Raw genomic sequence first — 113,975 nt, 5'->3', positions numbered from 1 at the left:
GGCATGTTCTTTTGGCCAAAAGCATGGCCATCTCGCTGGCAATCGTGTTCGCGCCGGCGGCGCTATTGCTGGTCATCATTGCATTCGCGAATGGCGCCTGTTGGGCCTTTGGCGGTCAATGGTGCGCACCATAAATAGGCGAGGAAAGCACCGTGGTCACCAACAACCCCCCGAAAAGAGATATGGCCCGCATTTCGCCACACACAACCGTGTATCCAGCCAAGGCCTGGGCTTTCCCTGCGGTATCGTTTCGCACAGTTGCGGACGCGCTGGATCACATTTCCAACATTCAATCCTATGCGCCGTGCGGAATCTGTTCGTGCCCTGCAGGCAGTTTTGACCGCCACTTCCCCGGAACTCTTTGAGAGGAAAGAAGATCATGCAGATCAACAAGCCCAAAGCGCGCATGGCCAAGAGAATGGCCTTCTACGCCCTCAATCGCCGCAAGGCGCATCCAGTACCTGGCTATTGAATGGCAGCAGATTTACACCGACTGATACGGGAAACGAATCATGACATCTGAGCAGTATTTCGCGGCCTGCTGGCCAATACACAAACAGCTGGCTGATATCGCCGGCCAGACACGCGTTATGGCGCTGGCTAAATCCGCTCACATGGACAATCCAAGGTTCGCAGATGCTATTGCCCGGCAGGATGAGCTCCTCAAAGAGCTTTCCACTCTGGATAGTAAAGTCGTCATCTAGGAAAATCGTGCAAGAAGATTTAAGAGCGCAGTTGGTCCAGTTTCAGTGGGTTGGTTTCGACGAGACCCTTGCAGCTGATCAGAGGGCCGACGTCGAGATGGTTCACGCGAACGGGCAGTGGACCATCGCTTGGATGGGCAATAGTCCTGATATAAATGTCACTGTCGAACGACATGCATTGCTAGGGAATGACTGAGAGAAGTTATGTCGAGATTTTTTGACTATTGCGGTGTCGCTTCAATGCTTGCGTCTTTTGCCGCGTGGGGATCGCTGTATTTTGGATTGCGCCCTGCGCTTTCCTGGGCTCTACTCGCGATCACTTTCGTTGGCGCGGTTTGGTTTATCTGGTACCAATGTCGCCAAAAGGCCTTGGGCCTAGCATATCAGCACGGTCGGTGGGATTTGGCGTTGGCGTGCACTTTGCCCATCGCCTTCATGCTCTCAGTTCCCGTATTGATCCTGAATTTCTTTGGTGCTCTCACCCAATTGCAGTGAACGAAGTCTGAATATGGTTGTGGTGTTTGAGCGGCAGCTTCTCTCGCAGGATTGCTTCACCACGCTCAAGTCAGGCTGGAAGGTTGCTAGTGAAGGGCACTCGTGGAAACTGCGGTCACTGCCTGGCGAGAAGGCGTTCACACAGCGGCTCGGAGGCGCGCCCTTTTGGGCTTGACGCGTAGTCGGTCCAGCTGATACTTGGAGCAAGATAATTCCAAGTACAAAGGGCAGAAATTGCTGAACTCACTGCTGGACCTCACGCCGCTGACCCTTGTCGAGGTGGCGAGCCGAGCCGTAATGCGGGAGGCCTTCCGCAACCCCAGTGGCTGGCGCTTTGAGTGTCCCTACTGGTTCTATCAGCATCTTGATGCGGATGGCATGCTGGTTGTTGCCGGACCAGGGGGGCATGAGGCCAAGGTAAGCGCGGTCGATGTGATGAACCTGATTCCGAGGGAGCCGGTCAAAGTCATGGCGATGCCCCTGGCGACCTTCATGCAACGGCTGTCTCTGGACCCAATTGCCCGGCACAAGACGCTGTCCGCCGACTGCTACGAGCCTGCATCAGTGATGGCGGCCCGGCGCGAGCGCCGCGGAGACTTCAGCTACACCGTCTGGTTTGATCGAGCCGAGCTGAACACCAGCACCACGTTCACGGCGCCGCTTATGGACGGGGAGGCCAGGCGTATCAAACCGCTGACCAGGCGCGCGAATATGCCCGTACGCAACATGACGTCCCCCTCAAACTGGTCGGCCGACAACGCGGCAGCTTTGATCGGCCGCGTCCACTCAAGAAAAGCTACCGCGTTTTTCGACGCTGCTCTCCGGCACAACGCCGTCATGACCTCGAGGCTAGCTGCTTTGGATGCAGCTATTCAGTCATGAGCTGCCCCATTGGCCAAGCGTCAGAGTGCGGCACCGGCCGCCAGAACACCGCTGCCTCGACTGACGGATGGCGCACGCTCACTCAGCCCTGCCCTAGTTGCCCCTGGCGCCTTGATCAGGGCGCCCAGGACATCCCCGAGTTCAGCCTGGCCAAGGCGCAGGAATTGGTGGCGACCTGCCCGAACGAGCGTGGCCATGGCCCGGACTTTGGGGCGGCGCTGTTCGCCTGCCACCAGTCGAAGTCGGGAAGCGAGATTCCCTGCGCTGGCTGGCTCGCCGCCGTTGGTCATGCCCACCCTCACGTTCGCCTTGCTGTGTTGCATGGCCGCCTCGCGCCGGGGGCACTTGAAACGGGGCCTGGGTGGCCTCCACTGCACGATAACTACGGCCAGGTTCTCAGGAAGTTGGAGGCAGGCTGCGTCGACATAGCAGACTCTGGACCAGATAGGTACATCAAAAGGGGTTGACGAGGCACTGAGAGTCGGTACTTTGAATAGAGACCGACGACGAAAATGCAGCCTCTATGAGCCCCGAACCCGAATCCTTCCAACTCCCCCGCTGGGCCTACGTGACCCTCTCGTTCATCACTGCAGCCATTGGCATCGCGGCCTGCGGCGTAACCGCGCAGTTCTTCATCCTTGGCTTGGAGCGCCTGGAGCCTGACCCGATGGCGCGCAGCATGCTCGTGGCCACCGGCATGCTGATGATCGCCACGGAAATGGCGGCTTTCGGGCTCGCGGCCCTTCTACCGGCCAAGAAGCTGAGGTCCCTGCGCATCAAGCTCATCGCCACAGGCATTCTGCTGCTGGCGTTTGAGGCAGCAACGATTTACGCCACCCAGGGCGCTCTGGACCAGGCCAGTGAGGCTGCGGCCTCAGCATCGAGCCAGCGCGCGCTTGAACTGCAGGCCACCATCCACGCCCGTCGTGCAGCTGCGCAGAGCTTGCGCGACAACGGCACACAGCAAAGCGCGAGTTCTAACGCGTGGACGCGCACCCTGGGGGCGTCCGCGTTGCGTGATGCCCTCAAGGTGGAGGGTGAGATAGCGCCCCTCGCGAAGGAAATGGCGCAGCTGCAGGCTGCTGCAAGGCCCACCACGGCCTCTGTTCTTGGGCAGCAAGGGGTGATGGCCTACGGCTTGGCTCGGGGCCTTCTGATCAGCATTATGGGATTGGTCATGTTCGGCGCTGCTGGGGCGCTCATGCGCGAGGCGCTGGTCACTTCTACGGCCGCTAAACCTGAGGAGCCCGGCCGGGAACAGCAGGCGGTGCCTACGGGTAGTGAGCCACGTACCGGCCGTGGCCCTGCCTTGGTGCCGCGCCAAGTTCCCCCGGAAGTGCCCGCACCTCCACTGGACACTGCCGGGCTTGACGCCGGAAAGGAAGGGTGGATTAAGGCACTGGAGAACATCCCAGGCGCAATCGTGGCGCGGAAGCCCCGCTCCACGTCGTGCTAAGCGACCAACGGCCGGCGTCGCCACAGCCCCGGCTGGATGGCAACTGGACCGAAGGTACTGCCATTTGCGGGCGATAAACTGTTCCCGATTTTCAGGAGGTGCTGATGACAAATCCCGAGGCGGGCGACGACGGGTGCCTGGCCGGAGCCGACGTTGAGACGATTAACAGGCGAGAGGCCGATGCGTTGTGCACCTGGCTGGTGACCAGCAATGGATGCATGGCCGCGCGCGTCCTCCCGGATGGGTCTGTGGCGGCACTGCAAGACCTGCTGTTCACGCGGGCGATTGTGTTGGGCTGTGCCGGGGGCGGCTGGGCGCAGCGCTTTTGCTTTGAGGATCGAGGTTTGGCCGACCGGCGCTTCGCGGAGCTGGAGGGCGAGGACGATGTTCCTGCTGGCCACGTGGCCATACGGCAAGGCGTGCGCTTCGCCGCACTGCAGCGGCAGGGCCGTCGCTACGGGTGATGATGGGGACCTTAGTGGACCACTGAAAATTCAATGACAGGAGTGATTGATGATGATTTTTGAATCCATGCGGCGTGAGCTGTCCGAGCTCGTTCGCCTGGTTCGTGAGAGCGCGAACTACTGCACTTCGGTGTCCAGCCGGCCAGAACTGGCCAGCCCGGAGTCCCATGCACTGGAGATTCAGCGCGAGCACCGTATAGCCGAGCTGCGCGCGCGGTTTGGCTTGGACTCGTAGAGGGGCACTGCCATGCCGGAATTCAGGTTCGTTCGCACAATCCAATACACCGAAGTGGTTCGCGTTTCGGCCGAGAGCCTGGAGGATGCCCAGGCACAGGCAGATCAAGCCGATGGCGACCGGATGCACGACGACACGGTCATCTCCATTGAACTCGCTGGGGGGCGTGATGACTGAAGGGGAGCTCGCAGAGATTCATCGACGGCACAGGCTGAAAATCGATGCGGCCGAAGTCATCGAGCGGGCGTTTCGTCGCGAGGCTCAGCTGCGCAAGGGGAGGACTGTCGATGAGTGGCACCAGGCCGAAGTGGAGGCTGTGTGGACAGCTGCCAGCGACTTCGGCCAGCAAAATGGCCTGCGCACGCCCTCGATCGAAGAGGTGTCGGCGGTTGAGCGTTTGGCGTTCGGCCATAGCGACTACGGTGCCAAGTGGGCGCTGTACGTTGCAGAGACGATCGTTGCGTAGCTAGGGTGCTCGCGCCTTCGTTGCTGCGTGGGAGCGGCTTTGAGAATAGGAAGAATATGGCTCAACTTTGTATTCCTGCAGCCTATTGGGACGACTACAGCGACCGCGCGCCGGTAGATGAACCGTCTCAGATGGCAATCGAAGTAAGCCGATCTGGGCGACGAGTGCTCGTTGAAGCCAATGTGGTGCAGCTGGTGTACCTCAAAGGCGATGCTGACCTCTACGCCGAGGGCCACACCGACGATTCACCACCTGCAGTGCTGCGCGGCGCGAAGCGCGTGGCGCAACTGTGCGCAGCGCTCACCGGCCATGCGCCAGCTTGAGCAGAGGTGGAGAAGGATGAAGCAATTGAGCATGGCGCAGCGCGCACTCGGAGACCTGATGAAGGCTGGCGGCCGAGTGATTCATGATGCGAAGACAGGGCGCTTTGTGCTCGACCAGTTTGGCAAGATCAGCCAGGTGGACCAGCGGCCCATTGAGGCCATGCTGCAGAGCGGCGCACTGGAAAAAGACGCATTCGGCCACTGCAAGCTCGTGGAGGAGGCTGGCATGTGGGTGCCCCTGGCCACACAGCACGACTTCGCGCCTGGTGACACCGCCAGATGGCGGAAAGTTGAGCGCGGAGAGCTGAAGTTCTGTGTCGAGGTCACCGTAGTGCGGGCGACGAGCAAGCAAGTGCGGATTCGAACGGCTGGGGGGAACCATCAGGTAGTACGGCCCAGGGCGCTTGAGTGGTTGGAGCGAGCTGGGCATGCTGCGGCGGCAGACTGAAAATGCCCGCGGGCGGACGTGGTTCTGAGGGGGCAGCTACCGTGAGCTTGGTGGCGCACCTTTGCTTTGCTTCATCGGGTGCACGTCTGGCAGCGAGCACTTTCCAGAGCCTTCTCTGCCCCTACTGCCGGGAGAGCTCTGGAAAGCGCCGCCAAGGCCCTTGTAGGGCACTTGGCGGGCTTGTTGTGGCGGCAGCCATGCTTGCGCCACTGCGAGCTGCCCAGCTTAGCCCGGGGGCGGAATGCGGCAGCTCGGTTGCTAAGTTTGGCGATCAGCCATGCATCGACTGTAGCGCTCGGCCCAGGGCCTCCCGCTGCAGCTGCTCGAGGAGGCCGTCAGGAACGAACGCCCAGGTAGCTGGCCGCCCTTCGTAAACGTGCACCGGATCTGGTACCGCGAAATGCACACGAGGGAACTGTTGCTGCAGCTCCTGTAGATCAGCGATGAGGTTGGCGATCACCACGTCCCTTGCGGGTCGCTTGGCGTTCTCCTCGGCCGTATCGATGTTGACCTCGCTTTCCCGTGAGCAGAATTCGAGCTCGAACAGGACGCCCCAGACACCATCCTTGCGAACGATAAAGGTGTCCTCGTCGAACATTTGCAGCTGCAGGCGGTCCAACAGGTCGGCATCGGCCTGCAGCAGGAGCTTGGTACTGACGTTCTCCCCGCCCATGTTGATCTCTCCCCAGCGGTCGGTGAGGTTCTGGGCGATCCGCCAGGTCTCGAATGCTCCTGGTGTTGACAGGCTGTACACACGGGCCAATGGGTCCAGGTTGTAGTGCACGCCGTCGACTCCGTAAGTGCGTTCCATGTCATCAGGGGTCCGCGATTTGACGTAGCTGACGCAGCAGTCGCCCAGGCCATGTCCAGTGTCCTGGTTGAAGAACTGTCGGCCCTCGAGGCGTCCACCGCAGCAGCAGCATAGGAGGGAGCGCACCGGCGTTGCGATGTCCGAATGGATGTGGTTGTTGGTATTCATGAGGTCTCCGGAAAATGGATGGAGCCCCGTCCCATAGGGGCATGGGGCCCCGTTGGGTTGAAATGTTTTGACAATGGCGCGCGTGACGCGCCTGCGCAAGCCTTGCGCATCGACCAATGCCAGCTTTGGCTGACGCTCGGTTGCCGCGGGTTGGGATTCCCATGGAGGGAACGAAGGCTGCGTTCGCGAACGCAGCGAGTGTCGAGGTGATTCTAGCGACTCATCCAGGGGCAACAAAGCGGGTGTGGTGCACCTATAGTTGCGCTCCGCCCACCAGACCAGGCGGGTCATAGCGACCGCAGCGGTTGCCTGGCAGCTGGGGGCGAATTGTTGGCCACGGGCACGTCAGGCTCGCGGATGTGTGCACGGGCGCTATGACTTGTCCTACTTGCCCACGCAGGAGGCAATTTCACCGCTCCACGCGCGGATCTTTTCAGGCGTGCTCGAAATTGACCTGGGCGAGTCGAACTTCTTCTCGCCGCGGATCCTCACGGATGTCGTGTACGAACCTCCCTGGATGGTCCACTTGCCTTCCTCAAACAGAAAGTCGATGCGGGACGTGTTTCGAACAGCAGATGCAGCCTCTTCGACGTTGACGACCAGACTGTTGGCCGCCTGCTCATCGGACGCCTTTTCCGCAGTGCGCGTCTCGAGGACTTCAATGAACGCTGAGTATGGGCGAACGAGGGAGTCTGTCTTTCTGACGTCGAAGGTGATGACTGCAGGCAAGCTTGCCTGCTTGGTCCAAGAGCTCGTGGTGGGGTTGAATGCGACCTTAGTAGGTGGCTTGGCGGCGAAGGATGCCTTGCATTCTTCCACGATGACCTTGAAGTCAGCCAGCGGTTCGGCGGCAGCAGCGAATTGCTGAAGGCTAGCAAGTAACAAGGCCGTGAGAATGAGTTGTTTCATGGTCGGAACGCCTGGAGGTGGTCGCCTTTATTGTGGGGCAAGCGTCGAGCCGGCGGCCGCGCACTTGGCATCAGCGATTGCGAATGCGGGGCGATCGAGGCTCCTTGAGTAGCATCGCGGTATTGGGTAACGTGTGCGGGTTCAGCACTTTTGCCGAGGGAGTTTTGGCCATGACCGATGAAAACAAGAGGGTTGAACTGAAGCAGCTTGCAAAGGTAGTTGTGGAGCAGACTTTGCCCTCGGAGCGGGCCCAACTGCGGGATTGGGTCGCCAAGCTGATTGCGATCAGGGAGGCTGGGGGTGAGACCTTCAGCATGGCCAAGAGGGCCGTTACCGTGACGCTGAGCGACGGCGTTGCAATGTCCATCGTCCGGGCCCTGGCCATGGAGTTGAAGCGGCTGGCGTGGACCGAGAGAGGTCTCAAGTGGCGGGTTGGTTTCGTGACGGCTGTGGTTGGTGCCGTTGTAACAGGAGGCCAAGGGGCGGGTATAGCCGCCCTGGGAGGAGCAATTGGGGTGCCTCTTTGGCTTGTCATTGGCGCCGGCGGCTCATTTCTCACGATGCTATGGGAGGAGTTGGACGGGTCCAGCAAGCCGCACGCTCGGCAGCCACCAGGGTCAAACCCACCCCCACCAGACCGCGATGCCGACGAGAGGCGAGAAGGTTCCACTCCACGCTGGCCGGGCGGCCCCCTCGTGATTGATGTGGAGGCGAAGGACGTGGGCCGAGGGCTGCAGCGGCTAGATAGGCCTGAATCATTTCTTCAGGAAGCATCGGTCAGCGCACCCGCTGAAAAGCCGGAGGCGACCGCACAGCGCAGGCTATGGGTGGGAGACTTGGACGGAGCTCGCTTGCTCTACGACCCCGATTTGCAGATTGACGGTAGTCCTCATGTTTTTCTTTGGGACGAGCGGTCGCGGGAGGTGGTGAAATACGTTCCGCATGTCCTGCGCAAGGTCATCCGTACTTACCGAGGCCCCCTACCTGATGGTCCATTGCAGCAGGAATACCTTGCCTGGTTCGAGACCCATGGGCCGGCGTGGCGCGCATCCGAGCTGCCCTACTACCTACAGCAGGCGGAGGCCGTCGCCCGGCACCGGGAAAAGCTGTCCGAGTTGGGTGTACCGTACGGGGGAGTGCTTGGCCAGGATGCACAGCGCACAGCCGTCACCAGGCGGGTCACACACTGCTATAGCTGCTCGCAGAAGCTGGACGGGGGGATTCGGCTGGCTTGCTCCCATTGCAACTGGATCCTGTGCTCGTGCGGCGCGTGCGGATGTGGGTATAGAGGCTAACATGCAACGATCGTCGCAACTTTTGAACACGCTGGAGAAATGCCTGAATGCGAAGCAACGCTGAGATGGACCCGCAGACCCTCCAGGCGCTGTGGGCGACCGATCGGGACGCCGCACTGCTCGAGTGGTCCTACCGCATGCTGGAGACGCCTTCGGCAATGGAGGATGCCGCTCAGTTTTCGGAGTGGCTGGTCACCCAGTGGTACGGACCGGCAATGTTCTCCAGAGCACTGTCTGCGGCTTCAGGGCCTGCGCCCTTGGTGGATGGCAAGCCGTTGCAGCTTGGGCAACTGCTGATCAGGGTCGACGAGGAGGTCATCGCCTTGTTGCCGGCGAGGGCTCTTCATCTCTTTCAAGAAGGGGTGATCTCACACAAGACCTTCCTACAGCAGCTCCAATCATTCCTCGCTGCATCATAGCCAGGTGCGATGTCATCGGCCGTTGGAGGCGGGTCCACGGGCGACCCCTGCCTCCAGTGCACGTCGGCAGGCGGGGCCTCCAGTGGTCCCATCCTGCGGCGGGGCTTCGTCCGAGCTTTGGGATCCTATTGATGGCTTCGATCTTGGCCAGGATCCCCAGAGCATCTGTCACCGGCAGCCTGAGTTCGCTCCTCAGCTCGCGCACGGTCAGGTGAGGGAAGTTGTCGGGGGCACCTTCGCGCAAGATGATCGGAAGCAGCCGCAGCCGCTCGGTGTCCTCAAGCGCCCGGCGCCATTCTTCCGGCATCCTGACGTTGACAGGTGAGTCCCAGATCGGGCCGAACCTGTTGCGCCGAGCGTTGACGATAACCTCCCGGTGGTCACGCGTGGTTGCGGCGCTTGGAGGCTACTTCGGTTCCACGCCAGCAGCTCGCGCGGCTCCACCGCTCCGATCCTGCTTATCAGTGGACGGGTCACGAACTGCACGGCAAAACTGGGCAAAGGCCTTGAATGCTCTGGGGCGGTACCGTTCGCTTCGGTCGTGGGCTCGCTCATTCGCTGTGCGGGTTGGGATTGGTCCATGGGGCTCGCCACGGTGCTGCGCGCCGTGCGCCAGTCCCTGGCTTGTAGCGAAGCATCAGGCAGGCAGCTCCACGAAAGAGAGCCCATGCCAACCACCGCTCTCCCCGGCCTTGAATGGCGGTGAGCTGGCGTGTGCGTCGTCTTCCAGGAGAGTGGCGTGGATCATGTGGGCATTCGCATCGTCCAGCCGCGCGCGCACGCGGCGCTCTCGGCCCATACCGTCCAGCCGGCCGCGCGATCCACGCAGCAAGACGACCTCCTGCCCTACTAGGGCGCGCACTGCAATCTCCTGTGCCGATGGCTCCCTCACCAACGTCCACCGAGCGCGCGGGCCGAGCATGGTGGCCACCGGCACCACCAACTCAGGAACTCCGGTGAGCGTAGCGGCTCCCGAGTCGACGCTCAGTACCGTTCGCTCGGACTTGTCTTTGCGGCGGGTGGACTCGAGCCACACCTGGCCGGGGCGCACGCCTTGGTCGGCGGAAGGTGCTGCGACGCCAACAAGCGATGACCCCGCTTGGCCGGCAGTCCAAGCTCCGGATGCGAAGGCAATGAGTCCTTTGCGCTTCTGCGCCTGCAGCAGGCGGTCCACAAGACGCATTGCCACATCGGCCTGGCCGGACTTGGGTGCAGTTCTGCCTGGAGCGGCACCAGGTACGCCGTGCTCGATGGCTACCGCCACTATTGCGGCAGCTGTGAACCGGCCTGTCATGGCTGCCAGACAGAACTCGATCTGCTCTTGGGTGGGCTCGAAGCCGAGAATGTTCATGGTTTCCTCCTGGCAGCAAGTATGCGGGGGTTCTTCCCGCGCGCAACCCCAGAACTGCAGGCGCACAGGGTGGGACAGCTGCGCGCCGGCGATGCGCCGTGTTGTAGCTGTAGATCGGTCGCGCGCGACGTCACCAGGGGGCCGTTTGTTGGCGACAAACAACGGCATTTTCATGGGGCGTAAGAGTGTTTCAACCACTGCAAGGCCGGCTTGAGTTTCAACGACGTCGAGGTCAGACTCGGACCCTTGCGGAGGCACGGGCTCATCAGGAGCCCCATCCGCTGAGTAAAGGGGATTGAGCACGATGTGGTACGCGAAACGTGAGGGACTGGAGTTCAGGGCACCTGTGAAGTTGAAGCGCCTGGCGCGCGAGGCCCAGCCCCGGCCGAGATCGGCACCGGTTGCCTGGGAGGCGCTGGATCCTCTGCGAATATGGCCTTCCGATCGACGTCTACCTGCTGGGCCAGGCGAGACCCAGATGCGCAATGCACTGGTGTGGTTCCTGCTCGCGGCGGGCGTGCCGACCCGGGAGGTCGCAGAGCTCTTCGAGCTTTCAGCGTCGCGCTGTCTCAGCATCTCCACCAGGTGCGCCGAGAAGTACCGCTGCTACAGACGTCGATCACCGTTTCATAAGGTGGAGCCTGCAGTGGAGAAGGCGCATCGCCTCGGCCAGGACATGCGAGAGATGCTGGTCGCGGAAGAGCTGCTCGAGGATGACCGGTGGCAGGCCTCGGTGGCCTACTGCCTCAACCTTGGGCGCGAGCATTTCAGGGAGCGCGTCGGGCCTGGGCTGGTTGCCACATGCACGTGCGAGATGTGCACGGGGCGCTTGGCCACGAGTGCCTACACGGCCAAGGTCTACTGGATGGACGGCGAATCCCTCGGTGAGTCCTCGCATACCACCGAGGACCAAGGATGCGCGCATGAGGTTTGACCTGGCGAGCGATCAGACGGCGCACCTGTTGCGCGCTGTGGATGCGGAACACTGTGCTCTCAGGGATGCAGAGCGCCGGGTCGCAAAATCGGCGGCGCCGAGCTTCCAGATCTTCGACTTCCTGCGAACTGATGAGATGGGGCTTTCCCGGTGCATCTCCGCGCTTCTTGATCCTCGCGGAACGCACGGCCAGGGTAGCGCATATCTGGAGCTGTTCCTGGACTGCATCGACTGTGGCCCAGCTTGGCGCTTGGGCCTCGATGAAGCCGTGGTGGACCTTGAAATGCCTGCCAACGGGGCTCGTCGGTACGACATCGAGATTCGGTTGAAGGGGGAGCGCGCAATCGTCATCGAGAACAAGCCCTGGGCCGTGGATCAGCCGCTGCAGCTCACCCACTATGCAATGGAACTGAGCCAGACCTGCAGCCCCGGAGGGTGGAGGCTCGTCTACCTGGGCCATGGGGCTCCCACGGTGCGGAGCATCAGTGCGGAATTGCTCGGCCGCTACCTCGCGGATGGCAGCCTGGTGGTGATGGGTTTCAGGCAGCTGGCTGAATGGCTGGGTGCGTGCGCGCTGTGCACAGAGCCACCGGTGGTGCGTATGTTCATCGAGCAGCTGGAGCAGCTTGTTCGCAAGTCCCTTTGTGGAGAGGTAGGTATGTCTGAAGCCGAGAGCATCAAGGACGTGGTGACGCAATCGCAGGAGAACCTGCGCGCCGCACTGCTGGTTGGCCGTTCGCTGGAGGCGATCAAACAGAGGCTGTTGATCGAGGGGTTGAAGGCCCCATTGGAAGAACGCTTTGGTGCTCAGCTGTACTGGGACACGGGCGCGCTTTCAGCGAGGTCTGCCCGTGCCGCCTTCGGCGTGAAGCTCTCGCCGACAGCGCCTGGCTACGTTCGGTTTGAGTTCTACCAGGGCGACTTGAACGCCCTCTTCTGGGGTGTTCACCGCGTCGAAAAGCTTGTCGATGTCCAGGTCGACCATCCAGATGCAGGCCGCCTGAGGGATAGCTTGCGCATGCGCTTCGGGCCCAGCAAAGGCAACGAGCATTGGTTCTGGTACTGCGAGAACGTGAGCCATCTGGGCAAGCCCGGCGGGAAGCCGATGCCAAAGAACTGGGATTTCGACGAGGAGCCCTGGCTGGGTATGCAGAGGCAAGACCTTCATGTGGGATTCGTGAACGCCGTCGACGCCGTCGTGCGCGCGGCCGCCGAGGCATCGGCCTTCACCATTCTCCAAACACCCTGATCGTGGCGAGCGGCGCGCCTGCAACATCACCCTTGCCTTGAGCCTGCTCTCATCGCATCGAGAGCAAGATCGCCTTCAGCAATGTCCGGCGCTTGCACTTCACCGTTCCGGACAGGCCTGAAGCGGAAGAACGAGGGAGCCCCCTCCTCTGCTATTGGGCACCGGTGAAATCCATTGTTTTGGAGCCAGGCGGCCAGTCGCTTCTCGCCCACCAACTCCACGTACAGCGCTTCTGCGCGAAGCGCACATGTTGGGGCGGATAGGCGCTTGATGATCTCGCTGAATAGGCCCAGGCCGCGCAGTGGCTCGTGGACTTCGATGTTGGCCAGGACGATGGTGGGGCGGCCCTGCGTGGCAACCTTGGAGCGGGACCAGCGTGTGTAGAGCTCCAGGCCTGGCGCGTGAAAGTAGCGCGAAGCGGGCCGGCCGCTCGCAATGCACCTGCCCTCGAAATCGAGCACCCACCCCACATAGTCTGCCGCGAGCTGGCGGACTGCTGATCGGGGATCGGGTGGAATCGTCGGCGACTCGTGCATGCCAAAAGCATACCCTGCTTGGAGAGCGAGCCAGCCACAGCATGTCCGCCGGCAATCGCTGATCCACTGCCGTCCCCTTGCCCGCCGCAGCTGGAACATTTCAGCGCAGATTTGCTGACCACAATGTTCCACCGCCGCGCTTCCCCTCGGAAGCGGTGGAACATATTGGTGGATCTTCGTGGGCGCGGTCGCACCAGTGTGTATTGGCGATACCCACACCTGGTGCAAGTTCCTCCACGCGCTGGCACCCTGTGCGTGATCTGCCAGCAATGGGTAGGCGAGATCTACCGCAGGTGGCCTTGTGGGGCTCAAAGCGTCTAGACACAAGGCGCTTTGTCAGTAGCCTGAATTGCATGATGCAAGACCCACCTATTGAACTTGACCTGTTTCCACTCAGTGCGCTGGAGGAAGCCGTGGAGCAGTTGCACAACGCGACGTCCTTCTACACGGCCGAGCCAATCGTAGAGCAGCTGCTGGGGATGGTGAATTGGCCCGCCGGCGACCGCCGGCTTGTGGACACGAGTTGTGGCGATGGTGTCTTCCTGGGCGCAGCGCTGAAGCTCCTACTGGAGGTTGAGCCGCAGGTCGATGACGCCCGGGTGGCAGGCCTCATTCACGGCTTTGAGATTCACTTCTTTGCCGCCGCCGAGTCGCGCCGACGCTTGGCGCGCATCCTTGTTGAACATGGCCGTTCGGCTGTGAGGGCCGCGTCGATCGCGACCTCGATGGTCACTCACGGCGACTTCTTGCTGCAGGGCCCCTGCTCGCCGACGTGGGATCTTGTGGTCGGCAATCCGCCCTTTCTTCGCTATACGCACCTGCCCTCGATCCTGCGCACGGAATACGAGCGTGAACTGCCGGACCACTCTCAGGGCGACATGCTGCACAGTTTTCTAGGCCGCTGCACCCTCGCTCTGCGCGACGGCGGTGAGATTGCCCTGGTGACGTCCGATCGTTGGCTTTTCGCACGGTGTGCCGCGGATCTGCGCGCCTCCATTGGCCAGCGCATGGGCTTGCACCATGTCGAGCGCCTGGACTGCAGTTCTGCGTTCTATCGCCCGAAGAATCGCCGCGCAGGCCAGCCTCCGCGGATCCACCCGGTGGCCGTGATCCTGCGCGACGCCGCTTCTTGCAGCACCGCCATCACCGAGGCGCCTATCTACCCCGAGGCCGATGATGCGGCCTACGTTGGCCAGCGAACGTTGGCCTCGCTGGCCAAGGTGAGCCTCGCGCCCTGGCTTGGCAAGCACGGGCTGTTCGTGATCGACAAAGCCACTGCTTTGGCCGCCAACATTCCGCCGCAGATGCTGGTGCCCGCCGTCGATACCGACAACATGAAGGGCGGGACGCTCAGCGCTCCTATGAAGTATGCGATCCGGACCTTCCGCAACGTTGAGCCACCGGCCGCTGTGCTGGCGCATCTTGACGCGAACATGCATTTGCTGGCGCGGTCGAAGGTTCGCAAAACCCAGCGCTGGCTGCCGCCAGAGAGCTTCGAGCGCGTCGACCTGGGCCAGCCGTGCCTTCTTATCCCGCGTATCGCCAATTCCTTGCGCGCTGTGCGTGTGCCGGCCGGCATCCTCCCTGTCGACCATGGCATCACCATCGTGAGCGCTGGAGAGGCGTCTCTGGACCAGCTGGAGGCCGCGCTCATGCGCCCCGAAGCGGAGGCCTGGGTCCGCGCCCGCGCGCCACGTCTCGAAGGGAACTACTTTTCGGTCACCACCAGTCTGTTGCGGGACCTGCCGCTGAATCTCGACGACGTGGCCGGCGCCAATTGAGCGCAGCGGCGGCAGGAGCTAGTGGACAGTGCTTGCCGGGCGTTTTCGGCCTTGCGATATAAACGGCACTCTCCAACTTGACCTCGAAAACCATGAACCGCTCTGATCTCATCGACACCCTCGCTGCCAAGAATGACCTCACGAAGGTTGCCGCTGGGCGGGTCCTGGACACTCTCATCGACACCATTCAAACGGCAGTGAAGAAGGGGGACGTTGTGCAACTGGTGGGCTTTGGCACCTTCAAGGCCTCCAAGCGGGCCGCGCGCACGGGCAAGAACCCATCCACGGGTGCTGCGCTCAAGATCCCTGCAACGACGGTTCCCAAGTTCGTCGCCGGCGCCAAGTTCAAGGCAGTAGTGGATCCAAAGGCGGCTGCGCGCAAGGCTGCGAAGTAAGGTGGAGTCTTTCCCAGCTGCGGTGCGGCTGGGATTTTTTTGGCGGCATGAGCAGGCCTTTTGCCGCGGGTCTATTGGGAGCCATACATGGCAGCGTTCGCAGAATCATTCAAGTCCGAAGTCGCGCGCATCGCTCGCAAAGAAGGCAAAGGCGACGTTGAGTCGTTGCGCAAGATGGTTTCCTCGCAGCGAAGTGACATCGTCGCACTGAAGAAGCAGGTGAAGCAGCTCACCGTTCAGGTGAATGCGTTGGTCAAGGCCTCGGGCAAGGCGGCAGCGCCCAAACAGTCTGACGAAGCGGCTGAGCCCGCGCGTCGAGGCGGCAGGAAATTCGTGTTCCGGCCCGAAGCTCTCACTGCGAAGCGAGCCAGCCTGCATGTTACGGGCAAGGAAATGTGCCAGCTGCTCGATGCCGCCCCCGCCACTCTTGCGAGATGGGAAACCGGCAAGGCGATGCCCAGGGCAGCCCAGCTTGAGCGCATCCGTGCCGTTCTGGCGCTGGGGACTCGCGAGGCTCGCGCCATGCTCGCGGGGGCTTCTGAGACCAGCTGACAGAAGGAGTCGACTCGGAGTCCAGCGAGGGCTCCCGACCACCCTCTACGCGGCGGACGGGACACTGCTCGCAGCCCAGTTGACACTGCAGAGCTGGCAAGACCCCCCAACGGCGTGCTGCTGCGGTGCACTTGGTCTCTTGACGCTCGACCTCCGAGCGCTAGCATGATCCGCATGGAACAAGAATCTTCACGAAGTCCTCAACTTCAAGGTGACATCGCACTGCTGTCCTACTCAGCCAGGTTCAGGAGCGCGGTCCTCAAAGGCGCAAGCAGCTCACGCATGTGTGCCGCCCTCTCCGGGCCTCTTCACGCCGCCCTGCAGGCCAAAGGCGTCGATTGTTCACTCGAAGAAAGCACGCTAGCCCTATGCAACCACGTCTTTCTTCGCCTCGCTGACGGGCGTGTCCTTGATGTCACCTCAGACCAATTCGACACTGGTGTCGGAGCGCCCGTGCCTGCCGTCTACCTTGGCAGCGGGCTTGATATACATCGGGGCGCTCGGCCGTGGCTGGGTGGTGGCGAGTGGAATGCGCTGATGCAAGAACTTGGCCGGCTTGTGCCGGGCCTTGAGCCCGGCTGGGTCGGTGAGACGGTGAGCGTGGTGCTGCGATCCTTGCCGTCGGGATTGGTGGAGTTTGCTACCGGAGATGTAGTTTGAAGTGCGATCAGGTTCAGGTGAGCGCGGACGGCGCAACTGTATGGATACACGGCTTGGATGGCTCCACGCTGGGGCGGTTTTCAAAAAACTTCGGCATGGACGTTCACACTTCGGCCTCTGACCAGCTGCAGGGAGCCGCTGAATGCCTGCACTGCACGCACACCAAGCCATCAAGAGATGACTGGTTGCTGTTCTGCAACCTGATCCAGCAGCACTACGGCGTCCAGGTCGCTCAAGATCTCGTGGCGTTCTGACCGCGTTCGTTGAGCGAGACGGCTGCCATTGCTGGCGTCGTTGGGTTGCCGCCTCCCTTCTGAGTGCGCGAGGCTTCATTTGCTTCATGCAAGCCAACTAGTGGGATATCTTGTCGGGATGCAGTTTGACTTTCGGGGTCTCCTCGTTTTCAGTGCAATAAGTGACGGTACGCAAAGCTAGCACTGGCGCGGGGGTGGTCTGGGTAGACCGTTGATTTCATTGACTTTCCTGTTCGCTTTGTAAACGGGTATGGTGGCCTCCCACTTTTGAGGTTCACGATGCAGGGTTGGCACACAACGTTTTTGGGGATGCGTGGGCTCCCCCGCGATATCAGCGACTTCGAGATGAAGGCATTTTTCACCTTCGATGGTGCCGAGCGCGACGCAATCAATGCACGCCGAGGTGATTCCCACAAGCTTGGTCTGGCGCTCCATATTGGTTTCCTGCGCATGAGTGGGCGTTTGCTCGGTGCCTTTCGGGTAATTCCAGTAGCCTTGTGGCGCCACCTTGGCAACGAGCTTGGCATTGCAGCACCAGAAGTCGCCTCGCTGAGAGCCATGTATGAACGCGGGCGCACGCTATTCGATCACCAACAAGTAGCCTGCACGGTCCTTGGATTCCAGTGGATGAGCGAGCACCAGCGCCGCTCACTGGTACGTGAACTGCGCGACGAAGTGGCGCGCTGCGCCGACCGCGATCAGCTACTCGTGCGGGCGCGTCAATGGCTGTACAAGAACAAGCTGGTGATCGTGCACGAGCGGGCAATTCGGACACTGATTGCGGCGGCACTTGCCCAGCTTGAAGTTGAAACAGGCACCGCCATCGCCGCCAGCGTTGATCCAGCAACACTTGATCGCTGGCGAGCCTCAGTTTCAGAGCTGCGCCCAGATGGACAAACCCAGCAGAGTTGGCTATGGGCTGCACCGGCGAAACACTCAACCCGCCAAATCAGCGAGGTACTGGAGCGCATCGACCTGCTTTACACGCTGGACGTTCATAAGCACCTGGCAGACATCCCCGATCTCATCTTGCGCCGCTACGCGCGCCGACTTGTCTCCAGGCCGCCCTCAGCCGGAGCCAAGATCAAAGAGCCAGCGCGCACCGTGGAGGTCGCATGCTTTCTTCGGTATTGCCTGTTCACCACCACAGACCAGTTGATCCTTATGGTGCAGCGCCGGATCGCCGATCTGTGGCGTCAGGCTGCCGCCGATGTCCCCGCTACCGTCAATTGGGCCGCAATGTACAAAACGCTGCTCGGCGAACTTGTTGCCTTGAGCGCGCAAGGTGCGGTGCCAGATGCTGAGTTGCGTGCCCGTCTTGAAGCCTTGATCACCGAAACCCAGAAACGCAAACCACCGAGCAGGGCCTCCCTGGTCCGCGAGGGATTGATTGATGGAATTCGCCCCGTGCGGTCGTTGCTCGTCGCCATTGCAAAGCTGCCCTGGCAGGCCACCGGCGAGCATCCTGCCATCGAGTACCTTGCCAAGCTGCAAGCTTTATATCTCAAAGGATCCAGAAAGCTGCCAGTTGAAGTGGTGGCACCAAGTCTGGGAATGATCTGGCAGGTTTCGATCTCCAGCCCAGACCGGGAACGGGCGTTTCAGGCGTTGGAGGTGGCCACCCTGTTTGCCCTGCGCCGCGCGGTGCGCAATGGCTCGGTCTGGATTGAGCACAGCCTGAGCTTTCGGGGTCGTGCGCGCTTGTTCTTCACGGACGAGCGTTGGCAGGCAGAGTCCAAGAAACACTATGCCCGTCTATCGTTACCCAGCAAGGCTGCCACTTTCTTGAAGCCTTTGCTGGCCAGAGTAACTGCCGGTGTCGATGCGGTGGCCGCTGCAGCCCGCAGTGGCGTACTGCGCGTGGATGATGAACTCCATTTGTCGCCATTGCCCGCAGAGGACGAAGACCCAGAAGTGACCAAGCTGCGCGCGGCTTTGGATCACCGCATCGGTGAGGTTCAATTGCCGGAAGTGATTCTGGCCGTTGACGCCCAGGTGCGCTTTAGCTGGATCATGCTCGGACGTGAGCCGCGCTCTACCGACGAGCTGCTGATGGTCTATGCCGGCATCATGGCCCACGGCACCAGTCTGACTGCGGTCGAATGCGCGCGCATGATTCCGCAATTGTCTGCCACCAGCATTCGCCAGGCCATGCGCTGGGCGCGGGACGAACGGCGTCTGAGCCAGGCCTGCCAGGCTGTGCTGGAATTCATGCAGCGACACCCGATTGCCGCCACCTGGGGGCGGTCCGATTTGGCATCTTCTGACATGATGAGCATGGAGACCACCAAACGGGTGTGGCAAGCCCGGCTTGATCCTCGGCGCAACACACCTTCCATTGGAATCTACTCCCATGTAAAAGACCGGTGGGGCATCTTCCATGCGCAGCCCTTTGTGCTCAATGAGCGCCAGGCGGGCGTGGCCATTGAAGGTGTCATCCGCCAAGAAAAGCTGGAGACCAGCCAGCTTGCTGTGGATACCCATGGCTACACCGACTTTGCCATGTCACATGCCCGTTTGCTTGGTTTTGATCTTTGCCCGCGGTTGAAGGAACTCAAACAGCGCCACCTCTTTGTGCCACGCGGCACCAAAGTGCCCGCAGAAATCGCTGCGGTGTGCGAAGCCAATGTCGACGTCGCTTTGATCGAAAAGCATTGGGATAGTCTGGTGCACCTGGCAGCCTCGGTCATGAGCGGACATGCCAGTGCGGTGGCAGCTCTTGCGCGGTTCGGTTCTGCCGCCCAGGGCGATCCAATCTATGAGGCTGGCGTGCAATTGGGGCGGTTGCTGCGTACGGCGTTTTTGGCTGACTACTTTGTCAAGGACGCTTTCAGGAACGAGTTGCGCCGGGTGCTCAATCGGGGCGAGGCTGTTAACGCCCTCAAGCGCGCCATTTATACCGGCCGGATCAGCCCGGCGCAGGCCAAACGTGTCGATGAAATGCAGGCTGTGGCCGATGCGTTGAGCCTGATGGCCAACATCGTGATGGCGTGGAATACCTCACAGATGCAGGCGGTCCTGGATCGCTGGTCGAACCGCCGCCAGGTCATTCCACCGGAACTGATCGGGAAGATTGCGCCCACCAAGCTGGAGAGCATCAACTTGCGGGGTGTGTTTCGCTTCCCGGTTGACCGCTATGCTGACCAAATCCTGCCTTCGCGGCCAAATGCATCGATAACTGGCACCAATGGATGAAACCGACCACGGTTTGACGCCACGAATCGCAGATTTGAAAGTGAACAGGAAAGTCAATGAAATCAACGATCTACCAACACCACCTCCGCGCCAGTGCTAGCTTTTCGTACCGTCACTTATTGCACTGAAAACGAGGAGACCCCAACGTGGACATCCAGATGCGCACCAATGTGCCGCACATCTTCGCCATCGGCGACATCGTGGGCCAGCCCATGCTGGCGCACAAGGCGGTGCACGAGGCGCATGTGGCAGCCGAAGTCATCGCCGGTGAACTGCAAGGCAACAAGGAACTGGCCGCTGCCGCCTTCAACGCCCGCGTCATCCCCAGCGTGGCCTACACCGACCCCGAAGTGGCCTGGGTGGGGCTCACCGAAGACCAGGCCAAGGCCCAGGGCGTCAAGGTCAAGAAAGGCCTGTTCCCCTGGGCCGCCTCCGGCCGTGCCATTGCCAACGGGCGCGACGAAGGCTTCACCAAGCTGCTGTTCGACGACAGCCCCGAAGCAGGATCAGGAGACGGCCATGCTGGCCGGGGCCACGGCAAGATCTTGGGCGGTGGCATGGTCGGCACCCACGCGGGCGACATGATCGGAGAGATCGCGCTGGCTATCGAGATGGGTGCCGACGCAGTGGACATCGGCAAGACCATCCACCCGCATCCAACCCTTGGCGAATCCATTGGCATGGCGGCGGAAGTGGCGCATGGCAGCTGCACGGATGTGCCGCCTGCGCGCAAGTAAGTCCGCAGCCAAGCTACCCTGCCAAGGCCCGAACTGGCGACGGTTCGGGCCTTGTGCTTTGCGTACCCAAACAATCGCCGCAGAATACTGTGCATTTGTACAGTATTCATGTCAGCCACTTCCAAGCCCAAGCTCTACAACCCACGCCACCCCGAACGCACGCTGCTCTACCAAACGGTAGCCGAGCACTACGAGACCTGGCTAGAGTTGGCCAGCGCGGGTCAGTTCGACGGCCAGGGCGACCACCACACCCCCAAGCCCTTCGTGCGCAAAGCGTTTGCCAAGTATCTTGAGTGCGGCATCTTTGCCCATGGCTTTGCCCGCGCTCGCTGCGGCGACTGTGGGCACGACTACTTCGTCGCTTTCTCCTGCAAAGGCCGGGGAGTCTGCCCCTCGTGCACCACCCGGCGCATGGTGGAGACAGCAGCGCACCTGAACGATCACGTATTCCCCCGCCTGCCGGTGCGCCAGTGGGTGCTGTCGGTTCCCAAGCGGCTTCGTTACTTCATGCAGCGCGACGGAGCGGTGCTGAGCATGGTGCTGCGCATCTTTCTGCGGGTGATCGCACAAACTCTGCAGACCCACAGCCCCGGTGCGGCCCATATGGACAAGGCAGGCCTGCACATCGGTGCCATCGCCTTCATTCACCGATTCGGCTCCAGCCTCAATGAACACGTCCACTTCCACGTTTGTGTGGTGGACGGGGTGTTTGAGGAAGTGGAGGGCGAGGGCGATGCTGATGCGACCCCTCGAATCTCATCGCCGGGTGTCATCTTTCACGCGGCCACCGGCATCGATGCGGCTACCGTGGCCCCAGTGCAGACCACACTGCAAAAACGCATCCTGCGCGCCTTCGTTGCTCGGGGCCTGCTGGAGAACTGTGACGCCAAAGACATGCTGGGCTACAAACACAGCGGCTTCTCGGTGGATGCGGGGGTGTGCATCGAAGCCCACGACCGCGCTGCGCTGGAGCGGCTGCTGCGCTATTGCGCGCGTCCACCGTTTTCCATGGAGCGCCTACGCAAAGAGGGAAGCAAACTGGTGTACCGCTGCGGCAAGCAGCGCAGCGAACCCACCAGCGACAAGCGCGGTGCCAAGGTTGATGAGCTGCACCTCACACCGCTGGAACTGATCGACCGCATCGCCGCGCTGGTGCCACCGCCACGCACCCACCGGCACCGCTACTTTGGTGTGCTGGCACCAAACTCGCCGCTGAGAGCGGCGGTAACGGCGCTGGCTCAGCCTGCTGCGTCGCAACCAGCCACGGTGGAGACTGCACAACCTGGCGCGGGCGTACCTGGGGTGGCGGCGCCGGGCAACGCGGCCACACCCACACCCGAACCTGAAGCACGCCCGAAGCGAGCGGCGCATTACTTGTGGGCGGTGCTGATTGCCCGCATCTACGAGGCATTTCCGCTGCTGTGCCCCATGTGCGGTGGGCAGATGCGCATCATTGCCTTCATCACCCACAGCGCCGAAATCCGCCACATCCTGAACCACATCGGGGTGGAGTCTGCCCCCCCGCACATCACCCCGGCACGCGGGCCACCGCTGTGGGAGGGCTGCGACGCGCCGGTGGATGATGGTGCGCAAGGCGAGCCGGATTGGGATCTGGCAGCTCAACCCGACGAGGTAGACCAGCGCGTCAATTGGTGACCCAGTGAAGCGGCGGTATCCATCGCTGCGGGGAAGCAGCTGCGCGCGCGCCAGGCCCAAATGCATACTGCCTCCCAAGCTCTTGCCATTGAGCGGCAAGCGAGCGCTCAACCTTCCTTGGCCGAACGTGTTTCGAGGCCCAAAACTCGTGCCATACTTGGCCTCATGCGGTTGAATTTCCTATCCGTAAAGGCAATGTCGTGCGTGCGGCGCGTCTGGCCTTTGCCGGTCAGGCAGTGCGTTTCGTACCGGGGCACCCGATTGCCGGCTCCGAGCAGAGCGGGGTGGAGGCGGCCAACGCCGAGCTGTTCCGCCGCCACAAGGTTATTCTCACTCCGTGCGAATACAGTGATGAGGCCGCTCTGGCGCTGGTCGAAGGGCTATGGCGCGAGCTGGGGGCGGATGTCGAGGCGATGGAGGTCGAGCATCACGATCAGGTGCTCGCCGCCACCAGCCATCTGCCGCACCTGCTGGCCTTTACCCTGGTCGACTCGCTGGCCAAGCGCAGCGAGAACCTGGAAATTTTCCGCTATTCCGCTGGCGGTTTCCGCGACTTCACGCGGATCGCCGGCAGTGATCCGGTGATGTGGCACGATATCTTCCTCGCCAACCGCGAGGCCGTGCTGCGCACACTGGATACGTTTCGCGACGACCTCGACGCCTTGCGCGATGCGGTCGACGCCGGGGATGGGCATCAACTGCTGGGCGTGTTCACCCGCGCCCGCGTGGCCCGCGAACATTTCAGCAAAATTCTGGCCCGCAGGGCCTATGTGGACGCTATGCACTCGACCGATCTGATTTTCCTGGCAAAACCTGGTAGTTCGCTGGCTGGACGTATCCGCGTCCCCGGTGACAAGTCCATTTCGCACCGCTCGATCATGCTGGGTTCGCTGGCTGAAGGCACCACCGAGGTCGAAGGCTTCCTCGAGGGTGAAGACGCCCTGGCCACGCTGCAGGCATTTCGCGACATGGGCGTGGTCATCGAAGGCCCGCACCACGGCCGCGTGACCATCCATGGCGTTGGTCTGCATGGCCTGAAAGCACCGGCCGGCCCGCTGTACATGGGTAACTCCGGTACCTCCATGCGCCTGCTCTCCGGCTTGCTGGCCGCGCAGCCGTTCGACACGACGCTGACCGGTGATGCGTCGCTGTCCAAGCGCCCGATGAACCGCGTGGCCAAGCCGCTGCGTGAAATGGGCGCGGTCATCGAGACCGGTCCGGAAGGTCGTCCGCCGCTGACCATCAAAGGTGGTCAGCGCCTGACCGGCATGGCCTACGACATGCCGATGGCCAGTGCCCAGGTTAAATCCTGCCTGCTGCTGGCTGGCTTGTACGCCGCTGGCAGCACCTCGGTGACCGAGCCGGCGCCGACCCGTGACCACACCGAGCGCATGCTGCGCGGCTTCGGCTACCCGGTGAGCGTCGAAGGCAGTACCGTCAGTGTCGAGGCCGGGCACAAGCTGACCGCCACGCGCATCGAAGTACCGGCGGATATTTCCTCGGCTGCTTTCTTCCTGGTCGCTGCCAGCATCGCTGAAGGCTCGGAGCTGGTGCTGGAACACGTCGGCATCAACCCGACTCGCACCGGCGTGATCGACATTCTCAAGCTGATGGGCGGCGACATCACCCTGGAAAACCAGCGTGAAGTCGGCGGCGAGCCCGTGGCAGATATTCGCGTGCGTGCGGCCAAGCTTAAAGGCATCGATATCCCGGAAGATCTGGTGCCGCTGGCCATCGATGAATTCCCGGTACTGTTCGTCGCCGCTGCCTGTGCCGAAGGTCGCACCGTGTTGCGCGGCGCCGAAGAGCTGCGCGTGAAAGAGTCCGATCGCATTCAGGTCATGGCCGACGGCCTGATCGCGCTGGGTGTGAAGGCCGAGCCGACCCCGGACGGCATCATCATCGAAGGCGGCGCCATTGGTGGCGGCGAAGTCTGGGCGCATGGCGATCACCGTATCGCCATGTCCTTCAGCGTCGCCTCGCTGCGCGCCAGTGCGCCAATTCGTATTCACGACTGCGCCAACGTCGCCACCTCCTTCCCCAACTTCCTTGCCCTAGCGGCTGAAGTCGGTATCAACGTGGCCGTAGAGGGCAACGCATGAACGCCCCGGTAATCACCGTCGACGGGCCGAGCGGGTCGGGCAAGGGCACGCTTTGTGCGCTGCTGGCCAAGCAGCTCGGCTGGAATCTGCTCGACTCCGGTGCGCTTTATCGCCTGCTGGCCTTCGCCGCTGGCAACCACGGCATCGACCTGACCAACGAAGAGTCGCTCAAGCAGTTGGCCGCGCATCTGGATGTGCAGTTCATCGACAAGCGCATCATCCTCGAAGGTGAGGAGGTGACCGATGCCATCCGCAACGAACAGATCGGCGCCGGTGCTTCCATGGTCGCCTCGCTGCCGGCTGTACGCGAAGCGCTGCTGCAGCGTCAGCGTGCCTTTCGCGAAATGCCCGGCCTGGTGGCCGATGGCCGCGACTTGGGCACCGTGGTATTCGCCGACGCGCCGCTGAAGATCTTTCTCACCGCCAGCGCCGAGGAACGTGCCCGCCGTCGCTACTTGCAGTCGGGGTGTTTGAGGAAGTGGAGGGCGAGGGCGATGCTGATGCGACCCCTCGAATCTCATCGCCGGGTGTCATCTTTCACGCGGCCACCGGCATCGATGCGGCTACCGTGGCCCCAGTGCAGACCACACTGCAAAAACGCATCCTGCGCGCCTTCGTTGCTCGGGGCCTGCTGGAGAACTGTGACGCCAAAGACATGCTGGGCTACAAACACAGCGGCTTCTCGGTGGATGCGGGGGTGTGCATCGAAGCCCACGACCGCGCTGCGCTGGAGCGGCTGCTGCGCTATTGCGCGCGTCCACCGTTTTCCATGGAGCGCCTACGCAAAGAGGGAAGCAAACTGGTGTACCGCTGCGGCAAGCAGCGCAGCGAACCCACCAGCGACAAGCGCGGTGCCAAGGTTGATGAGCTGCACCTCACACCGCTGGAACTGATCGACCGCATCGCCGCGCTGGTGCCACCGCCACGCACCCACCGGCACCGCTACTTTGGTGTGCTGGCACCAAACTCGCCGCTGAGAGCGGCGGTAACGGCGCTGGCTCAGCCTGCTGCGTCGCAACCAGCCACGGTGGAGACTGCACAACCTGGCGCGGGCGTACCTGGGGTGGCGGCGCCGGGCAACGCGGCCACACCCACACCCGAACCTGAAGCACGCCCGAAGCGAGCGGCGCATTACTTGTGGGCGGTGCTGATTGCCCGCATCTACGAGGCATTTCCGCTGCTGTGCCCCATGTGCGGTGGGCAGATGCGCATCATTGCCTTCATCACCCACAGCGCCGAAATCCGCCACATCCTGAACCACATCGGGGTGGAGTCTGCCCCCCCGCACATCACCCCGGCACGCGGGCCACCGCTGTGGGAGGGCTGCGACGCGCCGGTGGATGATGGTGCGCAAGGCGAGCCGGATTGGGATCTGGCAGCTCAACCCGGGGTCTCCTCGTTTTCAGTGCAATAAGTGACGGTACGCAAAGCTAGCACTGGCGCGGGGGTGGTCTGGGTAGACCGTTGATTTCATTGACTTTCCTGTTCGCTTTGTAAACGGGTATGGTGGCCTCCCACTTTTGAGGTTCACGATGCAGGGTTGGCACACAACGTTTTTGGGGATGCGTGGGCTCCCCCGCGATATCAGCGACTTCGAGATGAAGGCATTTTTCACCTTCGATGGTGCCGAGCGCGACGCAATCAATGCACGCCGAGGTGATTCCCACAAGCTTGGTCTGGCGCTCCATATTGGTTTCCTGCGCATGAGTGGGCGTTTGCTCGGTGCCTTTCGGGTAATTCCAGTAGCCTTGTGGCGCCACCTTGGCAACGAGCTTGGCATTGCAGCACCAGAAGTCGCCTCGCTGAGAGCCATGTATGAACGCGGGCGCACGCTATTCGATCACCAACAAGTAGCCTGCACGGTCCTTGGATTCCAGTGGATGAGCGAGCACCAGCGCCGCTCACTGGTACGTGAACTGCGCGACGAAGTGGCGCGCTGCGCCGACCGCGATCAGCTACTCGTGCGGGCGCGTCAATGGCTGTACAAGAACAAGCTGGTGATCGTGCACGAGCGGGCAATTCGGACACTGATTGCGGCGGCACTTGCCCAGCTTGAAGTTGAAACAGGCACCGCCATCGCCGCCAGCGTTGATCCAGCAACACTTGATCGCTGGCGAGCCTCAGTTTCAGAGCTGCGCCCAGATGGACAAACCCAGCAGAGTTGGCTATGGGCTGCACCGGCGAAACACTCAACCCGCCAAATCAGCGAGGTACTGGAGCGCATCGACCTGCTTTACACGCTGGACGTTCATAAGCACCTGGCAGACATCCCCGATCTCATCTTGCGCCGCTACGCGCGCCGACTTGTCTCCAGGCCGCCCTCAGCCGGAGCCAAGATCAAAGAGCCAGCGCGCACCGTGGAGGTCGCATGCTTTCTTCGGTATTGCCTGTTCACCACCACAGACCAGTTGATCCTTATGGTGCAGCGCCGGATCGCCGATCTGTGGCGTCAGGCTGCCGCCGATGTCCCCGCTACCGTCAATTGGGCCGCAATGTACAAAACGCTGCTCGGCGAACTTGTTGCCTTGAGCGCGCAAGGTGCGGTGCCAGATGCTGAGTTGCGTGCCCGTCTTGAAGCCTTGATCACCGAAACCCAGAAACGCAAACCACCGAGCAGGGCCTCCCTGGTCCGCGAGGGATTGATTGATGGAATTCGCCCCGTGCGGTCGTTGCTCGTCGCCATTGCAAAGCTGCCCTGGCAGGCCACCGGCGAGCATCCTGCCATCGAGTACCTTGCCAAGCTGCAAGCTTTATATCTCAAAGGATCCAGAAAGCTGCCAGTTGAAGTGGTGGCACCAAGTCTGGGAATGATCTGGCAGGTTTCGATCTCCAGCCCAGACCGGGAACGGGCGTTTCAGGCGTTGGAGGTGGCCACCCTGTTTGCCCTGCGCCGCGCGGTGCGCAATGGCTCGGTCTGGATTGAGCACAGCCTGAGCTTTCGGGGTCGTGCGCGCTTGTTCTTCACGGACGAGCGTTGGCAGGCAGAGTCCAAGAAACACTATGCCCGTCTATCGTTACCCAGCAAGGCTGCCACTTTCTTGAAGCCTTTGCTGGCCAGAGTAACTGCCGGTGTCGATGCGGTGGCCGCTGCAGCCCGCAGTGGCGTACTGCGCGTGGATGATGAACTCCATTTGTCGCCATTGCCCGCAGAGGACGAAGACCCAGAAGTGACCAAGCTGCGCGCGGCTTTGGATCACCGCATCGGTGAGGTTCAATTGCCGGAAGTGATTCTGGCCGTTGACGCCCAGGTGCGCTTTAGCTGGATCATGCTCGGACGTGAGCCGCGCTCTACCGACGAGCTGCTGATGGTCTATGCCGGCATCATGGCCCACGGCACCAGTCTGACTGCGGTCGAATGCGCGCGCATGATTCCGCAATTGTCTGCCACCAGCATTCGCCAGGCCATGCGCTGGGCGCGGGACGAACGGCGTCTGAGCCAGGCCTGCCAGGCTGTGCTGGAATTCATGCAGCGACACCCGATTGCCGCCACCTGGGGGCGGTCCGATTTGGCATCTTCTGACATGATGAGCATGGAGACCACCAAACGGGTGTGGCAAGCCCGGCTTGATCCTCGGCGCAACACACCTTCCATTGGAATCTACTCCCATGTAAAAGACCGGTGGGGCATCTTCCATGCGCAGCCCTTTGTGCTCAATGAGCGCCAGGCGGGCGTGGCCATTGAAGGTGTCATCCGCCAAGAAAAGCTGGAGACCAGCCAGCTTGCTGTGGATACCCATGGCTACACCGACTTTGCCATGTCACATGCCCGTTTGCTTGGTTTTGATCTTTGCCCGCGGTTGAAGGAACTCAAACAGCGCCACCTCTTTGTGCCACGCGGCACCAAAGTGCCCGCAGAAATCGCTGCGGTGTGCGAAGCCAATGTCGACGTCGCTTTGATCGAAAAGCATTGGGATAGTCTGGTGCACCTGGCAGCCTCGGTCATGAGCGGACATGCCAGTGCGGTGGCAGCTCTTGCGCGGTTCGGTTCTGCCGCCCAGGGCGATCCAATCTATGAGGCTGGCGTGCAATTGGGGCGGTTGCTGCGTACGGCGTTTTTGGCTGACTACTTTGTCAAGGACGCTTTCAGGAACGAGTTGCGCCGGGTGCTCAATCGGGGCGAGGCTGTTAACGCCCTCAAGCGCGCCATTTATACCGGCCGGATCAGCCCGGCGCAGGCCAAACGTGTCGATGAAATGCAGGCTGTGGCCGATGCGTTGAGCCTGATGGCCAACATCGTGATGGCGTGGAATACCTCACAGATGCAGGCGGTCCTGGATCGCTGGTCGAACCGCCGCCAGGTCATTCCACCGGAACTGATCGGGAAGATTGCGCCCACCAAGCTGGAGAGCATCAACTTGCGGGGTGTGTTTCGCTTCCCGGTTGACCGCTATGCTGACCAAATCCTGCCTTCGCGGCCAAATGCATCGATAACTGGCACCAATGGATGAAACCGACCACGGTTTGACGCCACGAATCGCAGATTTGAAAGTGAACAGGAAAGTCAATGAAATCAACGATCTACCAACACCACCTCCGCGCCAGTGCTAGCTTTTCGTACCGTCACTTATTGCACTGAAAACGAGGAGACCCCCTTTCACACCCTTTTGGCATTTTTCGCGGACGTCGATTTCGCGGCTCTATTCCTTGGTCAGCTGGACCAGATCGCCATAGCGGTCTTTGGCGCGGGTGCAGCCTGGCTGTCGCAGGCCCGAACGTTTCGGATGAGGCGGTGGGCGTGTGTGTTCGGAATACTGGCTCAACCGGGCTTCTTCTGGGCATCGTGGCGGACGGGCCAGTGGGGTGTATTCCTGCTGACGACCATCTACGCGGGGGCCTGGGTGCGCGGTGTTTGGACTCACTGGATTCGGCCGGAAGCAAGTGATCGGCTGGAAGGCGAACAAGTGAACGCCGCCAGCTAGACCTTGCTCACGCTACCCGCACTTGCCTGGCCCTGCCGCAGTCGCCACCGAAGCCTCCGCCGCGCAGCCTGCTGCGGTTGTACTTCGAACCTCCAGAACGCGCTAGCGAGAATGCTTCTCCACAAACGCCGTGATCTCCTCCCGAGTGATGTCGGTGTAGCGGTTGCTGCGGCAGATCGCAAACTGGTTGAACTTGTTCAGCGCCTTGGTGCATTTGCCATCCACCGCCGGCTGGCCAATGCCGCCGCTGGGCGAATCCCAGGCGTGGGTTGCGCCGTCGAAGCTGGTCCACTTCTCAGCGCCCTTCAGCGCCTTCTCCACGTTGCATTGCGAGGTCGGCGTTGCAGTGTCGGCAGTCCCAGTGAAGACGCGCACGGGCGCGACGTAGTTGCCCAGCGGCGGCGCAAAGTCCTTGTTTGCCGAGCCATTGGGCGCCGAGCTAAAGAACGACTCTTTCGCGTAGCAGTTGGGGTACAGCGCGATGCCACCGGCCAGCAGCGCTTTCACTTCGCCGCTCAGACTGTGATCGGAGAATGCGCGCAGAACCGTCCATCCTCCCTGGCTGTCGCCGATGACGAACGTCTTCTTCGGGTCGGCGCCCTCGGACCTGGTGAACCTGGCTGCCGCGATGAGGTCCAGTGTGCGCATGTTGGCGCCGAACTCGTTCCAGGTCCGCCAGTTTTCGATCTGTCCGCGCGACCAGTAGGAGTCCAGCACCAGGACGTTGGCGTTGAAGGTCTTCATCGCCCAGATGGCCGTGTCGATGTTGCCGTGAGCAATGCCATGGCCACCGTGGATGATGATGAAAGTCGGGCGCTCGGAGACTTTCCCGAACCGCGGATTCCAACTGGAGATGAGCTTGCCCTGGCCGTTGAACGAAGGAACGTTCGCCGCGAACAGGTTCATCCCGTTGCGCATCATCGGGCCCTCGAAATTCCAGCCGTGGGGGCGCTCGGGTGCGAACTCAGTGGTGATGGGCGGCTGAAACTTCTCGACTGGGATCACGTCGTCGGTTGCCGCCAAGGCCTGCAGGGGGGCGATGGTACCGGCGAGAGCGCTGCCGGCGAGAAGTAGCTTGCAAATGGTGAACCGCATGTGGGAGCCTTCGAGTGGTCAGGACAATGGGGCGAGAGCTGACAGGGACCCGTGCACTTCCTGGGCATCCTGGCCGGGCCAGTCCACGCGATAGATGGCGGTCTGGGTGACGACGTTGGCGCGCGCTTGTTCACGCACGAAGCAGTCTCGCTGTTCGTACAGCTCCCAGTAGCCTGGATCGAAAGAGATGCACAGCTTGGCGCTGGATGAGCCCGGGACCGGCTCCAAGTTGAGCAGAGTCGGCGAGTGCCAGACTGGGCTCAGCCCATGGCTGGATGCAAATGGCTGCAGATCGGCCTCAAATTCCTCGCGAGGTGTCACAACTGTCATGGGTTTGTCCTCAGTGGCCAGGGTGGTCGAGAGTCTGCGAGCGCGCGACAAGTCGAACTCGTAGTTGTTCGTTGGTTTGTAGTGCCGGGCTACGGCGACGACAGCCGACATCGGGCCGTAGAAGAGCGTGGTGAGCCTGCCGTCGAGGTACTGCACCAGCATCAGATCGTCTGCCAGGCTTGCGGTGGTCTTGCCGATCGGCACGAAGCCCGTTAGCTGAGCGGTGGTCTTCACACTGATCTTGCGCCCGCGGGGGCAGACCACATCGAAGCCGTGCTGGTTGGTTGTGTGCGCCAGCGTGCCGCCGACCTGCAGTGCGCAATGGAACTCACCGAGCCGGCCGATCAGGTGTCGCGCCTCCTGGGGCCTGACCCCCATGACTTCGACCTCCAGCGTGAGCAGTTCAAGGTAGCGGTCGTAGAGCAGGCGCAGCTGGGCAGTGGTGAGTTCTTTGATGTTGGTCTCCTGGGGTTTGGACGTCAGTCCTTGAACTTGATGCGGCCCATGCCCGAGACATCGGCTGTGCGGTTTGGCGGGTTGCCGTAGATCTTGATCTGCCCTGCTCCCGACACTGACGCGCGCACCCGGTCCTGTGCAGTGGCCCTGACTTGGCCAGCCCCGCTGACATCGATGTCCGCTGCCTTGGCGATCAGGTCTCTCATTCGCAGACTGCCGGAGCCAGACACATCGACTTCCAAGCTGTCTACCTTGCCAGTGGCCTCAATGCGCCCAGAGCCTTCGACCTTCACCGCCAGGCGCGCCTGTCGAAGGTCATCGAGATCAACCTCGCAGGAACCGTGAACACGCAGCACTTCCACTTGCGGGAGGGTCAGTTCAACTTGGGCGGCATCCAGCGTGTCCTGATTGTCATCGCGTGAGCGACGACCTAGGTGCACGATATCGCCGGTCACCACCGACCCTACAGTGCCGTGGAACACTTGCATTGAGCCTGACACATGCCCGACCTGGACCGCGCCGGGGGTGTAGTTCACCATGTTGATCGAGCCGCCATTGGAGGAGATCGTGTTTCCCTCTCCGGTGATCTCGAGCCGGCGGCCTTTGAACTCTGTCCGCACCTGGGTCAAAGCCTTGGCGCTGGAGCCTCTGATCACCAGGGTGGGAGCTGGACCGCGCCGCAATACCAGTTCGACGTGGCCGTTGAGAACGAGCTCGCCAATATCGCGCGCCTCGCGCTTCTCTGTGAAATCCAAATTCATCAATCGCCTCAGTGCGTACAGTGTTCATTTTGGCACCGAACTGCAAGACCACGGGCAGTCGTGCACCAGCAGTATCGGCGCTAGCTGGCGCGACTGCACGCCTTCGGGCAGGGTGAGATAGCCGTGGAGCTGCAGGCCGTCGCGCGTGGCCAGGGTGGTGGGGTGGCGTCGCGCCAGCTGGCCGCGGAGCAGGCTCGGCCCACTCTCGCCCAGCAGCTGGGCCGGGCCCTCGGCCGGCAGCAGGCATCTGCGCCGGCCGCGCTCGGTGGCATTCACTGGCGTCATGCTGCCCTCGCTGACGTCCATGCTGGTGATGGAGACTTCGGCCGGCTCACCGCCGGCCAGCGTGTCCAAGCGTTCGCGCAGCGCGGCGTCGAACACCTCGCGACACGGGTAGCCAGGCATGGCATCGGCCACCAGCGGCTGGCGCGCGCTCCGGTTGATGAGGCATGGTCTAGGTCCAAGTCGTCCATGACATGCCCCACGGTCTCGGCCTCGTCGGTCAGACGCAGGCGCACCAAGGCTACTTTGTCGCGCCCGTAGGCGGGTATCGCCCAGTTCCTCGGCACCATGGTGCAGTTTCAGCAGGCGCGCTAAGTCGAAGCGGCTCCCCTGCGTCGCATCGCCCCAGCCGCCTGGCGCCTCCGCCTCCGGGCGCTGCAGGGTGGCCTGGCCGCCCTCCTCGGCCACGCGGGCCCGCAGCTTGCCCCGGCGGTCCGGGATCGAGGAACTCACTTTGCCCGGTTGGTGGCCACGACAGCGGGGGGCCGGTGCGAGGGTCCACCCGGCCGCGTCCTCGCGGTCCACGGCCAGGGCCTGGCTGCGGGCGATCTCGTCGCCATTGGGGGCCACGATTGCGGCCAGGTAGCGGTTGGCGGCCGTCCAGCGGAAGTGGCGCGCTGGGATGGGGTGGGCGCGGTCATCTGCCTGCCTCAGGGTGCGCACCCAGAAGGCGGGCTGCAGGCCGGCCACCCCCATCTTGGCTAACCCGGTGCCGTCGGGCGACACGCGGTACTAGCCCGTGCCCTCCAGGCTGGACACGGAATCTCGCCCCGGGATGAGCCCGGGCAGCTGCGCTCCGGCTAGCGCCGGGTGCGTGGGCCCGGCGGCATAACCGGCCAGGGCCAGAAGGCCGGCGGCAGCGGCCAGCGCCACCCCGGCGCGCCAAGTGCGCCGCGGCCCACCGGTGCAATGGCCTCAGAGCGCGGTGTTCTCGTAATTGTGGTTCACGCGGCCATTGTGCAAGGTCTCTCTGCACTGCACTGCAGTAGTGCGAACTGGGCCAGCGAGCGCTCGGCGGTGGGCGAACTGGTGATCGTGCCTTGGCGCCACCCGGCACGGCGCTCTAGCGAAGTGTGGGACCTGTCTGCACGCGAGTTCCAACGGGTGCGGGAGTTGGCGTGCGCGCCCGGCGCCGGGGTACCCAAGGTTTTGCTCGTGCAGCGACCGGGCCCTCTACGCAAGCCGATGCACATCGGCGCAATCAAAGTGCGTGTGCCCAACCCGCGCCGCATGGTGGGCGCCGACGCGATCCGCACCGTGCGCGGCTTGGTCTACCTGCTGCAGGCGTGAGCCCCGCTACGGGCACCACGCTCTGGTCCCAGCGACACGCGGAAAGCCAGGACCAGTAGGGAGCGCATTTATGCTGCAGCGTTCTGGCGCGCCGCCCGCTTCAGGAGAGACGCGATGCCCGGAGTGGCCTCGAAGTGTCTCAACAGCCGTTGCTTCTGGGAGTCGAGCAACGAAGACGCCTCGATCATGTCGGGCCAAGCATCGTAGGCCTGTCGCACCGTCTGCCGAACGATCAACTGTGCCTTCGGTTCCAGGAGGCCAGGAACGGCATTGCAAAGCTGACGAATGACGGCTGGTGACACTCTCTCCTTCTTTGCGCTCTCAGGAGTGAACCGTAGCGCATGCCCCCCACCACTGAGGTAGGCCGCGTACGCCACGATGTCGTATGCCGGTGAGAGTTCTGGTGTTCGGCCGTCCGGGTAGAGCAGACCATAGTTCTTGACATGCCCGTCGAAGTTGCCCAGCAGGTCATTGACCACAATGCGGCGCAGAAGCTCGTATGCCGCTTCGGTCCCCAGCGCGGGGATGCCCACCAACTGACGCATCATGGAAGCGTACGTCGCGAATGGGTGTGTGTACTTTTGCTCCGGTGCGGCGCCAAGGATCTGCGCGAAGTCCTCACAGTGGATGTGCTGGCCGCTGGCCCGGTCGAAACGTCTTACCGCAAGGAAGAGCTTCCCTTCGCCAAGGATGAACGGCTGGTCGACATCGATGCTCTCCAGCGGCGCCAACTCCACGTGTGCCACGTTCACGCCGGCGGCCGCGGCCATGCGCATCGACAGTTCTTCCACCTGGGGCAGCAAAGGGTAGTCGACTGTCGGGAGTTTGGCGATGATGTGCACGCCCTGGGTATCTTTCGTCCTGGCCACATACCGGCCGCCCGACTGTACGAGGGACAACTTTGGCTGGACACCCGACAGGGAAGTGGCCTCTGGGACCGGGACTGGAACAACGCTCATCTCCAAGGCGTCGTTGTTCTGCGTCACCACGTCAGCGATGCTCTGGCTGTCAAGGGGCGCGGGGCTCACGTAGACAGCTCCAGGTAGGTCCGTGCCGCAGACGCTGAGCAGGCCGAAGTGATCATCCTTGTCCAAGCTGGCCAGCTCTTCGAGGTGGCGTCGCAGCGGACCTTCTGGAAGCAGGTTTTGGAAGAACGACGGCAGCACTTCACCCTCTCCATTGAAGAATGGCTGTGTTGCGTACTCGGCCAGGAACGCCGCTCTGGCTTGCCTGTCGGCTACCAGCCCGAGCTGAGAGAGAACTGGGGCAGTGTCGGACATCCAATAGGCGTTGTCTGGCACGAGCCGCGTGATTGCTGATCGACCAGCGCCGTACTGAAAAAGCAGTCCTACGTACTGCTGCCGTGGGCCAAGGTGGACGGCAAGGGCACGGTATCTCATGACTTCCCTCCCGATTTTCGCGGCCTACGGGTAGAAGGCTGGTCGTGAGGCTCTTCGGGATTGCGCTCGCTGGGTATGGTTGCCAATCGACGTTCCGCTTCGCTCAGTATGCCTTCCGGTAGTCGCCCCATCCTTTCGGCGGCGCCGCTTTGGAGGCCTTCGGGAAGTGTCCCCATCAGAAGGTCAGCGTTGCTTCGCATGCCCCTCACCTTGCCGAGCATTGCCTCGTTGCCTTGAATGCCATGAGGGAGCATTCCGAGCCTCCGTTCGACATCGCTGAGGACTGTTCGAGGTGAGCGATCTGCGGTGGACGAGCGCATCTCATTCGCGATGGCCTTTGGCACCAGCACGAACTCGAGCCCCAGGGCGTCGGCCACGGCCATGGCGTTGGTCAACCTGGGCGCGGCGTTACCGTGAAGCATCGCCCGCACGGACTGGTCAGTAAGCCCCGTCCTCTCCGCCAGTTCAGTGGCGGTCAGCTGGCGCGCTTTCTGGCGGAGGGAGATCTCTTCAGCGAAGTCTCGAAGTGATTTCACGATGGTAAACCAATGTTTTGATTGCGAACACTGGTTTTATAACGCTTTGCCGCGCGATTGGCAATATAAAACCAACGTTCAATGTCATAACATTGGTTAAATATCGTTGCGGTGCTTCCGGGTGGTCCCGCTTCATACCGCTATCCAAGCGTGGGCGTTCCTTTTCTTCGCACCAGGTGGTCCCCGACCGATGAGCACGAACCTGGGGGGCTTCACCAGTGGCACAACGTCTGCAGTCACTGGATGAGCATGCGAAGGTCCCCCACACCGGGATGGTAGTGTTATCGGACGGCCTGCGGCTCCCTGGCCATGTGAGGCCTAGGAAGGCCAGCGCTCATCCCCGCCCGCGCCGCATGCTGCGGCGTGCAGCTGCACGGTCGGGGTCCATGGTGATGGAGGTGGCTCTGAACTTCACCTGCACCTCAATGCCGATCCATGTCAAAGTCAGTTGGCTAGTGCAGAGCACTCTGGTGACCTTGCCAGTTTCCGGGTCTGTGTTTTCGCTGATTGCCGTGCGGCTAGAGCTGTGCAATGGGCCTGTGGGCCGCCCTGTAGCCTTGAGTTGTGCGTCCATGTTTCGCCGTCTTCCCTGGGTGGTTACGTAGATTTAGTGGAGCTCAGGGGTGCCGCCAACGGCCGGGCTCGGCATCTGCGTCCCCTGCTGCTGCAGAGTCTTCGCTATGAGCGAATCGTAAATTTCTTTGCTCAGATTCGCTCGCGCCACCTGCATGAACATCCGGGAGAACGGAGTCGCTATGGCTTGTGATGCGTCGTGTTGGGCTCGTTTGATATCGCGACGCAAGTCTGCAGCGTGCCTTTGCAGCGCCTGGTGCTCAACCTGCTTGTTCTTCAAGGCGAGGTTCGCATTGGCAAACCATTTGCTGGGCGCGTAGACGCCTGTCGATTTCCCTTTGTACTGTGCCCGGGAGATCTGGTCTTTGATCGATGCCATGTCCCGCGCGATCTGCAACATCAATGCGTCACACTCGGGCACCTCGCTGGGGAACGTCTGCATCCCCTGGGCGCTCACCTTGATCCTGAGGAACTGCGCAATATCGAATGGTCTTTGGTTCACCGGCGCACAGCCTGCTGACTCCTGCGATCTGAGCGAACCCTGCATGAGCAGCAACTCCTGGTGTTCCACCTGATACTCTCTCAAGGCGCGTTCCGCGCTCCTGTACCAGTCACCGTCAGAACGATCGCCGCTGATGCGGGCCTGCTGGCGCGCGTCTGCAAGCTGCTGCTTGATGTCCTCGATGGCCTCAAGTATCTCCGCAGCGCGTGCTTTGGCCTCTTCGCTGGTGTACTTCTGGCGTGCATTTCCTACTGGCCCGTGCATGAGGCCGCGGGTTTGGGGGCGAGGAGGTTGAGAGGGTGATTGGGCAAGGGCTGTCATGGTTGGCATTGCCTGGCGGTGGTCATGGCCTGAAATGCTAGCCAGGCAGGGCACCCTAGAGGCTTGTCATACCGCCCGATCCGGTATAGATATGGCCTTCCGGCTCGAATTCGGTCCCGGCAACGGTGCATTCAGTCCATTTCCCAACGGCCGCACTGCTCGGTGGCGCGCTGGTGAACTAGGGCGCGGTCGGTATCTCAGGCGCCAGTTGCACCCCAGGCCTGGCGCCCACCTTCCCCTAAGGGACATGCCGGCGGTCAGTTTTCGAGCACTTCTGCCTCCGAGATCACGCGATTCTCTGACGCGCTGTCTACAAGCCTTCACAAACCTGTCGTAGAGACAGAAATTTGGATCGTACTTATGTGGTCCAATTTGGAATTGAGTGTGCGCCCTGGCGGCGCGGTTTGTGAGGCATTCATGCGCGACGACGAATTCTATTTCCACCAGCACCCCGAACAGGTGCCAGCATGCAATCTGCTGCCTCTTGCACTTCCTGTTTCAACCGAGGACTTCGAGACCGGGGAAATTGGTATTTTTCTTTCTGAGCTTGGTAGCCAGCACCCGTTCGACTCATTTTCTCCAGAGCGCCTACAAGAGTGCTTTGCGGCTGGATTTGGTTACGGCAGTTGGGAGGCGATAAAGCGCAGAGAGGCGGATCGAATTGCAGAAGGTGTGGATCTACCCGGCACCGAGTTCAAGCTGATGGACGTCGTCGCTTGGAGAATCTACGCCGCTGGCTTTGCGAGCGTACTCGATGCATTCACGGGGGTGTACAGCGCATGGAGCGCCAGTGATTTGTCACTCCGTAGAAGCTTTGGTCCTACGGGGATCACCACTCGGGAGAGGCAGATCTGGGAATGCTGCCAACGTGAGATCGGGATGACAACCGAATGGCGCGCCTGGGAAAAAGTCGGCTATTCGAAAACTGGGAAAGTTCGCATCAGATGGGCGGCTGAATTAATATTTGAAATCGCTTCTTCATGCTGGACGCATGAGTCAGGAATCAGCATCGATGTCCTCAACGAGGAACTGAGGAATGGCTCCCTAGTCGAGCCACAACATGTCATAGAGCGTAGTTGGTTTTTTGGGGAGCCCTGGCCGATTGGACTCGAACCTATCCAATATGCGGATGGACAAGGCGCAACAATTGGCTATGGGTGGACTTGGCCAGAGCTTGGACTGCGACATTCTAGAGTCTTCAAGACTCACTTGGACTTCAAGAACTCCGCAGTCGCTCTGTGGAATCGACAATCGACAAAGGAGTTCGCGAGGACGGAACTGCCGTCAACGCTCGTACAGGTTCATTTCGAGAATCCTTGGGACAGGAGGACATTCGAGCGAGAAAGCATGCGGGACAGCTATAGCAGCCTCGATTCTTATTCGGAAGTCGAAGTCGAGATAGTCTCCACAGATGGATCGCAGGTAAATCTTGGTCAGCTCCAAGAAATTGACGGCGAGGTATGGACACGAGCGGGAGAGATTTTCGTTTTGCGACCGGAGGCTTTTGAAGGAGTCCTCGGGTTCGTGCTCCCGACCATGGAGGAAGTCAACCTCAAGGGTGAGGAAGTACCCTGGTTGCGGGCCAAGGTGCCGTACGCCTTCGACCTTGCGACATACGAAACAGCTTGTCGTCTTTGGTGCGCGCTCGACGAATTGAGGATGCTTGAGAGCGACTGGCTGGACAATTTATCGCCAGACGCCGAACTCTCCTGGCTCATGACACGTTCCGCCATCAACGCGACGCCTGTTTGTTCTCGGGAATCAGAAGCATGGCTTGAGGACCGATTTGTTGCCAGCTACGAAATGCCTTCGGCAGGGCGCGAGTTAATCCTTACCTACCCCGAGCTAACTGGATTGACCGTGGGGCAGCGTGGCGACTACGCGTTGGCGTTCTACGGCAAAGATGGGCTGAGGCATGATCGATCGCACGCGCAGCGTGACCTGCGGTTTATGGCATACGCGACTCTTCGGAATCTTGGGTTGGATCCGGATTCGGACGACTACTCGTATCTTCTAGCCATTTTTCGGATCGTCCGTTTAGCGGCTGAGCGCACTCCAAATGTCTGGGAGGACAAGTTAGCGCTTCAGCGCTTCGCCTTCGACGCCAGGCGCTTGTGTATCTCCGTCCAACAAGCCTGCTCGGCGCTTGAGGGCTACGACCAAAGTCTCCGCAATTCGCGTCTTGCTCTACTTGTCCAGTGAGCACTCCAGCTGGGAGCACTCGTAGCGCTGACTGTGGGCTCTGTGGCGAGCGGGGCGCGCCAGAAGGTGTCCTGAGGTGTCGTGCGTCACGGAGATTGCCCGTCGGGTCGTGTGCATGGTGGTGGTGTGCCGCGTCTCGTCGCGGTTGCCGCCTTGAGGACAAGGGACGCCACTGGCGTAGTTGTCCACATGTGCACAGGCCACAATTCAATGCGCCAAGCCCTGTGGGTAAGTCTCACCGCGTTGCGTATTCGGGAATATCCACAGGTGAGTTGCTAGCGCTGCTGGCTGACTTCGCGATGAGGATTGGCGCGGATAGGAAGGCTCTGCTGCAGTGACTCCTGGGCGATCTCCGCGATCCTGGCCAGCTCGGCAGAAAACTCATCGTCCGACGCGCCGATTGCGTCTGACGGCCGCCGGGCGCCCAAGCGCGCCTGCTGCGTGCCACTGAACAACCGCGCCTTCGCACCGGCTAGGTCCGGCAGCAGGCCCGCGGGCACCTTGCCGTACAGCGGCGCATTCGGATCCCAGGTGGCATTGCGCTCGGCCTCGGCCGCATCCCGGTCGAGCCCCGGCACCTGGTACTCGCGCGCAGCCATGGGGTGCTTGAGCTTGCTCACGGGGATGCCCACGGCCGCACCGATCAGGAGCCCCACCGCGATCCCGGCGACCAGGCCACCAAGCGCCCTGCCCCGCTGGCCGGCACCGGGTGCGCGCGCCGGCGCGCCGCCCGTTCGATGGACCCTGCCGCTGATCGCGCCATACCGGGCCTTCCAGCATTGCGCGCACAGCCAGACACCAGGCCGAATCTCGCAGCCGCTGGTCGCGGGCCGCAGATCCTGGTGAATGCTGCACATCCGCTGGACCAGGGAAGGCGCTGAGCTGAGGGGGAGGTGGAGGCGAGGTTCTGTCATGAAGGTCTCCTGCAAACCCGGGCCGCGTTGCACGGCCCGGGGGGTGTTACGCGCGAGGCGTCAGCGGGCGCAGGTGCCGCTCGAGCAGTCGTAGATCGGCGTGGCCAACAGCTGCAGCTCGCCGCCACCGATGCTGTAGGCGCCGAACACGCGCGCCTTGAGTTCGCCCAGCTGGCCCGGCGTCACCGACAGCAGGCTGCTGCTGAAAACCGCCACGTTGATGCCGGTGGCCGGGAACGTGGCGTCCACCACCACCGCGTTGCTCGCGCTGGGCGGGCTGGTGGCCAGGTCGGCCAGGCCGCCGTTCTTGTCCAGGATGAAGAACATCGGCGAGGTCGACCAGAACGGACGCACTTCCAGGGCGAGCCAGACGGTGATCTTCTTGCCCACGTCGGCCGTGGCCGGCTTGAGCGTGGTCGACAGGCCCAGTGCGTTGTTGACGCCGGTGTTCTGGGTGGAGTTGGACGCCGTGGGTGGCGTGCCGCTGCCGGTGCCAGTGCCTGGGTTGGTACCTGGGTTCGTGCCCGGGTTGGTGCCGGGCCCGGTTCCAGGGTTGGTGCCCGTGCCCGTGCCTGGCGTGCCGCCGGTGATGGTCAGTTCCTTGGTGGCGGTCTTGCCGTTGGTGGACGTGCAGCTGACCTTGACCTTGGCTGAGTTGGGCGCGACCACGGTGGCCACCGGCAGGCCGAGCGTGGTGCCCACGGACACGTTCACCGCGGCGCCGTTGGCATCGGTGCCGGTGCAGGATTTCAGGACCAGCGTGGTGGGGAACGCGACCATGCGCACGGTCTCGCCCGGGCGGATGGAAGTTGCCGACGGCTCCAGGGTGAAGGTGTTGCCGCCGCCCGTGCCGGTGCCAGGGTCCGGGTCGGTGCCCGGGTTGGTGCCAGGATCCGTGCCTGGCGTGGTGCCGCCGCCGCTGCTGCCTTCCACGGGGTCAGGGTTGGCCGCGCTGGTCCACTTGATCTTGCCGTAGGCTTCCTTGTACTTGGGCATGTCGACGTCGACGCCGCCCTGGATGTCGTAGAGCGCGGTGCCGGAGAGCTGGCGCACGTACATCCAGCCGCCCTCGGCCAGCACGCCGCGCTGCGCGTTCACGTTGCCGCCGATGAAGCGCACGGTGCCGCCGCCGTCATGGACGACGATCACTTCGTCGCCGGCGACCAGGCGCGAGAAGGAGCTGTCGATGTGCTCGTTCTCCTGGGCGTCCTGGTACTCCCAGCCGTCGAGTTCGCCCTGGCGCTGGGGCTCGGCTCCAAAGCGCATGGCGAACGCAGCGATCGCGCGCTGGGGCGCGTAGCCGCTGAGCATCACCGACTTGGAGCCGGCCGGCACGTAGAAGCGCCATTCACGGTAGCCCAGCTGGTAGCCAGTGAACTCGGGCAGCGCGAGAGAACCGCCACCAGGGAATGCGCAGTCGGTCTTGTTGAAACCGATAGCGCATCCGGAAAGGCCATCGGGGGCGTACTGGGCCTTGAAGCCCGTGGGGTTGTCAAACAGGTAGCTTCCGCCCAGGGACGGCAGCGCAATGCGCAGCGGCGTCTGGTGCAGGGAAACAAACGACCCGGCTGACGCGACGGTGCTCGCGGCCAGAAGGGCAATTGCGATCAGGGAACGCATGGGATGGAATCCTTCGATGTAGCACTGGCGCGCGGGCCGCACAGGCTGGTGATGGGAGCCAGCGGCACGGGCTGCTGGTGGGAAGAGAACCATGGGTCTGGTGGACGGTAGACAGTAGAAATGGCGGATGGGGGCTCACGGGGTGGTGCACGCTCCGTTCTTGCATTGCAGGAGCGGCGCGGGCCATACCTGCAGGTCGCCGCCGTTGACCTGGTAGACCAGGTACACGGTGGAGTTGATGGCGGCGAGCTCGCCCTCGGTCAGGTCCGAGCGGATCAGATCCAGCTGCAGGCCGGCGGCCGTGGGCGAGGTGCTGGCCAGCGCGTTGGATGCCACGAGTCCGGTGGCAGGGTTGAAAGGAGACCAGCCCTGCCCGCTCTTGACCAGGATGACCGCGGGGCCGAAAAACGGCGCCGTGGTGATGCCGGTCCAGAAGGTGGTGGGCTTGCCGATGCCGGCGGTGGCGGGCTTGAAGGTGCCGCTGAGCGTGAAGGTGCCGTTGGCGCCGGGCGTCTTGGTGGCGCTGAAGCTGGCAACCTGCTCTTGCACCGGTGGAGTGACGGGTGGCGTCACGGGCGGCGTTACCGGGGGCGTGGTGGTGTCCGGCGCCATGAAGCCGGTGATGCTGGCCGTCTTGCCGCCCCGGCTGGTGCAGGTGACTTTCAGGAGGGTCGCGGTTTCAGGACGGTCGATCAGCGGGGCATTGCCGGTGGCGGCCAGGACGCCGCTGGCCAGGGCGATGCTGAGCGCGCCGGTGGCGTTGGTTGCTCCGCTGGTGGTGGCCGAGCAGCTGGTCAGGTTCACGGTCGCAGGCGAGATCGTCACGCGGATGGGCTTGCCGGCCACCAGGGGCGAGACGGCGTGGGCCAGCGTGAAGTCGGGATCAGGTTCCTGTACCGGCGGCGTCACGGGTGGATTCACAGGTGGGGTGACGGGCGGCGTGGTGGTGTCCGCTGGCTCCGCGCCCAGGATGGTGGTGCCGATGCAGGTGTGGGTGGCGTTCTGCAGCGGGTTTCCTGCGGCGTCGTACTTGGCCACTGCATGCCAGCCCATGTAGCAGGAGGACAGGACCTCCGCGCGAAACCGCACCTGGTGGGTGGCGGGCAGGCCGGAGGCGTTCACGTAGACCCAGCCGCCGGTGCTGGCGGTGTAGGAGCCCAGGGAGATGTCGTAGATGGAGCTGGCCAGGTCCAGCGAGCTGCTGCCGGCCGGCGCCGAGAACGCCAGTTCCGATCCACCGGCCAGGCGCTCCAGGGTGGTGGAGATGTCGAAGTAGCGCCCCACCGGAGCGGTGCCGCCCGTGGGTGCCGCGCGGCTGCGCAGCGAGATCATGCTGCCGGCGGCACCGGGGGCGAACTGCACGTCGGCATACAGCCGCTTGGTGCCGGGTGGAAGGAAGGCGCGCCACTTGCGGGACTGCACGGCCGGGGCCTGGATGCTGAGCGCCACGGTGTCGCCCGTCTGGGGCAGGTTGCCGGCGTAGGGACTGAAATGGTCCTTGAATCCCGTGGCCGCGCCGGTGCTGGTGACCAGCGGGGTGTATTCGCTGCGCGCGTCGACCTGCGCATTGGCGGCCTGGCCAGCGGTGAGAACCATGGCAGCCACGGCGACTGCGCGCAGCGGCATGTGGCGGTCCTGCTGGTTGGTGTGGCCGGTGGGTTGGGTGCCGGCGCGGGGCGCTGCGCCCTTGGAGTCGGCCAGCGTGATCGCAGCGATCTCGCGTGCGCGCTCCCGGATGGCGGTTTTGGTGTGCATGGGGTTTCCTGTGGTGCTGGGAAAGGGAAGACGGAAGGCGGGAGTCCTGCTCAGCCCTCGGCATGGACCTGGCTGGAGTGCAGGCTCACGTGCGCCGGGGGCATGGGGAACCAGGCCGCGGCCAGCGGGTCCTGCACGACGGGGCGCGCCTTGGAGGCATGCGACGTGCCGGCGGGCGAGGGAGCGGCCTTTTTGTCCTCACGGAAGCGGCGGGTGACCTCTGCCGTGTTCACGGAGAGGTTCAGGCTGGCGTCGGCGCAGGCCTGGGCCAGGGTTGCGTTGGGCTTTTGCTTGATGAAGGAGGCCCGCGCTTCCAGGCCGGAGAGGATGTGCTGCTGGCCGCGCTCGGTAATCACGAAGCCATTCTTGGAGCCACCGGCGCCGGTGACTTTCTCGACCAGGAGGTTGCGCGCGGCGCGCGTGAGTTGGCTGCTGATGCGCCGGCGCAGGACGTCGCGCAGGTCGGCATTATCCGAGCGAGAAAATGCTTTGTTGGCCTGGCACAGTTCGTTGATGGTTCTGCTTTGGCCGCCGCGCAAGGAGAAGAGGACCGTAAAGAGGTTGATTACCTCCATCCCTGGGCCGTTGTTTTCGTAGTAGGCGGTGACAGTTTCAAGCATGGTTTTCTCCAGAGGCAAATTGGTGTGAGAGCGAAAGGTGGTGTTTGAGGGAATCTGGGCGGGAATCAACGAAGGAGGAGTTCCAGCTGCGGGATGTCCGCTGGGAGCAGCCTTGCGTCGTGGATCAAACACATCCGACCGGTTTGCTGACGCACCAATGGGCTCAGCTTGGTAATGATGTCCTGCAGGGGGTCGGAAAACCCGGGGATATCTATCCCCGAACGGTCGCAAATGCGGATCGCCAGCATGAGGGGCATGTAGTGGGGACCTTTCCCTTCAGCTTCTGGCCCTATCACGTACAGGCGCAACTCAAGCTCAGCCGCAGTGGGGCTCTCCGCACGGTGCGTGGTGTTCAACTCCACCTCAGTGGCCAGGACGAACCGCGACAGCTCGCCGCCCGGGGCTTGGAGCACGTCCAGCACCTGGTGCATGCGCTTGAGCTCGTGGCGCTCAATGTTGGCGTGGGAGCCCGTGTAGGCGGTAGTCACTGAGAGGCGGCCGTGGCCCAGGTTCTCCGTCACCACCTTGCGGGCGTTTAGTTCGGTCTGCCGGTCTGGTGCCAAGCCCCCATTCACTGGGGCGTCCACGCCGGCATGCGCGGCGTAGATGGCGTTGGCGTATTCATGGCGCAGGCCGTGGGCGGTGACACCCAGCTGCTTACGCGTGATGCCAACCTTGTTCATGACCCGGTAGAAGGTCTTGATGGCCTGCTTGATCGTCCTGTCGCTGGGCCGCAGCAAGCCACTGCGCGGGTGGGCCATTTCCTTCGCAACGTCGAGTACGCGGCGCTGCTCTGGTGTTTCGATCGGGACGGCCCGGCCGCGGCCTCCCTTGGCGCCATGGGTGATGTGCAGGTACACGCCCATGTCGTTGGCCATGGGGCGCAGCGCAGCCGCCTCCTGCACACGAAGGCCAAACTCGCGGGCCAGCGCCAGGTACACGGCGCTGTAGCGGCACTGTGCTTCAACTTGTGGAAGAAGCCTTACCAGGTCTACGCCCACCTTGTTCCAGGCCTTGGGCAGGACCGCGCTGTATTGGCGCATGCCAGCTGCGGGGTTTTGCAGGGTGTCCTTGACGGACTTCACCGAGAGGTTCTTTCCAAGCCATCCGTAGAACCGCGCGATGCAGCTGAAGCGGGTGGCCAGCGAGGACGCACTCAATTCGCGGGCTTCCCACTCCTGCATGACCAGCACCAGGTGTTTCTGGCTCAACTCGGGCAGGTTCTGGATGCGGATGTTCTGGGCGGCAAGGGTCTGGATCAAGAGGGTGATTGACTGGACGTACTTGGTTTCAGTGCCCGCACTGACGGACCGTTTGCGCCCCTGGGCGGCCGGGATGCGAAAGTTCTTGAAGAAGACGGCCAGCTGTCCCCATGGATCGCCCGGCCGTTGGCTGACGGCCAGTGCGATGGCGTCTTGTGCACTGGATTCGGCAGGGCGGCGGCGAAACCGGGGCGTGGGGGGCTTGGCCCGGCGATGCGGTTCGGCCGGCAAGGTTGCGCCTGCCGCAAAGGGTTGCAGCTCAGGGTTGGCAGAAGAAGAGGCGGCAGAAGGGTTCGTCATGGCTTGATGAGGAGCAATCGGATGGGCGTGCCCATTCAGTTGCTCCCCACGGTGGGTTGCGTCTCAAAAACAAAGGGGTGAGTGAACCGGTTCTGTTAGTAAATCAACCTGCGGCCATTGGTGGTTCAAGCCATGGCGCCCCCTGAGGACAGGGTTCATCCGCGCAAGGTCGAGCGCGGAGGAAGGGTGGTGATCGGTAGGGTGATCAGCCTGGATTCCTGATGGAAACCTATGTGTCTCAATTCGCTGCCCGTTGGGTCAGCGCGCAGTTCCATGTGGACCGCCGTCAGGTCACCGGGCGCTCCTAGGAGCGGCGGGTTGGCTGGGGCCCCAAGGCACGCCCGTAGGCTGCTGGGTCACATGGGAGGGACTTGAGAACAAAAACCGGGCAGCGCGAAGGCCGCTGGCATAGACATGCCGTGTTGATTTACTGGTGCCCCGTTTGTGCGAGGGGCTCCGCATGCATTAGCTGCATCGGGCTTTGGGATGTGATCCCTGGTGGCATTGCGCCTGGTCACTGAGGACCTGTTGGGGCTCCATGGAGATGAGCCACTGGTTTTCACCGAGTGAGGAGAATGTATTCGGTTTAACCCTGAAGCGCAACAACTTCGTTGGGGAATTTTGAATCTCCTACGGGGTGGCTTTTCCTTTTCGCCCCGCCAGCCCAGTTCCAGCCTCGTTTTTGTAGACCTTCCCCTTCCGGTAGTTCGACGGAAAATGCCTTGCGAAGCCGCCGCGCTCCAGGCAAAATCGCCCTAGCTGCAACGCTATTGGAGTGGGGCCACCCTATTCCCATTTGTCCCGATGCGATTCCCGCCTCTGCGCGATTGAATAATAAGCCTACCGTGGCATTAGCTGGCAGACTATCCCATGCTAAGTGCGCTTTTATGTACTGGTTGTGGCATTGAATGGGATAGCCAGTCGCCTTATGGCGCTCGAACTAAGCGGCTTTTCGAAGCGTGGCACGTTAATCCTTAAACTGCCAGCCAACATCCCGTGTTGGCTCTCAAAGCGCGTTGCGCCGGCCTTGATCCCTAAGGAGTAGGTAGATTTCGCGGCGCCCAGTGCGGCGCGGTAGCGAACGTTTCGGCACAGCTACGACGAGAACTCGTGGTCACCATGAGCGCCTGTGGTTGCGAGGCGAGCGTAAAAGATGGCATTACCTGCCCCAACGGGGCCGAATGCCCCCCTCGCGGCGCCGTCGTGCTCCAGACAATCGGCACATCCCCCACCCGGAGTGCTCCTTGTCAACCACCGAAAAAGCCCCCCACGTAGTTCCAGCGCTGCCCAAGGTACTGAGTCACCCTGAGCCTGCGCTGCAGCCTCCTCTACTCATAGACATCGCTGCAGTGGACGTTGGCTACTTCGCCACGAAGTACACCGTAGGCCGCGATGTAGCAAAGGAGGGTTCGCCGATCTTGGCGCGGAGCATTCCGTCGTTCTGTCCACTGATCGACGGCGCCGTGAGTGCCGGTGCTGGCACCTCTGCACTCAGTGGCGTCGTGGTGGAGGTCAACGGCTCCGAATATTTCGTCGGCCCAGATTCGGCTATTCGCGGTTCAGGCCGGAATGCGCGAGTGGTGTCTGACGCCTATGCGGATAGTGAGCAGTACCTCGCACTGTTCAGAGGCGCGCTCCACTACATCTGCAGGGAGCTGCTGACTCCACTCAGCACGATCACTAAGGTCACGGTGAAACGCATGGTGGTTGGGCTCCCATTGCACACGCTCTCCACGAAGAAGGACAGCTTGCGCTCGACTCTGGAGGCTGTTCACAAAGTGCCCGCCATGCCTTGGGGCGGCCCAAGCCTGGAGGTTGAAGTGAAATCATGCACAGTGCTTGCACAGCCTCAAGGCGCTCTCGTTCACCATGGCGCGAGCATTCCCCATCTCCGAGAACAAAACACTTTGGTGCTGGATGTGGGCGGGGGAACGTTTGATTGGTTCTTAATGCACGGCAAGAAGGTTCACTACGAGAGGTGCGGCGCCTATCCGAAGGGGACCCTTGAATGCGCTTTTGCCGTGTGCGACCGCATCCACAAGTCACTGCGGGATGACGCTGAAATCGTCAAGCGCGTTGACACCGCGCTGCGCACGCGCGCGAGCACTGTTCTGATCTCCGGCAAGCAAGTTCAAATGGCCCCGTTTGAGCCAGTCGTCCTCGCGATCCTGAAGGAATGCGCAGATCGGATGCTGCAGTCCGTTCAAAATTTGGCGAGCGTGGACCTCATTTTGTTCACAGGTGGCGGTGCGCGCCGGTTGTTCGAACTGATGACGGTGATGTTCCCTGAGCGGCAGGACACGATGCAGCTGGACGGTGACCCAGTATTTTCGAACGTCTACGGGTTCCACGCCCTCGGCGAGAAGATGAACGATGCCAAGACCTCTTAGCTTGGAAGAGCGTGTCGTCGTGCGCTCACAAATCATCGTCTACCGGAACGAGTTGCCCGTCGTCTGGCAACGCCTTGTCGACGTGCCTCCCAACCGCGTTGGAAGAGTGCTGCTTTCGTTGCTTGGCGAGTACGAGGCGCTTAAGGCGGGCGCGCTGGTTCCAGGCGCAGCGCCCAATGCTGTGGGCATGGCCAGCAGACAGGAAGGCACCACCCCTCGGCTGACGACTAACCCTCAGCTGGAAGCTACACCTGCTGGAAGCCAAACCCCTGTTCAGTCCGAGCTTGAGCCGCGCTTGACGCAGGCCCATAGTGGAAACGCGTTTCTCGATTCGTTCGACTTATCCGAACTGTCGGAGTTTGCTGCTGGCCCAAAGCAGCCTTGACAGGGATGCGAAACGTGAGAACTTGAAAGCATGACTACCTTCACCACCTCCTCTCAGCCCCGGCGCGCATTTGATCGCCGGGAGTTCCGCCAAACCTACATCGACATGCGCGATCCAGCGCAGGCTGCGCCGAGCGCCGATGTGAGACCCATCTCCCACGTCCCCGTGCTGGCCGATGTGGCCTGCTATCACCTGGTGGTCCAGGCCACGGCAACGCGGCTGGCTGCCCACGGCGCTTCCCTGCCCTCTTCGGCGGACAGCCTGCTGGGTCACCTGGAACGCACTTGCCGCATCGCAGGTATCGATGCGATGCCGTTGCCTGCAGTGTTTTGGGAGCGCATCGCTACCCAGTTCAAGGTGCTGCAGGCCTTGGCGGAACTTGAGGACTGATCCAGTGCGAGCTTCCATTGCGTTGCTTGCCGCGCTGACACTCCATGGCCCCGTTGTGCGGGCCCAGGATTGCATCCCGGAAGCAGCCAAGTTCCATGGCGTGAACGAGGCGGTCCTCAGGGCCATCGCCTGGCATGAGTCGCGCATGAATCCTTCGGCAGTCGGCCGCAACTCCAACGGCACAGTGGATATCGGCAGGATGCAGACCAACAGCGTGCACCTGCAGGAGCTCGCGCAATACGGGATCACCCCCCAGCACCTGCTGGATGCCTGCGTGTCTGACTACGTTGGCGCCTGGATGTATGCACGAAAGATCAAGAAGCACGGCAACACATGGGCCGCAGTTGGGGCATATCACTCAGAAACGCCAATTCTTCGAGACGCCTACGCCCGGCGCATCCACGACATCGTGTACGGTCAAAACAGCGGTGCAAGCCGTTGACAAGTGAACGTCCTCTGAGACCCTTGTCCTATCCAACTTTGACCATGAAAGCCTTCCAAATGACCTTGAATCGCCGCTCCCTGTTCTGCCTTGGCCTGGGTGCCGCAAGCTCCGCCGCCTTGCCCGGGTGGGCGTTGGCCGCTTTGTCCGGGCAGGACGAATACGGCGCGGTTGTGGCTGTCGACAGGTTCCAGGATGTGCTGCTGGAGCAAATGGTCATGAGCGTGCCTCGGACCAACAACGCGGTCTTCAAGGACTACATCGATCGCCGTGGTGTGTACATCAACGCTCTCGCTTCGGGGCAAGCGACCACCGACCGCCTGGTCAACGACTTCGCCGTGCCTTTTGCTCGGGTGGTCAGTTCGACCTTTCGATCTGCGGCTGAGTCCGATCTCTCCCCTGCCCTCGCCACTGCCACTCCACGTAACACCTTGCGCAACGAAGGCGGCGCGATCGTGATCCCTCCCCAGACCCTCTGCACGTACAGCACGACCGGCCTGTGCATGGACCGGGCGCTGCCGGCGCCGGTGGCCGGGGATGCTCTGGTGCTCAGGCCGGCCGATGAACGCGTTCCGGCAGAACTTCAAGACCTCATGGTCGCGGTGGCCAACTCGTCGTCTCGCAACGACCCTAACCAGGCGCGCGCCCAGCGACTGGTTTGGGCGCTAATGGCTGCGGGCACCGAAGAGGGTGATGCCGTGCCGGCAAGCACCCTGCGCGAGCTTGACGCGATCGTTCCGGGCGGGTCCAAGCGCCTTCAGGAGTACCACGCGGCGAAATCTCGGGCTGCCGGGCGCGAGCGCTTTCGCTCCTCCGGTGCCGCACCGGAGCGCGCCGACGACGACGCGCGCATCGCTCAAGAACTGCAACGCCTTCGCGATGCGGGCGAGCGCATGGACAACGGGAAGGGTTACGGCTATTCGACCGTGAACAAAGGCGCTCTTGCAGCGCGTGCGACGGGCACAGGACCATTGAAGGCCTCTGTAGAGGTGCTCAACGACAGCGACCGCGAGGTGGTGTTCCGCCCAGGTTCACACACGACCAAAGCACTGGCGCGCAAACAGTCGGCCTTCCCTTCGCAGCGCATCACCGACGAGTCGCCGGACGACTACTCCGCAGGTGGCCTGCGTGCATCGGTAGGCCCGTTCAATGTGGACCGCGCCTCGATGCTCTCCAAGGGCTTGCTGTTCACTGCAGAGCAGGTGGCTGGACTGGACTCGAATCTGTCTAAGCAGTCGCCCCAAGGTCGGACCATTGCTCGCGATATCAGTGGGAGGCGCATGGGTGCAGTGAGTTCCATTGTCGCATCGCATATCTCACGTTCGCCACAGGCGCAGAACCTCTTGGTGGTTGCGCAGGCCGCGACGGGACGGCCATGGAGCCAAGCGTGAGCCTAGGCCTTTTTGGGAACCTTCACCGCCTTCATCACGGCAGTGCGGTGCGGCGCCAAGCCGAAGCGCGAAGCATTGGCAGCCAGCTCTCTCGGATCGAGCTGGTTCCAGGTCAGACCGCAGGATAGACATGCGTAGGTTTCCGGCCGCGTCATCTCTACCGGCTTGCCCATCAGGGCCCGAAAGATGTTGCGGCTGGGGAAGAAGCGATTGCTCTCAAGCCGGCCCTCTACGACCTGCAACCCAGAGCAACTGGGGCAGTAAATGGATTGGGCGTGGCGGTGTTTTGACATGGATGGGCGGTGAGGTAGCTCAATTCTGGTTGATCTGGGTTTTTGTGCAAGTAAGTACGTCTAGGAAGCAAATATGAATAGTCCGTTCTCCGCGCTCGAGGTTCCCATGGGAGCAGTGGGCGACGGCCTGCAGCAGGCCGCAACCTCCACATCAACCGCCGGCAACTTGCCGCCCGGCAACGATGCGGTCTCGCATGCCCGTGTGGCTGCTGGCCTGGACGCTGGTCATGAAAGCAGCGATGGCAGGGCGAGCCTCGACGGCATGGAAATCGGAGAGTTCCAGTACGCCGGCGATCCGGCCTCGCGCCTTGCGAGCGCCATCTACGCTTCGCTTCAGTTCGCTGGCCAGTTCACAGACCTGATGTTGGGCGAGGGCAAGAAAATCATGCTCAAGTCTGCTGGCGGCATCCAGCGCCTCGATCAAACAGGTATCCCCGGTACCGACCTGGTGGTGGAGCTGCAGGACCTGAAGAACTTCTTCTGCTACTACATGGATGCACGCGGACCCGACGTGGACGCAGACGCCTATTGGACCGAGCACGTAGCGCCCCTGTTTCGCCTAAAGAAAACTGTGGATCGCACGGCCACCTCTCCATCTGGCCAGTACCTGCGCTGCTCGCTCTTCCAAGCCGACAGAGGGCTTGTGTCGATGGTGATTCGCGTGACTACCGCCCCTCCCCGACTGGAAAGTCTCGGTCTTCCCCAGGCACTCATGAACCGCCTGCAGATGAACCCAACCGGGTTGATCGCCATCATCGGCCCAACGGCGAGCGGGAAGACGTCGACCGCGTACTCAATCCTGGACTTCCTGAACGAACATACCGCGAGCCACATCGTCACCGTAGAGGATCCGATCGAGTACCCGATGGTTTCCAAGCAGTCAATGTTCACGCAGCGGGAGGTCGGTACGGATGTGGAGTCCTTTGCTGCCGGGCTGCGCGACGCGCTGCGCCAGGCGCCCGATGCGATCTTGGTCGGTGAAGTGCGAGACCAGGACACTGCAGAGACAACCATTCTCGGGAGCGAGTCGGGTGCGCTGATGCTCGTGACAACCCATGGCCGCAGTATTTCCGGTGCCCTCCGCAAGGTACTCGCTCTGACCGGGGCTCAGCCCGCGGCTTGGAGGTCCGTGCTGGCCGGCAGCCTGCTCGCAGTAATCCACCAGTCGCTGGCTCCGCACATCGATGGCCAGGGCTACACGATGGTCTGCGACGTCCTCATGCCCGACGAGAGCGTTCGAAAAATCATCGAGGCAGGCGAGTGGGCCCAGTTGGACAAGCTCACCAGCAGCAAGACGGCAACTGAGTCGTTCGTCCCCAAGGTCGCAGCAGTCAATGAACTCGTCAGAACTCGCCGGATTGATCGCCTCGTAGGTACGGCCCTCAATTCAGGCTACTGAGATCGCTTTCCCCTCTTCACAGTTTCCAACCGCCAAACCGAAAGGCACCCATGAAGTTTTTGAACGCCAACCTGTCCCCGACCATCATCGCATCTGCCTGCGTGGCTGCAGCTCTCACCGCCTGCGGCGGCGGCAGTGGCGGCAACGCTCCGGTAAACACCCACTCGGCCTTCAAGGGCACGGGTGGAACCAGCCTCAACGCAGAGCCTGGCCAGACCTTCACCATCTCCGGGAATGCGACCAGCCCTGACACCCTGCTGACCTCCGCGAAGTGGTCCGTGACATCCACTGCGGGCGCGCCCGCGCTGACGCTCACCAACCAAGACTGCGCCGTGGCCACGAAATTCGACCAGCCGCGCCTGAACAATCTGGCCTCCTCGGACTGGACTTGCGAGGTGAGCGGTCGCGTGCCGGCCAATGTCGCTGCGAACGCCACCTACACCTTCAACTTTACGGCCACCAATTCCAATGGCAGCACCTCGGCCTCCGCATCCACAGTATCCGTGACGGGTAAAGGTGGATCGCTGACCCCGCAAGCCACAGTCACCGCTCCAGGCAACGCGGCTACGGGCGCGAGTGTGGATCTGTTCTGCGCCGGCGCTGGTGGCGAGCTCGCCGCGAACTCCCGCTACCGCTACCAGTGGGTGGTGGAAGATGCCTCTGGACTGGCGATCAGCCTGCTCAATGCTTCCACCGCAGACACCAAATTCGTTGCCCCGGCCGTGCGCGTTCCCACCACCGTGCGCGTGGCATGCCGTGTCACTGACGATTCCAACGCCACGGGCATTCAGTCGGCCAGCATCGTCATCAATCCGCCACCCAAGCCCACCGTAATTGCCGATGCTGGCGCATCGGTTGACGCCACGGCTGGATCGCTGATCACGGTCGCCGCTTCCAAGTCCAAGTTGGTGGACGTCGACGGCAAGGATGTCGCTGGCCAGCTCTTCTACCAATGGAGCCAGGTGTCCGGCCCGACTGCCACGATTGTCAATCCCGGTTCCGCAACCACTTCCATTCGCCTGCCTGCTGCCACCGGTGATGCCAAGCTGCTTTTCCGTGTCACGGTTTCGAGCCAGGCCATCGGCACTGCCGGCGCCGCCACGGGCACAGCTGATGTGGAGGTCGCGCTCAAGGAAACGGTGTCCCCTCCCCTGCAGCTGAGCATCTCGAACGCGGCTCAGTCGGTGGCCAGCGGCACCACGGTGAGCCTGGATGCCTCCGTGAACGGTGCTGCCACAGGCTCCACGGTGTTTTACTCGTGGACGCAGATCTCAGGCACGCCGGTGTTCCTGGGTGGCAATAAGACGGCCAAGGCTGGCTTCGTGGCACCCACCGTCACTGCACCGACGGTATTGGTGTTCCGCGTGAGCGCCAGCACGGCCGCGATCACCGGCAGCAACCCCGGCAGCAGCGTTGATGCTGTGGTCAACGTAACTCCATAAACACCGCGCCAATCGGCGAGCCCCAACGAAAAAACCGCCAGGCCTGTGCGAACAGGACCTGGCGGTTTTTCATTTGATGCCCTTCAGGCCGGAACGGCCGCACGGCGGCGGCGGTATTTCGGCTTGTAGCCGAAGCGCTTCCAAACGTCGATCTCGACGAGGAGCGGATGCACTTCGCAGTTCTCCGTAGAGACGAAAGCCCCGTGGCTGGCGATGGAGCCCTTGGTGAAAAGATTCCACAAAATAGTCATGCCCTGAATCGAGACCGCCTGGTTGACGAAGAGGGACTGCTTCTCGAGGGCCTGGGCCAGGGAGCAGGATGGTCCATCATCTTCTGTGTCAGCCTGAAGGTCCACCAGGTCGGGGAACAACTCGCCGGCGTGGGGTAGACGCGGCTCGGTTCGCGCAACCGAGTGCCTGCCTTCTACCTCGCCGAGTACGACTTGGCCGACCTCGGCCTTGTTGCCAAAGTCCAGCCAGTAGGCGGCCTTCGCATGGCGCCTGGTCATAGCAGTGAGTATTGCAGCCCGCGCTGCTCGACTGTCCACTGCGCCAATGACAATGTCGAAGTTGGTGAGGTCGTCAGATGCTTCCAGAAGGTAGGGGCTAGCCCTCCAAACTGCAGCGCCGTTCAGGGCCATGTTCACTCGGTTCGTCAGTACAACTGCTTTGTTGAACCCAACGTCGCAAGCGTAGAAGGTCTGTCGACCGATGTTTGCAGCAGATACTTTGTCGGGATCCGCCACAGTCACCTCCAGGCCATGAGGATGCCCCTTTGCCACAAGTGCCCTGTGAAGGCACATGAGGCTTTCCAGAGTTCGGCTGCCAGTGCCGCCTGCACCCACGAGCAACACCTTTACAGGTGAAGTCAGGAGTCTGGCGTGAATGAAGTGTTCCATTGAAGTCCTTCTCCAAAGAAAAAGCGGCGACCAAATGGCCGCCGCTGTGTTGGGATGTTGTGATGACGCTTGGGCGTTAAAACTCGCCTGTCGCGTTCTTGAGCGATCTCAGCCGCTCGCCGATTTCCGGCTCAAGCAGGTCTCCGAGCTTGAGAGGAAGAGGAACGAGGCGCTTTTTGGGAAACGCCCTCGGTGGTGCGCTGACTAGGCCTTCCCAAAATTCCGTTGGGTCTTCGCCCAGGATCAGGCGGTCCTTCTGTGTGAAGTTGGGATGGCTGAACACGCTGTTGAAGAACGCGTCCACCCACTTCTCGGGGCTTTCATCGCCGTCCGGCTTGGGAAAGTCGGCGCTGCCCCTGCAGACGCCGCCATTGCTCCAGACGTTGAAGAATGGCGCTTGAAAGAGCGCATCTTCTCGTGATGGGCGACCTGCCGACTTGACTGCATAGCAGTACAGCAGGTTGTTGTAGGTCATCCAGACCAGCGCTGGCGTTGGTGCCGTGCCGGCCTTCTTGAAGCGCTTGCGCATGTGCTCCGAGCAGTCGAAGAACATAGTCCGGCTGCAAGCCGGGGTGTGCCAAATCGTGCGGCCGCCACCGTGGGCGAGAACCGAGTGATCGAGCCATTGAATGCCTCCGATCTCTCGCGAGAGCGAAAGGCCCTTCACCAGCGACGCAAGGTCTGCTTCGGTAACAAGCCGGCCAGGTTGGATGCTCATTCTGCCTTCGTGCTCCGCTATGGGGTTCACTGTGGCATGGGCATGGGCATTGCTGCCCGAACTTGCTCTGTAGAGCAGGATTGCGGAACTCAGCTTCAGAGAGCTGGCTCCGGTCGAAGCGAATGATTGAAGCAATTCAATCCTCCCGTGGAAGAAGTGAAAGAAGGTCACAGAGCGCTGCGTAGCAAGCAAGCAGCGACTTGTAGCCCTCCACAAATTTTGGCCAGGTCTCTGGCCTGGCGAGGTCGAGTACGTAGGCAAAGAGCAGTTCGTCGGCATTGCCGCTCTCGTAAACGCCCTGCTCGTAGTGTTCGACCATCTCGCCGATCATCTCGAGGTCCTGCCAGACTACGAATGCCAGTGCACCTATCTGAATGGGCGCCTCGGCGTATATGTCCTCATCGTCTTGCTCCGGGTCCGGAATGAACTCGGCGAGACAGGCCCGCGCACGCTCGCCGCAGCGCTCAAACCGGGAGATGGCATGAAGCATCTTCACAGTCTTTTCGCTGAGGGCGGCCTTGCGAATGGCCGATTTGCCAGGCGCTCGACCAGGTCGTGAAGCAGGCTCACCGAGGTTGACTAGGTGGCCATAGCCTCCGAAGGCCTCCACGAACCTGGCCACAGTACAAAACGACTCGGCAAGGAACTCATTGACTTCTTCCTCGCTTGCCGGGCCGCCGAGAGCCTCTTCCGCAAAGTCTCGGTCGTTGCTGGCGCCGTAGAAGAGTTCGAATTCGGCGATGTAGCCAAGGTAGCAAGGCTCAAATGTTTGGAGGCCATATCTCCCGCAGTTCGCGAGAGCGCCTGTGAGGCGCCAGCCAAGGCCGGGCATCTCTTGGTTCATTCGCTCGACGTCCGCCTTGAGCTTGAAAACCGACAGCCCCCGTTCGGGCTGTCCACGTATGACCAGGCGGTTGGGACGGCCAGGGCTGGAGTCGATGTGGGCGCTGATCTGCAATGGCAGCTGGTTGTCCGGACTCACACCTTTGGTGGCGTTCAAGTTGACCAGCTGTGCGGCGAGCGCCGCGTCCAAAGTGGTGAATGTGCCTTCGGGTATCCGAAGGCCGCAGCGGTGAAGAGTGATAGACGCCTCTGCCGCGAGCTTGGCGACCACCCCTTCCAGTTCAAAGATGGGGGGGACCTCGGAGCTGATCTCTGGAATAGTCCAGAGGCCAGCTTCACAGCTCTTTAGCCCCAGAGCCCGAACAGGTGTTGCGGTACTGGAAGCGGGGGAGAAAGCGTATTCCTGCTCGACACCACCTCCTGCAAAATCGAAGAGCATTTAGCGTTGCCTTCACGTTGAGTAGGGGTTATGGAGCGCAGCATGGACTCCGGCGAGGCGTGTCCATTTGCGATGAGGTGCATTGCTTGCACCATTGATCTCGGCTTCATCCCTTCGTGCCGGCGGCGCGCTTGAATGTGTAGCGAGAAATTCCTGCGGAGGTAACTGGTCCCTCGACCACAGCAGTCGTCAATTCCGGGAACTTGCCCGCATAGAACATGCGAACTTTTTCCGCGGTCATCGAGATGCCCGGGTCGTGCAGCTTTGCGCCGTTGTACCAGAACTCGCGGGTGAGGTTCAGTTGCTGAATGGCCATCTTGTTCTCCTTACAGACTGAAGGTGAACTGGCTGTCAGCTGGAGCTGCGGTGGCCGCTGCAGTCACTGTGGGATTCGGCGGGTCACCGCCCAAAACATCCGGCTCACCGTCTTCTGCGGGTGAACCGTCGGTCGACTGCGGGAGTGGACGTTCAGCCTTAGCACCCGGCTTCTTCGTCGACGTCGCCGCCTTTGCCGCATCGTTGGCCATTGCGTTTGCGACTGCTTGCGCATCGGCCAGTTGCTGCGAGAGCGTTGTGTTGATCTGGGCGTAGCCCCCCATGATCGAGACGATCTCGGCGTCGAGCTCTTCAGCCGTGCCAGCGAATTGCTTCGGGACGTACTGAGTGCCTGCCTCGCCGGTTGGCATCACATCCAGAAGGATGCGATCGCCGTGAGCTTGGAGAATGAGCTGAACCGTGACGCCCTTGTTCAAGAGCGGCAAGAGAGAAGAGAAAAACATTCGGTGGTTCCAAAAAAAATGGGAACCACCTCACCCGAACGGGAAGCTGGTTCCCGAGGGGTTTGAGTGCGCGATTGCGCTGGGCCTGCGTAGCTGCAGGGGGCATGACAAAAGTCAGTGCGGCAATGGTATCGGCTCCCAGCGACTCACGCAACAAAAAAGGCCGGCCGCTCAATGAGCGGCCGGCCTTTCAGTTGATGGCACTTAGTGGCTTACTTCCACTTCATGCTTCGGGGAATCTTGCCCCGGTACGGATAGCCTTCGATGCCTACCGCTGCCTTGATCAGATCATCCTTTTTACCTGCGAGCAGCTTTGCGTAGCCGGCACCCAGGGCGGTCTTGATGCCGAGGTCCGCGCAGACCGCGTCAACCTCGTTCTTCGTGAGCTTCCCCAGGAACTCGGCGTCGATCACCCAGTGGTCCTCGAGCTTGACTTCAAGGCACTTGAGCACGGAGACAATGTCCTGGATCTCCAGAGAACCAGCTGCGCTGGCAGGGATGTACGCCAGAGCAGCCGACAGCTGCTCCTTTTCCAGATCGAGCACGCTGGCAAGCCTGTCTCCCAGGCGGCTGTGGGTCTTGTCGACCACCCCAAGCGCCTTCAGGGAACCTTCCAGCGTCGTGGTCGTGATCGTCGATGGCCTGTGAAGTGCCAGTGCGAGCATGACTGCGCGGTTGGTCACCAGATCGCTCTTCTCGACAACGCCCCTGAAAATCGACCGCCACACCCCTTCGCTGTACGTGCGCACCGCGTTGGATGCGACAACGTCCTTTGCTGCGGCGGCTTTGCCAGCCTGTTTCGCCTTACCGCCGTCAGCCTTTTTGACCTGGCCTTTGGAGTCCCCGGGCCCCTTGGCTTCGGCTGCCGCCGAGTCGTTGGCTTTCTCGATGGCCGCAAGCGCTTGCTTGTGGGCTGCGATCATCTGCACATTGCAGACTGCATTGGTGCACAGATCCCTGAACGTCTTCCCGAGCGAGTTTGGAACGGCCGACACGACGGCCCCGAAATCCTTGCAGGAACGGCAGTTTGCAGCCTGCTGCTCCCCTACGCCCTTTGGGCCGTCGGCAAGCAGCGGAGTCACCGTGTAGTTCTCTCCCACTCGCACGATTTGCACGACCTGGTAGTCCTCGCGCAGCGCATCGGCTCGCGCGTTGAGCTCTGCCTCGGTCTTGCTGTCGTAGCAAGTCTTGTTGGTGCAATTCCCTTCGGTGAGCGATTCCCCGAACAGAGCACTTTGGTTGACGGTGCTGAACTTGCAGCCCGAGCAGTCCGATTTGTTGAAGATGGCGGCCGTCAGCGACAGCGCCATCCGGTTAAGCTGGTCCTTAAACGCAGCAACAGTGAGCTTGTTCACTGCTCCGCTAACAAGGGGCAGGGCCTTCTCTTGAGCGTCGGCGCGAAGCACGGCCAACAGTTCGGCGTGGCCAATGTCAATCTTGCGTTCGCTGAGTGCCAGGCGCACCGCGGGGATCGCGTTCATCAGCGCCAGGCGTCGATCGAGAAAGGGCACCTTCCAGCCCAGGAATGCTGCTGTGCGGGCGCGGTCTCCGTTGTGGTCGGCCAGGATTCGTGCTGCGCCCTCGGCTTCGTCGACAGCGGTCATGTTGTCGCGGTTGATGTTCTCGGTCAACGCGGCGGCTTCGGCCTCTTCGTCACTCATCTGCCGGATCAGCACAGGGATGCGACTGATTTCGAGCGCACCGTGGACTGCGACGAAGGCGCGGTAGCGGCGTTCGCCGGCGACGATCTGGTAGACCCCGTTGCCCAGGGGGCGCACCAGGATCGGCTGAAGAATGCCTTGAGCTCGTACGCTCTCGGTCAGTTCCTCCATCGCAATTGGACAGAAGGATTTGCGGGGATTGTTTCCGCGCACGATGCTTGTGACCGGCAGCGTGATGCCCTCGCTCTCAGCGACTGCGGCTGCGACTGCGGCTGCGGCTGCGGCTGCGGTGGCAGCATTGACCACGCTGTCGACTGCGGTGGAGACCGGTGTTGGGTGTGCGAGTGTTGTTTCCATTGTTTCTTCCGAAAAATGGGAGGCACTCTCCCCACGGGAAGAGGCTCCCGTAGGGTATTGAAAGTCGCGCTGTGCGACTGGGCGCTGGAGTGCGCCAGCTCGCGATTGGACGTGGTCCAGTTGCGGCGGATTCTAGTTGGCAGCCCTGTGCGGAGCAAGCGGCTGTGTCGTCAGCGTCGATGGCGCTTGGAGAGGCTTGATGAGCCATGCCACGTGCGTTCGGTCTCCCGGGTCCCTGCCATCGAGGTAGGGTTGCCATCCCTTGCGGGTTGCGGCTTCGACGCGCCTGGCCAGCTCTGTCTCGCCTTCCTCCTGCAGGATCAAGATTCGTTCCAGGCCAAGGGCGAACTCTCGAACGGTGCGGGCCATACAGCTGATCCTGGGGTAGTTTTACAAAGGTGCCTCGGTGCGGTGCCCGAGCTCAAGGCGATCGAGTTGGTAGAAGTCGACCGTGCGCGTGCCATCGCGCCAGGCGGCTAGCAGTGCTGGGTCGGTAGCAATACCAGGTGGGGGTTCGTATGTGCCCGCGAGGCAGGCTCGCATGGCATCGAGTTTCACGTCTTCTGCAAGCATGGGTTGCTCCTGGGTGGAGGGCCCACTCCCCACGGGTAGGGGCCCGTGGGATGTTGGTGATGCAGCGGCATCTCGTTGCAGCGTGAGCTGCGGGGAAAGCTTTCGAAAAGACTTGAGGCTGGCTTGGCCAGGCTGAAGGGTTCTCAATGGGAAGTTGGCTGCCAGGGGCGCCGCCCCTGGAAGGCCATCTTTGCATTTGTGGGCAAAGGGTTATGCGGCCAAGGCCGTTGGCGTATCCGCCTGTGTTGGGTTCAGAAACTGGCGAACCTTGTTGAGGATCAACGCGCCGCGCTCGGTCTGAAGCCGTGCGGTCAGCGGTGCGCCAGGGTGGCAGTGAAGCCACATGGCATCGTTCAGTGGAACTTTGGCCTGTGCCAGGATCGCTGGCGACAGGGGGCTACTGGGATGCGCGGGCGCCGCGAAGGCGCTGCGCTGAGGGCCCTGCAGGTCCTGCGGAGCCGGAAATTGCAGGGCCGAACGGCCAGCGGGGTAGATCATGAGGACTCTCCTTTCAAAAACAGGCAAAACGCCCCGGACTGGCATTCGTGAGAAAGCCAGTGGAGGGCGTTTCGCCAGTTCCGCCAGGAAAAGTCAAAACGATCAATGCAAACACGCGCCAGGAAGCGGGACAGTCCTCACCGCCGTTTCGAAGTCGTGGTTGCAGCTGCAAACAGAACGCATGCAGCAGAAGTTGGAATCTGAATGCGTCGGAAGGACGCTGTCACAGCGTGGTGCTGCGAGATTTATAGGTCACACAAGGCGACGAAGGCTCAAAGAGCGATCAAGCCTTCAGTGTATGAAAAATGGCCTTCGAGTCAACCTTCTGCGGTGCTGGAGCGGGACCTGCGGCCGTTGCGCGGAAGGACTGCCCGGACAGAATTGCCGGCCCCGCACCGCTCACCGGCTCCCCGGCAGGATGAACCCCGTGCCATCAGCGATTTCGCGCAGACGCTGCATCCCTGCACAGCCAGCAGAGGAACTGCTCTGCCACATCGCGCGGACTTTCAGTGCGTAGGCGTTGCGCGCGTAGCCATAGGCTTCACCAGGTGCCGATGTGACGTTGGCCTCACTGAGCAGCCGGCCGCTCGCGAACTCCATGGCGCGCTGGGCCGCCCCGTCACCGGAGCAGGCCTGGTGAAGCACCACGGATGCAGCGGCGCCGGCGGTGAGCAGGTCCATCCTCGGCTCCCATTCGTGGGCGGTGGCTGCCGCAGATGAGGCAGCAAGGGCGAGGAACAATGGAATGCGGAGCATGGTGGGATGGAGGTTCGTTTCGGTAGGGGTAGATTAGCCAGATGAATGCCTCAGGGAGGCCCGCAAACGGCCCGGCAGGGGCCGTATCGGGGCTGTCCGTATGGCGGCACTGCGGCGAGCAGGTCGAAGACAGTTGTGCAGCGGGCAAGATGAGCCGGGAGATACATATCAACCCCAGTGGAGTTCCGGCCTGCTGACGCATTCGAACTGGCCAGTCTCGGTGAGTCGACTTCCGCCGCGCAGCCGGCACACTGGCGCTCGATGCTGCACCCAATGCGATTTCGCGCATGCAGCGGCGGGCATACTGCACTAGCAATTCCAAGAGTCGCTGCCATCCATTGCCTGAGAACTGAGCGAATGCACATTCCCGATTTTGATTTGCGAGCGTGCCCTGCGGCAAAGGTCCTTGGCCGCCGCCTCGTTCGCGCACCGATTGATGCAAACACCACGCTATACGGCTGGGTGGAGTTCGCCCAATGGAGCGCCCCACCGGACCGCCTCGGGTATGGGCACTGGTACGAAGTGCGGTTTACGCCCCTGGGCGAGAGTTTCAATGGCACTTGGATTCCGGTGCCGACGACCTCCGCTCTCGACCGCGACCGCGACCTCAATCGCCTTCATTTCAGCGTACTCGAACGCAGTGCGGCCCACCCTGATGGCTTGGGCCGTGTGGCCAGGCTCGGCCCCATCGGCCACATTCGGACGGACCCGACGTCGAAAGGACTTGGGACCTATCTGCGAGACGAGCTCATTGACTGGGTCGCGAGTCTTCATCCCGACGCGACCGTCGAGGGTGGCAAGCTGTCACATGTCGATGCCGGCGACGAGAACTCCGAACGTCGCAGGCGTTTCTACGAGGGCGGTAAATTTGAAGTCCGGGTGAACGAAGACGGCTCGGGTACGTTCTGGGCAAAACGCCTTGACGGGCTCCAGCGGCACACCCCCAACCGCAAAGTAGTCGAGGTCGGCGACGAGGATGTCCAGAGGCTGCTGGAATGCATGGCCGCACTTGAGGACGCCAAGCGTGCTTTGGCGGAGCTTGAGGAAGAGCGCAGTCAGCTGCAACATGAGAGAGAAGGGGCCAGGGCGCGCCTTTTTTGGACGAGGGTGGGAGCACGCGCTGGTCGTGGCGCTCGTGGTCATGACAGCACAAGGCAAACTCAGTTGGCATCTGTTTTGACAGTCCCATCACGGCGTGCGGCCAAAAATGCCGAGTGATCAGGGGCTGAGCGAATCGGCGGCCGCGAGAAGCCCTGCCTGTGATCCTGTTCCGGGCGCGACGTGGACAAGCCGACCGGCCCTGAGGTGCCACATCGACTTGTTCGCCGTCAGGCTGCTGACCGTTACTCGCGGTGCTGAACGACGGACGCGCGGTGGCCACTGTCGACGTGCAGCACAGTCGCGATGTGCGGGCAGGGATGCCCGTGGACAACTTGCGGCGCCACACCTGCTTGGAGGTCGGGCTCAAAGGCCGTAGACTGGCTTGGCTTTTCGCAGCAGGCCAGTCCTGCCCCCGGCGCCAGCGCCGTCATCCGCCTTCCATCGAAGGCACGTCCACCGCAACGCGGTACCACCCAGCAGGGCTCAACCTGCTGGGGGAGAGCTCTGCCCTATTTTCCCCAAGGAAATGACATGGCAACTCTCAAGAATCCCGATTCCTCCACAACTGATCGCCCCGATCAGATCGTCCTGCGCGCTTGCGCGTTCGCACTCGTCTTCCTCGTAGGCCTGTTGGCCGGCGAGGCCCGCGCCCAAGACCTGGCGCGCGGTTCTGCAAGCCCTGTAGTGCAGGGTGTCGTAGTGGCCACCCGCCTGGTGGTCTCCAAGGAAAGCTTCGACGACGTCGGCCGCCCTGCCCGGGGCGCTGAGCGTGAGCTGCAGGAGATCTCTGTGCGCGCCTCCAATGGGCAGGTGGCCGTGGTCTTCCAGGAGCCACCGTACACCCAGCTCAAGCCTGGTACTTTCGTGCTGGTAATCCGTGCCGGCAAGCGTGTATTCGTCCATGCCGACCAGCAGGCGCCCGACGTCGACGTCTTCGCCCTGGGCAGCGGCGCTTGAACCATCCCTCCCCTCTTTGCCCCCGGTGCTTCGGCCCGGGGGCATTTTCTTGAGCGAGAACTCGGGGAGCTAACTTACATAGGTGTTTTTGATTCACGCCCGCCCTCTTCTAAGAGGTTTGCCCGTTCTTGGCCGACCTGTCCCCCCCTCGAACCCCCTCCGACCCCCTCTAACCCTGCGGCCCGCTCGCCCACCCGTCGCCTGCGCCATAACCGCGGCCCAAGTTCGCCAGGAGGGAGAGGGGGACGGCGGGGGTGTTTCGACGTAAAATACACCTATGTAAGTTGGTTATTTGCCTTGGAACGCGCTGCGCTAGGAGTGGAGAAAATGGAAGCTGTGCCTAACGGTTTGGAAGTGTTCGATTTATGGCTTGCGGCTGAGGCCACCAAAGCAGATGACCCATTGAAGGTCGAATCTGCTGCGCCCTACAGAGCAATCTGGACGGCCTGGCTCAAGAAGCTGCCCCGGGCCAAATCGGTTTCCGAGGAGGCCGCGTGCCGGTCATCAGCGTGGACAAGCGCGACGGCCGCGGACGTGGCCAGATTCGTGGGGCCTGAAAAAGGTCAGCGCTCCAGCCACAACACAGAGCGCCAACGCAGCATGGTGACGCGCCGGCGCTACTTCACCTTGCTCGATCGGATCTACAGCTTCGCGAAAAACTGGGTGCCTAGCAACCCAGTCGCTGCAGTTGAGAAGAGCGAAACGCCCATCGAGGTCGAGCAGCTGGGCCACGTACTTGCTACCGAACTATGGGAACTCCTGCCTGCCTACTTCCCTGCCGGCGACGAGCTGGTCGACGTGCGCGACCGCGCGGCGCTCGCGTTGATTTATGAGCTTGCCCTGGCACCGGAGGAGGTGCGCAATCTGCGCACTGCTGATCTGGCATACCACGGGAGCAGCGCTTCTGGTGTGTCAACTCCCAGCGCCGTGAGTATCGTCGGCAAGCGCGCCAACCAGTCCCGGACCTTGCAACTTGAGCTCGGAGCGCGATCCGCGCTGCAGGCCTGGCTCGCCTGCAGGGGCACGCACTGCGCACAGACAAACACCGAGGTGGAGTGGTTGTTTTTCTCGATCCGCGGCCGCCAGCTCAGTGTGCCGGCGCTTTTCACCTTGGTAAGCGCCGTGGTACTTCGGGCTAGCCAGGACCCAGCGATCAAAGACCGGAATCTTAAACCGATGAGGGTTGGGCCCCAGGTACTGCGCAATACAGCAATAGTGGAAATGTACCGGGGTGGAATGAGGAGGGCAGACCTGGTTCCCTACCTCGGGCTCAAGAACGAAAAAGGCCTGGACCGACTGCGTCTACGCAAGTCAACCAGGCCTTGACCAAATAGATTCAGTATTTTTTAACGCAGCTCACAACGTAGCCAGTGAAGCTGCGTTGAAGCATGCTGTAGCCGGATCCCTCGGGGTCATACCTCCAGTTGTAGGCGTAGTCGTTACCAGCTTCCTGCGACGACCAATGGTTCGTGCCGCCCGTCGGCACCATGTTCATGTTGACCGCCCCAAGTTCCTGATTCGTGGGCAAGTACCAAGTCCCAGCGGGACTCATGTTGGCGCAGATGCTCGCCGCACTGGCTGGAGTGTTGCAGCTCGCTGCCATGATTTTGTCGGTGTTGAATTTGCCGTCAGTCGTGGAATTCGCGCCGAGCGGAATCCCGTAGCAGCCGTATGCTGCGTAGCGCCCCGTTGGAACTATGGTGCGGGGACTGCCTCCGACCAAGATGAAGTAGCCTATCCGCTGCAGCGTAATGGAATACACCGAGTTGCCACCATTACCGGAACTGGTGGAGCATGTCGCCGCGTGATTCTCTGCAATTTCTGGCTCAAAGCACACGGGGTAGCCACGAACAATGATGGAGGTGTTCGTGTTAACCCAAACCTGGCATTCGAGGACTGCCTCGCAGTTTGGATAAACATTTCCACCGTTATCAGTCCACCTGGTAGGCCTGGTCGCCACCAGCTTCGCAAAGCCAGCTCCGGTCGAGAAGTTCACTGTTTTGCAGCCCGGTGGACAACTCGATCCCGGGGACTGAGGCGCCGTCACCGTCACATTCAAAGCAGGTTGACTGTTGTAGTAGGTGACCCCCCCCACCCCCTGGGCAGCGGGCGCAGCTTGGCCACCACCCGCAGCCGCCGGAGGAAAATACAGGTACCCCGAGTTGGACCCGGGCGTCACAACCACCGGACCACTGATGGCGGACAGCGCCACAAGCGCGACGGAAGCCGCAAGGGCGAGAGCGCGAAAGGTTGAAGCGATGAATTTCATGATGCTTTACTTGGCAGGTTGAGCTGTGAAAACCATGGTGGCAGTTGAGTTGAACGGCTGCCCAGCGAATGAACTGCGACCTTTCTCGGGCTTAGGCCCAGCGAGACCTTCTTGGGCCTCCATCTTTAGAAGTTTCAGCCGATCCTCGCTGTGGTGGGAAGCAGTAGCCGCTATCCGCGCTGGCACCTTCCCGCCCGCAACCAGTTCAGTCAGCACCCGGTTCATGGGAATGTGCTCGCCACCGAGATCTCCGGTGCGCAGCTGTTCCTCCACGCGATCCAGGGCACCTGGGTCTCGACTGTTCGCAATCGCATCCCGCACCTTGCTATCCAGGCAATGGAGCAACTCGTAGGCAAGGTGCTTGTGCTTGCCACCCGAATTCGTGCCACGCAGCAACGCCTGGGCGACCACACCGAGCAAGGCGTTGCTCAGTGCGATGCCGTCCGTAGGAGTACGGATCAGATTCGACATGGTGCGGATTGCGGCGATGGTCGTAGGCGCATGCAGTGTTGCCAGCACCAGGTGCCCCGATTCACCGGCGCGTACCGCAGCGAGTGCTGTCTCGCTGTCGCGGATCTCGCCGATGACGATCACGTCCGGAACAAAGCGGAGTGCATCCCGCACACCGTCCGCATAGCTGGCCACGTCCGTGCCTACTTCGCGCTGATTGATGATCGACAGCTTGCGCTCATGTACAAATTCCACCGGGTCTTCAACCGTCACAATGTTGGCGCGTCGCGTGCTGTTGATCAGATCAATGATCGCCGCAACGGTGGTCGACTTGCCAGACCCCGTCGGTCCTGTCACCAGCAACAGGCCCGCCGGCGCTGTGGCCAGTTTGCGCAGCTGAAGAGGAAGGCCGAGCTCGCCCATATCCTTGGGAACATCGCGCAAGTGGCGAATCACGATGGAGATGTCGGACCCCATTCCCTGGCGCTGGACAGAGCAGCGCAGACGCGCCGTCACACCAGAGTCGCGGGCAAGAAACAACGCGGGATGCAGCGAGTTGTCCTTCTTGAGCCGGGCACGCCATTCCGGCTGTTTCTCCTTGCCTCCGCCGTCCAACAGCACAGGGGACTCTTCGTCTTCAAAGATACCATTCAGAAATCCGTGGATCTGCCCCATGCTGATTTGAATAGGGTTTCCCGCTTGGTCGAGAGCGACATCCCATTCATTTGCCCCCTTGCGCAACATAAGCGGCTGGTCGCACTCCACGTGGATATCCGACCATTCGCGCTGGAACTCAACCATGTCGAGAATAATTTCGGAGAGGTTCCGGTCAGCTGCGCCGTTCGGGGTGGTCTCTGCGGAGGAACCGCTTTCAATTTGAGCTTGCATATTGGAACTTGATAGTTAATTGGCCAGGCGATCACTGAAGGCTGCGAGATCTGGAGCGTCCACAAAGTCACTCAGATTCACACGCCATCCATTTCCGCAAACCTCGTACTTGCCAGCCGTCTTGCTAGCCACACACGTTGCGCGATCAGCGTCGGGCACGAGCCCGCCGCTTCCCCCTACGATGGCTGCAGCGGCCAAGCCTTCCTTGTGCCGTTGGCCATCGGGGACCACTTGTGGCGCCGGCGCGCCCGCGACCGCAGCGCTGACGACGAGCATGTCGACCGCGCCCGTTGGCGCCGGTGGGGTTTCGGTGTCGTAGATGAGCCGGTAGATGGCTACCCACGATTCGCCGTAGCGATTCTTCAGGTTCATGTCGTCGGGCATTGCGAGCAGGTACTTGAGCATCGAGCCGTCCACCGCGCACGTCTTCTTCGTAACAGAGTTCGCTTGCATCCCGCCTGTGCCCGCGACAGGATCGATCCCGACCTTGCAGAGCTTGTCCGCTCCGGTGCCATCCTTCATCGCTGTCTCATAGGCGGACCGATTGCTGATGAAGTGCTGTGCAGCTGCCTGCTGGAAAGAGACCATGTCGTCGGCCGCGCTTCGGGCGTTCTGCTCGATGCGCCCCTCCTGCATCATCGGCACAGTGGCCGCGGCCATCATTCCTACGATCAGCACTGCCAGAAGCGCCTCAATCATGAAGTTGCCCTGCTGGTTCGAATTCATATCCATCCTTTCATCCACAGGTGGCCGCCAGCGCGACAGCGCCAGCAGCGTCGGTCGCCTTCATCACAACGTAGCCACCTGGGTGGCCACCGCTCACAGCTGCAGGCTGAAGCACCACCGAGTTCAGGGCGTTGTCTGCCGTTCCTGCCTTCGGCATCAACTGCTTAAGCGCCGATGACGTCGCAGGCAGTACCTCGGCGCATGCCACCCAGTCCGTTGGCCCCTTTACGATGCGCCATGACACAGGCATTGACAGTCCGGCCAGGCCTGGCGGAGTCGACTTTGCAGTTCGAATAGTCGCCCAGTCGATCACACCAGGTGCCACCGCGGCACCGGGTCCACGCATGTACTGAGCAGCTGCAAACATGAAGTGCCGGTACATGTTCACTTCGTGGGCGACCTCCTGGGTCCTCGGGTTGTTCGTGGTTGCGTTGGAATGCACCTGGAACAGCGAGCTGAACAGCGCAACCGCGAACATGATGGGCAAGAGCAAGAGAATCATTTGGTGTTCCAGACGTCACCGCCATGCATCATGTGAACATGCTGCGACTGAATTTCGGTATCGAGCTGGGTGAAGTTCCCATTGCGAATCTGGATGGCAAGCGCCGATGTGAAGGACGGGCTGACCACCATCTGTGCGAAGAACCTGGGGTCCAGTTTTTGGTACACGACAGCGCGCAAGCAAGCCGAAACCGACGAACAGCTCTCCAGTCCGACCAGGTTGCAAAAGGACTCCAACCCGGACTTGATGTCCGCCCCAAAGCCCGTGGCCACCACCAGGAAGCCATTGTTCGCAGCGCGCAGCATTGCCAGTCCGGTGGCCTTGTCGCGTACCTCGCCGATGTACAGCATCGCTGGCGTCTTCGCTGGCTGGCTGCGTAACACTCCGCGCATCGACTCTTGCCAGTCCGCAGAGTCATCGCCCTCTACCCAGGTCTGGGTGCAGTAGCCCGACCCGTGCCAACCGTTAAGCGGCATCTCTGGTGGCTCCTCTACCGTGGTGGCTACCCCGCCCAGCTTCTTCAGGCGCGACACAACGATGCCCGATGCCGTGGTGGTCTTCCCCGCTCCAGTGGAGCCGCACACGTAGATCAGCCCGCCTTTGGCCAGCGAGGGATGAAGCAAGGCATCCACCATCCCGCGGGCCATAGGAGTGGGTAGCGAAGTCAGCTCGGGCGGCTCACTCTGAATGCGACGAAGCCGAACCCAGTAGCCATCGACCGCTTGGCCGTCCTTGCGCCCACGCCAGAACGTACCTTCGTGGTCGATCATGAAGTCCTTGCGAGACACCTTCTCCACGACCTCCATGAGGCGAGTGGCCAGCGCAAGCTCGGGTCCGATCGGCCGCCGGGGACCGGGATATACCAGCGATCCAGCCGGGTCCCCCATCTTCAGGTGCACATCGGAAAGCTCAGAGCGGGGCGCCAGCTGGAACGCTGACGTCGCTGCTCCTCTAGAGCTCGCCAGGAGGGCGGGCGCGTTCGGCATCTGGACAACTCCAGGTACCGCAGCGGGGCCAGCGCTCTCAGTGCTCTCAGAAGGCGGAACCGCTACGACTGAAGCCGAAGCGCCCACAGGCTGGGCCCGCGCACCGAAGAAGGAGTTCGAAACCATTCTGAATCAGCGGAACTGCGCCACGATCACCGTTGATGGTTCGTTGCAGCCAGTGCCCAAGCTGGCCTGGGTATAGGTCTCGCCTTGCTTGAACACGTTGCCACCGGTTGCGACCCCTGCGGCGCCCGTTGCAGAGGTACCGATGCGAATGGTCTGCGCTACCGACGAGAGCCGGTTGGCAATGGATGCGCAGGCGTCTTTGTTGATGGGTGCGGTAGCGCCGCCGACCGACATCACAAACGACGCAGGTCCACCATTGATGGTCATCGTATTGCCCCAGCCGTCGGTAACATCGGGAGTCACGAACTTCATGGGCGCAGTGATCAGTGCGAGTTTGTTGAGTTCCTCGCCAGTCAGCGTCGCATAAGAGCCCGCGTTACGCCAGTTGTTCTGGATCGATGCAGCCATCGAGATCATCTTGTTGCCTTGGTCATCGGCAGAGATGCCACCACGAATCACCGTGTAGGCGCCGACCCCGATCGCGACCACGGCAGCCACAACCGCCAGGCCCAGCACCAACTCGGTCAGCACGAAGCCCTTCGAGGAACGAATCTTGGGACGAGAAATGCGCATGAAAATACTCCACTTTTTGGTTAAAGAAACTACCTACTACCGAACCGTCTGCACTACACCGAACATCGATGCCAGAGTCCAAATCACGAATCCCGCGACCAGCACTTTGAGTAGCAAATTGATCACGCCGAAGACGGCTCGCGTGCTCAGAAGGGTTGCCTCGATCATTTCGTTCGAGATGGACTCCATCGCACTAGCAAAGTCTTTGGACCGCCCATTGATCCTGATCAACCAGTGCTGTGAGACCGGAATGATGTGAACACCAGTCAGGGCGTCCGCCGGGGATTGGCCATTGCGCAGCAACGAATGAAGGTCGTTGTAGACCTGCCGCATGTAAGGGCTGCTTCCCTCCTTCAACGTCTCGACCGCATAGGCGAATGGAACGCGCGCCGCGACGAAGCCAGCCAGCGAAGTCAGCATCGCGGCCGCCTGGACCTTCGAGATCAGCGTCATCGGCCAGATATGTCGATCTGCGGCGTAGCGCAAATCGTTTGTCCACCGTGCGGCTGCCCAACGTAACCAGGCACCCACCGCGACCAGAAGGCCAGCAACAGTGACGGCAATGGCCACTGAAGCGTCAGCAACCGCCCCAAACCACCTGGCGTAGACGGGCCACTTGTAGCGCGGCGCAATTCCATTGAATGCCGGGAGAACCTCGACGGAGAAAAACAGCAGCACGCCCAACAGCAGGATGAGCAGAAAGACAGGCTCGCGCAGCGGTCCGTACACCTCGCTTTTAAGACGCCCCATGGACTCAAGGTGGATCGCGGCGCGTGTGAATCCATCGCTCAGCGAGCCACTCGATTCGCCGGCTTCGATCAGCTTTGCCTCGTTATCCGGCACCAGGCCGACCACCTCAGATCCAAACGAGCGCCGCGAACCAGCGCGGCGGCCCTCGCGCGTACCGCCGCCTGCCATACGCGCTTTTACCTCGGATACGATGATGGCGAGCGGGTTGCGAACTCGGTTGAACTCCCGCCCCATGTCTTCCAGGACTTCAAAGATGTTGTGCCCATCGGACATCAAACTTGCGAGCGTCCGGTACCACTTGATGCGCAACGAATCGCTCACTCGCATGCGCTGAATGAATGTGAGATCTGTTGTCATCTGATCTATGCCACCAAGCTCTGATGCGCCGTTTCAGAGTCAGGTTGCCGCTTCCCGTGTCCAGGCAACTGAACAATGCTGGGCCCATGAGGCTGCAGCAGGGACAGCAGCCCGAGCTGGTTCTCGACCTCACGCGGATCCACTTCACCGCGGAGCATCTTGCTGGCCGCATGCGCAAGCGCAGTCACGCCAAGGCCTTCAACGTTGAGGTCCTTCGTTCCAAGCCAATGCTCCTTCGCTCCCACCAGGTCACCAGAACGGAGCATGGACAGCAACCTCTCGTCGGGCACGATGATCTCGGCGCACATCGATCGGCCTACGATGCCGGTATCACTGCAGTGCGAGCAGCCATGCGGATTTCGGAAGCGGACCCCCTCTAAGCTATGGGTGCGGCCAATCACCGCCAGGCGATCGGTGAGGCCGTGCGGCAAAACCATCTGCGAACGTGCAGATCCTGCTTCGAGAAAGCAGTGCGGGCAAAGCGTCGGCAGGAGCTTCTGGAAAACGATCGCGCTGATGAACCCGTGTGTCGTGAGCAGCGACTCTGGAACCCCCAATTCGCGCAGCCGCGCGAACGTGGCGAACGCCTCGTACACGTGGAGCGTGGACAGTGTCTTGCGGCCGGTCAGTACCAGATCCTTGACAGTCGACGCCGAGTCCACGCCGCGGATTTCGCCGAGCATGGCTACGTCCGTGTCCTCGCGCAGAGTGGCCTTGAGGAACGTCGTGTAGATCGAGTCAGAGTCTTTGTCGACGAGGTTGCTGCGGCCCTTTGGAATGCCCATCTGACAGGCACCTGGGATCACATATTCGACAGGGTCCTCGACCGTCACAATCTTCGCCAACGGTCCACGGCGCTCCCGCAACCGTGCGATGTACGCTTGCATGCTGGTGCTCTTCCCGGCGTTCACCGCACCGACCGTGACAAAGAGCCCACTGGATCCGCTCAAAGCCTCATTGATCTTCTGGGCCTGCGCGTCGGTGTACCCGATCTCCTCGATGGGCTTAGTTGACTGCCCCGACATCAAGAGCAAACGCATCACGCAGTGGAACGACCCCGAGGGATGAATCGGCGCCGTGTGAAATCGGATCTGACAGGCGGAGCCACCGATTACCCTGTCGATTACCGTGTCCTGCACCTGCTTGCTGTCCCACTGGGTGTCCTTGTTCTGGGCGTCCGCGTGCACGTTATAGAGCGTCGAGCAGATCGCATTTGCGGTGCGCGAAGCCATGCTGGGCTGAAGCACGCGTTCTCCATGAATACGGAACAGCACCTTCGCCTGGGCCCCATTGGTTTCAATGTGGATGTCAGAGGCCTGCTTGCGGATGGCACTTTCGATCAGTTCCCACGCAAATTGCTCGTCGCGCGTGGCGTCTTCCGCATCGTTGCCTGCTTCTCGGCTTTGGTCGTGCAACGCCGCGATTACTTGGTGAGAGGCCGCGACAACTTCGTAGGTGAGGCCGTTCTTCTTCAGACGCTCTGTCGCGTCGAAGAACAGATGCGAAACACGAAAGGAATTTGTGAGCAAGACGATCACCGAGGAGATTCCCGTCTTCAGCAACACCATGTGTTCTGCCACCTTCTCGGGAATCTCCGGCTTCAGCTGCTCGAAGGGCAAGTAGTTGCCAGCAGGAACAGCATCGAGCGAGGTGATTTCTACCGGAGCACGCGCAAGTAGCGGGCGTGCCGCAGCCGGGGCTGCCTCCTTCAAGGCCAGCTCAGCTGCACTCGCCCGTGGTGCAGTGACTGGGGCCGCAGCCACCTGGTGCGGTTCAACCACGGCGGCGCGCGCATTCCTAGGCTCCACTTGAGCAGACACGTTGGCCGCAGGCATTTCACGCTGAGCAGCGGCGGCCGTCGTCGACGCCACCAGCATCGATCGCAGTGAGCGACCGGCCGATTGCTGCGCGTTGCTGCCGATCCCGCTCGGCGGCACCATCGAGGGCGCAACCGGCTGGAGCTTGGACGCGGGTGGGCGCTTGTTCGAAAAAATCATTGTCTTGCCTTACATGCGAGAGGCGACGAATACGTACTCAGCCTCAAGGTCGATCGTGGGCGATGTAGAGGACAGTGCCCTCCAGTTCGCGCTTTTCAGGATCACTGGCGCTGCGCGAAGGACTTGGATGGCGTCTGCTGCGTGGACAGCAGCCGCGATGCCGTTAAAGCTCGCGGTGATCTTTCCCACTTCACCGATGGTTTCAGGTGGCAGCTTCAGCTCGGGAGGTGCTTGCAGCGTCTTGGACACAGGTGCGCCAACCAGGACATTCGGCACCGAGATCTCGGTTGCACGTAGTAGCGCGAAGCGAAGATCGCTGGCAGTTCCATACCCACCGCCATCGGGGCTGCCCACCACTCGCACCATGGGAAAGCGGCTTTGGGGCGCGGCTTCAAGCGCATCGGCATTCACCACTGCGGGGAGTAGCCGCCGATCGGTTTTGCGTGCCAAGTGCCCTCCGCTCACCCAGGTCACGATACAAGCGCTTTCAGTGCACTCCAGCGTGTCAGGGCGATACCCGAAATTCGACACAGGCAAACTGCGCCGGAGGTCCTCCCATTGGTTCCAGCGGAGCGCGGCGACGCCCACCGCCGAGCTAAGCGCCTCGCGCTGCTGCTGCACCTGATCGCGGAATTGTTGAATGCGACGTTCGCGAGCAAGCCTCTCGCGCTCTGCCTCCTCGGCGGACTGTGCAATCCGCTGCAGGTTCAGCTCGTTCAGACGGTTCTGCTCGCGCAAGTGGTTCACATACGCTAGGCCACCGGCGACGGCGACAGCGCCAGCGGCAAGACCTGCCGCCAGCATCAAGCGCACGATCAGGCGCGGTTGGTTTTTGAGGGTGATCGAGTCGAGCTGCTTGCGGGAGAGTTGCTTCGAGGCCAAGTAAGCGTCGAACCGGTCCAGCACGTCCGCAACAGTCGACTTTGACCCAGCCTCGTCACCGATGATGACTTCAGCGTGCGCAATGTGGTCGTGCAGGATCTTCTGGCCTTCCTCGGGTTTGACCAAGGTATCCAGGCCAGGCAGCGGGAGTCCATTGACGAGAACACACACCCACACTGTGTCGTCGGCAATCGACTCGTACACGATGCAGCTTGGCTCAACGGCAGCGATCGCGAGGGCGGCGGAGTACACAGTCCCTTTGATGCGCCCCTTGAAGAGCCCCAGGTGGGCATCGGCGTCCTTCGAGTGCTTGTCGACACGCACATACGATGCACCAGGTGCCTCCTTTAGACGCTCCCGGATCTTCGCCTTCGTTGGCTCCACCGACCATGTGAGGCCAATGGCGTAAGAACGATTCTTGTATGGCAGCAGCATAGGCTGTGGTTACCGTGCTGGAGCGGCCACGGGCGCCGTCGGGGCTGCGCCGCCGGCGGGCGCGGGCGTAGCTGCGCCCGCCGGCGCGCCTGCAGGACCAGTCATTGGCGCTGGAGCGGCACCTCCCAGCGACACCCTCGGAGGAGGCGGAAGCAGCTCGACTGGCACGGGCATCGGCTGGCCAGGTCGCACGCCCGGCCCTGCCATGCCAGGGGCAGGACCAGCTCCGCCGCCAGTAGTTGCGCCGGCCACGAACTCAAGTGCGAGCACGGACGACTTCTTCTTGCCCACTTTGACCATCACCGTGCGGGGGGTGATCGCGGCCACTGTCATGGAGCCACGCACAACATCACCCTCGCGGTAGCTCGTCACCGTTCCGTTGGCCAAGATCAGGCGCGCACGCAGATCGCCTTCCATCCCACTGATGGCGAGCACCCTTGGCAGGTTCGAGAGCAAAGGATCCGCGGCGCGCTGCAGCGCCTGATTGAGCATCGCCTGTTGATCAAGCAACTGGATCTGGGCCTGCATTTCTGCTGTGCGGTCCACGACCGTCTGGGCGATGGACATCCCAGCGCAACATGCAAGTGCTATCGCCGCTGCGTTGCGCAGCAATCCGTTGTACTTAGCCATTCTTGCTACCCCCATTCACCTGCATCACGATCACGACCATCTGGCGCTCACTGCGCGATGCTTTCGACGCACCGCCGAGGCTCATTGCGGTGTCGGCTGTATCTCGGTTCTGATCGAATCCGAAGAGAACGATCGACTGTCCGTCCTTCACGAAGGCCTGTTGCTGCAGGGACTGGCTTGCGATCTGCGGGGTTTGGATCGTGCTGTTCCCACTTGTGGCTTGCGTCAAAGCAGTCAGTGAGGAGAGCTGGATCTGGTACTGAAGCAAGATCCGGTTGTCCCCAAGAATCAGAGGCAAGAAGTTCGCCGTGAAGCCCACCACGCGAGTGCCAGGAGTCAGCGTCGAGGTCGAGCCGACGTTCGGTGACTGCGTCAGCTGGCTCGAGGCCAAGTAGTTCACTTCATTGGCCACCTGTATTGGGGACGGTTGGCCATTGACGGCGAGGACCTGGCCCTGGGTCTGCAATGCCACATTGCCAAACTGGCTCAGTGCTTTGGCAACCAGCGACGACCCGAACAACCTGCTGTTGGGATCGCCCATGCTCAGCGTCAGCGTTCCAGGGGTACCGTTCTCAGGACTGAGCGGCGCCGGCCCCACCACTGACACCCCGTTTCGATTGAGGAACGAATACATCGTGTCCAGTGAGAAGCCGGCCGAGGCCGTTGAGCTCAAAGTGAGGCTGTAGACCTTGATGTCGATAAGCACGTTCTGCGCAAACCGAGCGTTGATCGACTCCACGTACGAGGCGATGCGTGTCAGGGCCTTCGGCCTCGCAGTGACCGTGATGAGTCCCAACTCGGGCGTGGCGGCGGCCCGGCCGCCTGGGCCAGAGGCCGCAAGCTGCTCACCCCCAGCCCCACCGCTACCAGCGGCCGAGCCGCCGCTGCGGCCGCCGCCTGACGAGCCTTGGCCCGCCTGCTCACCCTCGGACAGAATCGACTGAACACCGGTCATGATGGACTGCCACGGATTCACCGTTAGCGACTGGCTGACGGACACGTTGCCTGCGCCACTGCCCGACCCACCACTGGACCCGCCCGAGCCGCCGCCCCCACTGACACCAGCGAGTGAAATAGAGGCTGCGACACTTTTGGAGCCTGGTGGCAAGAGCACATTGAGGGTGCGTGTCTCGTACCGGAAGACTTCGACTGTGGAGGTCTTGTTGTTGAAGCGCCAGGTGGCGTCATTGCGCAGCACCAGTTCGTCCAACAGCGCTTTGAGCGAGCCGGAGAACTCGATAGAGACCTTCCCACTCAGGCCACCATCCTGGGCGCCCTGGGCGCCCTGGTTGCTACCACCCTTGGAGGCCACCTCACTGGAGTTGATCACGATGCCCGCCATCGCCCCCACAGCATCGAGCACCTCAGCCAGGTTCTGCGCACCCTGGGTTGCGTAGACAACACGCTTTGAGAATAGCGGAGGCAACGCCGACTGCGACTTCAGCACGATCTCATCGCCTGCCAGGCGAGGGCGCGTGGTGCGCGAGACAGATGCCGGCGCCGCCGATGCCACGTTCTGGTCTCGCAGCTCCATCGCAGTCTTGTGGACCGAGTTGACGCTTTCCTGGGTGGACTGCATTTGCCCGCAGCCAGCGAGTGCCGCCGCCGTGCAGACCACCAGAAACTTGTTCGTATTTTTAGCAGTCATCATTCGACACCTCGAATTTCATTGCTCACCACTTCCATGATTCGGTTGCCTTCGGCGATCTTGAGTCGGATGGGCTTGCCCTCATCTCGCAGGATGCCCACGACCTCAGCAACGGCCAGGGTGACATCCGAGAACTGGGCGAACGATGCGTCACCCACTGCTTTCCAAGACACCGATGGCTGCCAGATCAAGGACCAACCGGCTCCTTTTGCCCACGCCTCGATCTGCGAGTGGATAGGTTCGTCCTTGACGATCTGGTAGGCGGCGGGCACCGGAGCTGCCTGCTTTGCCGGGCCCGCAATGGGAAGTGCCCCTCCAGCGCCCTTCATCGGATAGGACTCCGAAGACACGGTGACCTGGGCCATCGCGCCACCGGCAGCGCATATCAGCGCCGCTACCACAACTGCCTTCATGAGTGCTCCTTGGCTACATTTCGTCATGGCTCTAACGATACGAGCGAGGGCACTTAGAAATAGGGGGCAAAGCGCCCGCCACGGGATGGAATGCCCTTTCTGCAACTCATGTGTCTTGTGATGGTCTTCCTTCAGCCTCCATGCAAGCAATGTCCAATGAGAAAAGGCCGCGGCTGGCGAATAGCGCCAGCCGCGGCCTCAGCGGGATACAGGAACTGCTACTTACCGGAGGCAGTGACGGCAATTACGCGGTTGGCGTAGATCGTCACGCCCACCTCGTATCCTTTCGACCGCATATCTGCGACGACCACCTGCAAGGCATCCTTCATGGAGCTTGCGCTGAGCGTGGCGGCGCCCTCGATCACCGGGTCATGTGGCGCATCCCACACCACTTGGTAGTTGGTGGCCGACGCCCACCTTTTGACTGCGCCCGAAAGGGTGGTATCCGCTTGGCTCAGCCTGAAACCATCCGGCGGCATCTCGCTGGACGCGGTGGCCACAGTCTTCTGGGCCGGCTCTACAGCATCCCGCTGCCTGGCCTGCAGTTCATGAGAAATGACGCTCACTTGCGAAGCCCACATGCGGCCTTCCTTGACGCCATGGCCATACTCCACGCGGATTGCCTCGCCCTTCAGCCCTTGTTGCAGCAGCGCCGCCCGGATGACAGCACCACGCGCCTGCTCCACGCCTTCCTTGAGTTCATCGTCGTCTCGAGCGGTGATCCGCACGCTGTATTGGCCGTGGACTCGCACGGCAAGCGCCTTGATCTTGCGCAGCTGGTCGCTCGTCAACTTGCTCGAACCGGCCGGAAAGGTGATCGAGATCTCTTCTGTCTTTGCAGCACCCGTCGTCCAGGCCATACGGTCACCCTTGACCGGCGTCGCATACGAGTTCGCCTCAAGCGCTACCGCGCCCTGCTCCTCCATCGCTCGCGACAACGGCATAGCTGCCCGGGCCGCAGGTGTCCACTGCGAAGGCGGCGGATTGGCTGGCGCCGCAACCGGCTGGAACCTTCCCGGCTTCGTGTAGACAACACTGCCGTTCGCAGAGCCCAAGCGGATCAGGTACTCGGCGGCAACCCCGCTGGCCTTCAGGTATGGTCCCTCAAACTGAAGCGTCATCAGTTCCGGTCCCTTCGACGAGACACGGAACACAGCGGGAAGCGTGTCGGTCTTGGGGAACTGAAAGAAGGTGCTGGTGCCATCGTCGAACACCTGGATGGGCCGCACGCGCGGGTCGGCCACTATCGAGTATTCGAAGTCGTAGCGGCCATACTGGTCTGCGTGAGCGACGCCTACTGTCGCCAGTAGCAGTAGGGCGAAGGCACGAAGGTTGTCACCGGCCCGCGGCGCATCCACTGTCCAGATTCGATTCATTGCGTTCATCATTGGCGCGCGCCTGTGTATGTTTGAGGGAATTCGAAGTCGGAGGTCACCTGGACGTTGATGCGCGTGCCCGCGTCAACGGTGATCGTTGGGGGTATGACCCGGTTCTTTTCAAGCACCGTGCGCGACACGTCCACCAGCACCTGGCCAGCCGCCGTGCGCGCGCCCGTTGCTGGCGAGCCTTGCGTGATTCCTGGAATCGCCGGGACACCCGCACTCGAAGCAGCCGCTGGGACATTGCGCTCAACCCGGTCAGCCAGAAACGCCACCAGAAAGGAGGTCGTGAACATCTTGAAGAAATGGTTGTTCACGTCACCAGTGATCCCGGTGGCACCGCCTGTATCCATCCCAGTCGCGCCCGGCAGGTCAAAGGTGTAGCCGTTGGGCATGATCAAGCGCTTGAACGCAAACATGATCCGCTCCTGGCCGGTCGCTATGTCGTTGGAATATTGCCCGACCAGCGTCGATCCCTTGGGGATCAGCAGGTGCGTTCCAGCGAACGAATCGTAGACGTCCACAGAGGTCATTGCCACCACCTCTCCGGGGAGATCCGAGTTGAGGTTGCGTAGGAGCACGGCAGGAATCGTCTTGCCTTGGGTCAGGACGTACTTCGCCTTGATGAGTTTTGGCTTGAGCGTCGGCGCGATCGCCTCCTTGGCTATGTCGCGGCGCCACTCTGTGTTGCGCTCGACCTGGCGGGCCGTAGGGGGTTGCGCAGGCAGCACAGCCTGGGGGGGCGGGGCCTGCGGGGGTACCCCGGCTCCGGTTTCCGTGACGGTCTGCTCCATGGCCACCAGTTCGGGCTCGCTGGGATCCTTGGGGGCCTTGCCGCCGTTGATCACCATGAGTTTCGATACACGGGCAGCTGCCTCCATCTCGAGCAGTGCCTTCTTACGCTCAGCCTCGGGGTCGAACTTGTTCTCGACGCCGGCAGCTTTGCTGTCCGATCGCCTTGCATCCTGCGGAATCGGTGCTGGCATCGGCGTTTGCGCACCCCTGGCGAACTCGGCGTCCACGTCGCGGGCCGTTCCACGGCGGACCGCCGAAGGAGCTTCCTCCTCAGGGGCTTTCGATGCCTGCCTGGGCTTCCCCGAGCCAACCATGTACGCCCCGATACCCATCAAGAGCAGGACTAGTACAACGATCGAGGCAATGGTCGACCTCTTGAGCGGAGCCTTCGCGTTCGGATCTTCAGGCTTGATGATCGAAGTCACGGCATTCCCCGATCGGAGTTGAAGTCAAAGAACCCCCGCTTTGCCTGGGCCTTCTTCACGCGCACCTCGGTCTTGCCGATTTTAAGGATCAGCTCTGCAGCCAGGCGCTGCACGAGCAGGGAGTCTCCTTTGGGAATGTAGTTCACCAGCACAAGATCCTTGCCGTCTGCGGCGAACACGACGGGCAGCTCGGTCAGGTTCTGCGGCATTCGCAGCCAGATCATCTTGCCGTTGTCGAATACGGACAGAGGCTTGAATGGCGCATCCCCAGTGACGGTGTAGTCAAAGCGCAGATCCTCTGGGCGAATGGCTTCCTCGGAGGGACGTGCAGTCGGCTCCTCGGATACCTGCTTTTCAGCCTGATGCCGGTCGTTCCCACTGAAGTCCAGGACCTTGGAGTTCGGGTTGCGCCAGGTCACACGCTGGTACCACTTCGAGCCTTCGCCCGTCGAGCGCAGCACGAACTGGTAGCTGCGGCGCTCTGTGATGAGCGTCATGCTCGTGGTCAGCTGGTCGTGCTTGGGCTTGAGGAAGAAATGACGCAAATTCTGTGAGGGCGTCAGCTCCCAACCGGCGGTGTCGCCGGCCACCACCGTTTGAATGGTTTCTCCCTCCGGCAGCTCCAGGTGGGTGACCGCCTTCGGCTTGCTCAGGATCTGGTAGGTGTTGTCCGGGTCGTAATCGAACGTCACCAGGCGCGCATCGCCGGATAGAGGCGTGGCCACCATTTCGGCATGGGCCGCTGGCAGGAACCACAGCGCGGCCGCGATCAGGAAGGAAATCGGACGTAGCATTACTGGCGCTCCGCGGTATACGAGAACTGGGTGACAACAAAGCCGAGAGGGTTCGCAAAGATCTCCTCCTCGGTCTTCGGCGGCGTGAGCGCATAGTCCACACGGACGCGGAAGCTCTTCGGGTTGACCTCTTTGCCATCGAGGCTGATCTCGTGCGTCTTCACGTATACGAACGCGAGCGACCGCTGGGAGAGATCGATCGTGGCCACCTTGGCGAAGCGCAGGTAGTTCGGTTCCTTGTTGATCTTGTTCACAATGTCGTGCTCAACGCGGAATGCCCGAAACTGGTCCACGGCCTTGCCATTGGTCCGGCTCGTAGCCTCGCGCAAGAACTGCATTGACTGCTTCGGATCGATGGTGAACGCCTGCTCAACCCACTTGGCCAGCTCAGCCTTGACGACGGCTTGGTTGGGGGTGACAGCCTCGATCTTCACTGGCCTGGCAATCGCTCCGGTGGTGGGATTGACTTCGACAAGCCAGGGGATGGCCACCTTGTCCCGTGAGGCCTGCCAATAGGCAAAAATGGCCACGAGGGTGATCAGTCCCAGGATCAGGCAAACGATGAACCAGCGCTGCTGGCCAACCAGGGCGCTGCCGTAGATCTCGGCAAACTCGTCTCTCGGATCGGTCGCCATGTTCTGGGACTGCGGGAGACTCGCCAAGTCGGCGTTCTTCCTCCTGCCTAGTGGATTCATTGATTTCTCCGGTATATGCAAAACTTCTAGGAATGGCTGCTCGCCTTCGCTACTGGCCGTAGCGCTGCGCTAGCTCCATGAGTCCGCCACCGGCGCGGATCAGCATGTAGACGAGGCTGACACCGACCGCCCCTGCGAACAATGGGTGTTGCCGGACCACGGGACGCAGGTGGGTGAGAAAGACCTCCAGCAGTGGTCTCGGCCCAAGCAACTGGGCGAGGTCTGCCTCGACCGCTTGAAGCATTGCCAAGCACTCCTCAGAGCGACAGCGCGGGATCGCGCTGCGCACCACCAGGAGCCGGGTCTCGAGGTTCAGAAAGCTCAGGCTTCCCCACCACCAAGCAGTTAGCTCGGGGTCATCGAAGACCTCTGGCGATTCCTGGGATTGATCGACAGGGGGGATATCTTGGGCTTGTTGCGATGGTGAATCCATGGGTACCTCTTGCAAGGATTCTCACAAGCGGTCGCCCACAAACCGGGGGCATATGCGCCCGAGTCGGGCTAGTTCTCCGTAAATCGGTTCGCTATACTCGTCTCACTTCGCTTTGCGTTGTGCGTGCACGTCACGCCCCATCAACCCCATTGGGCTTCTCCCAATGGGAGAGCCGCCCCTACGGAGAACCCTTATGTGGTGGTTAGCATTCCTACTTTATCTTGCGGCAGCCGCGTTCGCCCCTAAGGCGGTTGGCTATGCGTCCCTTTTGCTCATTGCACTATGGGTGATCTGGCGCATAGCCAAGATTTTCAGTCTGCCAAAGCAAGAGGCGGACAGCGGTGACGAGGCGGCCTCGCCCCTTCTTCAACCAGCGGCGGGTAGCGCCTCAGCTGTGCACGTCCCTGCCGCCCCCATGCAGGTCCAACCAGTTGACCCTGCTGGAAGCCTGCACGAATCGGATGAAGAGTTTCTCGCAAGACAGCGAGCAGCGAACTTCCAGCACGACCCTTCGCATGGGTAGCGTGCACCAGGAAAAATGCCCCGAGGGCCACCAGTAGAAGGTGGACCACGGGGCATTTTTTTTGACTGATCAGGCCGCGGCGACGATCGTCAATGCCCGGTCGAGGTGCTGGCGCTCGATCAGCACCTTGTCGCCCGAAGCGCCGTGGATGGCAGCGTTCAGCGCATACTGCAGCACTGATTCGACCACTGCTGGGCTCAGCCCGTCCAGCATCGTTGCAACCACATCGGTGGACACCTCGGTCGCGAAGAGAACCGCCTTTGCTTCTACCCATTCAGCTACAAGGCGTCGCACCGAGTGCTCATCGGCGACAAAGAATGGAATCTTCTCGGTGAAGCGACGTTGCATCGCAGCGTCCACCTGGTCAGGGTTGTTTGTAGCGGCCATGACCACTACGTCCCTCACCTTGTCCCCAGCTCCGTCCAGCACTGAGAGCATCTTGTCCGTGATCGAACTGGCCTGGCTGTAGCTGCGATCACGCAGAACTGCGTCAGCCTCGTCGATGAAGATCAGACAAGGTCTCAGGTCCTTTGCCTCCTGGTATACCTTTTCGAAGGCAGTGTGGTCCTTCAGGAGGTCAGGCCCAGCTACGGCCAGGAAAGCCCAACCGGACTCGATAGCCATTGCGCGCGCCACGGCTGTCTTGCCGGTGCCAGAAGGACCATGTAGCAACACGCCCGTCGGAAGCGTACCGCCCAGCCGCTCTATGCGAACCGCGTCCTTTAGACGATGAGCCACCATGTCGACAGCCTCCCTGGTTATCGCAGGAAGCACGAGTTGATCAAGCTTCTTCGATCCAGTAGGCACAGTTCCCTTGCGCCCTTGCACTGCCCTCAAGGCGCCCATCAACTGGTCATAGCCGATACGCTCAGCGGGACTCTGCCGCAGGTAGGTAGGCATTTGCTCGCCTACCGCCATGATGCGCTTCACGCTGAAACCATTCCAACGACACGCGGCCACAACTACGGCATCCGTATCGAAGGGAGTCGTTACGTGCTTCCGGAGCGAGTTGGTCAACAGGGCGATCCGTGCTGCCTCATCGGGGGAAGGTACTTCGATCTTGAAGTCGAACCGACCCTCCCGGATGGCCGCAGTGTCGAGCTTTGCGAGACGATTGGTGGCTGCGACCACCAGTACCCCTGAGTCACGGATATTGACGAGCTCTGTGAGCATGACGTTGACGATGTTGGCGGCCTCGGCCGTCGCGCTGTGGCCGTCGTCCCGACTCACGATGAAACTATCGATCTCGTCGATAAACAGCACGCAGGGAGCGACAGCACGAGCTTGCTCAAACGCACGCCTGATATTGCTTGGCGTCTCACCCACCCACTGGCTGACCACCATGCCATAGTCAAGGGCCACAAATCCGACGTTCAACTCCCCTGCCAATGCTTCGGCAAAATACGTCTTGCCATTCCCGGGGTCGCCCGTCAGCAAGATGCCGTTGCGCCCCGTGAAGCCGTGCACCTGCGGGCGCACCACCGGCGCGCCTGCCTCCACCAATTTGCGCTTCAAAGGGAGCATCCCGTCCACTGCATCGAAGTTATAGCGGGCACGCGCAGGCCGTACCACCAACTTGCCTTCGCCAGCGCTTCCCAGTGAAGCCTGAGCCTTGCTCTGCAGCCCACGAGTGGCGAAGTACCACTCGTCCGACTTGACCAACTTTACGGTGGCGCCGAAGCCGATGCGCAGGACACGAAGAGCCAGATCGCAAAGTGCCGCAGCAACTGCCGCGATCGGGAGCGCGAGCAGCTTGCTGCCGTCTTGCGGCCGCACAGCGGAGAGGTAAACCAACGGCACCAGCACAACTGCGCAAGCCGAAAAGACGAAACTGCGCCAGTCCACATCCTGGTCGGTGATGTAGGCGACCGACCTGCCGCCTTCCTCCCAGCGGGAAATGCTAACCCGAGCAATCCAACCAATGACCTTGCTGGTCGCACCCACGAGATACACGCCAACAATGAGCACCGCGATCGACCACGGCTCCCAAGATACCTTCAATTTGGCCTCGTGAACCAGCGCGAGAAAGGCGAGCGCGGGAATTTGCAGCCAAATCCCAAACACGACGAAAATTGCCGAAGGGGTATCCAGTATCCGCTGCCAGCCTATCTGCCACCTGGTGAACTTCTTCATACGATCTCCTATGAGTTCACCATAACCCAAAGTCAATCGTCGTCAAGGCCAGTTCCGGCCGGCGTTCAGGATTTCTTCGGAGGAGTTTTTGGAGAATCTTTTGAGGGCGCTTTGACTGTGGGCTGCGCAGTCCGGCCACCCAGTGCGCCGTAAACTTTCGCTCCTGTTCTGCCATACGTTTGAGAAACCGTCTTTGCCGGGTCGGAGCGCAGAGTAACAGGATTCTTCTGGACTCTACTCACGAGTGCCCCTCCAGCAGCGCGCACAGCGCCGGCCGCCCCTCCAACTCTTGCGCCATCAGCACCCTTAGTGCCGAACGTAGCTCGCCCGCTAGAGATCGCGGTATTGCGCCCGATACCGCCTGCCATACCCCCAGTCAGCGCGCGCATGCCCTTGAAGCCCGCGGCGCCCGCCGAGCCGCTCAGCAATCCAGTGGCCAGCCCTGGCACCTGCATCATCAAGTAAGCACACAGCACGGCCAACATAATCAGTCCGCAGTACAGAATGAAGCTACCGACGTAGAGGGTGGTGAAATCAGACTCGGGCGGAACTACCACCTTCTTTGCCAGGACAACCATGCCCGCCATCAGCTTCGAGGTGAACGCCAGAAAGAAGGCGCCCACAACCTTTGTCATCGCCGCCCCTAGCGTAAAGCGAAGCCACCCTTCAAAGATGAAGCTCAGCGCTGGGAGCAGCATGAATGGGACCATGATGAAGGCCAACGCCGACGCCAGCATTATTGAGCCATATGCAAGGACGATATTGGCAAGGTAGATTCCAAGCGCCAAAACCACGAAGAATGCGGTGACAAGCTTGGCGATGAGTTGGAGCATAAACATCGCCAGGATAGGCACCCACAGCCCTGGTTCTGTGAGGCTCAATCTGGTCGCGATTGAAGGCATCGAGAAGATATCCGCGACGATCTTGAACGTCATGCTCGCACTGTTGGTAAGAGCACTTTCGAAAGTGCCCATGGGCGCTCCAGCGATGGCTGAAGCGACGCCATCCATGAAGCCGACGATGTGCCCAATGCCGCCAAGATTGAGCAGGGCGTATATGACCGCGAAGCTCATCATCAGTGGCACCAACTCCGAGACAACCGCGTTGATCCCGCCCCCTTCCACCATTGCCTTTAGCAGTCCCCAAGCGAAGACCGTGATCACGAGAAAGTAGGTGATTGATTCACCCATGGTTTTCAGGCCCGAGTTACTGGCAACGGCTCGGAAGGCCTGGCCAACCACGTTCACGATCTCAGATATGACCTGTTGAGCAGCGGCCGCTGCAGCGACAGCTGGGGCTGGCCGGACATCGTACTGAGGCTCATCGCCACCCGTACTGTTGCCCATGGGATCAGTGGCTGCGCTGGTGAGCGTCACCACGAATACCATTGCCGCGGCGATGACGAGCCATTTGACCCATGCGAATGGGCGCACTTGCTTTGCGCTGCTGACCAGGTCAGCGAGAGGTGGAATGTTCAGCATGGAGGGTTGGGGGTAATGGCCCAGCTAGGACCTAGCGGGCTGGTGCCTCGGAAGACAGCCCTGGGCTGTTACTCGGGTCGAAGTTGTCGAACGCACCTTCCAGCCCCACCCGCTCAACGATGTTCTTGCGATTCCACTCGTCGCGCAGCTTCCCGTCGTTGGTTCGCTTTGCAGCTTCCTGGGCCTCTTTTACGGCCACATCGGTGCCCACGGTCTTGGCCATAATCTCGGAGACGCGGGACTGGGTCTGAATGAGCCTATTCATCTGCGTGTTCAGCAACGAAACGCTTTGGTGCACACCCGATGTGCTGGAGATCTTGCTGGCGAACTGCTGGACCAGCTGGTGGTCTTTCTCCACTTCCGCCATCACAGCCTGCTCCTCTTTCATCCGCAGGATCGCGCGCTTGTTCTGCTCTCGCAGAAGCCGCCCCTCGTTCTCGACATACTTCTCCCAAGACAAGCCACCCAGCGTGGCTTCCTGAAAGCGCTCCGACATCTTCGTCTCGATCTGCGATAGGCTTCCACGCAGCTTGACCAGGGAGTCTCGGGCCTCCTTGATCTTTTTCACCTCCTCGATCGAGGCCTTGATGGCCGCAGTGGGGAACGCACCCTCCAGGGACTTCTGCATCAGCTTTTGCACGTTGAACTGCTCGAGCTGGGTCGCATACTGCTGATACAGCTTTGCGGTGGTCGCGGTGGCCTGAACCACTTGCAGCAACAGCTGACCGTTGTTCAGCAGCTGAGTAACCTCGGTGGCTCCGCCACCGGATCCACCCGCCACGGCCGGCGCCGGCGCAACGACCCAAGAACCTACGGCCAGCGCCATCGCAAACGCGACGGCCAAGATGTTTTTACGCATGTAGTACCTCCTTGATAAATTCCTCTGCCCAGTACGTTCCGCCGTCCTCTGACATGCGATTCGCCATGTCTCGCGCCTCCGATCTGGAGGTCGCTTCATTGATTTTGATAATGATCTTTGGCATATCCGCTGACACCAACTTCGTCTCAGACGACTTCACTATGAGATAGTCCCGCTTTGGGATGGCCTCATTCAGCATCTTCAGTTGCACGTCGTTCAGGTCAAAAATCGACCTGTAAAGATGCGCATTCGCTGCAACGCTCTTATTGATAGACGGGAGAAATATTCGCGTCGGGACGTTTGAGATAAAGGCGCCGACTGATTTCATTTGCGAAATCTCATCGAGAGCTTGTGTTGCAAAAACCAGAAAGGCCTTCTTTTTCCGGAAGGTACGCAGCCAATCATCCATCTTTGCCGCGAACACCGGGTTACTCAGCATGTACCAGGCCTCCTCGACATAGATCATTGTCGGCGTTGAACCATCTAGTCGTTGCTCAATGCAGTAGAACGCATAGTCCATAAATGGACTTGCCACCTGTGGCAATTCCAGCAATTTCCCGGTTTCGACACCGACAATTGACGACAACTCAAAGGCATCTTCGTCGTTATCAAAGAAGCTGGAGAAGGCACCACGTTGGCTGACGTCATCGGCATCGTCACTACGATCTACGTAAGGGGCGAGCCGCATCGCAAGTCCTTTGTTGGACCCCTTAACTACCGTGTAGATCGACCCCAACCGCCAATGCGCCTTCCCCAGGGTCTTGACCCTAGCGATGCACGCAAACAGTTCCTCGTTCTCTTGTCCAGACAACGGCTGATCGGGAGATCCGGCGGTAATGAGAACTTCAAGCCATCTACGCAATGCCAGTTCGTCGCCATTTTGAAGCATCCTGCGGACAGGATTCATACCTACACGCTTGCCCTCTTGCGGCGCGATGTCGATATGTTGGCCACCAAGTAACTTGGTGATCAGCATCATCGAATAGTCTTTATCAAACAGAAAGGTGTTGGCGGGGAAATACTTCTGAAACATCGAGACGAACAGATGCATAAGCGTTGTTTTGCCGGCACCGGACCCGCCGATGATCGCGGTATGCCCCAGGTCCATTTCATGTGGATTGAAGTGGTAAGGCACCCCATACGCGGTCATAAATTGGATTAACGAAGGTACTTCCCGACCCAGCAAATCAGAGAAGAGCCGGTGGTGAGGCTCTCCGAAACGGATACCTCTCAACGGAACTAAATCTGCGACATTTGCAGAAGATGCAAGGTATTTCCGCAGCGCTGTTTTTGTGTTTCCAGGTAGGGTAGTGAGGAATGCCGGCATTAGCCCGTTAACCTCACGGGTTACGGAATAGCTATTAGCGCGAAAGGACGCTGAGATTAAATCAGCGGAGTGGTTCGCTTCGATCGCCGTGTCACCGTAGGCAAGGATAGTCATCGCATAGTACCCATATGCGATGTCTGTAGAGGTGAGGTCGGCAAGCGCCTCTTGGGCATCCTCCGCCAAACGCAGGTTACCGGTATTAACCTTGTCGAGTTCTTTTCCGAGAAGCTTCTCCGCCACGCGGGTAGGGAGACTTTTCACCTCCATCCGATAATGCATTTCCGACTTCTGGATGGTAGACTGAGCAGTCTCAATATCCAGAAACTGGAACATTTGACACACTGCGAACTCGCAGCCGAGGCTTAAGAGGTCATCAATGTGCGTACTGTAGTTTTCAGCCGGCATTCCAACAGTGGATAGGCCCGCAACGAAACGATTCCTTGCCGGTCCCCTGAATTCGAAAAGATCGCCTTGGCGCACCAAGGTATCGGTGGCCAGCGCCTGAGCGAGGTACGACAGTCGATCCGGAACCTGAAGTGGGCCAGGTGGCGAGGCAAGGTTGATCCGCGAATAGAGGGCTCCCAGGAAACTCTCACCCTCAAGACGATGAAACCCTAAATGAGGACCCGCGATGGATTCAAAGCTGGAGACGATCTTCTCAAACTCTGATGCCATCTCAAGCAAATGGCCGCGCACCGACGCAACAGTCCCTACCGTTGATACCTGGCGTTTGATAGTCCGATAGAGAGCCTTCACGATGTTACCGCCGGGCTGCTCCAACTCGTGTTTCACTGACTCGAAAAACGCATCGGTTTGCGCGCCCATCCTGAAGCCCAGGAAAACTAAATGTGTCAGACGCGCGTGCGGCGTTTTACAGACCTTGGCACCCCACTCCTCATCAATGCGGCGTGGCACAGCCGAGATGTAGTCAGCGACCTCATACTCTGTCATGTACCTGCGCTCAAGCACAGACCACAGCGTCACACGATCCGACATACCCCGGAGCGCGCGCTGAAGCAAATCGATTTGGCCGTTCAACTGCTCGTCTTGCACACCTTCAAGACTCTGACCCTCGAACTCAAATCCAGCCAAAAGGCTTCCGTCGTTGCACAGCACAATGTTCTCGGCAGGCAGCATCCCGAACCATGGGGCCAGCTCGGAGAGGCTGCTCGCACTTCGTCGCGGCTGATGGAGAAGGTCTGACAAATTAACCATAAATATTATCCCTGGTCACCAAGGCAGTCCCCTGCCCCAACCTTCTGGCCTGCGTTTGTAGTCTTTGGCGCGAGGAACACTGTCGTAAACGTGTTCTTCCTTCAGATAGTGTTCCAGGATGTCCATCCACGCTGGGTCCCGCTTCGTTAACCATTTCGCAATAAGCCAAAGCAAAAATGCTCCGGGCACTATCCAATAGATGCGGGCGACAAACGCGAAACTCCCCCCCAACACAATCAGCATGAATGCGTTGAGCGGGACACCCAGAAAAAGCTTTGGGCGATTCAGCGACGGATGAAATCGGCTTCCGCGCCGGCCTTCCATATCAGGACGCCGTCAGGCAGTTAGTGGTGCCCAATTTCGAGGCAATGCTGTCCACGCCCATTGCCCATGTGCCGATCCCCTGAATCAGCGCGAACAACACTACGACCACGATGATTTTGGAAAAGTCGATTTTGGCGATCATCCCGACCAGCAATGTTCCGACCACCACCAGGATAAACGCCCAGATAGCGAGAGGGCCGGTAAGAAAGTTATAGATCGAGCAGCCGAACTTGCCCAGCAGTTCGCTGTTGATCTCATTCTCCGCAGCCGCATGCGCGGCTTGGGATACCACTACGGCCGCCGTTGCTGCAAATTTAGCGAACGAGCCAACGTTAAATTTCACCTTCATCTTCCACTCCTTGAGAAAAGTCTTCGAACACATACTTCTTTTCATTTCGGTCAAACCCCTTAACTCGGACGATCTGCCCTACTTTGCGTTTTCCTTTGACCATGCTTATATGCACAAGCCACTGGATTGAATTGGCGATTCGACTTTGGATAGCCTCGTGTGGCAGCCGATCAGCCTGCAGAATTAAGTCCTCCAAGCGCGACAGGCCGTCGCGGGCAGAGTCTGCGTGAATGGTCGTACACGAGCCTGGATGGCCGGTATTGCAAGCATTCAGGAAATCGATGGCCTCACTACCGCGCAGTTCACCCAATATGATCCTGTGCGGGCTGTATCTCATGCCTGCCATTACAGCCCGCTGCGCAGTAACGCCTTGCTCCGGATCGCACTCCAATATCACGTGATTGGAAGCCTCAACTCGAAGCTCATGCACCTGCTCAATAATGAATAGCCGCTGATCATCAGGAATCAACTTCATCAGTGCATTAACCAACGTTGTCTTGCCGCTATACGTTCCTCCGATCACCAGAAAATTCTGGTTCGACTCCACTATCTTCTTAAGCAGGTTCGCTTGGTGTTGAGTAATCACTTCCCCTTGCACGTATTCCTCAAGCGTCACAACTCGCGAAGCGTGGCGTCGAATACACATGCTTGGCCCGTTGATAGCTACCGGCGGCAAGAGGGCCTCAATGCGCATGCCAGGCAGTCGCGCAGATAGCACGTACTGTTCCTTGGTATTGCCCACCTCCTTGTTGTTCATAGAGGCAACAACGCTGATCGCGGTCGCGATGTTCGCAGCCGAGAGAATCACATTCACACGCTTGTCAATTCCGCCGACCCGAGCGAACACGTCGCTCGGCCCGTTGATCTGGATCTCATTGATGGACTGGTCATCGAGCTGCGCGCGGATGGGATGCAGCGCGGCCATGACACTTTCAAGGCAACGTTCGTTGTAAGAGGTGGACTGCGAACTCATGCCGGTGAATCTACCGAGGCGAGGGTTCACTCGAGGGGGTATATCTGCCCCCGTTCGGGCTGTTCGCCCTAGAACTTACGGCAAGGCCGAATGGCGCGGGCCTGCAGGTAGTCCTGAAACCCGGCGGACGGCCGAGGCTGCAACGAAAGAGAGTTCACCTGTGGGAAGGCCGTGCACAGCGGCCAGGGCCCGCGCTGATGTGCTGTTGCAGCTAGGCGCCACGGGCAGCGAGAGGGCTCCGAGGTGCGTGCGGACTGCAAGCTGCAGAGCGTCCCAGCCAGTTGATCCAAGCACGAAGAGCGACGGCCGGTGCAGGCGCCAATCGAGGTGTCTTGCACACCTCGCGCTCTTCAAAAGTGCGAAAAGCTAGGAGCCGAAGCGAGCGGAATAAGGAATGCCGAAGACATGGTCCGGGAGTGATTCTTCTCCAGAACTGCAGAGCTCTTGCAGATCGAGCTTTGGATGGCAATGCATTTTGCAGACCGGGCAGTCTGCCTTCGACCCTAAATCATGGGCGCGGATAACGAAATGCGATCCGCAATTCGCACAGGGTGATGTACCGACGTCGCCGGCCTGCCAGCCAGCCAGGATGACGATCGCCAGCTCGAAACTTAGCCTCGCGTCGTCGACGTTTGTCCTGAAAGTTGAGACGTAGGTTTGGTAGATGTCCACCAGCGCCCCTACGTACGTTTCGTCCACCACCGTTTGCATGAGGTCGAGACGTTTTGCTATGCCAATCAGGACGGTCGCATGGTAGCGGTCGATCAGCTTCTTCAGAAAATCAGGGCTGTTGGGGGCAACCACCTTGCCTTTTTGATGAACCCTCTGCACGCCCAGGCGGTCAGAAACCTGTCGAACCTGGTTGCGGATCTCTTTGTCGGAGTAGTCCAAAGACATCAGAGTTTTGATCGTGACCGGCCGCGCGCCCATCATCACAAGGTTCTCGAACTGTTCGAGCGTATCTCGCGTCTCGATCAGCGCATCACGCAGCGTCTTTTTCCCAGACGCCTTGGCCTTCCCTGGTCCCGGTAGTTCACCCACAACTATGCCCTCAGATTGAGTTTTTCTTGTTGGCGCTGAATGCCATGCTATCGCGCTGCGCATCCCCAAGGTGCTTGGCTTTGCCCGCCTGCCAGAGGTACTGGGGACGAACTTGGAGACTGCACAATGAATGCCCGTTGCCTGCGATCTTGCGCAGATCCCCGATGGTCGCTCGCGTCAGGAACATTGCGGTCCCCGGAGACAGCGCGTAGCGAATGCGTGATCGGTTGTCGCTGAGCCTAGACGCCGACCAGCGATTGAGGAGGAAGTCCTCGTTCTCCATGAACGTCTCATCCGCCCGCTTCAATTCCACGTGGCTCAACTCCCGACCATTGCGCTCTTCCAGGATGTTCTTGAGACCGTAGTCATCTACACTCAAGCCGAACAACGGCACCAACGTGCTTGCCGCGAGCCTGACCTCTTCCTCGGTCATCGCTCTGAGAACCGCAGTCGTATCGAAGTCCAGGTTGACGTCGAAACGGAACTTTTCATCTTGGCAAACAAGGCGCCACCGGCGTAGAAGAGCAGCTACGTTCTCCTCCCGAATCGGGCGGTCAAGGGATGTTGGATTCATGGGATGAAGCAGCGGACCGGTTTTGTGAACTATTGCGCAACTACTGAAACGGGATCGCCGAATTGGCTTTGCTGCAGTGTATCGACATGTAAGAATAACCTCAACTTAGCCCCCAATTGTCAAGTGCTGGAAACCACAACTTGAAGGGCGCTCTGGATAACTTTTTGCCCCAGGAATGTTGCGTTCTGAGAACAGATCATGAATGAGACTCTACTAGCGAAGCGCTTCTCCGACCGTCTCCGGGGACTGCTTCGCAGTTTGAACTACCCCGTCCGGGCGATTGACATGTGTCGCGCTTTGGCGTTGGATATTGAAGTGGACGTCTCGCGAGCAGACCACCTGCTTTCTGGTAACTCTCTTCCGACCTGGACCGTCCTGGCGGCCATCTGTGCCAAGTACCAAGTCGAGCCAGGATATTTTCTAGACGCGTCCGAGACCGCACCACCTAACCCCAAGGCCCAGAAGGTGCGCGGTGCGACCGGCGGCGAAGACATCATCTGGTGCCCCCCTGATGGAATCGGCGGCACCTTTCCCCAGTCCATTGGATCTCTCAAATGGATGTCCGGCGGGCTCTTGCCCCACGACAACATCCGCCGAACGGACGTTGTGGTCTATGCAGAGAGTGACAGTCCATTGGTTGTCCAGGATCGCGCCTATGTCCTCGACAGGGATGGCGAGCTCACAACCGTTCTGTGCGTGAACTCCCACGGCCGGATGGGCGTCTTCAAGGACTACGCCGGCGAGGAGCCGCGCGATCTTCTCTTGCCGCTCTTGAACAACAACGCAGTTAGCAGCGCTACCCTCAAGCGCGAGGGCATCTTCTCGCTGGGACCCATCGTAGGCACCATGCGGATGTCACACACCTTCACCTGGCCGCAATGAAGAAAGGCCCGTCCCGATCGGGACGGGCCTCTCTATGCCAGGTCTGTCATGTCCGTATCGCCCTTTGCGGGACGAATGACCATGACCTTAATTTTCTCGGCGCGCATTCGAGCAGCTAAGGTTGCGCCAGCCTCAGCGCCAGGATTCCATGGGCTGCCGTCGGGTCGGACCTTGGGGTCGTTGTCCGTGAATACGTACAGCTTGCGGATCCTTGACTTCAGCCTCGCCGGGATCGTGAAGTTGGCCAGTACGCTTGCGCAATGACACGGCCAGGCAGGCACGTTGAAGAGCAGCCCTCCGCGTAACGAGTTCTCAGCGCCTTCGCCGACGCCAAGGGTGTCCCCTTCGACGTCCTGAAGTCGGAACGCATAGGAATTGCAACCTACCCCCACATCGGTCTTCTTCGGATTGCTGACCGGCGCCTTCGCGCCTTCGGGCGTGAGATAGGTTTTGTGAATCTGCACCAGCCTGTCGTTCTCATCACGACCGGCTAGAACCATGGCCGGGAACACCCCGACCAGCGTAGGCTTGCCAGAACCCTCTGTGGGCCGCTCCCAATACTCCAGGCCAGGATGGATGCGGATCCCCGAGGGGATTGCCTGCAAGCCCTTCACCCGGCTTCGCAGATAGAGGTCTACAGGGTCGCCGCTTTTGACGTCCACCGTTTGGGAGAGCACCTTGTTCATCACCCAGAGGCGCCTCTCGTTCCGCGCTGCAATCTCGGCAGGAGTCTCTGCGCGGTTGACTGCCATCGCAGCCTCGGCCACTGGATTTCCATCGTAGTAGTCGTGGATCCACGCCGCAGTTTGCTTCAGCGAGCTATGCCGAAGAAAGAGGTGCAAAAACTGCAGCCCGCTGGAGTATTTGCTGTCAGTGCACGATGTACAGACCCATAACCTGGTGCCCTTGTCGGGAAACCGGAACCGGTCCGTACCTCCGCAAATTGGACAAGGGTGATGCTTGCCGTTCAGCACGGCCTCATCAACCCCGCTGGCGATAAACAGGTCGCGCCAACGACCCTTCACGCGATCGGTTGCAAGCATGAAATGCTCCTAAAAAATTCAAGGAGCATCACCCCTTGGGGATGACACCCCCTGAGGTCAATGAATGGCTGAGAAAGCTCAGCGTCCAAGCGAATGTCGCTTTGATCCCAAGAGTCTGCACGATCTGGCGCCCGGAGTCACGCGGGTGCGGTTACGGTTTTTAGAAGGGGTTCAATGCCTCAGAACTCACTCTAAAAACCGCCCTCTAAAGAGGACGGAAGATTGCATAGCGGAGGTGCTATGCAGCCTTTTTTAGGACATGCGCCTTGAACAAGTCCTCGATTGCCGGGGGCAAGCCGCGCACGTCGTCAACGATCGCGCACCGCGGTATGTAGAGCTTGAGGTCGCGGCTCTCTTCACCAATGCCGATACCAAGCACCTCAATGCCACGCTCCCGGTACTTCACGAGCATCGATTGCGTGAGCGCATGGTCGTCCGGCCTTCCGTCACCGATCACAATCAGAAACTTCTGCCGGGTGGCCAAGGCATCAAGCCCTGGGAGTAGATCCTGCATGGCTCCACCAAGTGGGGTACCCCCGTCTGCTTTCAGCCCGCGCAACGCCGATCTGGCGGCACTGAGTTGACCTCCAAAGTCCAAAAGCGGCTGCACCACGCTGCACGTACCAGGGAAGGCTGCTAGAGCCGACCTGATGCCGGTGACGCGTTTGAGCGCATCGCCCAAAGCAAGCGAGATCCGACTCGCTTCTTGGAGAATGTGTCGCATCGACCCGGAGCGATCGAGAAGGATCTGAACACCAACATCCACCCCCGACACAAGCGATGGCGTCTGGAACACTCGCACATCACCCAGCGCACGAAGGCGCCAGAAATGCGGTGTCGCCACCCGCGCACCAGCTGCCGCCAAGGCCACTGGAGCCCGGCGCTGCTCCTGAAACACCCGCATCAGCGAAGCAATGAGCCGGCCATCGGTTGCATACACCAGATCTTGCTGACCAGCGGCTTCGCCGGCGAAGCCGCTGCCACCGGCAAGGCCCGAGATAGCCAGGGTTAGCAACGTGGGATCACCCGCAGGACCTTCGTCCTCTACAGGAACCGCTGCAATGATCTCGTCGCTACCAACCGAATTAGCCGACTCAGAATGGCTCGGGACCTCTTCGACGTCAGGGGCGCGGCTGCTATCGATCTGAGCAGCCTCACCCTCGCCGGTGATCTCGTCGGCTGCCCCCATGGCACTACCGTGATCAGCCTGGTTCGCCAGGTCCTCTCCAACCTCGTGCAATTCGTCCTTTGCCGGTTCGCTTGCGTCAGACTTCGCGTCGTCGGCAGCGCTGCTACCTTCACCTGGCTGACCGCCTGTTGCGGTTCCCGCTGCGCCCTTGCTTGCAAGCTCTTGCTCGCCCTCAGCGCCATCCTGTGCACGCTGTTCTGAAGCGGGGCATATCTGCCCAGCGCATGAGCCGCGAGGCTGGCTCTGGTTGCTCGCCTCCTTTTTAGTGGGAGCTTCCTCGGCCGCATCAGGCCAGAGGCTACTGGCGAGTCGCGCATAGTCAGCCGAACAGCTGCAATGCGGGATTTCCGTACTGACGTGCTCTGCCAGTTCGGCAAGCTCTGCATCGCATGCAAATCCATCCAGTATCGCGTCGAGCACGCTCAGCAACTCCCCCTCAACTCTTCCAGCGTTGGTCAATGCAGACCGTGCGGAAGCCGCGAAGAAGAGACTGGCCACGCCCTCGGCGCCCCGGAGCGGGTCGCCTGTCTCGCGCAGGATTTGCAGGCGCGTTTCCAGCTCCTGCAGGAACGTCACGACGTGGGGTTCGTGAAAGAAAAGCTCCTGAACTCGCCGACTAGCGGCGGCGCCGATTTCCATTGCCGCGGCTGCCATGCGAGCCTCGCGATTCGAGGGCCAGGCGGTGGGATCCATGCCCGACTCAAGACTGGCCATCACCAAGGCAAACCCGGTGCGTGAGAGCAGCTCATGCTGCTGCTCGGTGCCGGCCAGGGCGGGTAGCACCAGGCGGCCTTCTGCAAGGCCCTCTGCTGCTGGGTGTACACCGAAGGGAACTTGCTCCCAGCAAAACAGAGGCTTTCGCCCCTGTGCCGTCAAAGCAAGACTTTCGATCAGAGCGTGATTGACGGTACTGCTCATGCTGTACCTCAGAGCCACGAGCTCATGTTAGCTGGCGCTGCTGCGGCAGCAGCGGCGATGGAAATGCTGCCTTCGAGCGCGAGGCCGAAGTTCAGGTCGCCTCCTTGCACTGCTGGAGGGCTCGTGCCTGTGGAATCGTCGAATTCCAACGCGACTGTGGCTGGGGCTGCTACCACACCAACCAGATCAACCGCCACAGCGCCTGCGCCTGTTCCTGCAACCCAAGCGGCTTCTGCACCGTTTGCGAGCGAGACCTGCGCGATCCTGGCCGCCTCATCAGGATTCGCCAAGAGGCGGGCCAGGGACCAGATGCTCACTAGCCCCTTGCCGTCGATCTTTCCCTCTGCCGGCAGCTGGTCGAGCGACCATTCGATCACATCGGCCAGAGGCCCAGCGGAAGGATCCACGAAGCTAAAGCTGCGCAGCTTGGCTACTACCCGCTTGAGTGGCCGCAGAGTCTTCTGCGTTATCACATCCTTGTTCGAAGTGGCACCGTTCGGGTCAGTGGTAACCAGGTACTTTGTGAGCAGATCGTGCGCTTCGGCCGCTGCCGCTTTGAACAGCTCGCCCTTGAGCCCGCGCAGCTGCCCGTGGTAGCCACCGTTCGCATGGTGACTTTCGTCACCGGCGACAGGAGCTGTCACGGCGTACAGGTGGAAAGCGAAGCTGAGCTTCCCATACACCTGCTTTGCATCCGGCACGCGCTTCAAAAGCGTCGCATTGCCAGGATTCTCGAGCTGCCACTTTCTGCGCCATGCGGTGATCTCGTTGTCAAAGCGCATGAACAGGTCATTGGCGCAGTGGTCAAACTTTGCCTTCAACTTGCCCAGTTCGAGCGTCACCGCATCCAGTCGGTCCTTCGGAATGGCCATCGCACCTACGAGGGGCAGGCCGTTGTCTTCGAGCAGCCGAATGGCTTCGTTCTTGATCCGTGCGAATTTGCGAACCTCTTCGGGATCGCAGATCTTGATGCTGCCCATCGACGCCAACGCTGAGGGGGGCAGGTTAGCCATCTGGCTGTCGTACTGCTGCAGATGTTCGCGCTTGAGCGCCTGGCGACCACCCCAGAGGTGGATATCCAGTGCAACGCACACCAGATTGGCTGCGTCGACTTGCTTGACTTGGGAGTTCATTGAGGTGCCTTCTTGGAAGTCAAAAAGGGCACCACCGCCAAAGGGCAGTGATGCCCTTCGGGGTTGTTGGTAGTGCACAGGTGTGCACCGGGGATGCGGCAAGCGCATTCGTGGGCCCATTCTATTGATCCGCTGTCTTGTGGCAAGCGGATGCGGGCAAAAAAAAGCCCCCCGTAATGGGGGGCAAGAGAAGAAGCTGTTGCTCAACTCACATCGCAGGCCGAGTACCCGCAATCGCATCCGTCGCACCCGGCTTTCTTGACCAATGTCATCGCATTGCACGAAGGGCACCGGCGTTCCATCGCCGAGTAAGCGCCGCTCTCCTGGGGAACCATTGACTGAGTCACCGGTGGCGCAGCCGCAGGCAGACTACCAGCTGCGATGACCGATCCCAGCAGAACGTTGTTCTCCCGGTAGGTAGTGATGCCCTTGAGCCCAGCCTTCCAGGCCCGCAGGTAGACGCCGGCGAAGTCGGCGAACGGGTAGTTCGCTGGCACGTTGACCGTCTTACTGATCCCGGCATCGATCAACGGAGCAGCTGCCGCAATAACTGCTAAGTGATCGTCGACGGTCAGATCGGCCACCGTTGGAAACGCAGTGGGGTCAACCTTTGGGCCCAGCGCGTTCTGCGCCGCACGATAGGCAGCGTTGAACACTGTGCTTTCCACTCGCGAGCCATCCTTCTGGCGAACACTGCGGACCTGGCTCAATGCGTAGATCGGCTCAATGCCGCTGGACGCGTTGTCGCCGAACGTCAGCGCGATCGTTCCCGTAGGAGCAAGGCTCAGGAGATGGCTATTGCGGATGCCGTGTTCCCGAATCATGTCCTTGATGCGTGCCGGTAGGCGGCTTGCGAAGGTGCCTTCGGCCAGAAACTCTTCAGCTGCAAACAGAGGGAATGCACCGAACTTGCGCGCCAGCTCCACCGAGGCCTCGTAGGCAGCATCACGCATCTCGCGGCCAACGCGGTCTACGAAGGCAACCGACGCCTCGCTCCCATAGCGCAGCCCCAGCATCGCCAGGGCGTCTCCCATGGCGAAATAGCCCACCCCGATACGTCGTTTGGACCGCGCTTGGCTCTGCTGTTCCGGCAATGGCCACCTCGAGACGTCAAGCACACGATCCAGCATCTCCACAGCTCCGGCCACGGCCCGACGAAAGCCCGGGTAATCAAAGGCGGCCTCACCGGTGAACGGCTCGCGCACGAAGCGCGACAGGTGCATCGACCCAAGGTCGCAGCAACCGTAGGCAGGCAACCCTTGCTCCCCACAGGGGTTGACGGCACTGATCGTTTCCACGGCCCGAAGGTTGTTGTCCCAGTTGATGCGATCGATGAACACCACACCAGGCTCTGCGCCATCGTAGGTATTGGTCATGATCTGTTCCCAGAGCACCTTGGCCTTCACTGTCCGGTACACGTAGACCGTGCGGCCATCGGCGAGCACTTTAGTGGCGCATTCGTGACTCGGCGGTGCCGAGTGAACCAGGTCAAAGTCGTCATCGCTCTCCACGGCCCGCATGAACTCATCGGTGACCGCAACCGAGAGATTGAAGTTGCTCAAGGTCGCGAAGGCACCCCTGAACGCCCACGCAAAGGCTGGTTGGTCGCGAAGCAGCCCCAGGACTAGCTCCGAGCTCCTCTCGTCGAGGCCAAGAGCCGCAAGGTCAGGGAGCTTCTTCGCATCCACGAACCGCTCGATATCCGGGTGATCAATGCGCAGCACGCCCATCTGGGCACCGCGGCGATTGCCTGCACTGTTGACGGTCTCGCACATCTTGTCGAAGACCCTCATGTAGCTGAGGGGCCCCGAGGCATCGGAGGCGGTGCCAAAAACCCGCGCGCCGGCGGGACGGATGCCACTGAAGTCATAGCCCACGCCACCACCCCTGCGCATGGTCTCTGCCGCCTCGCGCAATGCCTCGAAAATGCCTGGCTGACCATCGATATGGCCTGAGATCGTGTCTGCGACCGGCTGCACGAAGCAGTTCAGCAGCGTCACCGCGAGATCTGCACCGGCACCACGGTTGATTCGGCCGGCGGGGACGAACCCGAGCCGCATTGTTTCCTGGAACCTGCGTTCCTGATGTTCATCGCTTGCGAGCGCTTTGGCCACCCGTGCCTGGATTGCGGCTACGCTGGACTCCCCCTGCTGGGCGTACTTTTCCAGCAGCAGCGATTGACTGAGCGCCTGCAGTTCAGGCGCGAAATTCGTTTCGACTTTCATGATGAGGACTCTCCTGAGTTGTGTAAAAGCGGGCAGACGCCCGCCTTTGCCAACTCCGAGGGAGCAAGCAAAGGCTGGCCCCTAGGGTCCGAAAAGCTCGTGATGTGCTGCCCAGGTCTGGGAGCAATGGGGATGCGCGCACCGGCACAGGGACGGAGCGGAGGAGAAATGGAAAAGCCGTCCAGCTCATGCACCCGAGGGGCAAGAACTGAACGGCTTTGAAGGGGCTGCAATAAAGCGCAGCTACTTGACTGGAGGCTAGGTACCTCTGGACGACTGGACTATATGCCTGCGTGCCCGCCTGTCAACTGTCTGCGGTGCTGCTAACCCGCGTAGGCATCACCAGGTGCACCGGGCCGGTCTTGTCCACGCTACGCACCAGCAGCGGTCCACCTTTCGTGCTGAAGCCCAGCTCGACCTGGTCGGCAGGGATCGCCGCCATGGTTGCCGTCAGGTAATGCACGTTGAAGGCGAACTGCTCGTCGGCGCCGGCGTACTCAACGTCGACCTGCTCATGTGCTTCACCGTTGTCGGATGCAAGGTCCAGAGCGAGCACGCCGCTCTGCAAAGCCATGTTGACGCCCAGGGGGCTGCTTCCCGCCATCACGGCCATTCGAGCCAGCGAATCAGCCAGCACGCGCCGCTCCACGACCACCTCGACGTCAACCGCCTTGGGTATCACCGCCCGGTAGTCCGGGGGTGAGCCGTCTATGAGCTTGCTGATGATGACCACGTCACCGAACTTGAACTCTACCTGGCGCCTACCGACAGAGATGAGCACAGGTTCATCCGACACGGTGAGCAACCGCTTAAGCTCAAGGGCAACTTTGCGAGGCAATACGAAGGCACCAGGCGCACCCGTAACGAGCACCTCCAACCGGTCGGCGAACGCCATCCGATGGGAGTCGCATGCAACCATACACATGCCAAGCTTCTCGCTGCGGATGAAAGCCCCCTGCAGGTACGGCCGATGATCTACAGCGCCGGCCATTGCGTAGGTGACTTGCTCCAGCTGCTCGGCGAGCAGGCGCTGGGGCATAGTGAGGGTGCCGAGGTATGGGTCAGGGACGAACAGTTGAAAGTCCTCTCCCGGGCGCGTCTGCAGCTTGAACTCGCTGCGCCCGGCGCGAATGACGGCTTTGCCGCTATGCGACTTGACCGTCACGACCTGGTCAGAAGGAACCGAGCGGATGATTTCCACCAGCTTCCTTGCGTCGATTGCAAGGGAGGTGTAGCCCCGCGGCGGGCCAAGGGTAGCTGTACTGGTGGTCTGACTCTCTGTGTTGCTGGCCGTAATGGACACCAGGGCGCCACGCTTTTCGATGAGGAAGAGGCCCGACACTGGGTCCGCACTCCTGCGGTCAATACCGCCGACTGAGGCCTTCACGCAGGCCAGGATGGCCTCCTGCGACGCCGAAATGATTGTTTCCATAAGAGGTCCCAAATTGGGCGGGCACCTCCCCTCGGGAAGTACCCGAAGGATAGAAGACGACCGTGCAGATCGCACGGCCGATGAAGTTGGTGGTACCGCAGAGGCACCGATCCGCTTGCGAGCGAGATAGGGCATTTGAGCAGGCCAGGGCGCTCAGCGCAAGCATCTGCGTCCCCAATGAAAACGCCCCCGCTGCTTTCGCAGACCAGGGGCGTTCACTTGACGGGTCTAGTAGACCACTTTCGGCACCGCATCTTGCGCGGGCCTGCTCGCGCTCTCGCGTTGAGCTTGAGCACGCTGCGGTACCGGCTCGGTCCTGCGACCGCCAACACCTTCCGAAGCGGCCTGCCTCAAAGGCTCGCGCCGGCGGCTGTCGGAGTCGCCCGCATGGGAGCCTTCGTTACGACCCACTTTGCCGCCGGAGTTACCCGAACGCTTGAGATCGTAGGAAAGTAGCTTGTAGAGGACTCGCGTCTTCTGAACACCATCCTTCTCCCAGGTCGAGGTCTCTTGAGACCCCACGGCCGTGATCTCGCTGCCTGCAGTCAGATGCTCCGCGAGTCTGCGCGCTTCGTCATTCCAGGCAACAAATGTCACCGACTCGACGACTGACGTCCACGCGCCGTCGACCTTGGTGTTCCGCCTCGAACAGATGTCGAACTCGCACTTGAAAAGGTTTTCCCTGATCGGCCGGAGGTCCGGCTGCCGAGGACAAAAGCCGCTAGCGGTGATGGTGATCATTGAACGCCCTTTGCGCCCTTACGCAGCATCTCCACCTTGAACAGGTTCTTTGTTCTTCCCTGCCCTATGGCCATTCGGTCCATCAGAGTGATCCTGACGCGATCGCCGGGCTTTGCCTGGCGCTCGAACACTTCACGCTCAAGTTCCACACCGTAGTAGGGAATATGAACACCGTTCACCTCAAGCTTGACACAGAACGCTTCGTAGGTGCCGCCATTGCCCTGACGAGGTGTCTTGCCCATCTCGACAATCACACCCTCCCGCGCTTCGCCGGCAACTGGATGAGTTGGCACCGGAGCAGGCACTGGAGTCGCAGAGACGCGAGGCGCCACCGTTGCTTGCGGCTCAGGCTCAGGCGCCTTCGGAGGCAGAGCTTCCGCCACAGCGGCCTTGACCACCTCCTTTTCGGCCGGGGCCGGTGGAGCGATTGAGATTGCAGGCGTGACCTTGCGTGTACGCGACACGCTCCCCCTGGAGTCCTTGGTATCGCGTTCGTTGGACGCAGAGGTAACCAGGCGCACTACGTCATCCGCGGCCTGTTGACGAATTCGCTCGATGGCGTGATCGCCGTCCGCGGGGTCCCATTTGACGTCCGTCATGTAGTAGCTGCTCTTGCGCATGCGAAGAATCGCGCGCACTTGCGGATCTTCCACGCGAAAGACACGGCGAATGATCTGCTTCTCTGGATACAGGTACAGCCAGACCCTCCCCACGGAGACATTCTTAGCTGCCTCCAGCGGAACAATAACCACCCGCGAGGCGGGCATTGTTTCGATCTCGCCGGCACGCCAAAACACCGCGTTACCGGGTTCGAGCTTCGCCGTGCGGAATTCTGCACGACCGACCTCCCGAGCAGGCTCAACATCGAAATGCTGTGGCCGCTCAGCGTTGCTGCCAAGGAATCGGGCGAAGCCAGCTGCCAGGCCTTTGATGGCCAGCTTGGCCATGCGAGTTGCGATTGGAGGCTTGTCGCCTCCCACCACGATTGAATTTTGAGTCATTGAATACCCTACAGGTAGTGTGAAGCCGGCGCGCCGATGGCGACCGGAGATTGGTTAGCTAGCAGCATTGCTACTCCCCCTCCAAGTGCCTTCTGGGCCTCGTGGATTTGGGGTTCAGCAAAGCTGCCGGAGAGCCACTGCACCCACTCAAGTGGCGCAGCGGAAGGAGGCCGCTCGGGAAGACCCGGATAGCGGCCGAACAGCTGCCAACCGGAGTTGATCGCCTGTTCACTTACTGCCAGCGCGAAGACTGGATGTTCGGCCGTCGCCACCAGGTACTGCGCGTGCAGATCCTGGCGGCTGAGCCATTTGCGGAGATAGTCCTGGGGCACACCGGCTTGCACTGCGGCCCGCGCGAGCAACGTCTCAAGATTGGCCACCGCTCGCTCAACGTCGACCGGCTCACTGAAGACCAAGTAGCCAGGGTCGGCCCTGAAGTCTGGATGGGTTGCATCGAAGACACCCGTCGCTTCATCGAAGAAGCAGGCGACCTCCGAGCACTTGAAGCCAGACCTGGCCCAAGACCCGATATGTTGGCCAATCGCACCGAGTGAGATCAGCCGGTCATTGACCACCTTGCCGGCCTTTACGTGGAGAGCCAGGCGCTGTGCGCCAGAGGTCTCAAGGCCCCACTGTTCTAAGCCGTTTGGGGTCTGGCGCGCGTACACATTGAACACTTTGACCATCTCAGTGATCGAGCCCGGAAACGCTCTTGAAGACCTCGAAGGTTTTCGCTCGCATGGCGGGCGACGGGGTGTGAAACGCGCGACTCAATGAGTAGTGCAGCGGTGAGAGATTCTGGGCTCGCACACTTTGGTACGCACACTGGAGGCGCGCCCACCGCAGCGCAACGCGCGTGGACATCGGCTTTTCGATGCTGGGATCTTCTTGCCGATACAGGGTCCGCGTCTGGATTGCAGTCTTGACGATGATGTCGGCTACGAGTTGAGCATCCGCCTCGGTAGTACCCCGCTTCATCAGCGTTTCCTTCACGATGGCAAGCTCGAGCTCGGGCCGGAGGTAGTCAACCTCGACCACCATCCAACGCTCGTCGTTCGCTGCGTCCTGCACGTTGCGACCCGCAACGGCAACTCGGCTGTGAATGGAGTTCTCAGTCGCGAACACCCTGAACGTCGGCGCGGCTTTGATCACCTCTCCCGTTTCTGGGATGGTGATGCTATAGCCCTCGAGCAGCGCATTCAAAGACGTCGCTGAACTCGGCGCAAGCGTGTTGTACTCGTCAAGGAGCACCGAGGCACCGATTCGAGCCGCCTTGATCACCGGGCCATCAACCCACTTGAGGCTGCCGTCCAATTGGGGCATGAGTTGGCCGTTGAGGTGATACGGCTGCGTGTCCGAAGAACAGGACATGAGGTAGAGCGGCCAGCGCATGCGTGCATGGAATTGCTCGATCAGCGATGTCTTGCCCGCCGCTGGGTCACCGATGAGCTTCAGTGCAGGCTCCTTGGCATCCCAAAAAACCATGAGGTCCTTGAGGCGCGCCCTTTCGAACGCATAGAACTTCTTGGCCGGAACGTCCGGTGTATCGTCTGGTCCACCTTCGAACATGGCCTCAGGAGGCACGTCGAGACTGAACTCTGCAGCAAGGCTGCGTTTCACCAGTTCGCGAACTGGAAGTTGGTTGTTGTGCATGGGGATTTCCATTTTCAAGCGGGCATGTACTGCCCGAGCCCTGCTTTGCGCAGGATGTGACGAAGCCGTTCAAGGACCACTTCATGGCTGACGCCTGCATAGGCGCAGCATCGCTGGAACGTGAACGGAAGTTCGGAGGCGTGTACCGGTCTGTACTTCTCTACCGAATTGAGCATTGGCCGAGGTGTTGGCGATTCCTCGTCGGGTATCACCTTCTTCTCGACCCAGTACCTGATATCAGGCAGGAAGAACCACCGAAGCGTTTCGGCCTTCTCCATCGGGTTTCCCTTGCCGGCGAGCACAGCCAGGCTGTGCTCTAGCAATCCCACGTGCAGAATCGCTACGCCCTGATCCGTGAACTGATCGCTCACGCGGCCTGTTTCGGCCAGAGCGGGCTCATCAGCATCAGCGGCGTCCGAGTGGATGTTCGGGGCACCGGCGCCATAGGCGTCACCCAGGTTGTCCTGAAGATCTCTCAGGGCCGGGGAAACATCGACGGGTGGTGGGCCCTCGTAGAGCGGCCTTTCGAGCAGTTCCAGCTGCTCTTGCAGCGGATCCACCCAAACTACGCGAGGAGAGACCACGCGAAGTTGTCGCGCGGCGGCATTTTGACCTCGCCTTTGCAGCCGTGCGTTCAGCACCTTGGCGTCCTCGTCTGTGAAGAACGAAAACTGAGCTTGGTGCATCACGCTGCTGCCATGCATGGGATTCACCATGACAGGCTCCAATCTTGGGATGTTTTGGTAAAAAAAATGGGGACCCAAGAGGGTCCCCATGTTTTTTGAAAGCTGCGAAGTGTTACTTCACTGCTTCGTCGATCGCCTTATCAACCGCTTGAGCGCGGGTGGAAAGGTCGGCTTTGCCCTTTGCAACTGCAGGAGCTGCGTTGGACAGGACCGTGGCAAAGGATGCTGCGGCAATGATGGCTGCTACGAAGAACTTCATTTTTGACTCCAAAGAAGAAAAAAATGCGGTGCAGCCACCTTGCGGTACTGAACCGCAAGGGGTGATGACGTCGTCAAACGTCGGGGGGTGGAGCGCCGGAGGGCGTCACTGTTGGGAAGGCACGAAGCCTAATTCGTCGCATCAGCGATGAAAACGGAAGTGGTCTTGAGGGTGACCGCTTTCGTTTTCACCGAAAAGGAAGTAAGGGAGCAATCTAGTGCAGCTCCCTACCCCGCGTTCAGGTCCATTGGACCCGGGTGGTATTCACTTTCGTGGTGCCCGGCGCCGTCGCACCCTGGCAATGTTGAGCTCGAAATGTGGCTTGTTCCAGCTACAAGGCTGCAGAGCCTTCGCCCTGCAACGATTCAATTATTCCCGTCATGAAGCAACTGTCAACCACATGAAGTGCTGCAGTTCAGTGTTTCCCAAAAACAGGCTGTGTGTTCGCAATCAGCAGCGCGAGAGGAACGCAGCCGATAAGCACCCAAATGGGAACGATGGAGGGGTCCACGCCCCAGGGCGCGGACAAGTAGAACAGGGGAGCGAAGAGGAACGGCACGATGATCATCGACAGGAGCGAGAAGGCCGCCGGCCTCATGGAGCCGAACGTATAGCGCTTCACTGCGCGCTGCCCAAAACCGTCCACTACTGCAGCGATCAGCACGGGGGCAAGCACCCCGAACCAGATCAGCATGATCATGAACCGCAGGCAAACCACGTACATCGACTGCAAGAAGCCCGTGAATATTCCGTTCGCCACTCCGATCAGAACCTTTGCGCCGTCGCCCATCTGTTTCTCGTGGCGCCGCTTCTCGTCTCCGGTGACAGTGCCTGCGCGCGCCAGGTTGGCCGCGTACTTGACCGGCGAGTCACGGAAGAGCAGATCAGCCTGGCTGACGATCCACCCACCGACTCTGGGCCCAAAAGCATCTTGGGTAGCCTCGATTTCGCTCACGACAAACTTCTCCATCGAGTCACCTCTGCGGACGAATGGATTGATGAACAGGCTGATGAGAAACAGCGCAAGCCAAATCCGGATGTGGGACTTCGTATCCATTGCGTGCTACCTCATCGAGCGCAAAGCAATTCCCAGATCCTTGGGAGAACAGGCCATTGCCAGGAGCTTTACCTTGAAGCCAGCGAGCATGTCCCGATCCACGGTGTGAGCGCCATACACACACACCCTGGTAATCGCTCCGCCGGCAACCCAGTCATCGAATCCCACGGCCAGTGGATCCCACTCAAGGATTCCCTGTGGAGACTCCCCGATCGTCGAATGCACCGCCAACTGGCTCAGGGTGCCTGCCAGCGCGTTCAAGTACGAACTGAACACCGCCCGGTGCCCCTCACCCTCGCCCACGGCGCGCACCGCCTCTCGCGTGGCGGCCTCGAACCCTTCCACCAGGAGTGGCACACCTAACTGCCTGCCCCACTGCGCACCCGCGGTACGGGCCATCGATTCGGACGCTGCCTTGAGGTTTGGATAGACCACCCAGTGGAGCCGAATTGCCTTCTTCATTTCGCTGCTCTCGGTGATTGCATGGAGATCGAGGGGTATATGGCGATCGACGTCGAACTCGTAGATCCGGTCGCATCCCTTGAGGGTCAGTGGCGCGCCTAGTTGGGCGACGTCGGATGGTTCTGCTGCTGGGCGTAGTGGGATAACTGCCATGGGTTGGAATTGCGTCTATTGGAGTTGCACGACCGGGATCCGGCCTTTGAATTTGAAAGACCGGTTGAGCAGCGCGAAATACTGAAGGTCTGGCATCTGGGGCAGCAGTTCAGGGGGGATCAGCGGCACTTCCTTGTCACTCGCGCTCAGCCCATGGTTTGCCGAGAACTCCATGCCGGTGTCCTCGGTTTTGCTCCCCACGCCCTTGGACTCGCCAAAGACCTTGATGTTGGTCAGGCCGAACTTCTCGCTGACCATTTCTTGGGTGTCCGGGTCCTGAATGGCGCCAATGATGAGGTTGTTCATATTGCCCATGAAGCGCTTGGCGGATGCCGTATCGCCGCCGAATGCATGCACAAGGTCCGAGAACGTTTGCCCCAAAGCCCAGATGAAGACCCCAGCCCCGCGGCCTTTGTTGGCCTGCTGCACAAGCGGTTCGCACATTGCATCGCCCCACTCGTCGACCACCAGGTGGATGCGCCGCGGAGAGCTTCCATCATCCCCTTCAAGCCCGTGGTTGTAGATTTCCGCCGCAACCGATGCCAGGTCGGCCATGCACATTGCGCTCAGCGCCTTACCCACCGAGGGATCGGCCAGGGCGTCAGTGCCTATGTACAGAACGTGCCGGCCCTCGACAATGCGCTTCATGTCCATGATCGGCCGTTCGTCGGTGAGGTCTTCGTAGTCCGGCGACAGCAACCCACGCAGATCGTCTGTCGTCAGCTTCGTCAGCATTGGAAGGATGGACACGATCATCTTGCCGAACCATTCCTTGTTGGCCTCAAGGATGTTCACGAGCCCGGACACCTCCTCGGGCTTCATGGGGACTCCGACGCGCTCTGACTCCGCCGGACTCTCCGGCACATCTGCGAGGAAGACCATGATCATGGCGGTGAGCTCCGGTGAGCCCGTCTCGATAGCGCCCTTCTTGGGCGGCCGCTTGCTCTCCCCGGCCAACTTGTTGAGTTCCTGAGTGACGCGATCTCGCAACTGGGGAGCTTCTTCGGTGAAGAACTTCTTCAGCGCCTCGTATGCCAGGCGCTCCACTGAGGTACGGGATTCCATCGCCATCTTCAGCGTGAGCAGATTCACGCGCCGGCCAACGTACTTGATGCCGTTGGTGATGCGGTGCACCGCGTTCCAGCAGAACTCCTTGAACGAATCGCCTTCTTGGCTGCCCAACACCATGGAGATCCGGGATGCGACCTGCGACACACGATCCCAGTTTTTGAGCATGTCCAGCCTGATGGACTTGCTCGCGAATGCCGGGTGCAGCATCATGAACTTGTCAGGTATGCCCGTGTACTCCGCTGCCATGCGGCAGATCTCGCGCAGCTCATGGTCCCCCTTCGGGTCAAAGACGATGACCACGTCGCCTTTCGCGATCAGCTGGGTGATGAATAGCGCGGCCAGCCGGGTCTTGATGGCTCCAGTCGTTGCAATGATGGCGCAGTGCCCTTTCAAAGCGTCCATGGACACGGTCACATCGCTCTCCTCCGGGTGTAACCCGTGGATCCACTGCAGGCCTCGTTCGTCAGCAGGGTTCCGCTTGATGCCGAGCAATCGCAGCATCCAGCGCTCCGGGTAGATCTCCGAAAGATCGCGCTTGCTAACCTCATATGCCAGCGCTGTATGGCTCGGCTCCCACCGCCATCCCCGGCCAAGCCACAGGTTGTTCCCGATCGCTGGCATCGCGTCCAGTAGATTGCGCACGGGCATGATCTCGACCGGCCTGCCGATGAGCGCCAGTTGCTTCACCACCATAGTCCTGGCCACGACGCCCCGCCGCAGCGCCATCATTCCAGTGACAAGGCACAGCCCGGCGACGGCGAACCAGCCCAGCTGAAAGACTGCGCCCACCAGCACACACCAGACGAATGCGAAACTCCAAAGCAAGGAAGAGCGGGCCTCGAACACTGGCCGCAGCAGCGACTCGATTTCCTTTGGCTTCGCCATCAGAGGCCTACTTTCTTCGTCAGGATAGTCGAGAGGATGAAGCACACGGCCTTGTTCGCCGTGCCTTCCGGTATGACGATGTCTTGAACCAAGCGTCCAGGTGTGGACGGATCAACATGGAGAAAGCCAGCACTGACCAAGGCCTGCAGGAAGTCAGGCGGCCTCGCCACGACCTCGGCAAGCATTGCCATGGGCACCGCGACACCGGTAGTCATAGTTCGGGTCTGCCCCTGCGACACCTTGCACAGGGCCACGAGTTGGGCCAGCTGCTCGGCTATATAGGGCTTGAGGACGGTACGAACGTCCTTCGGAAGGGATTCAGCGTGGCGCACCTCAGCGCCCTCGGGCACCCCGCCGCCCCCGCTTCCTGAGTCCTGGGCTGGCGGCTTGGGCGCAGCGAGTTGGTTGACTTGCTTGTCCGTGGCCACGTTGCCAGTCTGGGATGCCGAACTGGTAGCCGCACCAGCTCTACTCGCGGTGCCGTGTCCCTCACCCACCTTGGCATCCACCGGATCGCCAGCAGTCCCAACCGCTTCATCCTGGCTTTTGGCGACGGCCGGGGCTGCCACTGCAAGCGTAGACTCCAGAATGCTCACACCGGGCGCCGGTGGCTTCGGCGCCTGCAGCGGTGCAGGACCATCCGCTACTCTGGGCGCCGTGGGCGACGCTGGCGCGCTGGTGACAGGGGGCAGCGGATCGTCTCGCCGGACGACGGACATCGCCACTGGTCGCGACTTTGAGAAGTCGCTCGGCAAATATCCGTCGATGAGGCTATCAGCCTTGGCAAGGCGAACCGCAGCTACCACCTCGCCATCCTCGTCGGCAATCTCCGAGAACGGGCCCATACCCGCAGAGACCTGGATCAGGCCTGCATCTTCAAGATGAAGCAGCAGCCCGCCAAGCGTCGTCGCCACCTGAGGCGCCGACTTCTGCAGCAGCAGTAGGATGTCCTCACCGGCCCGCGGCCACTCAAGGTACACCCCGCTCGCATCTACGAACAGCGGCGCCTTCTGTAGGGTCCACTTGCCATCCGCCAACAAGGTGCGCATTGCGTCCACGAGGTGCGGGCCCACGTGGGTACCAAATTGCAGGCGACCATAGCTCTGGGGCTGACGTGCGATTTCTGCAGCACAGATCTTGCGCCACATCCCGTCCACGACGTCAAACGCATTCCCGTTCTGCTCCGTCCTAGCCCCTGTGACGATAGACAGCAGCGCGGTGGCCAGCTGGGGCGACCCCTCCTCTATCCAGCGGAATGGCGCGTCGCCCGCAATGGCAAGCACAAGAGCAGCGCTCGTCGACGCGGGACCCGGCGTCACACCAGACCTTGGCCAGGCGCAGTAGACCCGATCGGCATGAACCTGGGCCAGCCATTGCTCCATTGGCATCGCCCGCACAGGCCACGCCTCTCCCGCAGCGGTTGTCACCTTGATCTGCTCCAATGTCCGGCCAAGCGGCCACAGTAGCCCGGCCAAAAAGCAGACGTAGCGCCAACGCACCTCAAGCCGATGACGCTCTTCCACCCCAAGCGTACCGGTAAAGATTCGGCCGTCCGCGGCCTGGAACGCGCCGAACGCCAGCTCCACGCTGGCGCGGAAGAGGCCCCCTGGCCCAGAGTAGATCCCCTCCGGGCCGGCGGGCAGGTTGGAGACATAGCCGGCGACGCGGGACAACGGCTCCAGGAACCGCGTTTGGAACAGCTTTGCGTCTTGCGCGGCATGGACTTTTAGTCGCCGAATAAGTGGCTGCTGCGCCTCCATCAACTCTGCGACAGGAGCTATCGGCAGACCAGGATCGTGAGGTGGGTACTGCACGGCGCCTGGCGTGGTCAACATCCCCCTAGCCGGCGTGATGGCCGCAGGCGGTGCGTGCTGAGCTGTCGCAGGCGCAGAGGCGCGTTTGAAGAGATTGAAGATCGACATGTTCACTTATTGTTGACGGCTGACTGCGGCAAACAGTGGCCTAAACCTGCCCGTTTCGGTCTGTATGGGGGTCCTTTCCAGTCTGGAGGCCACGCAAAGCAACACCTGCCAACCACAACCGCATCGCTGGCTCTGAAAGAGGCATCGAGAACAGCGAGCCCTGCAGGTGCTTGCAGCCGAGTTCAGTGAGCACTTCAGCCTGGAACTCCGTCTCCACTCCCTCGGCCGTGGTGTCCAGGCCAAGCACAGCTGCCAGCCTGATCGTGGACTCAACAATCGCGCGGTGGTATGGGCTCGACTCCATCTCACTGACGAAGGAACGATCAATCTTCACGGTGTCGATCGGGAGCTCGTTCAGATAGGCGAGCGATGAGTAGCCGGTCCCGAAATCGTCAAGCGCTATACGGAACCCGGCCGCCTTGAAAGCACAGAGCAGATCCCGCGCCCTTAGACCGCGGACCGCTATGCTTTCCGTGATCTCCAGCTGCACCTGCTTCGGCCACAAGCCAGCAGTTCGAACAATGCCGACGAAGTCTGCGACGACGCCCATGTGGGTGAGTTGGGCGGCCGACACGTTCACAGACAGCAGCACCGGTGCGCCTGGTAGCCGCTCCAGGACTTTGAAGAAGTTGCACGCCCCGTCCATGACATGGCGACCGAGAGGAGAAATCAGCCCAGCCGATTCCGCAACTGGAATGAACTCTGCTGGCGAGACCTTGCCCAACTCGGCGCAACGCCAGCGGGCCAATGCCTCAACCGCGTGCAAGGTGTAGCCAGGCCCGCCCGGCACATCGGCTCGAGCCACCACGGGCTGGTAGTCGATTGAGAGGCCGACCCGAGTTTTGATGGCCGTAGCGAGCAGTCCCTCCATGCGTTCTGTTCGGCAGTACAACTCGGTCCTGCTGGGGTCAAAGACCAACCCAGACCCAGGTCCGCGCAGCCTGGCGACTTCCAGAGCTGCCCTTGCGTTTGCCACCAAGTCTGTCGGTTGGCCTGGAAGAGCAAAGGCACACCCCAGCGTCAGCAGGGCGTCCGACCCCAGCACTGCGCCGTCAATAGGGCGGCCCATGACCTTCAACAGGTCGTCCACGCCAAGGTGCGCGCTGTCAGCCCCGAACAGAGCGACGAACTCGTGCCGGCCAACTCGCGCCACCATCAACGCTATCCACGGGCCGGCTTGCGATGCGCGAGCAGCTCGCGAGACGAGTTCCGCTAGAACCATTTCTCCGGAGTCACTTCCAACGAGCTCCTGCACGCGCTGCAACCCAGATGCGTCGAGATGCACGAGGCAGAGGGCAGCAGATCCGTGCTGGTCCATCAAGCGCTTGAGACTGCCGGCAGCGCTTGCCCATCCACCCTGGGGCGCCCACAGTACGCCGCTTGCATGCGTAGTGGCTGGTCGCGCGGCGCGCGGGGTCGGGCTGGCTGGGTCGTGAAGATGCATTTGGGTTCCCTACTCCGCCCAGACTACATGCGCAGTCAACGACTCAAGGGCCCAGATCCGCCCGCTTCGGGCAGCATTTGCCTCTGACCTGGCCAGCACTGCATTGGCTTGGCCAAAGAGGCCAGTCGTGCTAACTTCCGCGCACACAACCTCGCTGCCATTGCAGCATCCAACATCCTCCTCAGGGCCTACCCTGATGGGTGGCCCTATCCGATTCGAAGGAATTTATGGGCCACTATCTGTCAACCGATGCGCCGCCTGGCATGGCGATGTACGCATCCGAAGGTGTGCTGGCCGCCATGGCCGCAGCCACTATTTCTCGCGGTCACGCCAGCCTCCTTTGCGCTCTACGCCCAGGAACTCAGGAAGGCGCCCTCAAAGCGCTGCTCGCACTACCATCGCTCCCTGGAGTAGAGGACCTGATGCGCGGCATCGAGGCGAAAGCAGTAGCACTGCCAAAAGCCGCCTTCAATCAAGACGATTGCGGCAAATGCCGCTTCAACAGCACGAATCATGCTCAGCTCTTCGGTACATCCATCGAGCCGGGCATGTGCGTCAACTCCGAGTGCGCCACCTCAAAATGGGAAACCCACTTGGAACAACTGCGAGAGCAACTCGCCGCGAAGCACCGCATCATCAGGATCGCTCCGGTGAGCCAGCACGAGCACTTCCGATCCGTCGTGCCCGAGGGACCTTTTGGCCTCGGTCAGGAGCAGGCCAGGGCCTGTCGAGAGGAATGCCAGGAATTCGGCGCCGTGCTGTGTGGAACAGTTTCCACCCCCACCTACGTCCTTGAGGACGTCTGCACCAACATGGCATGCCATGTTCAGAAAGTGGAGCTGGCAAGGAAAGAGGGCCTTCTGGCCTCGCGCGACCGGCTTTGGCGGGCGGCTCTCGTACAGCACCTGTCTCTTCTGCCACGGGCCACGAACCGCGCGGTTCTGATGGCCATGCTTTCGTGTGGATGGAGCGCGCCCAGGGACTTGCGAGCTGCCGCCGACTTGGACGAACAAGCAACTCCTGCTGGCGTCCTCAAGCGCTGGTTGTCCATGGCCGAAAGCGAGCTGATCGAACATCTCGCTGGGGCGGCCGGCAAGCTTGTCGCAGGTGCACCAGCACATCAGGTCGGCGAAATGCTGCGAGCGCTACACGTGAAGCTCCAGGACTACTCCTCGATGAGCAGAGAGTTTCTCAAGCGACTGAGCGTTTCGGAGATTGATGAGGTGCTCGGAGACCTGAATGTTCCGGTCTCCGAAGAGCTACGACGAGCCAAGCGCGCCGGCCAGGAAGCCTACGCCGCCGCGGCGATGGCAAGCGTGAGCAACGAGATGCTTGACGGCTACGTGCCGCGAATGTTCCGCTACTGAAATCCAACAATGCGAGGCCAGCCACATCTGATGTGGCTGGCCTTTGCTATTTGGCGACTTGGAAGCCCGCCTCCATCAAGAAGTGCGGAAGTGGTCCACCGTAGGTTATGCGCAGGTGCTGCCGCGCTCGGGTCATGCCGACATAAAGCACGCGCCTTTCTGCCGGTGCCTG

Annotated in this window: 104 protein-coding genes and 3 pseudogenes (1 of these 107 only partly in view); 39 read left to right on the top strand and 68 right to left on the bottom strand. The window is 61.1% G+C overall.

What is annotated here, in order from left to right; all coding sequences use genetic code 11:
• Positions 1-512 precede the first annotated feature (512 nt).
• The 10 genes from ACSQ9E_RS33530 (at position 513) to ACSQ9E_RS33485 (ending at position 5,473) form a co-directional block, all read left to right on the top strand.
• A complete protein-coding gene (locus tag ACSQ9E_RS33530; RefSeq protein ID WP_436220435.1) occupies positions 513-704 on the top strand; it encodes a hypothetical protein in 192 nt (63 codons plus the stop codon).
• Positions 705-1,397: 693 nt separating this feature from the next.
• A complete protein-coding gene (locus tag ACSQ9E_RS33525; RefSeq protein ID WP_436220434.1) occupies positions 1,398-2,081 on the top strand; it encodes a hypothetical protein in 684 nt (227 codons plus the stop codon).
• Complete coding sequence (locus tag ACSQ9E_RS33520; protein ID WP_436220433.1) at positions 2,078-2,548, top strand: DUF6283 family protein; 471 nt, start codon at positions 2,078-2,080, stop codon at positions 2,546-2,548. The genes ACSQ9E_RS33525 and ACSQ9E_RS33520 overlap by 4 nt, the downstream gene beginning before the upstream one ends.
• A 56-nt stretch (positions 2,549-2,604) precedes the next feature.
• Entirely contained in the window at positions 2,605-3,537 is a 933-nt protein-coding gene (locus ACSQ9E_RS33515) for a hypothetical protein (RefSeq protein WP_436220432.1), read from the top strand.
• A 104-nt stretch (positions 3,538-3,641) separates the two neighbouring features.
• On the top strand, positions 3,642-4,001 hold the full coding sequence (locus ACSQ9E_RS33510; RefSeq protein ID WP_436220431.1) for a hypothetical protein: 360 nt from the start codon (positions 3,642-3,644) through the stop codon (positions 3,999-4,001).
• A 49-nt stretch (positions 4,002-4,050) separates the two neighbouring features.
• Positions 4,051-4,236, top strand: a complete 186-nt coding sequence (locus tag ACSQ9E_RS33505) for a hypothetical protein (protein WP_436220430.1) — start codon at positions 4,051-4,053, stop codon at positions 4,234-4,236.
• Positions 4,237-4,248: 12 nt separating this feature from the next.
• Complete coding sequence (locus ACSQ9E_RS33500) at positions 4,249-4,413, top strand: hypothetical protein (RefSeq protein WP_436220429.1); 165 nt, start codon at positions 4,249-4,251, stop codon at positions 4,411-4,413.
• Complete coding sequence (locus tag ACSQ9E_RS33495) at positions 4,406-4,702, top strand: hypothetical protein (RefSeq protein ID WP_436220428.1); 297 nt, start codon at positions 4,406-4,408, stop codon at positions 4,700-4,702. The genes ACSQ9E_RS33500 and ACSQ9E_RS33495 overlap by 8 nt, the downstream gene beginning before the upstream one ends.
• Before the next feature lie 131 nt (positions 4,703-4,833).
• On the top strand, positions 4,834-5,025 hold the full coding sequence (locus ACSQ9E_RS33490) for a hypothetical protein (protein ID WP_436220427.1): 192 nt from the start codon (positions 4,834-4,836) through the stop codon (positions 5,023-5,025).
• A 16-nt stretch (positions 5,026-5,041) separates the two neighbouring features.
• Positions 5,042-5,473 carry a hypothetical protein gene (locus ACSQ9E_RS33485; protein WP_436220426.1) on the top strand — a complete coding sequence of 144 codons (432 nt, stop codon included), beginning with the start codon at positions 5,042-5,044 and terminating at the stop codon, positions 5,471-5,473.
• A 271-nt stretch (positions 5,474-5,744) separates the two neighbouring features.
• On the opposite strand, the gene ACSQ9E_RS33480 is transcribed toward ACSQ9E_RS33485, so the two are convergent.
• Both ACSQ9E_RS33480 and ACSQ9E_RS33475 read right to left on the bottom strand, forming a co-directional pair.
• Positions 5,745-6,452 carry a hypothetical protein gene (locus tag ACSQ9E_RS33480; protein WP_436220425.1) on the bottom strand — a complete coding sequence of 236 codons (708 nt, stop codon included), beginning with the start codon at positions 6,450-6,452 and terminating at the stop codon, positions 5,745-5,747.
• 384 nt (positions 6,453-6,836) lie between these two features.
• Entirely contained in the window at positions 6,837-7,361 is a 525-nt protein-coding gene (locus tag ACSQ9E_RS33475) for a hypothetical protein (protein WP_436220424.1), read from the bottom strand.
• A 170-nt stretch (positions 7,362-7,531) separates the two neighbouring features.
• Here ACSQ9E_RS33475 and ACSQ9E_RS33470 point away from each other — a divergent pair, with 170 nt between their 5' ends.
• Together ACSQ9E_RS33470 and ACSQ9E_RS33465 are read left to right on the top strand one after the other, a co-directional pair.
• Positions 7,532-8,656 (top strand): hypothetical protein, encoded by a 1,125-nt coding sequence (locus ACSQ9E_RS33470; RefSeq protein WP_436220423.1) that lies wholly within the window; start codon positions 7,532-7,534, stop codon positions 8,654-8,656.
• Positions 8,657-8,721: 65 nt separating this feature from the next.
• On the top strand, positions 8,722-9,075 hold the full coding sequence (locus tag ACSQ9E_RS33465) for a hypothetical protein (protein WP_436220422.1): 354 nt from the start codon (positions 8,722-8,724) through the stop codon (positions 9,073-9,075).
• A gap of 637 nt (positions 9,076-9,712) precedes the next feature.
• On the opposite strand, the gene ACSQ9E_RS33460 is transcribed toward ACSQ9E_RS33465, so the two are convergent.
• Positions 9,713-10,426, bottom strand: coding sequence for a hypothetical protein (locus ACSQ9E_RS33460; protein WP_436220421.1), 714 nt, complete (start codon positions 10,424-10,426; stop codon positions 9,713-9,715).
• 478 nt (positions 10,427-10,904) lie between these two features.
• Here ACSQ9E_RS33460 and ACSQ9E_RS33455 point away from each other — a divergent pair, with 478 nt between their 5' ends.
• The 14 genes and pseudogenes from ACSQ9E_RS33455 to ACSQ9E_RS33390 all read left to right on the top strand — a co-directional run bounded on the left by ACSQ9E_RS33455 (position 10,905) and on the right by ACSQ9E_RS33390 (position 29,396).
• A complete protein-coding gene (locus ACSQ9E_RS33455) occupies positions 10,905-11,360 on the top strand; it encodes a hypothetical protein (protein ID WP_436220420.1) in 456 nt (151 codons plus the stop codon).
• Entirely contained in the window at positions 11,350-12,609 is a 1,260-nt protein-coding gene (locus ACSQ9E_RS33450) for a PD-(D/E)XK nuclease family protein (protein ID WP_436220419.1), read from the top strand. The genes ACSQ9E_RS33455 and ACSQ9E_RS33450 overlap by 11 nt, the downstream gene beginning before the upstream one ends.
• A gap of 892 nt (positions 12,610-13,501) precedes the next feature.
• On the top strand, positions 13,502-14,926 hold the full coding sequence (locus ACSQ9E_RS33445) for an Eco57I restriction-modification methylase domain-containing protein (protein ID WP_436220418.1): 1,425 nt from the start codon (positions 13,502-13,504) through the stop codon (positions 14,924-14,926).
• A 92-nt stretch (positions 14,927-15,018) separates the two neighbouring features.
• Complete coding sequence (locus ACSQ9E_RS33440) at positions 15,019-15,321, top strand: HU family DNA-binding protein (RefSeq protein WP_436220417.1); 303 nt, start codon at positions 15,019-15,021, stop codon at positions 15,319-15,321.
• A gap of 87 nt (positions 15,322-15,408) precedes the next feature.
• Positions 15,409-15,873: a helix-turn-helix domain-containing protein gene (locus ACSQ9E_RS33435; RefSeq protein WP_436220416.1), complete on the top strand. Its 465-nt coding sequence runs from the start codon at positions 15,409-15,411 to the stop codon at positions 15,871-15,873.
• Positions 15,874-16,586: 713 nt separating this feature from the next.
• On the top strand, positions 16,587-16,787 hold the full coding sequence (locus ACSQ9E_RS33430; protein ID WP_436220415.1) for a hypothetical protein: 201 nt from the start codon (positions 16,587-16,589) through the stop codon (positions 16,785-16,787).
• A 279-nt stretch (positions 16,788-17,066) separates the two neighbouring features.
• Positions 17,067-19,982: a Tn3-like element IS1071 family transposase gene (locus ACSQ9E_RS33425; RefSeq protein WP_044402914.1), complete on the top strand. Its 2,916-nt coding sequence runs from the start codon at positions 17,067-17,069 to the stop codon at positions 19,980-19,982.
• 131 nt (positions 19,983-20,113) lie between these two features.
• A pseudogene (locus tag ACSQ9E_RS33420) lies at positions 20,114-20,719 on the top strand (FAD-dependent oxidoreductase); the annotation flags it as partial.
• Positions 20,720-20,827: 108 nt separating this feature from the next.
• The gene (locus ACSQ9E_RS33415) at positions 20,828-22,375 is read left to right on the top strand and encodes an IS91-like element ISPps1 family transposase (protein ID WP_076205821.1); all 1,548 of its coding nucleotides are present in this window, start codon (positions 20,828-20,830) and stop codon (positions 22,373-22,375) included.
• A 200-nt stretch (positions 22,376-22,575) separates the two neighbouring features.
• A complete protein-coding gene (locus ACSQ9E_RS33410) occupies positions 22,576-24,477 on the top strand; it encodes a bifunctional prephenate dehydrogenase/3-phosphoshikimate 1-carboxyvinyltransferase (protein WP_277431699.1) in 1,902 nt (633 codons plus the stop codon).
• Positions 24,474-24,884 (top strand): annotated as a pseudogene (gene cmk, locus ACSQ9E_RS33405) ((d)CMP kinase); the annotation flags it as partial. The gene ACSQ9E_RS33410 and the pseudogene cmk, both read left to right, overlap by 4 nt.
• A 56-nt stretch (positions 24,885-24,940) precedes the next feature.
• Positions 24,941-25,891: pseudogene (locus ACSQ9E_RS33400) on the top strand (IS91-like element ISPps1 family transposase); the annotation flags it as partial.
• A 118-nt stretch (positions 25,892-26,009) separates the two neighbouring features.
• Entirely contained in the window at positions 26,010-28,925 is a 2,916-nt protein-coding gene (locus tag ACSQ9E_RS33395) for a Tn3-like element IS1071 family transposase (RefSeq protein ID WP_044402914.1), read from the top strand.
• Between the two features lie 156 nt (positions 28,926-29,081).
• Positions 29,082-29,396, top strand: a complete 315-nt coding sequence (locus ACSQ9E_RS33390; RefSeq protein ID WP_436220414.1) for a hypothetical protein — start codon at positions 29,082-29,084, stop codon at positions 29,394-29,396.
• Between the two features lie 102 nt (positions 29,397-29,498).
• Here the strand turns inward: ACSQ9E_RS33390 and ACSQ9E_RS33385 are convergent, their stop codons facing one another.
• The 7 genes from ACSQ9E_RS33385 to ACSQ9E_RS33355 all read right to left on the bottom strand — a co-directional run bounded on the left by ACSQ9E_RS33385 (position 29,499) and on the right by ACSQ9E_RS33355 (position 36,942).
• Positions 29,499-30,491, bottom strand: a complete 993-nt coding sequence (locus tag ACSQ9E_RS33385; protein WP_436220413.1) for a dienelactone hydrolase family protein — start codon at positions 30,489-30,491, stop codon at positions 29,499-29,501.
• Between the two features lie 18 nt (positions 30,492-30,509).
• Positions 30,510-31,199, bottom strand: coding sequence for a DUF6998 domain-containing protein (locus ACSQ9E_RS33380; RefSeq protein WP_436220412.1), 690 nt, complete (start codon positions 31,197-31,199; stop codon positions 30,510-30,512).
• Between the two features lie 101 nt (positions 31,200-31,300).
• Complete coding sequence (locus ACSQ9E_RS33375; RefSeq protein WP_436220411.1) at positions 31,301-32,038, bottom strand: GIN domain-containing protein; 738 nt, start codon at positions 32,036-32,038, stop codon at positions 31,301-31,303.
• 24 nt (positions 32,039-32,062) lie between these two features.
• The gene (locus tag ACSQ9E_RS33370; RefSeq protein ID WP_436220410.1) at positions 32,063-32,983 is read right to left on the bottom strand and encodes a hypothetical protein; all 921 of its coding nucleotides are present in this window, start codon (positions 32,981-32,983) and stop codon (positions 32,063-32,065) included.
• Positions 32,984-33,678: 695 nt separating this feature from the next.
• Positions 33,679-35,010, bottom strand: a complete 1,332-nt coding sequence (locus tag ACSQ9E_RS33365) for a type II toxin-antitoxin system HipA family toxin (RefSeq protein ID WP_436220409.1) — start codon at positions 35,008-35,010, stop codon at positions 33,679-33,681.
• Positions 35,007-35,546: a helix-turn-helix domain-containing protein gene (locus ACSQ9E_RS33360; protein WP_436220408.1), complete on the bottom strand. Its 540-nt coding sequence runs from the start codon at positions 35,544-35,546 to the stop codon at positions 35,007-35,009. The genes ACSQ9E_RS33365 and ACSQ9E_RS33360 overlap by 4 nt, the downstream gene beginning before the upstream one ends.
• Before the next feature lie 607 nt (positions 35,547-36,153).
• The gene (locus tag ACSQ9E_RS33355; RefSeq protein WP_436220407.1) at positions 36,154-36,942 is read right to left on the bottom strand and encodes a hypothetical protein; all 789 of its coding nucleotides are present in this window, start codon (positions 36,940-36,942) and stop codon (positions 36,154-36,156) included.
• A 417-nt stretch (positions 36,943-37,359) separates the two neighbouring features.
• On the opposite strand from ACSQ9E_RS33355, the gene ACSQ9E_RS33350 reads away from it, so the two are divergent.
• Entirely contained in the window at positions 37,360-39,144 is a 1,785-nt protein-coding gene (locus ACSQ9E_RS33350) for a hypothetical protein (protein WP_436220406.1), read from the top strand.
• Positions 39,145-39,419: 275 nt separating this feature from the next.
• Here ACSQ9E_RS33350 and ACSQ9E_RS33345 read toward each other — a convergent pair whose 3' ends face one another.
• The 5 genes from ACSQ9E_RS33345 to ACSQ9E_RS33325 form a co-directional block, all read right to left on the bottom strand.
• Positions 39,420-40,058 (bottom strand): hypothetical protein, encoded by a 639-nt coding sequence (locus tag ACSQ9E_RS33345; RefSeq protein WP_436220405.1) that lies wholly within the window; start codon positions 40,056-40,058, stop codon positions 39,420-39,422.
• 60 nt (positions 40,059-40,118) lie between these two features.
• Complete coding sequence (locus ACSQ9E_RS33340; RefSeq protein WP_436220404.1) at positions 40,119-41,678, bottom strand: hypothetical protein; 1,560 nt, start codon at positions 41,676-41,678, stop codon at positions 40,119-40,121.
• Positions 41,679-41,813: 135 nt separating this feature from the next.
• Positions 41,814-43,433 carry a hypothetical protein gene (locus tag ACSQ9E_RS33335; protein WP_436220403.1) on the bottom strand — a complete coding sequence of 540 codons (1,620 nt, stop codon included), beginning with the start codon at positions 43,431-43,433 and terminating at the stop codon, positions 41,814-41,816.
• A 50-nt stretch (positions 43,434-43,483) separates the two neighbouring features.
• The gene (locus ACSQ9E_RS33330; RefSeq protein ID WP_436220402.1) at positions 43,484-44,122 is read right to left on the bottom strand and encodes a hypothetical protein; all 639 of its coding nucleotides are present in this window, start codon (positions 44,120-44,122) and stop codon (positions 43,484-43,486) included.
• Complete coding sequence (locus ACSQ9E_RS33325) at positions 44,119-45,615, bottom strand: tyrosine-type recombinase/integrase (protein ID WP_436220401.1); 1,497 nt, start codon at positions 45,613-45,615, stop codon at positions 44,119-44,121. The genes ACSQ9E_RS33330 and ACSQ9E_RS33325 overlap by 4 nt, the downstream gene beginning before the upstream one ends.
• A 1,244-nt stretch (positions 45,616-46,859) precedes the next feature.
• On the opposite strand from ACSQ9E_RS33325, the gene ACSQ9E_RS33320 reads away from it, so the two are divergent.
• Genes ACSQ9E_RS33320 through ACSQ9E_RS33300 form a run of 5 tightly spaced genes read left to right on the top strand, consistent with a single transcriptional unit; the run spans position 46,860 to position 50,613 of the window.
• Entirely contained in the window at positions 46,860-48,005 is a 1,146-nt protein-coding gene (locus tag ACSQ9E_RS33320) for a hypothetical protein (protein WP_436220400.1), read from the top strand.
• Positions 47,989-48,390, top strand: a complete 402-nt coding sequence (locus ACSQ9E_RS33315; RefSeq protein ID WP_436220399.1) for a hypothetical protein — start codon at positions 47,989-47,991, stop codon at positions 48,388-48,390. The genes ACSQ9E_RS33320 and ACSQ9E_RS33315 overlap by 17 nt, the downstream gene beginning before the upstream one ends.
• Positions 48,391-48,420: 30 nt before the next feature.
• Positions 48,421-48,780, top strand: a complete 360-nt coding sequence (locus ACSQ9E_RS33310; RefSeq protein WP_436220398.1) for a hypothetical protein — start codon at positions 48,421-48,423, stop codon at positions 48,778-48,780.
• Between the two features lie 4 nt (positions 48,781-48,784).
• Positions 48,785-49,222 carry a lytic transglycosylase domain-containing protein gene (locus ACSQ9E_RS33305; protein ID WP_436220397.1) on the top strand — a complete coding sequence of 146 codons (438 nt, stop codon included), beginning with the start codon at positions 48,785-48,787 and terminating at the stop codon, positions 49,220-49,222.
• 44 nt (positions 49,223-49,266) lie between these two features.
• Positions 49,267-50,613, top strand: coding sequence for a hypothetical protein (locus tag ACSQ9E_RS33300; RefSeq protein ID WP_436220396.1), 1,347 nt, complete (start codon positions 49,267-49,269; stop codon positions 50,611-50,613).
• A 2-nt stretch (positions 50,614-50,615) separates the two neighbouring features.
• Here ACSQ9E_RS33300 and ACSQ9E_RS33295 read toward each other — a convergent pair whose 3' ends face one another.
• Positions 50,616-50,906 (bottom strand): hypothetical protein, encoded by a 291-nt coding sequence (locus ACSQ9E_RS33295; protein ID WP_436220395.1) that lies wholly within the window; start codon positions 50,904-50,906, stop codon positions 50,616-50,618.
• Between the two features lie 73 nt (positions 50,907-50,979).
• Here ACSQ9E_RS33295 and ACSQ9E_RS33290 point away from each other — a divergent pair, with 73 nt between their 5' ends.
• Positions 50,980-52,305 (top strand): type IV pilus twitching motility protein PilT, encoded by a 1,326-nt coding sequence (locus tag ACSQ9E_RS33290; protein ID WP_436220394.1) that lies wholly within the window; start codon positions 50,980-50,982, stop codon positions 52,303-52,305.
• A 50-nt stretch (positions 52,306-52,355) separates the two neighbouring features.
• A complete protein-coding gene (locus ACSQ9E_RS33285) occupies positions 52,356-53,747 on the top strand; it encodes a PKD domain-containing protein (protein ID WP_436220393.1) in 1,392 nt (463 codons plus the stop codon).
• An 83-nt stretch (positions 53,748-53,830) separates the two neighbouring features.
• Here the strand turns inward: ACSQ9E_RS33285 and ACSQ9E_RS33280 are convergent, their stop codons facing one another.
• The 9 genes from ACSQ9E_RS33280 to ACSQ9E_RS33240 all read right to left on the bottom strand — a co-directional run bounded on the left by ACSQ9E_RS33280 (position 53,831) and on the right by ACSQ9E_RS33240 (position 61,195).
• Entirely contained in the window at positions 53,831-54,646 is an 816-nt protein-coding gene (locus ACSQ9E_RS33280) for a PRTRC system ThiF family protein (protein WP_436220392.1), read from the bottom strand.
• 76 nt (positions 54,647-54,722) lie between these two features.
• Positions 54,723-55,535 (bottom strand): PRTRC system protein B, encoded by an 813-nt coding sequence (locus ACSQ9E_RS33275; RefSeq protein ID WP_436220391.1) that lies wholly within the window; start codon positions 55,533-55,535, stop codon positions 54,723-54,725.
• Positions 55,501-56,646: a PRTRC system protein F gene (locus ACSQ9E_RS33270; protein ID WP_436220390.1), complete on the bottom strand. Its 1,146-nt coding sequence runs from the start codon at positions 56,644-56,646 to the stop codon at positions 55,501-55,503. Before ACSQ9E_RS33270 ends, ACSQ9E_RS33275 begins: the two co-directional genes overlap by 35 nt.
• Positions 56,647-56,752: 106 nt before the next feature.
• Positions 56,753-56,962 carry a PRTRC system protein C gene (locus ACSQ9E_RS33265; RefSeq protein WP_436220389.1) on the bottom strand — a complete coding sequence of 70 codons (210 nt, stop codon included), beginning with the start codon at positions 56,960-56,962 and terminating at the stop codon, positions 56,753-56,755.
• A gap of 10 nt (positions 56,963-56,972) precedes the next feature.
• Positions 56,973-57,425, bottom strand: coding sequence for a PRTRC system protein E (locus tag ACSQ9E_RS33260; protein ID WP_436220388.1), 453 nt, complete (start codon positions 57,423-57,425; stop codon positions 56,973-56,975).
• Positions 57,426-57,637: 212 nt separating this feature from the next.
• The gene (locus tag ACSQ9E_RS33255) at positions 57,638-59,443 is read right to left on the bottom strand and encodes a PRTRC system ParB family protein (RefSeq protein ID WP_436220387.1); all 1,806 of its coding nucleotides are present in this window, start codon (positions 59,441-59,443) and stop codon (positions 57,638-57,640) included.
• A 390-nt stretch (positions 59,444-59,833) separates the two neighbouring features.
• A complete protein-coding gene (locus tag ACSQ9E_RS33250) occupies positions 59,834-60,016 on the bottom strand; it encodes a hypothetical protein (RefSeq protein ID WP_436220386.1) in 183 nt (60 codons plus the stop codon).
• A 210-nt stretch (positions 60,017-60,226) separates the two neighbouring features.
• Positions 60,227-60,514, bottom strand: coding sequence for a hypothetical protein (locus ACSQ9E_RS33245; RefSeq protein WP_436220385.1), 288 nt, complete (start codon positions 60,512-60,514; stop codon positions 60,227-60,229).
• Between the two features lie 399 nt (positions 60,515-60,913).
• Complete coding sequence (locus ACSQ9E_RS33240; protein ID WP_436220384.1) at positions 60,914-61,195, bottom strand: hypothetical protein; 282 nt, start codon at positions 61,193-61,195, stop codon at positions 60,914-60,916.
• A gap of 432 nt (positions 61,196-61,627) precedes the next feature.
• Here ACSQ9E_RS33240 and ACSQ9E_RS33235 point away from each other — a divergent pair, with 432 nt between their 5' ends.
• The 3 genes from ACSQ9E_RS33235 (at position 61,628) to ACSQ9E_RS33225 (ending at position 64,654) form a co-directional block, all read left to right on the top strand.
• A complete protein-coding gene (locus ACSQ9E_RS33235; protein WP_436220383.1) occupies positions 61,628-62,488 on the top strand; it encodes a hypothetical protein in 861 nt (286 codons plus the stop codon).
• Between the two features lie 414 nt (positions 62,489-62,902).
• The gene (locus ACSQ9E_RS33230; protein ID WP_436220382.1) at positions 62,903-63,328 is read left to right on the top strand and encodes a hypothetical protein; all 426 of its coding nucleotides are present in this window, start codon (positions 62,903-62,905) and stop codon (positions 63,326-63,328) included.
• A gap of 327 nt (positions 63,329-63,655) precedes the next feature.
• Positions 63,656-64,654 carry a tyrosine-type recombinase/integrase gene (locus ACSQ9E_RS33225; protein WP_436220381.1) on the top strand — a complete coding sequence of 333 codons (999 nt, stop codon included), beginning with the start codon at positions 63,656-63,658 and terminating at the stop codon, positions 64,652-64,654.
• Between the two features lie 10 nt (positions 64,655-64,664).
• Here ACSQ9E_RS33225 and ACSQ9E_RS33220 read toward each other — a convergent pair whose 3' ends face one another.
• The 26 genes from ACSQ9E_RS33220 to ACSQ9E_RS33095 all read right to left on the bottom strand — a co-directional run bounded on the left by ACSQ9E_RS33220 (position 64,665) and on the right by ACSQ9E_RS33095 (position 92,280).
• Positions 64,665-65,597 (bottom strand): hypothetical protein, encoded by a 933-nt coding sequence (locus ACSQ9E_RS33220; protein WP_436220380.1) that lies wholly within the window; start codon positions 65,595-65,597, stop codon positions 64,665-64,667.
• Positions 65,598-65,603: 6 nt separating this feature from the next.
• Positions 65,604-66,935 carry a type IV pilus twitching motility protein PilT gene (locus ACSQ9E_RS33215; RefSeq protein WP_436220379.1) on the bottom strand — a complete coding sequence of 444 codons (1,332 nt, stop codon included), beginning with the start codon at positions 66,933-66,935 and terminating at the stop codon, positions 65,604-65,606.
• Between the two features lie 15 nt (positions 66,936-66,950).
• Positions 66,951-67,661 (bottom strand): hypothetical protein, encoded by a 711-nt coding sequence (locus tag ACSQ9E_RS33210; RefSeq protein WP_436220378.1) that lies wholly within the window; start codon positions 67,659-67,661, stop codon positions 66,951-66,953.
• A gap of 10 nt (positions 67,662-67,671) precedes the next feature.
• Positions 67,672-68,163, bottom strand: a complete 492-nt coding sequence (locus ACSQ9E_RS33205; RefSeq protein WP_436220377.1) for a hypothetical protein — start codon at positions 68,161-68,163, stop codon at positions 67,672-67,674.
• On the bottom strand, positions 68,160-69,149 hold the full coding sequence (locus ACSQ9E_RS33200) for an ATPase, T2SS/T4P/T4SS family (protein WP_436220376.1): 990 nt from the start codon (positions 69,147-69,149) through the stop codon (positions 68,160-68,162). Before ACSQ9E_RS33200 ends, ACSQ9E_RS33205 begins: the two co-directional genes overlap by 4 nt.
• A 132-nt stretch (positions 69,150-69,281) precedes the next feature.
• Complete coding sequence (locus ACSQ9E_RS33195; RefSeq protein WP_436220375.1) at positions 69,282-69,848, bottom strand: type IV pilus modification PilV family protein; 567 nt, start codon at positions 69,846-69,848, stop codon at positions 69,282-69,284.
• Positions 69,849-69,884: 36 nt separating this feature from the next.
• Positions 69,885-70,955, bottom strand: coding sequence for a type II secretion system F family protein (locus ACSQ9E_RS33190; protein WP_436220374.1), 1,071 nt, complete (start codon positions 70,953-70,955; stop codon positions 69,885-69,887).
• 5 nt (positions 70,956-70,960) lie between these two features.
• Complete coding sequence (locus ACSQ9E_RS33185; RefSeq protein ID WP_436220373.1) at positions 70,961-72,952, bottom strand: GspE/PulE family protein; 1,992 nt, start codon at positions 72,950-72,952, stop codon at positions 70,961-70,963.
• Between the two features lie 9 nt (positions 72,953-72,961).
• The gene (locus tag ACSQ9E_RS33180) at positions 72,962-74,269 is read right to left on the bottom strand and encodes a hypothetical protein (protein WP_436220372.1); all 1,308 of its coding nucleotides are present in this window, start codon (positions 74,267-74,269) and stop codon (positions 72,962-72,964) included.
• 9 nt (positions 74,270-74,278) lie between these two features.
• Entirely contained in the window at positions 74,279-74,899 is a 621-nt protein-coding gene (gene pilP, locus ACSQ9E_RS33175) for a type IV pilus biogenesis protein PilP (RefSeq protein ID WP_436220371.1), read from the bottom strand.
• A complete protein-coding gene (locus ACSQ9E_RS33170; protein ID WP_436220370.1) occupies positions 74,892-76,547 on the bottom strand; it encodes a secretin N-terminal domain-containing protein in 1,656 nt (551 codons plus the stop codon). Before ACSQ9E_RS33170 ends, pilP begins: the two co-directional genes overlap by 8 nt.
• Positions 76,547-76,960 carry a TcpQ domain-containing protein gene (locus ACSQ9E_RS33165; protein WP_436220369.1) on the bottom strand — a complete coding sequence of 138 codons (414 nt, stop codon included), beginning with the start codon at positions 76,958-76,960 and terminating at the stop codon, positions 76,547-76,549. Before ACSQ9E_RS33165 ends, ACSQ9E_RS33170 begins: the two co-directional genes overlap by 1 nt.
• A 218-nt stretch (positions 76,961-77,178) precedes the next feature.
• A complete protein-coding gene (locus ACSQ9E_RS33160; RefSeq protein WP_436220368.1) occupies positions 77,179-78,345 on the bottom strand; it encodes a TcpQ domain-containing protein in 1,167 nt (388 codons plus the stop codon).
• Complete coding sequence (locus ACSQ9E_RS33155) at positions 78,345-79,559, bottom strand: TrbI/VirB10 family protein (RefSeq protein WP_436220367.1); 1,215 nt, start codon at positions 79,557-79,559, stop codon at positions 78,345-78,347. The genes ACSQ9E_RS33160 and ACSQ9E_RS33155 overlap by 1 nt, the downstream gene beginning before the upstream one ends.
• Positions 79,556-80,353 carry a TrbG/VirB9 family P-type conjugative transfer protein gene (locus ACSQ9E_RS33150; protein WP_436220366.1) on the bottom strand — a complete coding sequence of 266 codons (798 nt, stop codon included), beginning with the start codon at positions 80,351-80,353 and terminating at the stop codon, positions 79,556-79,558. Before ACSQ9E_RS33150 ends, ACSQ9E_RS33155 begins: the two co-directional genes overlap by 4 nt.
• Positions 80,353-80,988, bottom strand: coding sequence for a VirB8/TrbF family protein (locus ACSQ9E_RS33145; protein WP_436220365.1), 636 nt, complete (start codon positions 80,986-80,988; stop codon positions 80,353-80,355). Before ACSQ9E_RS33145 ends, ACSQ9E_RS33150 begins: the two co-directional genes overlap by 1 nt.
• 109 nt (positions 80,989-81,097) lie before the next feature.
• Complete coding sequence (locus tag ACSQ9E_RS33140; RefSeq protein ID WP_436220364.1) at positions 81,098-81,481, bottom strand: hypothetical protein; 384 nt, start codon at positions 81,479-81,481, stop codon at positions 81,098-81,100.
• Positions 81,482-82,073: 592 nt separating this feature from the next.
• On the bottom strand, positions 82,074-84,137 hold the full coding sequence (locus ACSQ9E_RS33135; RefSeq protein WP_436220363.1) for an AAA family ATPase: 2,064 nt from the start codon (positions 84,135-84,137) through the stop codon (positions 82,074-82,076).
• A gap of 65 nt (positions 84,138-84,202) precedes the next feature.
• Positions 84,203-85,618 (bottom strand): type IV secretion system protein, encoded by a 1,416-nt coding sequence (locus tag ACSQ9E_RS33130; RefSeq protein ID WP_436220362.1) that lies wholly within the window; start codon positions 85,616-85,618, stop codon positions 84,203-84,205.
• Between the two features lie 31 nt (positions 85,619-85,649).
• Positions 85,650-86,477 (bottom strand): hypothetical protein, encoded by an 828-nt coding sequence (locus tag ACSQ9E_RS33125; RefSeq protein WP_436220361.1) that lies wholly within the window; start codon positions 86,475-86,477, stop codon positions 85,650-85,652.
• Positions 86,470-88,941: a VirB4 family type IV secretion system protein gene (locus ACSQ9E_RS33120; RefSeq protein WP_436220360.1), complete on the bottom strand. Its 2,472-nt coding sequence runs from the start codon at positions 88,939-88,941 to the stop codon at positions 86,470-86,472. Before ACSQ9E_RS33120 ends, ACSQ9E_RS33125 begins: the two co-directional genes overlap by 8 nt.
• 93 nt (positions 88,942-89,034) lie before the next feature.
• Positions 89,035-89,343 carry a VirB3 family type IV secretion system protein gene (locus ACSQ9E_RS33115; protein WP_436220359.1) on the bottom strand — a complete coding sequence of 103 codons (309 nt, stop codon included), beginning with the start codon at positions 89,341-89,343 and terminating at the stop codon, positions 89,035-89,037.
• Between the two features lies 1 nt (position 89,344).
• Entirely contained in the window at positions 89,345-89,692 is a 348-nt protein-coding gene (locus ACSQ9E_RS33110; RefSeq protein WP_436220358.1) for a TrbC/VirB2 family protein, read from the bottom strand.
• Complete coding sequence (locus tag ACSQ9E_RS33105; protein ID WP_436220357.1) at positions 89,676-90,665, bottom strand: CpaF family protein; 990 nt, start codon at positions 90,663-90,665, stop codon at positions 89,676-89,678. The genes ACSQ9E_RS33110 and ACSQ9E_RS33105 overlap by 17 nt, the downstream gene beginning before the upstream one ends.
• A gap of 366 nt (positions 90,666-91,031) precedes the next feature.
• Complete coding sequence (locus ACSQ9E_RS33100; protein WP_436220356.1) at positions 91,032-91,706, bottom strand: FlhC family transcriptional regulator; 675 nt, start codon at positions 91,704-91,706, stop codon at positions 91,032-91,034.
• A gap of 10 nt (positions 91,707-91,716) precedes the next feature.
• Positions 91,717-92,280: a hypothetical protein gene (locus tag ACSQ9E_RS33095; RefSeq protein WP_436220355.1), complete on the bottom strand. Its 564-nt coding sequence runs from the start codon at positions 92,278-92,280 to the stop codon at positions 91,717-91,719.
• A 198-nt stretch (positions 92,281-92,478) separates the two neighbouring features.
• On the opposite strand from ACSQ9E_RS33095, the gene ACSQ9E_RS33090 reads away from it, so the two are divergent.
• The gene (locus ACSQ9E_RS33090; RefSeq protein ID WP_436220354.1) at positions 92,479-93,162 is read left to right on the top strand and encodes a hypothetical protein; all 684 of its coding nucleotides are present in this window, start codon (positions 92,479-92,481) and stop codon (positions 93,160-93,162) included.
• A gap of 32 nt (positions 93,163-93,194) precedes the next feature.
• Here the strand turns inward: ACSQ9E_RS33090 and ACSQ9E_RS33085 are convergent, their stop codons facing one another.
• The 16 genes from ACSQ9E_RS33085 to ACSQ9E_RS33010 form a co-directional block, all read right to left on the bottom strand.
• Positions 93,195-94,205 (bottom strand): DUF7146 domain-containing protein, encoded by a 1,011-nt coding sequence (locus ACSQ9E_RS33085; RefSeq protein WP_436220353.1) that lies wholly within the window; start codon positions 94,203-94,205, stop codon positions 93,195-93,197.
• A 238-nt stretch (positions 94,206-94,443) separates the two neighbouring features.
• The gene (locus ACSQ9E_RS33080; protein WP_436220352.1) at positions 94,444-96,312 is read right to left on the bottom strand and encodes a VWA domain-containing protein; all 1,869 of its coding nucleotides are present in this window, start codon (positions 96,310-96,312) and stop codon (positions 94,444-94,446) included.
• Positions 96,313-96,320: 8 nt separating this feature from the next.
• Positions 96,321-97,445 carry a DUF3150 domain-containing protein gene (locus ACSQ9E_RS33075; protein ID WP_436220351.1) on the bottom strand — a complete coding sequence of 375 codons (1,125 nt, stop codon included), beginning with the start codon at positions 97,443-97,445 and terminating at the stop codon, positions 96,321-96,323.
• A gap of 203 nt (positions 97,446-97,648) precedes the next feature.
• Positions 97,649-99,670 (bottom strand): adenosylcobalamin-dependent ribonucleoside-diphosphate reductase, encoded by a 2,022-nt coding sequence (locus ACSQ9E_RS33070; protein WP_436220350.1) that lies wholly within the window; start codon positions 99,668-99,670, stop codon positions 97,649-97,651.
• A 304-nt stretch (positions 99,671-99,974) separates the two neighbouring features.
• On the bottom strand, positions 99,975-101,102 hold the full coding sequence (gene dnaN / locus ACSQ9E_RS33065) for a DNA polymerase III subunit beta (protein WP_436220349.1): 1,128 nt from the start codon (positions 101,100-101,102) through the stop codon (positions 99,975-99,977).
• A 228-nt stretch (positions 101,103-101,330) separates the two neighbouring features.
• Positions 101,331-101,843, bottom strand: coding sequence for a single-stranded DNA-binding protein (locus tag ACSQ9E_RS33060; RefSeq protein WP_436220348.1), 513 nt, complete (start codon positions 101,841-101,843; stop codon positions 101,331-101,333).
• Positions 101,840-102,790 (bottom strand): hypothetical protein, encoded by a 951-nt coding sequence (locus ACSQ9E_RS33055; RefSeq protein WP_436220347.1) that lies wholly within the window; start codon positions 102,788-102,790, stop codon positions 101,840-101,842. The genes ACSQ9E_RS33060 and ACSQ9E_RS33055 overlap by 4 nt, the downstream gene beginning before the upstream one ends.
• 62 nt (positions 102,791-102,852) lie before the next feature.
• Positions 102,853-103,530, bottom strand: a complete 678-nt coding sequence (locus tag ACSQ9E_RS33050) for a hypothetical protein (RefSeq protein ID WP_436220346.1) — start codon at positions 103,528-103,530, stop codon at positions 102,853-102,855.
• A gap of 1 nt (position 103,531) precedes the next feature.
• A complete protein-coding gene (locus ACSQ9E_RS33045) occupies positions 103,532-104,497 on the bottom strand; it encodes an AAA family ATPase (protein WP_436220345.1) in 966 nt (321 codons plus the stop codon).
• Positions 104,498-104,511: 14 nt separating this feature from the next.
• On the bottom strand, positions 104,512-105,213 hold the full coding sequence (locus ACSQ9E_RS33040) for a hypothetical protein (protein WP_436220344.1): 702 nt from the start codon (positions 105,211-105,213) through the stop codon (positions 104,512-104,514).
• Between the two features lie 82 nt (positions 105,214-105,295).
• The gene (locus ACSQ9E_RS33035) at positions 105,296-105,442 is read right to left on the bottom strand and encodes a hypothetical protein (protein WP_436220343.1); all 147 of its coding nucleotides are present in this window, start codon (positions 105,440-105,442) and stop codon (positions 105,296-105,298) included.
• A 415-nt stretch (positions 105,443-105,857) separates the two neighbouring features.
• Positions 105,858-106,499, bottom strand: coding sequence for a DUF4400 domain-containing protein (locus tag ACSQ9E_RS33030; RefSeq protein WP_436220342.1), 642 nt, complete (start codon positions 106,497-106,499; stop codon positions 105,858-105,860).
• A gap of 6 nt (positions 106,500-106,505) precedes the next feature.
• Positions 106,506-107,114, bottom strand: a complete 609-nt coding sequence (locus ACSQ9E_RS33025) for a hypothetical protein (protein WP_436220341.1) — start codon at positions 107,112-107,114, stop codon at positions 106,506-106,508.
• A gap of 15 nt (positions 107,115-107,129) precedes the next feature.
• A complete protein-coding gene (gene traD / locus ACSQ9E_RS33020) occupies positions 107,130-109,070 on the bottom strand; it encodes a conjugative transfer system coupling protein TraD (RefSeq protein WP_436220340.1) in 1,941 nt (646 codons plus the stop codon).
• Positions 109,070-110,992, bottom strand: a complete 1,923-nt coding sequence (locus tag ACSQ9E_RS33015; protein WP_436220339.1) for a TraI domain-containing protein — start codon at positions 110,990-110,992, stop codon at positions 109,070-109,072. The genes traD and ACSQ9E_RS33015 overlap by 1 nt, the downstream gene beginning before the upstream one ends.
• A gap of 40 nt (positions 110,993-111,032) precedes the next feature.
• Positions 111,033-112,310 (bottom strand): EAL domain-containing protein, encoded by a 1,278-nt coding sequence (locus tag ACSQ9E_RS33010; RefSeq protein ID WP_436220338.1) that lies wholly within the window; start codon positions 112,308-112,310, stop codon positions 111,033-111,035.
• A 353-nt stretch (positions 112,311-112,663) separates the two neighbouring features.
• Between ACSQ9E_RS33010 and ACSQ9E_RS33005 the strand changes: the two genes are divergently transcribed.
• Positions 112,664-113,803: a hypothetical protein gene (locus ACSQ9E_RS33005; protein ID WP_436220337.1), complete on the top strand. Its 1,140-nt coding sequence runs from the start codon at positions 112,664-112,666 to the stop codon at positions 113,801-113,803.
• Between the two features lie 46 nt (positions 113,804-113,849).
• Here ACSQ9E_RS33005 and ACSQ9E_RS33000 read toward each other — a convergent pair whose 3' ends face one another.
• Positions 113,850-113,975, bottom strand: partial view of an ATP-dependent helicase gene (locus ACSQ9E_RS33000; RefSeq protein ID WP_436220336.1) — the end only. It continues 1,644 nt past the right edge of the window; only the last 126 of its 1,770 coding nucleotides appear in the window; its start codon lies off the right edge, out of view; its stop codon occupies positions 113,850-113,852.

It is taken from the genome of Acidovorax sp. LjRoot118 (genome assembly GCF_964253575.1).
Lineage (GTDB): Bacteria > Pseudomonadota > Gammaproteobacteria > Burkholderiales > Burkholderiaceae_C > Acidovorax.
The sequence above is the reverse complement of the archived record's forward strand: the minus strand, read 5'-3'. Positions and strand labels throughout refer to the sequence as shown.

Coding starts and splice junctions, on each gene's coding strand:
- ACSQ9E_RS33530 (WP_436220435.1), top strand. CDS start 513: ATGACATCTGAGCAGTATTTCGCGGCCTGCTGGCCAATACACAAACAG.
- ACSQ9E_RS33520 (WP_436220433.1), top strand. CDS start 2,078: ATGAGCTGCCCCATTGGCCAAGCGTCAGAGTGCGGCACCGGCCGCCAG.
- ACSQ9E_RS33515 (WP_436220432.1), top strand. CDS start 2,605: ATGAGCCCCGAACCCGAATCCTTCCAACTCCCCCGCTGGGCCTACGTG.
- ACSQ9E_RS33510 (WP_436220431.1), top strand. CDS start 3,642: ATGACAAATCCCGAGGCGGGCGACGACGGGTGCCTGGCCGGAGCCGAC.
- ACSQ9E_RS33505 (WP_436220430.1), top strand. CDS start 4,051: ATGATGATTTTTGAATCCATGCGGCGTGAGCTGTCCGAGCTCGTTCGC.
- ACSQ9E_RS33500 (WP_436220429.1), top strand. CDS start 4,249: ATGCCGGAATTCAGGTTCGTTCGCACAATCCAATACACCGAAGTGGTT.
- ACSQ9E_RS33495 (WP_436220428.1), top strand. CDS start 4,406: ATGACTGAAGGGGAGCTCGCAGAGATTCATCGACGGCACAGGCTGAAA.
- ACSQ9E_RS33490 (WP_436220427.1), top strand. CDS start 4,834: ATGGCAATCGAAGTAAGCCGATCTGGGCGACGAGTGCTCGTTGAAGCC.
- ACSQ9E_RS33485 (WP_436220426.1), top strand. CDS start 5,042: ATGAAGCAATTGAGCATGGCGCAGCGCGCACTCGGAGACCTGATGAAG.
- ACSQ9E_RS33480 (WP_436220425.1), bottom strand. CDS start 6,452: ATGAATACCAACAACCACATCCATTCGGACATCGCAACGCCGGTGCGC.
- ACSQ9E_RS33475 (WP_436220424.1), bottom strand. CDS start 7,361: ATGAAACAACTCATTCTCACGGCCTTGTTACTTGCTAGCCTTCAGCAA.
- ACSQ9E_RS33470 (WP_436220423.1), top strand. CDS start 7,532: ATGACCGATGAAAACAAGAGGGTTGAACTGAAGCAGCTTGCAAAGGTA.
- ACSQ9E_RS33465 (WP_436220422.1), top strand. CDS start 8,722: ATGGACCCGCAGACCCTCCAGGCGCTGTGGGCGACCGATCGGGACGCC.
- ACSQ9E_RS33460 (WP_436220421.1), bottom strand. CDS start 10,426: ATGAACATTCTCGGCTTCGAGCCCACCCAAGAGCAGATCGAGTTCTGT.
- ACSQ9E_RS33455 (WP_436220420.1), top strand. CDS start 10,905: ATGCGCAATGCACTGGTGTGGTTCCTGCTCGCGGCGGGCGTGCCGACC.
- ACSQ9E_RS33450 (WP_436220419.1), top strand. CDS start 11,350: ATGAGGTTTGACCTGGCGAGCGATCAGACGGCGCACCTGTTGCGCGCT.
- ACSQ9E_RS33445 (WP_436220418.1), top strand. CDS start 13,502: ATGCAAGACCCACCTATTGAACTTGACCTGTTTCCACTCAGTGCGCTG.
- ACSQ9E_RS33440 (WP_436220417.1), top strand. CDS start 15,019: ATGAACCGCTCTGATCTCATCGACACCCTCGCTGCCAAGAATGACCTC.
- ACSQ9E_RS33435 (WP_436220416.1), top strand. CDS start 15,409: ATGGCAGCGTTCGCAGAATCATTCAAGTCCGAAGTCGCGCGCATCGCT.
- ACSQ9E_RS33425 (WP_044402914.1), top strand. CDS start 17,067: ATGCAGGGTTGGCACACAACGTTTTTGGGGATGCGTGGGCTCCCCCGC.
- ACSQ9E_RS33415 (WP_076205821.1), top strand. CDS start 20,828: ATGTCAGCCACTTCCAAGCCCAAGCTCTACAACCCACGCCACCCCGAA.
- ACSQ9E_RS33395 (WP_044402914.1), top strand. CDS start 26,010: ATGCAGGGTTGGCACACAACGTTTTTGGGGATGCGTGGGCTCCCCCGC.
- ACSQ9E_RS33385 (WP_436220413.1), bottom strand. CDS start 30,491: ATGCGGTTCACCATTTGCAAGCTACTTCTCGCCGGCAGCGCTCTCGCC.
- ACSQ9E_RS33380 (WP_436220412.1), bottom strand. CDS start 31,199: ATGGGGGTCAGGCCCCAGGAGGCGCGACACCTGATCGGCCGGCTCGGT.
- ACSQ9E_RS33375 (WP_436220411.1), bottom strand. CDS start 32,038: ATGAATTTGGATTTCACAGAGAAGCGCGAGGCGCGCGATATTGGCGAG.
- ACSQ9E_RS33365 (WP_436220409.1), bottom strand. CDS start 35,010: ATGAGATACCGTGCCCTTGCCGTCCACCTTGGCCCACGGCAGCAGTAC.
- ACSQ9E_RS33355 (WP_436220407.1), bottom strand. CDS start 36,942: ATGACAGCCCTTGCCCAATCACCCTCTCAACCTCCTCGCCCCCAAACC.
- ACSQ9E_RS33350 (WP_436220406.1), top strand. CDS start 37,360: ATGCGCGACGACGAATTCTATTTCCACCAGCACCCCGAACAGGTGCCA.
- ACSQ9E_RS33345 (WP_436220405.1), bottom strand. CDS start 40,058: ATGACAGAACCTCGCCTCCACCTCCCCCTCAGCTCAGCGCCTTCCCTG.
- ACSQ9E_RS33340 (WP_436220404.1), bottom strand. CDS start 41,678: ATGCGTTCCCTGATCGCAATTGCCCTTCTGGCCGCGAGCACCGTCGCG.
- ACSQ9E_RS33335 (WP_436220403.1), bottom strand. CDS start 43,433: ATGCACACCAAAACCGCCATCCGGGAGCGCGCACGCGAGATCGCTGCG.
- ACSQ9E_RS33325 (WP_436220401.1), bottom strand. CDS start 45,615: ATGACGAACCCTTCTGCCGCCTCTTCTTCTGCCAACCCTGAGCTGCAA.
- ACSQ9E_RS33315 (WP_436220399.1), top strand. CDS start 47,989: ATGCCAAGACCTCTTAGCTTGGAAGAGCGTGTCGTCGTGCGCTCACAA.
- ACSQ9E_RS33310 (WP_436220398.1), top strand. CDS start 48,421: ATGACTACCTTCACCACCTCCTCTCAGCCCCGGCGCGCATTTGATCGC.
- ACSQ9E_RS33300 (WP_436220396.1), top strand. CDS start 49,267: ATGAAAGCCTTCCAAATGACCTTGAATCGCCGCTCCCTGTTCTGCCTT.
- ACSQ9E_RS33295 (WP_436220395.1), bottom strand. CDS start 50,906: ATGTCAAAACACCGCCACGCCCAATCCATTTACTGCCCCAGTTGCTCT.
- ACSQ9E_RS33290 (WP_436220394.1), top strand. CDS start 50,980: ATGAATAGTCCGTTCTCCGCGCTCGAGGTTCCCATGGGAGCAGTGGGC.
- ACSQ9E_RS33285 (WP_436220393.1), top strand. CDS start 52,356: ATGAAGTTTTTGAACGCCAACCTGTCCCCGACCATCATCGCATCTGCC.
- ACSQ9E_RS33280 (WP_436220392.1), bottom strand. CDS start 54,646: ATGGAACACTTCATTCACGCCAGACTCCTGACTTCACCTGTAAAGGTG.
- ACSQ9E_RS33270 (WP_436220390.1), bottom strand. CDS start 56,646: ATGCTCTTCGATTTTGCAGGAGGTGGTGTCGAGCAGGAATACGCTTTC.
- ACSQ9E_RS33265 (WP_436220389.1), bottom strand. CDS start 56,962: ATGGCCATTCAGCAACTGAACCTCACCCGCGAGTTCTGGTACAACGGC.
- ACSQ9E_RS33260 (WP_436220388.1), bottom strand. CDS start 57,425: ATGTTTTTCTCTTCTCTCTTGCCGCTCTTGAACAAGGGCGTCACGGTT.
- ACSQ9E_RS33255 (WP_436220387.1), bottom strand. CDS start 59,443: ATGGAAACAACACTCGCACACCCAACACCGGTCTCCACCGCAGTCGAC.
- ACSQ9E_RS33250 (WP_436220386.1), bottom strand. CDS start 60,016: ATGCTTGCAGAAGACGTGAAACTCGATGCCATGCGAGCCTGCCTCGCG.
- ACSQ9E_RS33245 (WP_436220385.1), bottom strand. CDS start 60,514: ATGATCTACCCCGCTGGCCGTTCGGCCCTGCAATTTCCGGCTCCGCAG.
- ACSQ9E_RS33240 (WP_436220384.1), bottom strand. CDS start 61,195: ATGGACCTGCTCACCGCCGGCGCCGCTGCATCCGTGGTGCTTCACCAG.
- ACSQ9E_RS33235 (WP_436220383.1), top strand. CDS start 61,628: ATGCACATTCCCGATTTTGATTTGCGAGCGTGCCCTGCGGCAAAGGTC.
- ACSQ9E_RS33230 (WP_436220382.1), top strand. CDS start 62,903: ATGGCAACTCTCAAGAATCCCGATTCCTCCACAACTGATCGCCCCGAT.
- ACSQ9E_RS33225 (WP_436220381.1), top strand. CDS start 63,656: ATGGAAGCTGTGCCTAACGGTTTGGAAGTGTTCGATTTATGGCTTGCG.
- ACSQ9E_RS33220 (WP_436220380.1), bottom strand. CDS start 65,597: ATGAAATTCATCGCTTCAACCTTTCGCGCTCTCGCCCTTGCGGCTTCC.
- ACSQ9E_RS33215 (WP_436220379.1), bottom strand. CDS start 66,935: ATGCAAGCTCAAATTGAAAGCGGTTCCTCCGCAGAGACCACCCCGAAC.
- ACSQ9E_RS33210 (WP_436220378.1), bottom strand. CDS start 67,661: ATGAATTCGAACCAGCAGGGCAACTTCATGATTGAGGCGCTTCTGGCA.
- ACSQ9E_RS33205 (WP_436220377.1), bottom strand. CDS start 68,163: ATGATTCTCTTGCTCTTGCCCATCATGTTCGCGGTTGCGCTGTTCAGC.
- ACSQ9E_RS33200 (WP_436220376.1), bottom strand. CDS start 69,149: ATGCCGAACGCGCCCGCCCTCCTGGCGAGCTCTAGAGGAGCAGCGACG.
- ACSQ9E_RS33195 (WP_436220375.1), bottom strand. CDS start 69,848: ATGCGCATTTCTCGTCCCAAGATTCGTTCCTCGAAGGGCTTCGTGCTG.
- ACSQ9E_RS33190 (WP_436220374.1), bottom strand. CDS start 70,955: ATGACAACAGATCTCACATTCATTCAGCGCATGCGAGTGAGCGATTCG.
- ACSQ9E_RS33185 (WP_436220373.1), bottom strand. CDS start 72,952: ATGATTTTTTCGAACAAGCGCCCACCCGCGTCCAAGCTCCAGCCGGTT.
- ACSQ9E_RS33180 (WP_436220372.1), bottom strand. CDS start 74,269: ATGCTGCTGCCATACAAGAATCGTTCTTACGCCATTGGCCTCACATGG.
- pilP (WP_436220371.1), bottom strand. CDS start 74,899: ATGGCTAAGTACAACGGATTGCTGCGCAACGCAGCGGCGATAGCACTT.
- ACSQ9E_RS33170 (WP_436220370.1), bottom strand. CDS start 76,547: ATGACTGCTAAAAATACGAACAAGTTTCTGGTGGTCTGCACGGCGGCG.
- ACSQ9E_RS33165 (WP_436220369.1), bottom strand. CDS start 76,960: ATGAAGGCAGTTGTGGTAGCGGCGCTGATATGCGCTGCCGGTGGCGCG.
- ACSQ9E_RS33160 (WP_436220368.1), bottom strand. CDS start 78,345: ATGAACGCAATGAATCGAATCTGGACAGTGGATGCGCCGCGGGCCGGT.
- ACSQ9E_RS33150 (WP_436220366.1), bottom strand. CDS start 80,353: ATGCTACGTCCGATTTCCTTCCTGATCGCGGCCGCGCTGTGGTTCCTG.
- ACSQ9E_RS33145 (WP_436220365.1), bottom strand. CDS start 80,988: ATGGCGACCGATCCGAGAGACGAGTTTGCCGAGATCTACGGCAGCGCC.
- ACSQ9E_RS33140 (WP_436220364.1), bottom strand. CDS start 81,481: ATGGATTCACCATCGCAACAAGCCCAAGATATCCCCCCTGTCGATCAA.
- ACSQ9E_RS33135 (WP_436220363.1), bottom strand. CDS start 84,137: ATGAAGAAGTTCACCAGGTGGCAGATAGGCTGGCAGCGGATACTGGAT.
- ACSQ9E_RS33130 (WP_436220362.1), bottom strand. CDS start 85,618: ATGCTGAACATTCCACCTCTCGCTGACCTGGTCAGCAGCGCAAAGCAA.
- ACSQ9E_RS33125 (WP_436220361.1), bottom strand. CDS start 86,477: ATGCGTAAAAACATCTTGGCCGTCGCGTTTGCGATGGCGCTGGCCGTA.
- ACSQ9E_RS33120 (WP_436220360.1), bottom strand. CDS start 88,941: ATGCTGCCTGCCGAGAACATTGTGCTGTGCAACGACGGAAGCCTTTTG.
- ACSQ9E_RS33115 (WP_436220359.1), bottom strand. CDS start 89,343: ATGGAAGGCCGGCGCGGAAGCCGATTTCATCCGTCGCTGAATCGCCCA.
- ACSQ9E_RS33110 (WP_436220358.1), bottom strand. CDS start 89,692: ATGAAGGTGAAATTTAACGTTGGCTCGTTCGCTAAATTTGCAGCAACG.
- ACSQ9E_RS33105 (WP_436220357.1), bottom strand. CDS start 90,665: ATGAGTTCGCAGTCCACCTCTTACAACGAACGTTGCCTTGAAAGTGTC.
- ACSQ9E_RS33095 (WP_436220355.1), bottom strand. CDS start 92,280: ATGAATCCAACATCCCTTGACCGCCCGATTCGGGAGGAGAACGTAGCT.
- ACSQ9E_RS33090 (WP_436220354.1), top strand. CDS start 92,479: ATGAATGAGACTCTACTAGCGAAGCGCTTCTCCGACCGTCTCCGGGGA.
- ACSQ9E_RS33085 (WP_436220353.1), bottom strand. CDS start 94,205: ATGCTTGCAACCGATCGCGTGAAGGGTCGTTGGCGCGACCTGTTTATC.
- ACSQ9E_RS33080 (WP_436220352.1), bottom strand. CDS start 96,312: ATGAGCAGTACCGTCAATCACGCTCTGATCGAAAGTCTTGCTTTGACG.
- ACSQ9E_RS33075 (WP_436220351.1), bottom strand. CDS start 97,445: ATGAACTCCCAAGTCAAGCAAGTCGACGCAGCCAATCTGGTGTGCGTT.
- ACSQ9E_RS33070 (WP_436220350.1), bottom strand. CDS start 99,670: ATGAAAGTCGAAACGAATTTCGCGCCTGAACTGCAGGCGCTCAGTCAA.
- dnaN (WP_436220349.1), bottom strand. CDS start 101,102: ATGGAAACAATCATTTCGGCGTCGCAGGAGGCCATCCTGGCCTGCGTG.
- ACSQ9E_RS33060 (WP_436220348.1), bottom strand. CDS start 101,843: ATGATCACCATCACCGCTAGCGGCTTTTGTCCTCGGCAGCCGGACCTC.
- ACSQ9E_RS33055 (WP_436220347.1), bottom strand. CDS start 102,790: ATGGCCAAGCTGGCCATCAAAGGCCTGGCAGCTGGCTTCGCCCGATTC.
- ACSQ9E_RS33050 (WP_436220346.1), bottom strand. CDS start 103,530: ATGGTCAAAGTGTTCAATGTGTACGCGCGCCAGACCCCAAACGGCTTA.
- ACSQ9E_RS33045 (WP_436220345.1), bottom strand. CDS start 104,497: ATGCACAACAACCAACTTCCAGTTCGCGAACTGGTGAAACGCAGCCTT.
- ACSQ9E_RS33040 (WP_436220344.1), bottom strand. CDS start 105,213: ATGGTGAATCCCATGCATGGCAGCAGCGTGATGCACCAAGCTCAGTTT.
- ACSQ9E_RS33035 (WP_436220343.1), bottom strand. CDS start 105,442: ATGAAGTTCTTCGTAGCAGCCATCATTGCCGCAGCATCCTTTGCCACG.
- ACSQ9E_RS33030 (WP_436220342.1), bottom strand. CDS start 106,499: ATGGATACGAAGTCCCACATCCGGATTTGGCTTGCGCTGTTTCTCATC.
- ACSQ9E_RS33025 (WP_436220341.1), bottom strand. CDS start 107,114: ATGGCAGTTATCCCACTACGCCCAGCAGCAGAACCATCCGACGTCGCC.
- traD (WP_436220340.1), bottom strand. CDS start 109,070: ATGGCGAAGCCAAAGGAAATCGAGTCGCTGCTGCGGCCAGTGTTCGAG.
- ACSQ9E_RS33015 (WP_436220339.1), bottom strand. CDS start 110,992: ATGTCGATCTTCAATCTCTTCAAACGCGCCTCTGCGCCTGCGACAGCT.
- ACSQ9E_RS33010 (WP_436220338.1), bottom strand. CDS start 112,310: ATGGACCAGCACGGATCTGCTGCCCTCTGCCTCGTGCATCTCGACGCA.
- ACSQ9E_RS33005 (WP_436220337.1), top strand. CDS start 112,664: ATGGGCCACTATCTGTCAACCGATGCGCCGCCTGGCATGGCGATGTAC.